The sequence below is a fragment of the Phycisphaerales bacterium genome (genome assembly GCA_029268515.1).
GTDB lineage: Bacteria > Planctomycetota > Phycisphaerae > Phycisphaerales > SM1A02 > JAQWNP01.
Map to the genome: position 1 here is coordinate 346,029 of JAQWNP010000010.1, position 99,375 is coordinate 445,403.

The 99,375-nt window shown below is 48.6% G+C and carries 64 protein-coding genes; 36 read left to right on the forward strand and 28 right to left on the reverse strand.

The annotated features are described in order from the left end of the window. The first annotated feature begins 258 nt into the window (after positions 1-258). The 7 genes from P8J86_07925 to P8J86_07955 all read left to right on the forward strand — a co-directional run bounded on the left by P8J86_07925 (position 259) and on the right by P8J86_07955 (position 14,368). Positions 259-885, forward strand: a complete 627-nt coding sequence (locus P8J86_07925) for a hypothetical protein (protein ID MDG2054620.1) — start codon at positions 259-261, stop codon at positions 883-885. After that, entirely contained in the window at positions 882-1,562 is a 681-nt protein-coding gene (locus P8J86_07930; protein ID MDG2054621.1) for a hypothetical protein, read from the forward strand. Before P8J86_07925 ends, P8J86_07930 begins: the two co-directional genes overlap by 4 nt. Positions 1,563-1,908: 346 nt before the next feature. Continuing rightward, entirely contained in the window at positions 1,909-3,384 is a 1,476-nt protein-coding gene (locus P8J86_07935) for a M64 family metallopeptidase (protein MDG2054622.1), read from the forward strand. 451 nt (positions 3,385-3,835) lie between these two features. Beyond that, positions 3,836-7,033 (forward strand): hypothetical protein, encoded by a 3,198-nt coding sequence (locus P8J86_07940; GenBank protein MDG2054623.1) that lies wholly within the window; start codon positions 3,836-3,838, stop codon positions 7,031-7,033. A 337-nt stretch (positions 7,034-7,370) separates the two neighbouring features. Further along, positions 7,371-10,571, forward strand: a complete 3,201-nt coding sequence (locus P8J86_07945) for a hypothetical protein (GenBank protein ID MDG2054624.1) — start codon at positions 7,371-7,373, stop codon at positions 10,569-10,571. Between the two features lie 170 nt (positions 10,572-10,741). After that, positions 10,742-12,583 (forward strand): hypothetical protein, encoded by a 1,842-nt coding sequence (locus P8J86_07950; GenBank protein MDG2054625.1) that lies wholly within the window; start codon positions 10,742-10,744, stop codon positions 12,581-12,583. 249 nt (positions 12,584-12,832) lie between these two features. Then, entirely contained in the window at positions 12,833-14,368 is a 1,536-nt protein-coding gene (locus tag P8J86_07955; protein ID MDG2054626.1) for a hypothetical protein, read from the forward strand. Here the strand turns inward: P8J86_07955 and P8J86_07960 are convergent, their stop codons facing one another. Then, the gene (locus P8J86_07960) at positions 14,369-15,628 is read right to left on the reverse strand and encodes a multidrug effflux MFS transporter (protein ID MDG2054627.1); all 1,260 of its coding nucleotides are present in this window, start codon (positions 15,626-15,628) and stop codon (positions 14,369-14,371) included. Positions 15,629-15,781: 153 nt separating this feature from the next. On the opposite strand from P8J86_07960, the gene P8J86_07965 reads away from it, so the two are divergent. The 5 genes from P8J86_07965 to hydA all read left to right on the forward strand — a co-directional run bounded on the left by P8J86_07965 (position 15,782) and on the right by hydA (position 22,543). Further along, positions 15,782-17,269 carry a CoA-acylating methylmalonate-semialdehyde dehydrogenase gene (locus tag P8J86_07965; protein ID MDG2054628.1) on the forward strand — a complete coding sequence of 496 codons (1,488 nt, stop codon included), beginning with the start codon at positions 15,782-15,784 and terminating at the stop codon, positions 17,267-17,269. Between the two features lie 30 nt (positions 17,270-17,299). After that, on the forward strand, positions 17,300-18,169 hold the full coding sequence (locus tag P8J86_07970) for a nitrilase-related carbon-nitrogen hydrolase (GenBank protein ID MDG2054629.1): 870 nt from the start codon (positions 17,300-17,302) through the stop codon (positions 18,167-18,169). Between the two features lie 67 nt (positions 18,170-18,236). Beyond that, positions 18,237-19,748: an NCS1 family nucleobase:cation symporter-1 gene (locus tag P8J86_07975; GenBank protein MDG2054630.1), complete on the forward strand. Its 1,512-nt coding sequence runs from the start codon at positions 18,237-18,239 to the stop codon at positions 19,746-19,748. Between the two features lie 16 nt (positions 19,749-19,764). Further along, the gene (locus P8J86_07980) at positions 19,765-21,135 is read left to right on the forward strand and encodes an aminotransferase class III-fold pyridoxal phosphate-dependent enzyme (GenBank protein MDG2054631.1); all 1,371 of its coding nucleotides are present in this window, start codon (positions 19,765-19,767) and stop codon (positions 21,133-21,135) included. A gap of 4 nt (positions 21,136-21,139) precedes the next feature. Next, entirely contained in the window at positions 21,140-22,543 is a 1,404-nt protein-coding gene (gene hydA, locus P8J86_07985; protein MDG2054632.1) for a dihydropyrimidinase, read from the forward strand. On the opposite strand, the gene P8J86_07990 is transcribed toward hydA, so the two are convergent. Beyond that, a complete protein-coding gene (locus P8J86_07990) occupies positions 22,540-23,793 on the reverse strand; it encodes an NAD-dependent dihydropyrimidine dehydrogenase subunit PreA (protein ID MDG2054633.1) in 1,254 nt (417 codons plus the stop codon). The genes hydA and P8J86_07990 overlap by 4 nt on opposite strands. A gap of 390 nt (positions 23,794-24,183) precedes the next feature. On the opposite strand from P8J86_07990, the gene P8J86_07995 reads away from it, so the two are divergent. From P8J86_07995 to P8J86_08015, 5 genes are all read left to right on the forward strand, one after another. After that, complete coding sequence (locus P8J86_07995; protein MDG2054634.1) at positions 24,184-24,912, forward strand: VPLPA-CTERM sorting domain-containing protein; 729 nt, start codon at positions 24,184-24,186, stop codon at positions 24,910-24,912. Positions 24,913-25,038: 126 nt separating this feature from the next. Beyond that, on the forward strand, positions 25,039-26,259 hold the full coding sequence (locus P8J86_08000) for a multidrug effflux MFS transporter (protein ID MDG2054635.1): 1,221 nt from the start codon (positions 25,039-25,041) through the stop codon (positions 26,257-26,259). Positions 26,260-26,299: 40 nt separating this feature from the next. Next, positions 26,300-28,324: a bifunctional aldolase/short-chain dehydrogenase gene (locus tag P8J86_08005; protein MDG2054636.1), complete on the forward strand. Its 2,025-nt coding sequence runs from the start codon at positions 26,300-26,302 to the stop codon at positions 28,322-28,324. Positions 28,325-28,344: 20 nt separating this feature from the next. Beyond that, positions 28,345-29,202, forward strand: coding sequence for a phosphoenolpyruvate hydrolase family protein (locus P8J86_08010; protein MDG2054637.1), 858 nt, complete (start codon positions 28,345-28,347; stop codon positions 29,200-29,202). 14 nt (positions 29,203-29,216) lie between these two features. Continuing rightward, a complete protein-coding gene (locus tag P8J86_08015) occupies positions 29,217-30,440 on the forward strand; it encodes a Tm-1-like ATP-binding domain-containing protein (GenBank protein MDG2054638.1) in 1,224 nt (407 codons plus the stop codon). Positions 30,441-30,487: 47 nt separating this feature from the next. Here P8J86_08015 and P8J86_08020 read toward each other — a convergent pair whose 3' ends face one another. From P8J86_08020 to greA, 4 genes are all read right to left on the reverse strand, one after another. Next, a complete protein-coding gene (locus P8J86_08020) occupies positions 30,488-31,336 on the reverse strand; it encodes a HEAT repeat domain-containing protein (GenBank protein MDG2054639.1) in 849 nt (282 codons plus the stop codon). 308 nt (positions 31,337-31,644) lie between these two features. After that, a complete protein-coding gene (locus P8J86_08025; GenBank protein ID MDG2054640.1) occupies positions 31,645-34,317 on the reverse strand; it encodes a CRTAC1 family protein in 2,673 nt (890 codons plus the stop codon). Positions 34,318-34,848: 531 nt separating this feature from the next. Beyond that, entirely contained in the window at positions 34,849-36,402 is a 1,554-nt protein-coding gene (locus P8J86_08030) for an FG-GAP-like repeat-containing protein (protein ID MDG2054641.1), read from the reverse strand. Positions 36,403-36,604: 202 nt separating this feature from the next. Then, a complete protein-coding gene (greA, locus tag P8J86_08035; GenBank protein MDG2054642.1) occupies positions 36,605-37,072 on the reverse strand; it encodes a transcription elongation factor GreA in 468 nt (155 codons plus the stop codon). Positions 37,073-37,357: 285 nt separating this feature from the next. Here greA and P8J86_08040 point away from each other — a divergent pair, with 285 nt between their 5' ends. Further along, on the forward strand, positions 37,358-40,102 hold the full coding sequence (locus P8J86_08040) for a phosphoenolpyruvate carboxylase (GenBank protein ID MDG2054643.1): 2,745 nt from the start codon (positions 37,358-37,360) through the stop codon (positions 40,100-40,102). A gap of 177 nt (positions 40,103-40,279) precedes the next feature. After that, the gene (locus tag P8J86_08045; GenBank protein MDG2054644.1) at positions 40,280-41,404 is read left to right on the forward strand and encodes a TlpA disulfide reductase family protein; all 1,125 of its coding nucleotides are present in this window, start codon (positions 40,280-40,282) and stop codon (positions 41,402-41,404) included. A 65-nt stretch (positions 41,405-41,469) separates the two neighbouring features. On the opposite strand, the gene P8J86_08050 is transcribed toward P8J86_08045, so the two are convergent. Beyond that, positions 41,470-42,012, reverse strand: a complete 543-nt coding sequence (locus tag P8J86_08050) for a hypothetical protein (GenBank protein MDG2054645.1) — start codon at positions 42,010-42,012, stop codon at positions 41,470-41,472. A gap of 11 nt (positions 42,013-42,023) precedes the next feature. Further along, complete coding sequence (locus tag P8J86_08055) at positions 42,024-44,150, reverse strand: S9 family peptidase (protein ID MDG2054646.1); 2,127 nt, start codon at positions 44,148-44,150, stop codon at positions 42,024-42,026. Positions 44,151-44,289: 139 nt separating this feature from the next. Here P8J86_08055 and P8J86_08060 point away from each other — a divergent pair, with 139 nt between their 5' ends. Next, positions 44,290-46,512, forward strand: coding sequence for an FUSC family protein (locus tag P8J86_08060; GenBank protein ID MDG2054647.1), 2,223 nt, complete (start codon positions 44,290-44,292; stop codon positions 46,510-46,512). Here P8J86_08060 and P8J86_08065 read toward each other — a convergent pair. Further along, positions 46,443-47,987, reverse strand: a complete 1,545-nt coding sequence (locus tag P8J86_08065; GenBank protein ID MDG2054648.1) for a TolC family protein — start codon at positions 47,985-47,987, stop codon at positions 46,443-46,445. The genes P8J86_08060 and P8J86_08065 overlap by 70 nt on opposite strands. 307 nt (positions 47,988-48,294) lie before the next feature. Between P8J86_08065 and P8J86_08070 the strand changes: the two genes are divergently transcribed. Further along, positions 48,295-49,401, forward strand: coding sequence for a biotin/lipoyl-binding protein (locus tag P8J86_08070; GenBank protein MDG2054649.1), 1,107 nt, complete (start codon positions 48,295-48,297; stop codon positions 49,399-49,401). Then, positions 49,398-50,501 (forward strand): sialate O-acetylesterase, encoded by a 1,104-nt coding sequence (locus P8J86_08075; GenBank protein MDG2054650.1) that lies wholly within the window; start codon positions 49,398-49,400, stop codon positions 50,499-50,501. The genes P8J86_08070 and P8J86_08075 overlap by 4 nt, the downstream gene beginning before the upstream one ends. 19 nt (positions 50,502-50,520) lie before the next feature. Here P8J86_08075 and P8J86_08080 read toward each other — a convergent pair whose 3' ends face one another. From P8J86_08080 to P8J86_08090, 3 genes are all read right to left on the reverse strand, one after another. Further along, positions 50,521-51,363: an alpha/beta hydrolase gene (locus P8J86_08080; GenBank protein ID MDG2054651.1), complete on the reverse strand. Its 843-nt coding sequence runs from the start codon at positions 51,361-51,363 to the stop codon at positions 50,521-50,523. Positions 51,364-51,411: 48 nt separating this feature from the next. Further along, complete coding sequence (locus P8J86_08085) at positions 51,412-52,077, reverse strand: MarC family NAAT transporter (protein ID MDG2054652.1); 666 nt, start codon at positions 52,075-52,077, stop codon at positions 51,412-51,414. Positions 52,078-52,148: 71 nt separating this feature from the next. After that, positions 52,149-53,450 (reverse strand): MFS transporter, encoded by a 1,302-nt coding sequence (locus P8J86_08090; protein MDG2054653.1) that lies wholly within the window; start codon positions 53,448-53,450, stop codon positions 52,149-52,151. Between the two features lie 663 nt (positions 53,451-54,113). Between P8J86_08090 and P8J86_08095 the strand changes: the two genes are divergently transcribed. Next, positions 54,114-57,029, forward strand: coding sequence for a glycosyl hydrolase (locus P8J86_08095; protein ID MDG2054654.1), 2,916 nt, complete (start codon positions 54,114-54,116; stop codon positions 57,027-57,029). 325 nt (positions 57,030-57,354) lie between these two features. Then, positions 57,355-60,129: a di-heme oxidoredictase family protein gene (locus P8J86_08100; GenBank protein MDG2054655.1), complete on the forward strand. Its 2,775-nt coding sequence runs from the start codon at positions 57,355-57,357 to the stop codon at positions 60,127-60,129. A gap of 38 nt (positions 60,130-60,167) precedes the next feature. On the opposite strand, the gene P8J86_08105 is transcribed toward P8J86_08100, so the two are convergent. Then, the gene (locus tag P8J86_08105; protein ID MDG2054656.1) at positions 60,168-61,427 is read right to left on the reverse strand and encodes a hypothetical protein; all 1,260 of its coding nucleotides are present in this window, start codon (positions 61,425-61,427) and stop codon (positions 60,168-60,170) included. 340 nt (positions 61,428-61,767) lie between these two features. On the opposite strand from P8J86_08105, the gene P8J86_08110 reads away from it, so the two are divergent. The 6 genes from P8J86_08110 (at position 61,768) to P8J86_08135 (ending at position 70,304) form a co-directional block, all read left to right on the forward strand. Beyond that, positions 61,768-62,334 (forward strand): heme NO-binding domain-containing protein, encoded by a 567-nt coding sequence (locus tag P8J86_08110; protein ID MDG2054657.1) that lies wholly within the window; start codon positions 61,768-61,770, stop codon positions 62,332-62,334. 1 nt (position 62,335) lies between these two features. Further along, positions 62,336-64,006 (forward strand): ATP-binding protein, encoded by a 1,671-nt coding sequence (locus P8J86_08115; GenBank protein MDG2054658.1) that lies wholly within the window; start codon positions 62,336-62,338, stop codon positions 64,004-64,006. A 108-nt stretch (positions 64,007-64,114) separates the two neighbouring features. Continuing rightward, positions 64,115-64,936 carry a hypothetical protein gene (locus P8J86_08120; protein MDG2054659.1) on the forward strand — a complete coding sequence of 274 codons (822 nt, stop codon included), beginning with the start codon at positions 64,115-64,117 and terminating at the stop codon, positions 64,934-64,936. Positions 64,937-65,037: 101 nt separating this feature from the next. Further along, positions 65,038-66,807, forward strand: a complete 1,770-nt coding sequence (locus tag P8J86_08125; GenBank protein MDG2054660.1) for a sialidase family protein — start codon at positions 65,038-65,040, stop codon at positions 66,805-66,807. 375 nt (positions 66,808-67,182) lie between these two features. Continuing rightward, a complete protein-coding gene (locus tag P8J86_08130; protein MDG2054661.1) occupies positions 67,183-69,618 on the forward strand; it encodes a transglutaminase domain-containing protein in 2,436 nt (811 codons plus the stop codon). A 200-nt stretch (positions 69,619-69,818) separates the two neighbouring features. Next, a complete protein-coding gene (locus P8J86_08135; protein MDG2054662.1) occupies positions 69,819-70,304 on the forward strand; it encodes a nucleoside deaminase in 486 nt (161 codons plus the stop codon). 82 nt (positions 70,305-70,386) lie between these two features. Here P8J86_08135 and P8J86_08140 read toward each other — a convergent pair whose 3' ends face one another. From P8J86_08140 to P8J86_08165, 6 genes are all read right to left on the reverse strand, one after another. Then, positions 70,387-71,676: a redoxin domain-containing protein gene (locus P8J86_08140; protein ID MDG2054663.1), complete on the reverse strand. Its 1,290-nt coding sequence runs from the start codon at positions 71,674-71,676 to the stop codon at positions 70,387-70,389. Beyond that, entirely contained in the window at positions 71,673-73,457 is a 1,785-nt protein-coding gene (locus tag P8J86_08145) for an FG-GAP-like repeat-containing protein (GenBank protein MDG2054664.1), read from the reverse strand. The genes P8J86_08140 and P8J86_08145 overlap by 4 nt, the downstream gene beginning before the upstream one ends. A gap of 102 nt (positions 73,458-73,559) precedes the next feature. After that, positions 73,560-74,606, reverse strand: a complete 1,047-nt coding sequence (locus P8J86_08150) for a ThuA domain-containing protein (protein MDG2054665.1) — start codon at positions 74,604-74,606, stop codon at positions 73,560-73,562. Positions 74,607-74,700: 94 nt separating this feature from the next. Beyond that, positions 74,701-75,861, reverse strand: coding sequence for an FAD-dependent monooxygenase (locus tag P8J86_08155; GenBank protein MDG2054666.1), 1,161 nt, complete (start codon positions 75,859-75,861; stop codon positions 74,701-74,703). Between the two features lie 178 nt (positions 75,862-76,039). After that, positions 76,040-77,026, reverse strand: a complete 987-nt coding sequence (locus P8J86_08160; GenBank protein ID MDG2054667.1) for a hypothetical protein — start codon at positions 77,024-77,026, stop codon at positions 76,040-76,042. A gap of 315 nt (positions 77,027-77,341) precedes the next feature. After that, complete coding sequence (locus P8J86_08165; protein ID MDG2054668.1) at positions 77,342-77,638, reverse strand: RNA-binding protein; 297 nt, start codon at positions 77,636-77,638, stop codon at positions 77,342-77,344. A 371-nt stretch (positions 77,639-78,009) separates the two neighbouring features. Between P8J86_08165 and P8J86_08170 the strand changes: the two genes are divergently transcribed. Together P8J86_08170 and P8J86_08175 are read left to right on the forward strand one after the other, a co-directional pair. Beyond that, entirely contained in the window at positions 78,010-79,440 is a 1,431-nt protein-coding gene (locus P8J86_08170) for an MFS transporter (GenBank protein MDG2054669.1), read from the forward strand. A 77-nt stretch (positions 79,441-79,517) separates the two neighbouring features. Next, complete coding sequence (locus P8J86_08175; GenBank protein ID MDG2054670.1) at positions 79,518-80,759, forward strand: MFS transporter; 1,242 nt, start codon at positions 79,518-79,520, stop codon at positions 80,757-80,759. Between the two features lie 14 nt (positions 80,760-80,773). Here the strand turns inward: P8J86_08175 and P8J86_08180 are convergent, their stop codons facing one another. The 3 genes from P8J86_08180 to P8J86_08190 form a co-directional block, all read right to left on the reverse strand. Beyond that, the gene (locus P8J86_08180) at positions 80,774-81,379 is read right to left on the reverse strand and encodes a carbonic anhydrase (GenBank protein MDG2054671.1); all 606 of its coding nucleotides are present in this window, start codon (positions 81,377-81,379) and stop codon (positions 80,774-80,776) included. A 264-nt stretch (positions 81,380-81,643) separates the two neighbouring features. Beyond that, the gene (locus tag P8J86_08185; protein ID MDG2054672.1) at positions 81,644-82,270 is read right to left on the reverse strand and encodes a hypothetical protein; all 627 of its coding nucleotides are present in this window, start codon (positions 82,268-82,270) and stop codon (positions 81,644-81,646) included. A gap of 235 nt (positions 82,271-82,505) precedes the next feature. Next, positions 82,506-82,892, reverse strand: coding sequence for a DUF2237 domain-containing protein (locus tag P8J86_08190; GenBank protein MDG2054673.1), 387 nt, complete (start codon positions 82,890-82,892; stop codon positions 82,506-82,508). A gap of 103 nt (positions 82,893-82,995) precedes the next feature. Between P8J86_08190 and P8J86_08195 the strand changes: the two genes are divergently transcribed. Further along, positions 82,996-84,006, forward strand: coding sequence for an endonuclease/exonuclease/phosphatase family protein (locus tag P8J86_08195; protein ID MDG2054674.1), 1,011 nt, complete (start codon positions 82,996-82,998; stop codon positions 84,004-84,006). Between the two features lie 170 nt (positions 84,007-84,176). Continuing rightward, positions 84,177-87,794: a serine/threonine-protein kinase gene (locus P8J86_08200; GenBank protein ID MDG2054675.1), complete on the forward strand. Its 3,618-nt coding sequence runs from the start codon at positions 84,177-84,179 to the stop codon at positions 87,792-87,794. Between the two features lie 186 nt (positions 87,795-87,980). On the opposite strand, the gene P8J86_08205 is transcribed toward P8J86_08200, so the two are convergent. Both P8J86_08205 and P8J86_08210 read right to left on the reverse strand, forming a co-directional pair. After that, on the reverse strand, positions 87,981-89,828 hold the full coding sequence (locus P8J86_08205; GenBank protein MDG2054676.1) for a hypothetical protein: 1,848 nt from the start codon (positions 89,826-89,828) through the stop codon (positions 87,981-87,983). Between the two features lie 156 nt (positions 89,829-89,984). Continuing rightward, complete coding sequence (locus P8J86_08210) at positions 89,985-90,722, reverse strand: glycosyltransferase family 25 protein (protein ID MDG2054677.1); 738 nt, start codon at positions 90,720-90,722, stop codon at positions 89,985-89,987. 238 nt (positions 90,723-90,960) lie between these two features. Between P8J86_08210 and P8J86_08215 the strand changes: the two genes are divergently transcribed. Continuing rightward, positions 90,961-91,941: a hypothetical protein gene (locus tag P8J86_08215; GenBank protein ID MDG2054678.1), complete on the forward strand. Its 981-nt coding sequence runs from the start codon at positions 90,961-90,963 to the stop codon at positions 91,939-91,941. An 88-nt stretch (positions 91,942-92,029) separates the two neighbouring features. Then, positions 92,030-93,529 (forward strand): hypothetical protein, encoded by a 1,500-nt coding sequence (locus P8J86_08220; GenBank protein MDG2054679.1) that lies wholly within the window; start codon positions 92,030-92,032, stop codon positions 93,527-93,529. A gap of 37 nt (positions 93,530-93,566) precedes the next feature. Here P8J86_08220 and P8J86_08225 read toward each other — a convergent pair whose 3' ends face one another. The 4 genes from P8J86_08225 to P8J86_08240 all read right to left on the reverse strand — a co-directional run. Then, positions 93,567-95,054 carry an aldehyde dehydrogenase gene (locus P8J86_08225; protein ID MDG2054680.1) on the reverse strand — a complete coding sequence of 496 codons (1,488 nt, stop codon included), beginning with the start codon at positions 95,052-95,054 and terminating at the stop codon, positions 93,567-93,569. Between the two features lie 86 nt (positions 95,055-95,140). Then, positions 95,141-95,611, reverse strand: a complete 471-nt coding sequence (locus tag P8J86_08230) for a VOC family protein (protein MDG2054681.1) — start codon at positions 95,609-95,611, stop codon at positions 95,141-95,143. A 53-nt stretch (positions 95,612-95,664) separates the two neighbouring features. Continuing rightward, positions 95,665-98,472 (reverse strand): protein kinase, encoded by a 2,808-nt coding sequence (locus P8J86_08235; GenBank protein ID MDG2054682.1) that lies wholly within the window; start codon positions 98,470-98,472, stop codon positions 95,665-95,667. Between the two features lie 129 nt (positions 98,473-98,601). Next, positions 98,602-99,375: MFS transporter (locus P8J86_08240; protein ID MDG2054683.1), on the reverse strand; the 774-nt coding region annotated here is incomplete at its 5' end.

A 99,375-nucleotide genomic window follows, 5' to 3' on the forward strand; every position in this document is an offset into this window, starting at 1 on the left:
CGGCCCTCTTTCCTAGCAGAGTCCATCAGTAAAAGAGGTTCAACAGATTGCTTTATGGTAGCTTCAGTGGCCTGCTATGCTGAAATAAAGCAAGTGGCATGTATCGGCTGATGATCTACAGCCACCGAGAGCCGGGGTCGATTATTATTCCAAGTTAGCAGAGGTCTTTCGCAGATAAAACGAGCACGGGCCGGTGTGCTAAAAAGGCATAGGCAGAGAAGGCGAGCATTGGACTTAGATCGATCGAAGACAATTTTAGTGAGTCACCCTCGAAGTGGGCTTAATTGGCTGAGATATTGCATTGAGTTCTTTAGCCACCAGCGAACGCCGGGGTTGGCAAGATTGCAATCAACAGGCGAGCCGATTATCTATCGCACACACGATGTACGAAAGACGGAAGGCCCCGATAGCTGTGACTGTATGTTTTACGAGGAGGGGCGGCACTCCAGAGTTGTACGTCAAGCGATGGGACTGGTTGGTCATCGTTTCCAGCCAATCTTCAGCCGGATGATTCTGGTTCTTCGTGACTACAAAGAAAATGCTGTTCGTAGTCAGTGGAGTCTGTCTCGTTACATGAGCAATGTGTTGGCCTATGATCGTTTTGATGGTGAGAAGCAAGTGATTTACTACGAAGACTTGCGAAACGACATGTGGCCAGTCAAGAAGATCCTTGAGTTCCTTGAGATAGAGTTTGATCTATCTTCTTTTGATGAAGAGAAGCACCGGGCAGCTTCATTGAATCTTTACGATGTGCGTGGTATCGGGCGTAGTCCCGCCTTGCCAAAGCTCAGTGCTGATAAACAGCGAACCATAGAGAAATATCTTAAGCGTAAGCTAGGCGATGGATTTGAGAGAAACCTCGGGCGATATGTAGAACGCTCATGAAAGCCATAAAAAAACTAAAAGCGATCAGCCAAATTGACCCATCCAAGGTCATTCTCGTAAGCCATCCAAGAAGTGGCTTGAATTGGTTGCGCTACTGTATCGAGCACTTTAGTGGGCAGCGAACACCTGGCCCTGTACGTATCTTTGAAAAAGGCGATCCGATTGTCTATCGGACGCATGACGTGCGAAAGACTGACGGGCCCAATGATTGTGACTGTGCTTTCTATAAGGAGAGCCAGCTGCCGAAATTCATCCGCCAGGGTCTGAGTCTCGTTGGTTATCGCTTTCATCCAATCTTTAGTCGAATGGTACTGGTGATTCGAGATTATAAGGCCAACGCTGTTCGGAGTGAGTGGACGCTATCGCGATACATGGTGAACGTGCAGGCGTACAATCAATTTCAGGGTGAGAAGTGTGTGCTTTACTACGAGGACATGCAGGCGGATGTGCGTGCTGTCGGGCCGGTACTTGATTTGATGGGTATTGATCACAGCATCGATTCATTCGACGTCGAGTTTCATCGACAGCAATCACTCAAACTCTATGATCAACGGGATATTGGCAGAAGTAAATCGACCCCGAATCTTGAAGAGGGGCAACAGCAGGAAATTGAAACGTACCTACGGCGAAAACTGGGGCCGGCATTTGATCGATATTTAGCTCGGTATGCCTCGTGATCGATCTGAAAGAACAAGGCGCTGCTGTTTGATCGTTCTGTATGGTGAAGCGAAGGCGCTCTCGGGGTCGTTGATTGCATTAAGAAAACCTTGGTTTGACGAGATGCAGGCTACTAAAATCCTGAGTCACGGAAATTTGATTCGATTCCAGGCGTCCTTATGGTATTGTGACTCAACGACTTATGATCAATCAAAGGAATGACGGTCATTTGCACATCTGCAGAGGTGTTTTTGGCGTAGTTATTGATAGGGGATGGGCGTTTAAAAATGCGAGGGCATTTTTATCAATCAAGGAAAAACGACGGCAGATTCATTGGATTGAGATGATTCTAAACAGGAGTGCAAGATGCTGATGACCTTACTAAAACACAGGAGCGCTGTTGTTTCAACATGCGGCGTTATTGGGCTATTGGTCTTCGTTCCCTTGGCAACTGCAGATGATCCGCCAACGACTGAGCGCGTCTACTACGACGGTCTTGATGAAGAGGGCAACCTTGTTGGGGGCTTTGTGGAAATGGCAATGCAGCCAATGACAGAGCATCGTAGGCATGGATTCCGATCAATGTTTGGTGGGCCAGTTGTCACGACTGTGATTGACAATGGGGATCCTCTCAATCGTATTGATGCTGTATTTGTCGGCGATGGCTACCAGGCATCAGATTTATCCGCTTATAACAGCCACTGTCAGGCTGGTATTGATCTCTTCTTCTCAACAGAGCCTCTTGCTTCTTATGCCGGGCTATTCAACGTGCATCGAGTTGATGTGATCTCAAATGAATCAGGTGTTGATAATGATCCTACAGAGGGTATCGATCGTGATACCGCGCTCGATATGAGATTCTGGTGTGGAGGAACCGAGCGACTCTTATGTGTCAATACAACATTAGCTTGGAACTTCGCAAACTATGCGCCCGATGCAGATCAGATTTTAGCGGTAGCGAACTCTACGAAGTATGGAGGCGCCGGCTATTCTTCATCTGAGATAGGCACCTATGCTGGTGGTAATGGTGCAGCTGCTCAAGTAGCGCTGCACGAATTGGGTCATAGCCTTGGTAATCTCGCAGACGAATATAGTTACGGTGGCAGCGAAACGTATAGTGGTGGGGAACCTTCTGCTCGCAACGTCTCGATCTATGATGCGAGTGAAATGCAAGCGAACACGACAAAGTGGCACCAGTGGCTCAATTACAATGAGGGTGGTTGGGATGGTCCAGTTGGCACATTTGAGGGTGCGAGCTACTCAGAATTTGGCATTTTTCGTCCCAGTAATAATTCATTGATGAGAAGTCTGAATCGTCCCTTTAATCTCCCTTCAGGAGAAGGGCTGATCATCGAGCTCTACAAAATTGTCGATCCGATTGATGATGCCACGCCACTCTCACCTCCACTGGTTGGTGATGAGCTGATCTTTGTAGATCCAGTAGATCCGGGTGGGAGCACACTTGATATCCAATGGTCCATTGATGGTGTAGAAATCGCAGGGGCTACCGGGGAGACATTTGACCTTGCGGACTTTGATCTTGCAACTGGGGATCATTCCATTTCTGTCAAAGTTGTGGACAACACACCATGGGTTCGCGATGAGGCCGCCCGAGCTTCCTACCTGAGTCAGACACGTACCTGGGAGATTGATAGGCCAGAAGAACCCTGTGTTGGTGATATCAATGGAGATCTCACTGTAGACCTGGCAGACTTTAGTGTTTTTCTTTTGAATTACGGACTTGAGAGTGGGGGGCCGTCAGATCTCAACAATGATCTGGTTGTTGATCTGGCAGATTTCTCTTTATTGCTAGTCAACTATGGCAGAGTCTGTTCCGAATAGATCAGGGTATATGTAAAAAAGAGACAGGCTCTCCCTGGAAGAATCTAGGGAGAGTCTTTTTTATGGTGCTCTCAATGACGTGCTCATAAATGGTCTTGAACGCCTCAATGGCCTCTTCTAAGTTTCCGTAGCTCGTATTTAAAAAAAATATCGTGTCAATGTTTATTGCCCCTCGCCTCGAGCGATGCCGCGTTGATTGATAAGTCGCATACATATTTTCTGGCGATCGCCCTAATAAAGGAAATGGTGTTTTATTGATTTATAGCCCTTGATTTACAGACGATCTGCTGCCCTCCCTCTCAGCTTGCGATTCATTCAAATAAATCCCATTGGCTAGCTTTTGAAAAAAGCCTTGTTGTCTTTCGTAGATAATTTGAATTTTTAAGTTGGTAATGAGGGTGCGAATTACAAAACGTACTACTTATTAAAGAAAGCAAAAGGAGAATGTCTCATGATAAAACGACTATCTCTATGCGTAGCAAGTCTTGTTTGTGCAATGAGTGCACAGACGACTTATGCTCATGAAATCGGAATGAAATTTAACGAGGTTGTTCACACGAGTGATGCAGCTTTTGTTGGTCGTGTGAGTTCGATTACAAGCGTTCCACATCCGTCAGGTTTTATTTCAACAAAAATAGTTTTTGATGAAGTTTCTGAAGTGTTATCTCGCCCCTCGTCACGTGCTCAGTTGGGGCAAACAGTGACGATCGAAATGGGTGGGGGCACAGCAGGCAAGGTATCGCTGAGCATGTGTTGCTCGCCGGAGTTTAAGATTGGGGAAGAGTATTTAATTCTCAGTCAACTCGATGGTGGAAAATACTTAAACCCATTCTCAGGTGGCCGGCAAGGCATCTTCCGTATTGCCTATGACGATCGTGGTACTGCATATCCACTCACCTACGGATTTCAGGGAATCGAAAAAGTTGGCGACAAAAAGCTACATCTGACTTCTCAGGTCATCTCACTTCGTGATGGTGTCCCTGAATACAATATCGTTTCTCGAAATCTCAATACGCAATCACCAGTCGAAGTGAACGGTAATGGTGCATCGAAGACACGACTTGACTCAACACCAAGGCAGCTCGTCACACTTAATGAATTGGTTGAGTCTATTGGTCAAATCGCTCAAAGAAAGACGCCAACTGACGTTGAAAAACGGTCGGGGCAACGCCCAGCTTTTCAGGCGCCTCGGCGAATCGGTCAGCGAATGACTGAGAAACCTGTTTTTGATCAGACGGAACGGCTAGAGAGAGGGACCATTTGCTTTTGTGGTGATGTAGATGATGCAATCACTATGGAGCAAGTGCCCACAGCATGGACCGCATGGGGTCAAAATAACAACCTCATGTACCGCTTTAATCAGCACACAGACATCTTCACCTACACGGCTTCTGATGGTACTTGGGGAAATAATTGGGACGATGAGTTCTGCGGTTGGCCAACAAGCGGTCAAATTGCAAATCAATACCAGAGCGGATGGTCCTGGGGTGCTTCAGTCATTGCAGTGTGTTGGACGTCAGATTTTTGTAGCTGTTGTGAAATCCGTGAAGCTGACATTATGCATAACCCCGCATTTTCCTGGCGTTATGACCTCGATGATGTGATCGGTACCAGCAATATTCTCTATCGGCCAACAACACGTCATGAACTTGGGCATGCAGTCGGGCTTGAACGAAGAGCTTGCGGTGCAGAGACCTATAGCTACAACCAACCTTGCTCAATGACAGCTCATTGGTCTGGTAGTGTCGTAGAAGATGGCAGAGGTATGCACGCCCTTGATGTGTTAGCTTTACGAAATCTTTATATTGACGAAGCCATTGAGGATGTCGGCGTTGAGTCCTACTACGCATCGGGTGGTTTGATCAGTTCAACGTTGAGTGACACCAATCTTGAGCCAGGAGATACCTTCAATATCGAGAATGTGACCGTCGAAAATGTTTCAACGAATTCACAGAGTGGTATTCGCGTCAGAGTTTACTTGTCAGAGAACAAATACATCTCTGAGTATGATTATGAACTAGCAGACTTCTCTTTTTCAAACTTTTCAGCAGCGACATTTTGGACTGGTGATTTGACGAGTATTAAAATTCCTGATTCATCGTCAACATCGATACCAGGTGGTACTTACTATGTTGGACTGATCGCGACACTCGATGGCACTAGCTATTGGTGGGATGATTGCTCTGTCAATAATTCAACATATATTCCTACACAAATTACAGTCGGTGATTATGTTCCGAGCTGGACTCCAGGTATCGCTATCCCTTTAGATTTTACATGGCTGTACTATGCACTTCATATAAACAACTCAAACTCTGAGGATAACAGTGGGCAAGCTTGTGGCGGTGAATTCACAGGCGGTATTTGGTACCGATTTTTCGCAAAACATTCTGGACGCCTTAATCTAGCCATGAAGAATGATCAAGAAGAAGGTGGTGGAACAGGCAACAATGAAGGCGATAGGTTTGCGGGTAGCTCTTGTAATGACGCTATTGAAGTGTACGCAGGATTTCCCGATACTGGATCTCAGCCGATCGCTCAGGGATGCCGAACATGTGAAGCACCAGTGGTCGCTTCTATTCAAAAAGGCCAAGAGTACTATGTTCGCATAGGTGGAATCGATGGTGCTGAAATCAATGGCGTGCTCAGCTTCGATCTTGAGCCTTTTGATTTGATTGGTGACAAGCCAGATCTTGCAATTCCTGCTGGTCATGAACCCATTGTTGGTGATATGAATGGTTTTTCTTCTTCGACTGGCGCTGTTTGTACGCAAACGGATGTGATTGATGTGTGGTATCGCTATACAGCACCTGCTTCAGGTGACATTCGGGCATCAACATGTTCTCCAGCAACTCGTATTGATACGACGCTCGCAATTTATGATCGTGACGGCAATCAAGTTCTTGCCTGTAATGATGATGATGAATGTGGAATCTCGGAATCTCAGCAGTCCTCTACAGTCGTTTGGAGTGCTGAAGCAGGACAAGAGTTTTTAGTCCGTGTTGGTGGTCCTGATTTGATGCGAGGCACCTTTGGTTTGAGCATCGAAGCCGCACCCAATACGCCAAGCAATACTGCCTGTGGTGGTGCGATTTCTGCCTCTACTAATAATCGAATGCCATTTTCAACATGGGGTGCTCCATCGCCCGGCCAAGTTTTTGAATGCGATAACAACCGCATTGGCTGTGGCGTTTGGGTTAAGTGGGGTGCCTCCGAAACAGGTACCGTTGCGATTGGTACTTCTGAAGACATTGGTGGATCAGCCACATTTGATGCGGCCCTTGCTATCTTCGATTCATGTGAAGAAAACATGAAACCAGTTGCATGTAGTATGGATGCTTCCAATACTGGGCAGCCCATTGCTCTTCTCAATGTAGAAGCTGGTGATGTTTACTTTATCTATGTTGGATCGGATGTAGATGCTGGGTGCTTAGAAGGCAACGGAATGCTGTCAATGGAGTATCAAGAGCAAGAGTTGTGTGTTGGCGATGCGACTGGAGATAGAACTGTTGATCTTGATGATTTCAGCGAATTGCTTATACAGTTCGGGTCCACTGGTGAAAGCTCAGCCGACTTTAATGGCGATCTCGTTGTTGATCTCGAAGACTTTAGTCTTCTTCTTGTGAACTACGGAAACACCTGCTCGTAGGCAATCTAGAAATCTTGTCTTTCAAGGGGCTCTCTCGAATGATTCGGGAGAGCCCTTTTTTTAAAAAAGAGATCATGCCCATAAAGCACCCAATACAGATTGGCAGTCCGGGGTGATAGATCTAAGTGAATAATTCAGGGCTTGTATCGCGTTCTAGGCAAGCAAAAAAGGGGGCACAAAAAGGGGGATTAAATTTTGGCTTCTTGGTGAGGGTTTTTGGTTTATTACTCCAAGGTAAGTCTGCTAGAGTTGAGGTCGGTGAGAGCCGAGTGGGGGTAGAAATCTACTTCCTCATTGATCAATGTGACTACCTACACACATAAGGGAGTGGAGGGCTATGAGAACTATTATCGCTTTGTGCGTTTGTGTCATTGGGAGCCTTTTTATAAAGGAATCGACCCTGGCACATGAAATTGGCTTGGGTTTTAACCAAGTGGTGCATACGAGTGATGCAGTGTTCGTTGGGCGCGTGGCTTCGATAAATGGCACAGCGAACAAGAGCGGTTTTATCTCGACTGAAATAGTTTTTGAGCAGGTGTCGCCGATCGTAGCGCGTTCGAGTGCACAAGCATATATTGGCGAAAAAGTGAAGATTCGCTTTGGTGGTGGAACCGCTGGCGGTGTTTCGTTGAGTATGTGTTGCGCGCCAAAGTTTGAAATAGGTCAGGAGTACCTCATATTTTCACAGTTAGATGATGGCCAGTACTTAAATCCATTTTCAGGTGGTCGTCAGGGCGTGTTTCCAATTGCATACGATCGTGGCGGAAATGCGTATCCATTGACGTATGGGTATCAAGGAATAGATCGCATTTCGAGAACACGCCTTCATCTGACGGCACCAGTGATCTCGCTTCGTGATGGTGTTCCCGAGTACAGAATGGTTTCTGAGCACATGCATACACAAGCACCATTTGAGCTTGATGGTAATGGTGTTGCCCAGACACATGTAGAGCCAACTCCACGAAAACTAGTGACCCTTCAGGAAATGGTCGTCGCAATCAGTGAGATTGCTCAGCAGCAAACGCCAGTTCAAGTTGAAAAACGTTCTGGAAAACGACCGAAATTTGGCAAGGCTCAGCGCCTGAATCAACAGCGTCCTGTCGGCTCTGTGTTTGATCGTGCGGATCGAATGAATCAAGGCATTATCTGTTATTGCGGAGATGTTGGTAGCAATATAACAATGGAACAGGTCCCGGAGTCTTGGACTTCGTGGGCGCAAAACAACAACATTATGTACCGTTTCAATCAGCAAGTAGATGTCTTTACTTACTCTGATGATGATGGTGGATGGGACAGCAACTTCGAAGATGAGTTCTGTGGTTGGGCAACAAGTGCTCAAGTCGCGAGTGCCTATGGTAGTGGTTGGTCATGGGGTGCCTCAGCAATTGCTGTCTGCTGGACAACAGATGCTTGTGGCTGTTGCAATATTGCTGAAGCTGACATTATGCATAATCCCGCATTTTCCTGGCGTTATGACCTCGATGATGTGATCGGCACCAGCAATATTCTCTATCGGCCAACAACGCGTCACGAACTCGGGCACGCGTTGGGCCTGGAACGTGGTAACTGTGCCGCAGAAACCTATGCCTATAACCAACCCTGCTCAATGACCGCTCATTGGTCGGGGAGTGTTGTAGAAGATGGAAGGGGTTTACATGCTCTGGATGTTTTGGCATTGCGAGCGTTGTATCCAGATGAGTCTATTGAAGATGTAGGTGTTGAGTCTTACTACGCATCGACTAACTTATTAACTGCCACACTAAGTGCAACGCTATTCGACCCCGGTGATTCATTTGATATTGACAACATAACCGTTGAGAATCTATCAAGTAATTCACAAAGTAGTATTCGGGTGCGCGTGTATTTATCTTCTAATAAAAATATCACCGAATCTGATTACGAGATAGCCGAGTTTAGTTTTGGCACGATCAATCCCGGAAAATATTGGACGGGCGACCTCAACGGAATAACGATTCCAAATACTTCATCAACAGCGATTCCTGGTGGTACTTACTATGTTGGCTTAATTGCGACATTAGATGGTGACGACTACTGGTGGGATGAATGTTCGGTTAACAACGCGACCTATATTCCAACTCAAATAACAGTTGGCGATTATGTTCCTAGCTACACGCCAGGTCTTGCAGTACTGATTAATTTTGATTGGTTATACGCTAGATATCATGTCAACAATGCTAATTCGCCAGGCAATGGTGGGGATGCTTGTGGAGAGGAATTGACTGGTAGTGTTTGGCACTATTTTGTTGCTCCTCATGCCGGGAAATTATCACTTTCCAATCAAAATGATGAAGGTGAAAGTGATGAATCAAATAATAACTTCGGCGCAAACTTTGCAGGCAATCTTTGTAACGATGTCATCGAGGTTTATGAAGGATTCCCAGATATTGGTTCCAGCCCTATTGGCCAAGGGTGTCGATCGTGTGAAGAGCCAGTGGTCGCATATGTTGCACAGGGGCAGACATACTACGTTCGAATCGGTGGTATCAATGGCGCTCCAGTCAATGGAATCTTCAATCTGGAAATCGAACCTTATGAGACAATTGGTGATCGACCCGATTTAGCGCGTCCAATTGTGCACGAGCCAATGTTTGGAAATCTCGAGGGGTTGACGACCACATTTGGACCTGTTTGCGCACAGTCAGATATTATCGATGCGTGGTATCGGTATGAGGCGCCTGCTCATGGACTCGTTCGTGCGTCAACCTGTGATCCAGGAACTCAGATTGATACAACAATTGCAGTGTTTAATACTCAGGTAAGCCAGCTGTTTGCTTGTAATGACAATACCCAATGTAGCTACTCAGGTTCTGAAAAGGCTTCCACTGCGATTTGGGGGGCCGAAGCGGGGCAGGTATTTCTGATTCGGGTTGCTGGTACACCCGGCGCACTTGGCGCATTCACACTCAATGTTGAGCCAGTTGCAGATCAGGCCAGTAATACGACTTGCCAAGGTGCTTTTTCAGCGGGTAGCGATCACAAAGTTCCATTTTCTACCTGGGGTGCAGCCGTGCCGGGTGATCTTGTTTCGTGCGAGGGGAATCGCGTTGGCTGCGGGGTGTGGATCAAGTGGGCCTCGCCAGAATCTGGAAGGGTTGCCATTGGCACATCTGTTGACATCGGCGGTTCTTCTTCTATCGATGCAGCGCTGGCCATCTTTGATGCCTGTGGTACCAGTAAGGATCCAGTTGCATGTAGTATTGACGCTTCAAATACTGGGCAACCAATCGCCTATCTCGACGTGATTCAAGGTGATAGTTACTTCATCTACATCGGGTCAGATTTTGACATGGGTTGTCTTGATGGAAGCGGCATACTTTCAATTGAATATCAAGAGCAGGAGATCTGCGTTGGTGATGCCACTGGAGACAGTATTGTGAATCTTGACGATTTTAGTCAGCTACTTATTGAGTATGGTGCGACTGGTGAGAGCTCAGCTGACTTCAACGGTGATTTGGTGGTTGATCTCGAAGACTTTAGCCTGCTTCTTATAAACTATGGCAATATCTGCCCGAGTTAAAATCTTTCACTATTGTAGAATTTTTCTGCAAACAAGTAAGCCCGTCTTGACATTACTTAAGGCGGGTTCTTTACTTTCGGAGCGAGCCAAGGGATCAATACTGAGTCGCGGATCGGCACTATAGTGTTTGAATACCATGACCTTTTCGTGGGGTCAAAGGAGTTTAAAACGTGATTCATCAATTCATGAAGATCACCGTCTTCGCCGGTGCATTCGTCACCATGGCATGCGCTATGGTTGGATGCAGTTCCAGCGGTTCGATCGATCCGGCAATGTTGCAGGCCGAAGCACGCCCGCCGCAGTGGCCGGTCGGATGGACCCCTGACACCGGCCGTGAACGTCCCGACAATGTTCCAACCATCGCCATGGATGCCAATGGTTGGGCGAAAACGACGGTCACTCCGGTGATTATCGATACGCGAAAATTCCCAAAGCAGCGCCAGGCTCACGAAACCGATCCGGGCCCCGGCGTCCGTCCCGGCACGCTGCTCCGCGCCCACAAGCGAGACAAGACGCTTCCCCCGGGCCCCCGACTGGATCTCCCGCTTGGTCGGTTGCTAGAAGAGCCGCGCGTCGATGCAGCTCCGAATTTCCCGGCGATTTCCGCCACGGTCTGGACGCCGCCCGATCCAACGCTTGCGGTCGGACCCGATCACATCGTCGCGACGGTGAACATGGCGATCGCCTTCTATGACCGTGATGGCAACGAACAGTTCTATGCCAACCTCGACAGCACGGGTAGTCCCGGTTTCTTCGAGACAGTCGGTTCGGGCGATTTCTGCTTCGATCCCAAGTGCTTCTACGATCCATACAGCGAACGATTCTTTGTGCTTGCCCTTGAGTTCTACGACTCGAGTGGTGAATCATGGATCACCGTCGCGGTGTCCGATGACAGTGACCCCAACGGCGTCTGGTACAAGTACCGCACTTGGGCCGTCTTGACGATCGAAGGCTCCGACTACTGGGTCGACTACCCGGGGCTTGGATTCAACGAAGACACTTTCTACACCACCAACAACCTCTTCCTGCTGTCCGGCAGTGGGCCGGGTTTCCGCGGAGCGATGTATCGATTGTTCCCGAAGGCGCCCATGCTCGTCGGTGACCCGGTGACATGGACCGATGTCAACGATACGAGCTCAGCGTCCGTGCAGTGTGCGCAGATATACGATGCACCTCCAGGAACGCCGCCGTTCTTCGTCTCCGGTGATTCCAGTTCGTCCATGAAGATTCAGGCCATCCGTTCCGAGGGTGGTCAACCGGATCTGCGTTCCGCATCCGTGGCCATACCCGGTCATGACGGCGGCCCTCCCGGTGCGGTGAACCCCGGTGGCTCCATCAATGCGCTTGACGGTCGGCTGATGAACGTCAATTGGCGAAATGGCCAGCTCTACACTGCGCATGCCATCGAATCAGGCAACCGTTCCGAGTCCCGCTGGTATCACTTCGACACCGGCAATTGGCCCGGCGTCAGCGGCAATCCGCCGTCGCCCACGCTCGTCCAAAGCGGCGCCATCGATTTCCCGGAGGGACAGCACTCGTTCTATCCCGCCATCGCATCCAACAAGTACGACGATGTCGGACTGGTGATCGGCTACTGCCGGAGCGACCTCAATCCCAACGTGCAGGTCACGGGTCGAATGAAGACCGACTCCGCCGGTTCGATGGGATCACCGGTGATCGTGGTTGAAAGTCCTTCCGGAGCCGACGGTCGATGGGGTGATTACTTTGATCTGACGGTCGACCCGCTTGATGACACCACGTTCTGGTACATTGGCGAGTGGGCGTCCAATGGTGGTTGGCAGACCTGGATCGGAAGCTTCGAAGTGACCGAACCGAGATGTGACGGAGACGCCAATGGCGACAACATTGTCAATCTTGACGATTTTAGCCAGCTACTTATTCAATATGGTACGACCGGTGAGAGCACAGCTGACTTCAACGGAGATCTTGTAGTCGATCTCGAAGACTTTACGCTGCTTCTTATAAACTATGGGAATGTCTGCTCGAATTGAGATATGTCACTATCGTTGAATTGATCTGCAAACAAGTAAGCCCGTCTTGACATGACTCAAGGCGGGCTTTTTCTATAGGGAATGAAGTGAGCAAGACTCAGTCACTCATAATCAACTGAGAGTGGCTATGGGTCCATTTCAGCACTGTACATAGAAGAGGGCAGGAATCGGCTAAAAGATAGAGAACAAGAGTGGTTGACTTCGGTAGGGGCGGGTACTATCACCGAGACGTCAAAAAAGGAACCATGAATGATCATTTCCTTCTTCATTTTACAATTTGTACTGGTGTTTATTGGCATAGCCCTTATTGCTGCTGGTGTTCGGGGCCGCTTGAAGCTTGGAGATCCAAGGTGCGTCAAGTGTTCATACGATCTGCGTACTTTCGGAGAACGTCCAACGAAATGTTCTGAATGCGGCGCTGATCTTACGGTGCCTGGCTCGGTTTGTTACGCGGAGAGAGATCGAAAACCGGTGTTGGCTTATGTTGGGGCGATACTCATCATCATTGGAATTGTGGTGCCATTGGTACTCATTCTCGTTATGACCTTAGGTGCACCGACTCTGGCGCCGACGATGCCGCAAAGAGTAGACGCAAAAGAAGCTGCCATGATGAGCGATGATCAGCTTATTGGATCGATCAGTACAAATTTTAACAACCCGAAGTTGTGGAATGAAATTCAGATAAGAACAGTTAATAGCAACCTATCAGAGGAAGAAATTACAACTGTTGTAGAAGAAATCATACAGCACATCCAACGAAGCAAAAGCGACGATCGAATTGTCGGTCTCTCTCGCATAGAGCCGTTTGTTAAGCTCATTATTGCAGACAAACTGATTTCAGAATCTTCGCTCGAATCGCTTCTCTTCTCGGTTTACCCTAATGAGGTAGAAATTCCCAAGCTGGGTCGCGTTGAGCAATCTCAATATACACTTGGATTAGACATTAAAAATCCGCGCCAGCGTAGACGCTTTGACATAGAAACGGTGTTAGTGATACGTAGCGTCAAGATCGAAGGTCAAGAACAGTCGATCCAGCATGGTGGTCAAAGCCACTACATTGGAAGTACTCAGGATGGTAAGTTCATTTCATTATTTCCGGGTGATCCATTGGTGAAGATTAGTTTGCCCGAGCTAGAGGTTGGAAACCATGATGTCGTTATTGATTTAGAGTGGGCTGCTTTTGCACCAGATGCGATCAAAGATCTTCCAGTGCTTTGGCGCCAGTATCCCGAGAAGTGGCCAGAGCCCTTGCATCGTCAGCAAAGGGTGTTCGAGAGAAAGTTAGAAATCGTTCCTGAGGGTTCACTTCCTCTCAATTTGATCGATGATCCTGATCTGAAAGATGCCATCAGCTCTGCGATTATGGTGACCGGTGTGACCATCATGCCAGCACTTGGCCATGATGGCTTGGTCGCACGCGTCGGCCTCGCACACGGTATTGTCCCTCACTTAGATTATGCATTTGAAGTGGAGTTGGAAGTCGAAGGGTTTCCAGTTGTCAACTCAAAAATGAGCAGTTACCTAACCGGTATTACCGACGGTGAAAAATCAATCGAGCCAGAATTTCTAGGGCTGCATAATTGGACAAATGAATTCAAGCTGCCTGCATCTGCAACGGGTCAGGAACAAATCAACATTCACCTGATTCCTGTCACCAATAATGTGGCGGACTGGATAAACGATAACGGCGGACAAGTACTGTCATCGCAAGTGGACCAGTTGTGGCCAGAAGAAATTATTTTTAGGGATGTACCAAAGCGAATCGTTGAAAACGATCGGGAGTAGTCAAGTTACTTGATCCTTCGCTCGCTTGCGTAAATCTGGGAAGACATCCCCTAAAAAGAAGACCACAATAAAGAGGCAGATACCGACGGCAAAGGTAAGTAGGCACCACATGGGCCACGCTGTCTGAGAAACAAGTAATATTCCGAAAAATGAAAAGACAGCGCTAATAACGACAAACAGGGAACTCACGCCTGCATTGGCAACCCCGCCTGCATCGGGAAAGGCGCTGAGACACAGCGAAAAGAGGTTTGGCCAGATCGTTGATGCGAGAAAGAAAATGATGCCAGCTGGCAATGCAAGCCACCAAATCGAAAATGCGCCACTGAGATCGAGAAAAATCATGATGATACTGATGCTGCATGCGATGACACCACAGACAATGATTGTGGCAAATGTCGGAAGATAAGCGCTGAGTAGACGATTCGACAGACTGCCAAGTAACCAAAGGCAACCCATCACTAATTGTAAGTGGCCATAAACGATCGGCGTGTATTGCATATCTGTGATGACATAAAAGGGCGCAAGAACTTCAAAACCGTAGAGCACTGTAATTAAGCTACCCATCGCCAGAGCTGAGAATAGGTAGACACGATGTCTTATCATTTGTCCAAACGGTTTAAATGATGCAAGTAGTTTTGATGATTGAGTACGTGGGTGTGTCTCAGGCATAATGAAAAAAACCACAAGCAGAACAAGCACTCCCCAGCCAGCAATAAACCAAAAAGTGCTTGTCCAACCAAACCAATCTTGCAGATAGCCTCCGAGACCTGGAGAGAGAACCGGGCCCGCCGCCCAACTAATCGTCATCCAGTTTGCGGCCTTTGCTCGTTCTTTACCTTTGTAGCAATCGACCACAATAGATCTGGCACCGACGGCAGAAGAAGCCGCGCCGATTCCCTGGATAAATCGAAGTGCCAGTACCATCCAAATCGCATCAGATAGAGTGATGGCAATGGCTGCCAGAATGAACAAAACGGTGCCAAGCAAAATCGGCTTGCGGCGACCAAAGTGATCAGTCACTGGGCCCATTAAAAATTGCGAGATGCCGTAGCCCGCCATGTAAACCACAATGCTGGATTGCACTGCAGTTTCGCTGGTCTTGAAATGCTCAGCCATTGCTGGAAGCGATGGTAAGAGGATGTCAATTCCTGCACCGCCCAGCGGCAAAGCCACCATCATTGAGAAGAAGGCACGACGACGAGCACCATCGGATAGCGAGGTAATTTGTGGTGTCTGGCCTTGATGATCAGGCTTCGGCATGCCGCTATCTCACTGTGAATCAGATTCCCTGTCAACTATCGGAGATAGGAAGCTACCAGGGTCGCCTGTTTTCTCATAAGCCGCTTCTTAGATCGCCATGTAGTAGAATGACAGAATTGAAATAGCACAAAAAACGGTCGGGAGTAAATCAACATGTCGACATCAACGATCCCGCATTTTATTGGCGGAAAACTAGAGTCCTTGGATGGATCTGAGGCTCGTAAAAATATCAATCCAGCAACTGGGCAGGCAGTGGGTATGGCTTCGCTTGATTCGACCGACGCAGTTGATCGAGCTGTTCAGGCCGCGACCGAAGCGCTCCCCGCATGGTCTCAGACGCCCGTTGGTGATCGTGTTCAACATCTCTTTAGGTACAAGATGGTGCTAGAAGCTCATATTGATGAGCTTGCAGACATCGTGGTGGAGGAACATGGCAAGACGAGGGGCGAGGCTATTGGATCTGTACGGCGTGGTATTGACTGTATTGAACATGCCTGTGGTGCGCCCGTCTTAATGCAGGGGCGAACGCTCCCACAGATTGCAGTGTCCTCGACATTTTGTCGGAGTGAAGATCAGGGCGGAGTGGGAATTGACTCAGCAGTCGATCGTGTGCCAGTCGGTGTCTGTGCTGGTATCACGCCATTTAACTTTCCTGTCATGGTGCCGATGTGGATGTGGCCCATGGCGATTGCAACAGGTAATACTTTTGTGCTCAAGCCTTCAGAAAAAGATCCTCGCTCTGCTTTGCGATGCGTGGAGCTCGCTCAAGAGGCAGGACTGCCAGCTGGCGTGCTTAATCTCGTTCATGGTGGTCATGAAGTCGTGAATCACCTACTCGCTCATCCAGAGGTAGCGGCTATTTCCTTTGTTGGATCAACCGCGGCGGGTGAACATGTCTATCGAACTGCAGCAGCTCATGGTAAACGTGTTCAGTGCATGTGCGGTGCAAAGAATCATTCAATCATTATGCCTGATGCAAATCAAGGTGCGGCTATTGATGGCGTTCTTGGATCAGCATTTGGAAATACGGGGCAACGGTGTCTTGCTGGGTCGGTTGTGGTTTGTGTAGGTGATAGTGCGGACTGGCTTGTGCCTGGGTTGGTTAATGCTGCCCAGAAAATTAGGGTTGGCCCTGGTAATGAAGCTGATGTTGATATGGGACCGATGCAGGATGCTGAATCACTCAGTCGCGTGCAGTCCTATATTGAGATTGGCGTAAATGAGGGGGCCACACTATTACTTGATGGTCGCCAGACATCAATGCCAAAGACGGGCTGTTTTGTTGGACCAACAATTTTTGATCATGTCACGCCCGACATGCGTGTCGGCCAAGAAGAGATCTTTGGCCCTGTCCTATCAGTGATGCGGGCCGCGTCGCTTGACGAGGCTGTGCAAATGGTCAATCGCTCTGAATATGGAAATATGGCCGTGATGTTTACAAACTCTGGGCATGCCGCTCGTAAGTTTGAGAATACAGTTGAGGCCGGCATGCTCGGCATCAATGTTGGAGTGCCCGCTCCGATGGCGGCGTTTCCTTTCGCGGGTTGGGGGCGTTCATTCTTCGGGGATCTTCACACAAACGGCGAAGATGGATTCCGATTCTTTACAAAGTCACGTGTCACTGTGCGGCGTTGGCTATAGGCGAGCTCAGCACCAATAAGGAAGATCGAAATGCCACGCGTAACAAGAGCAGCACTCATACAAGCATCAAATCCAATACAGGGTTCAGAAGATCTTGTTGCGATTAAGAAAGCAATGATTGATAAGCATCTTGATCTGCTTTCAGTGGCGGCAAGTAAGGGGGCTCAGGTTTGCTGTTTACAAGAAATTTTTTACGGTCCGTATTTCTGTGCAGAGCAAGATACCCGTTGGTATGCCACTGCTGAAGCAGTTCCTGATGGACCGACGATTACGCTTATGCAAAAGCAAGCGAAAAAGCTTGGCATGATTTTGGTGGTACCAATTTATGAAGAAGCAATGCCAGGTGTGTACTACAACACTGCTGCTGTTATTGATGAGAATGGCAACTATTTAGGGAAGTATCGAAAGCACCATATTCCTCATTGCAATCCAGGGTTCTGGGAAAAGTTTTACTTCAAGCCAGGTGACCTTGGGTATCCAGTCTTCGATACTTCAGCAGGAAAAATTGGCGTGTACATCTGCTATGACCGACACTTTCCAGAAGGGGCTCGAGAGCTTGGTCTTAACGGGGCTGAGATCGTTTTCAATCCTTCAGCAACCGTGGCTGGACTGAGTGAGTATCTATGGAAGCTTGAGCAACCTGCTCATGCCGTGGCCAATCAGTATTTTGTAGGCGCTATTAATCGTGTTGGTACCGAAGCACCTTGGAATATTGGTGAATTTTATGGAACGTCCTACTTCTGTGATCCGCGTGGGCAGATGGTTTCTGAAGCAAGTCGAGACCAAGATGAGGTGTTGGTTGCTGATCTCGATCTAGACATGATTCAAGAAGTACGAGATACGTGGCAATTTTTCCGAGATCGTCGACCAGAAAGCTACGAGCAGATATCAAGCTGGTAGTCACGAATAGCCAAAGATTGGATTAGGCATCTTGAATTATGTTCTTAGATCAGAGGTTTGAAAGCTAATGGAATCTCTGAACGAGTCATTATCAAATCCAGATTTATGTCCTGTCCCATATTCGCAGCGAACATGGTCGATGTGGAACATCGCAGCGTTGTGGATCGGTATGGCTGTATGCATACCAACATATCTGTTGGCGTCAGGAATGATTGCAATGGGAATGAACTGGTGGCAAGCAACGGCCACAGTTTTGATCGGCAATCTTATCGTTCTTATTCCTATGATGTTGATTGGTCATGTGGGTCCAAAGTACGGCATTCCATTTCCCGTCTTTGCGCGTGCAAGCTTCGGTACCAAAGGCGCTCATATTCCGGCCATTGCCAGAGCCTTGGTCGCTTGCGGGTGGTTTGGTATTCAGACGTGGATCGGTGGAGGCGCGATTTATTCAATTCTTGGTGCCCTGGGGTGGATTGATACCACTACTGACACACATGTTATTGGCTTTCTCGGAATCACCACATTGCAGTTCCTTTGTTTTCTCGCTTTTTGGCTCGTGCATGTGGTCATCATTTGGACTGGTATCGAGTCTATAAAGTGGCTCGAGGTTTGGGCAGCGCCATTTCTTATTGCATGCGGCGCTGCTTTACTCATTTGGGCCTTGGTTAAGGTGCCTAGTGATGCGGTTCTGTTTAATAGTGATACGCGTTTTGGTGAGGATAGTGGTTTCTGGTGGGTGTTCTGGCCACAGTTGACAGCAGTGGTTGGTTTCTGGGCAACGCTTAGTCTCAATATTCCAGATTTCACTCGATACTGCCGTACTCAGAAGGACCAGGTGGTGGGTCAGCTTATTGGATTACCCCCAACCATGACTTTCTTTTGTTTCATTGGCATTGTTGTCACAGGTGCAACATTCATCATTTTCGGCGAGTCAATCTGGGATCCCATTAAGCTTGTTGAGTTACTCGGTTCGAAGACGATCGTCGTGATCGCATTGTTTGCACTGTTACTGGCAACACTCTCTACTAATTTGGCAGCAAATGTAGTCAGCCCTGCAAATGGCTTCTCAAATCTCTTCCCACAGCGTATTAGTTTTCGTATTGGTGGCATGATCACAGCTGTTATTGGTGTCGTGATTATGCCATGGCGTTTATTGACAGATCTGCAAGAGTACATTTATACATGGCTCTTAGGCTACAGTGCATTACTGGGGCCAATAGCTGGCATTATGTTATGTGATTATTTTATCTTGCGACGTACACGACTCGACTTGAAGGGCCTCTATGATCCACGTGGTGTTTATGCAGGTATTAATTGGATCGCTGTTGCTACGCTGGTGTTAGCGGTACTGCCTAATATCCCAGGTTTCATTAACGCAGTAACAAACACGGCTGGAACTGAAGAGGCACTATTTTGGTCGTTCTTTGATCGCCTCTATGATTACGCGTGGTTTATTGGTGTAGCGCTAAGCGTTATCATTTACTGGTTACTTATGCAATTGACTCCTGGTCGAGCAGCCCCTGCAATGTATGAGCAGCTTGAGTTTACAGGTGGCACAAATAAAGAGCTTTCGAGATAAAAGGCTGGATATCAATATGAACAAGGATGCTGAAAACACACCTCCGCTACCTGCCTGTGCATTTACGCCACTTCCTTATGATGGACCATCACGCGACGAAGTGCTGGCCATGCGTCGGGAATTTCTAACGCCGGCACTTGTGACTTATTACAGTGATCCAATCATGATTGTCCAGGGCCATATGCAGTGGCTTTTCGATGAAAAAGGACGACGGTATTTAGATGCCATCGGAGGTATCGTTACTGTTTCGGTTGGTCATTGCCATCCAAAGATACTTGAGGCTGTTCGTGAGCAGAATGAGAGACTGCAGCATACGACAACCATCTATTTGCATCCGAATGTTGCTGAGTTTGGAAAACTGTTGGCATCAACGTTTCCTAAAAAATCAGGTCTTGGTGTGAGTTACTTCACCAGTTCAGGAAGTGAGGCCAATGAACTGGCGATGTTGATGGCACGGGTTCATACCGGTAACTTCGAAATGCTGTCATTACGAAATTCTTATCACGGACTCACGAATCAGGCGATGGGGCTCACCGCGCTGCATAATTGGAAATATCCATATCCACATGGCATAGGCGTGACGCATGTGCCTTGTCCAGATCGATACCGAGGCCCATTTGGATATGAGGATCCAGAAGCAGGACCAAAGTATGCAGCTGGTGTAAAGGAAGTCTTAACATACGACACTCCAGGTCAAGTTGCTGGTTTTATCGCTGAGCCAATCCAAGGGGTGGGTGGGGCAGTCGAGTTACCGCCGGGATACTTGCAGCATGTGTATCAGTTAGTGCGGGATGCAGGTGGCATCTGTATTAGTGATGAAGTCCAAACTGGATTCGGACGGACTGGCACAGCATTCTGGGGATTTGAAAACCACCATGTCGTGCCTGACATGGTAACGATGGCAAAAGGTATCGGAAATGGCGTGCCTTTAGCATGCTGCTGCACACGAGCAGATATCGCAGAATCAATGGTGCAACGCTTGCATTTCAATACCTATGGTGGAAATCCGATGTCAACTGCACAGGGGCTTGCCACATTACAGATGATCTTGCAAGATAATGTTCAGGGGCATGCACATGAAATAGGTTCTTATCTAAAAGAAGGGCTTACTGAACTGAAGTCTAGGCATTCATTGGTAGGAGATGTGCGAGGGCAGGGTTTAATGTTGGGCATGGAATTGGTCAGTGAGCATGGCAGTAAAACGCCTGCTACAGCCGAAACGGCACAGGTTCATGAGCGAGCGAAAGATCTTGGTTTATTGTTAGGAAAGGGTGGCCTGCACGGAAATGTTCTTCGAATCAAGCCTCCCATGTGTATTGATCGAGCGGATTGTGATTTCTTATGTAGAGTGCTCGACATATGTTTAACCGAAGCAGAGAGGTCTTAGATAGATGCCATTGTTAATTCGTAATGGTCGTGTAATCACCTCTGATCAAGATGTCATGGCCGATGTGTATGCTGAGGGTGAGACTATTACCCGTCTTGAGCCTGCTATTGATTTAGCGAGCTTGCCGTCAGATACCACAGTAATTGATGCAGATGGAAAACTTGTGTTTCCGGGTTTTATTGATCCTCATGTGCATATTCATCTGCCATTTATGGGTACGAATGCAATTGACGATCATGCCTCAGCAACTCAAGCAGCAATTGTAGGTGGCACAACATCAATTATTGAAATGATTTGTCCAGGGCCGCAAGATGAGCCAAGTGCAGCATTTAATGAGTGGAAAAAATTAGCTGAAGACCGATCGACGGGGTCTTGTTGTGATTTTAGTTTTCATCTGTCGGTGGTGAGATTTGATGAGCTTGCAAGAAAACAGGTTCGTGAACTTGTGAGAGATGAAGGTATCCGCTCTTTTAAGATATTTCTGGCCTACAAAGGTGCACTTGATATCTCTGATGAAAATCTTTTTTCTCTGCTTGAGATGGCAAACGAGCTTGGCATTGTCGTGACTGCTCATTGTGAAAATGCTGCCGCAATTGATCTCATGCAAAAGCGTTTGATTGCTGAGGGTAAGACAGGGCCGCAATGGCATGAGCCTTCTCGGCCTCGTAGTGTTGAGGCTGCTGGTGTTAATCATCTTTGTGCATTTGCCGAGCTGACAGGCGCTCATATTTATATCGTTCATACATCTTGTAATGCAGCCTTAGAGCAGGCACTTGGTGGACGGTCGCGCGGGGTGAATGTTTCTATCGAGGCGGTGGCACCCCATCTCGTTCTTGACAAGACATATGCAGAACGTGAGGATTTTGAAGGCGCAAAATATGTGATGTCGCCACCATTGCGTGATAGCGAAGAGCATAAGGCACTCTGGAATGCACTCGCTCGCCGTGATATTGCCACGGTCGGTACAGATCATGCGCCTTTCAACTTTGCTGGTCAGAAAGATATGGGGCGCAAAGAATTCACAGCAATACCAAATGGCATTCCATCGATACAAGAGCGTATTGATTTGCTGCATACGTATGGCGTTTGCACCGGTCGAATAGACCTAAATGTACTGGTTGATGCATGTTCAACACAGTCAGCAAAGATTTTTGGCATGTATCCTCAGAAGGGAACAATTGCAGTGGGATCAGATGCTGACCTTGTGGTTTATGATCCGAACTATAGAGGCAAGTTCACGGTGGATGACAGTCTTTCAAAAGTCGACTACTGCGGTTTCGAGGGTATGGACCGCTGTGGTAGAGCTGAGTATGTCACGCTTCGTGGGAAGCTTGTGGCTCAAGAGGGTCGGTATATTGGTGGTGACGCCAATGGCCAGTACATTGTTCGTGAATTTCTAAGTGTCTAATCGTTAGCGACCAAATCGTTGGACTGTTCGACAAACTTCTCTCCATCCCAGCGTTTATCTTCTGTAACCATACCAGCACGCGCTGCTTTGTCTGCGGCTTTAACTGCAGCCTGACGACGTACAAGCTCTGCATGAGTTGTAAAGTACTGTAGCGCGTGACCACGGAAATCATCAATGGTGTTGAAGTTATGCAGTTCCATAAACGCGGTGAGTTGTTCACACATTGTTTTAACGAGGCTGTAGCCATGTATCATGACTCCAGTGCAAACCTGTATGGTGGAAGCGCCCAATAAAATGAATTGAGCAGCATCATCGCCAGTCTCAATGCCTCCTATTGCCGAGAGACTTCGGTCAGAGAAATTGCCTGCGTTCGTCTGCGGGTCAAAATGACCGATTGCTGAGATTTTTCCCGTATCCAGTGAAGCTGACTTGCGATCAGGTGCTGGTATTGCGTCAAGTGCTTCTGGAATCGGCTTGCCGGAGTTTCCACCGTACATCATTGTTGCCAATTCCATGACCATTCGTAGGGCGATAGGCCGAACAGCTTTACAGGAATAGCCACCAGGTACGGTAAATCCCTCGACGGTTGGTTCAGGCCGAAGTGTATTGAGGTCGACGCTCATGACACTCAAGATGGTATTGATAGCAGAAACGCCATCGCAGCCTGCCGCTAAAGCTGCTCGAGCGGGGTCTTCAATGTGGGTAATGTTTGGAGTCATCTTGGCCCATATGGGAACCTTCGATACTTCTTTAACCCATGCACTTACTTCAGCGACGATGTCAGAATCTTGTCCCATCGCAGAACCCATTTTGCGTTCAGGTAGTCCGTGAGGGCATGAAAAATTGAGTTCAAAGGCATCGACACCAGCCTCTTGGCAACGTTCTGTAATTTCTTGCCACGTATCTTTTCGATACTCTTCCATAATGGAAGCAATCAATATTCCATCTGGATAAAGGTCTTTGACTTTCTTGAACTCATCGATCCATGACTCGAAAGATCGATCAGAAATAAGTTCAATATTTTCCCATCCAAGGACCTCTCGCGTTTCACTTGCGCGAAGCCGAGCATAACGTGGCGCAACATTCGTGACCTTGTCTGCATCAAGAGAAATAGTTTTGGCGATTACCGCTCCCCAACCTTCTTTAAAGGCCTTCTCAATGACATTGGCATTTGTTCCTGGAGGGCCAGATCCAATCACAAAAGGATTGGGTAGCTTCAGGCCATTGACTTCAACTTCTAGGGTCACCATCGAAGAAATACTCCCATGTAACGAACTTGTGCAGATCAAGAGAGGGCACTTGATCAATCAAGTACTTGCCGTGCGCGGTGGAAAGATTCTCTTTTTTAAGGTCTGAATCTATGGCCACTATGGATCAATAGTATCTGTATGCAGTCATTATGGACTGTTCGGGATCGGAGTGTGGTCGAATTGACTGGAGAAATGCCTTTGAGAGACTCTCGGACCGCTTTTTATTGGCACTCCATAAATGACTGCAAAAGAACGACTTATGTTCAAAATAGTTCTATACTTGAGAGGTAGGGATGATCTATGGCCTTGGCTTTGCGAAGCCGAATAGGCAGCGAAAGCGGGTAGATCAAAAAGTGGTTTTCAGAAACCTCTTCTGGGAATGAGAAAGAGATGCGAGTCCAATTCTGGAATTCCATAACGGTCGTTGTCGTCTGTGTAATGACGACTGCTGTCAATGCAGATGTCTTTGATATGACCTTTGCAAATAACAACACGTATGGTTATTCAGATCTTGGAAGTGATTCCATGGTTGATGAAGCCACTGGCTCTATCATTGAAAATCCATTCTGTGGTGTTGCCAATACTGAGCTCGTATTTGGTTCGAGCATGTCAATCGGCAGTACGGAAAACGACACTGCTTGGGATGGCTATTCACTGAGCGCTTTTGGAACGAGCCTGGCGACTTATTCAGGTGAAGAAAATAATGGCTACAAAACCATATCCAAAAGCAAGACAGTTATTAAATTTACCATAGAAAATGATGCGCTGTTTTCACTCGATGTTCAAGTCAGTAGCACCAATCAAGATGGTGGTAATTATTCAAAGGGATCACTTGTAGATTCAAGCGGGCTTGTTGTTGCAGGATGGAATTCGCTTGATCGTAGTGTTTTCGATTTTGATGGTATGCTGAAAGCAGGTGAGACCTACCATCTCCGTGCTCTATCTAGGTCAAGAGTAAAAGATAGTATGGAAGTTGGTCTAGAAGCTTTTGGAGAATTCAACCTGTCGATGAGCACGACTTCACTACTGATTCCGCTTCCTTCTGCGATGCTATTCGGGCTCGTGGGCCTAGGTGGTATTGCTTTAGGTAGGCGTCGAAGCAGGACTGAGGCCCAATAATCAATCTGGCTCATGAAAGCACGATAATCACTCTCTTGGATATTATTTTAGTTGGGTCGGTAGTAAACTGACCCGAGAACTACAATATGCCAAAGCACTATCTTAGGGCTTGAGTGAGATCGCTGAATGAGTTGTGTAGAGAACGAGCCAAATCGCGGCTGCTTATTTCTCTTTCTAATTATCTTAATTGTTCCATTGGGACAAATCCCAGTGGACTTTTATAGTCCTGCACTGCCGGATATCGCCAAAGATCTACAGACGTCGGCCACACTGACACAGTTCACGGTCACTATATTTATCATCTTCTCTGGTTTGGGTAACGTGCCGATTGGTGCGATATCTGATGCGCTGGGACGACGAAAGGTGCTACTTGTATCACTTGTAGGCCTGATACTGAGTACCGTTGGATGCGCTGTTGCACCCAGTATCGAGGTACTTTTTATCGCGCGGGCATTCGAGGGTTTATTTGCCGCATGTGGCTTTGTTATTTGTTATGCCTATGCTGGGGATACCTATTCTGGACACCAGCTTACCCGGACATTTGGAATTTTAGGTGCGGCATGGGCAAGTGTTCCAGTCATTGCTCCTGGTATCGGTGGCATCGTTGTGCACAGCCTTGGTTGGCGACCAATGTTCTGGATTCTTTCTGGTTTTATGCTGTTGTTGTTGGCACTCTTCTGGTGGATGCTGCCGGAGTCGCTTCCGCCTGAGCGACGTCAGCCACTCAAAATAAAAGGTGTTTTGAAATCATGTGGACTGACGCTAGGGAATAAGTCTTATCTCACATTATGTGGTGTGTTCATGTTCGGGGCGTCTATACAGTTTGTCTTTGTTGCAGCAGCACCATTTCTCTACCAAGAAGAGATGCAATTTTCTGCTCGTACATACGGTTTTATTGCACTTGCCATAGGGTTTGGAAATCTAATCGGAAACGGTGCTGTTGGGCTACTGGCCAAGTCAATACGGCCAATTGGGCTGATCCTGATTGGGTTATGTCTAATCTGGCTCGGTACGCTAAGCCTTCTGATTTCAGGCTTTGTGGCACCGTTGAACGCGTTAGTGATCTCCATCACGCTTGGTATTGCGCTGATTGGGTCGGCCATGACCTGCCCGGCGAGTGTAGCACTTGCCGTGGGGTTATTCCCAGAGCGGATTGGAATTGGAAGCGCTCTCATTAGTACGGTGGGGTTTTTTGGTGTGGGCATCTCGGTGGCAGTTGGGGGCATACTTAACATGACAACTCAGCTGCCGATGGCATTCGTCTTTCTTGTGCTGGTTAGCTTAGAAACCGTGGCGTTCTTGCTGGCTAGATGGGCTCTGAGGCGTGAGACGCCAACAACCTCATGATCAGCCACCCATTATGCCAGGAACCGATTAACATGCTGCAATGACCAGACTGAAAGACAGTATGCAGGCCAAAGCCAAGATCATGGAATGTGCAGAAAAGACGCTCCAAGAGCGCGTCAGAACAAGCCGTCTTTTGGGCTCTGATCCATCACTGGTGCTACATGGTGGAGGAAACACGTCAGCGAAGGGATGTATTGTTGACATTGATGGAGAGACAATTGATGTCATCTGGGTCAAAGGTTCGGGATGGGATCTGGCGACAATCGAAGAGGCGGGCTTTCCCGCTTTGGATCTTCAGCAGCTACGAAAGCTTCGGACATTGGATCATCTTTCTGATGAAGAAATGGTTCGCAGTGTCCAGCGTTGCATGATTGATCCCAGTGGCCCCTCGCCATCTATTGAGACACTTGTGCATGCCTTTTTGCCTCATGTGTTTATTGATCACAGTCATGCAGATGCGATTTTGGCGATATCAAATCGTGTAAACGGTGAAACGCTCTGCCAAGATATTTTCGGTGATCGAGTCGTGGCACTGCCATTTATCATGCCAGGCTTCCCGCTCTCTAAAGCAGTTGCTGATGCCGTAGACGCTCATCCAGATGTTGAAGGCGTCTTCCTTCATAAACATGGCCTCTTTACCTTTGGTGAGACAGGTGAGGAATCACTGCATCGGCATCTAGAGTTAGTCAATATGGCTAGTTCATACTTCAAAGAAGAGTATCGCAACGTTACAGAAGCAATCGCTCAAACATCGAAAGTCCCATCAAAGGTGCTACCGACTCTGCGTGGAACACTTGGTGGCGAGCACATGCTGGTGCTTGAAACACGTCAAGATGCCTGGATACTTGCGGCTTTGGCACGATCTGATGCAGAGGCACTTCTGGTAACGCCACCATTGACTCCTGATCACACCATTCGAACAAAAAGTCTGCCATGTTGGGTTGATCCAGATAAACAATCAATTACCAGTGCGATTGATTGTTATATCGAAGCCTACAAGCATTATTACACTGCAGGGTGCGCAGCTCGAGGCTCACGAACACCACTTGATCCAAGTCCAAGGGTACTGTTGGTGCCAGGTTTGGGTCTGGTTACTGCAGGTACGACATCAAAAGCAGCACGGATCGCTGGCGACATTGCAGAGCACACGATTCTTACCAAGCTAGCGGGCGCCGGTCTAGGTGCGTATGAAGGCCTCCCTGATCTTGATCTGTTTGATATGGAGTACTGGACACTCGAACAAGCAAAGATCTCTAAGCAGTCACGAAAGCCTCTGGAGGGTCAAGTTGCGGTCTTGACCGGTGGCGCGGGTGCGATCGGCGAGGGTATTGCAAGAGTGCTTGCTGATGCTGGAGCTGCTGTTGCGCTTCTTGATATCAGAGGAGATGAAGCGAAAGTCGTTGCAGATCAGATTGGCATGGAAGGTGTGACAGCTGTACAGGTAGATGTGACGGATGAAGGGTCTATTCGCTCAGCATTTGAAGAAATTTGCCTTCGGTACGGTGGAGTCGACATTCTAATACCAAATGCTGGAGTGGCGCATTCAGCGCCACTTGATCAACATGACACTGATACATTCCGCCGGGTCGTAGAGATCAATCAGATTGGTGTATTTCTAACCCTCAAGGTGGCCATACCCATTCTTAAGAATCAGGCACGTGGTGGTTCTGTCGTTATTGTCTCATCTAAGAATGTGCTAGCGCCGGGCGCCGATTTCTCATCCTATAGCTCAAGTAAAGCAGGGGCCCAGCAACTCGGTAAGGTTGCAGCAATGGAACTGGCTGGGGATGATATTCATGTCAATATGGTTTGTCCGGATGCCGTCTTTGGCACCCGCGAAAACCCATCAGGTCTGTGGAATGAAGTTGGTCCTCAGCGGGCGGCCTCAAGAGGGTTGGCTACAGAAGACCTCGAAGACTTCTATCGTCAGCGAAACTTGCTTAAGACAACGATTACAGCAGAAGATGTCGGTCGAGCAGTGCTATTTTTTGCATCAAGAGCGACGCCTACAACAGGAGCTTTGCTTCCTATTGATGGTGGTGTGCCTGCTGGATTTCCTCGTTAGAAGTAGAAGGGAAGTATGGAATGATTACCGTAAGGCTTTCACGAAATGAGATCATGGCTCGACTTCGTAAGAAAGTAGAGAAGCGTATCCCTATTCTTATTTCGAGTGCAGGCAGTGGACTTGTTGCCAAGTTACTCGAACAAGCCGGAGCGGATTGCGTCAATACCTTCTCGGGTGCTCGTCTTAGAGCCAATGGCATGGGAACTATGTCAATGATGTGGCCCATTCTTGACGCAAACCAGCAGACGCTTGACTACACCAGAGAAGACATCATGCCAGCAATGAATGGAGCGGCATTTGTATGTGCATGCCTCAATGCAAACGATCCTCTGAAAGATATGCGTATGGTCTTACAGCAGTGTCAAGATATGGGTGTGATGAGTGTTTCTAATATTGGGCCGTCGATTAGCTATGTCGACAAGGAATCAAATCTGTATAAAGTACTCGTCCAGTCGGGTATTACATTTCAAAACGAAATAGAAATGCTTAAGCTGGCGCGTGAAATGGATATGGTTACGGTGGGATTAGCTTTTGACTTGGAAGATAGTATTGCCATGGTAGAGCAATCACGCCCAGATATATTTTGCTTCCATGCTGGAACAACAAAAGGCGGTATCGTTGGATATGACTCCGGTGAAACTATTAAAGAGACCGCTAAACGTACTGATGATGCATATAAAGAGCTCAAAAAGATTCATCCCGAGATGATTCTTATGGGGCATGGAGCTGCGATGGAGACCGCAAAAGATGCTCAGTACATGCTTGACCATACTTGTGGTCACGGCGTATGGACCGGATCTTCAACCGAAAGACTGCCGATTGAGAAAGCTGTTCTAGAAGCGGCAAAGGAATTTGCCGAGCTTCGGTTTCGTAAGTGAGATAGGGTGATTTTGTGAAGAAGACAATTGCCATTATCACAACCTTAGATACAAAGGGTGAAGAGGCTGCTTATCTGCGCCAGCAATTGCACAAACTGGGTGCTGAAACAGTACTCATTGATATTGGAGTCGTTGGTGAACCAGGTGTGGTTCCAGATATTACAAGGCAGCAGATTGCTGAGGCGGGTGGCGCATCCCTAGAATCTATGTTGGTGGCTCCAAGTCGAAAAGAAGCCTCGCCAATTATGGATGCAGGCGCCATCGCACTGATCAGCGAAATGGTTGCTGCCGGTAAGATCGATGGAATTGTCGGACTTGGTGGCAGCCAAGGAACGAGTAATTGCACAGCAGTGATGCGGCTACTGCCATACGGTTTTCCAAAAATTATGGTATCGACAGTAGCTTCGGGTGATACATCGTCGTTTGTAGACATAAAAGATATCACCATGATGTTTTCTGTTGGCGATATTCTTGGGCTTAACAATCTCATGCGTGCCATTCTTGCAAATGCAGCTGGCGCGGCTTATGGAATGGCTTTAGTGGACACATCATTTACAAGTGTTCGTGGAAGTAAGCCGACCATTGGCATGACAAATCTTGGTGTATTGACCGAAGGTGCAATGTATGCCATGGAGCTGTTACGCAAGAGAGGGTTTGAGGTCATTGTGTTTCATGCGGTTGGATCTGGTGGGCGAGCCATGGAACAGTTAATGCGGGAGGGCGTTATTGATGCGGTATTTGACTATGCATTGGGTGAACTATCCGATGAACTGTTTGGTGGATTCCGAGCCGGTGGGGCGGAAAGACTGACTGTTGGTGCTGAATTGGGGCTACCTCAGATTATCGTTCCCGGAGGCGCTGAGCATATCGGCTTGTTTGTAGAGCCTGATTCAATTCCACCGGAGTATGACGGACGCCCTTACACTTTTCATAACCCAATTATTTACGTTCCGCGGCTTAATGCTTCGGAGATGAAACAGTTGGCTGAAGAAATTGCCAAGCGACTGTCAGGTGTGAAAGGTCAGATCAAGGTTCTACTGCCACTTCAGGGGGTTGGGCGATACTCAGTTGAGGGTGGACCACTATATGATCCTGAATGCGATCAGATCTTTATTGAGCACTTAAAGTCGGTGCTACCTAAAGCAGTCGATGTCATAGAAATTGATGCTGGAGCTGAAGACCCAGTATTTATTGAAGCGTGTGTCGATGAGCTGTGTGCTTTGATTAACGACGCCTAAGAAGTTATCCGTGAAACAGTTCGGATTCACGAGTAGGGGCGTCAGCCCTAGCGATAAAGTTTCTGCTTACGCGCTGCACTGATCGCCGCCTGAATCGCTGTTCGCGCATTTTGGCTGACGTACTGATCGTCGTTGGTCGCCGCTTCTCTTAGCTGTTTCTCAGCTGGCCCTCCGATTGCAGCCAGGGCACGCACTGCGTTCTGTTGCGTCACTTGGGAATGAGAACCACTGAGGCAATCGACCAACACCGGTATTGAAACCGGGCTCAAGCGTATCATTGAGTTTGTGCTGTTCTGTTGCTTGTAAGGATCTGAATCGCACATCAAATCGCTGAGCAAAGGCAAGGCAGATTCTCCCTGAGACACCACCGCATTGATTGCTTGGGCTGCAACAGCCTGATTAGAAGAACCGAGTGCGTCGACCAGATCACTTTCATAGATGCTGAACTGATCTAAATCGAGCTCGATAAGAAGCAACTTCGTTTGAATATCGCTTTCGTCATTTTTGGCGGCTTCTTTGAGAACTGGCAAGGCAGTGGGGCCTATTCTCTTGATTGTTACTGCAGCATTAGAACTGGCTAACATATTATTGCTAGTTAGTATCGCTATGAGCTGGGGAACGACTGGTGAGCCAATGGCTGCCAATAAATTAATCGCTGCAGCCTGAACCACCTGTGAAGGAGATCCCAATGCCACAGTAAGTTGGGGGACAACGCTCGAACTGAAGCTCTGTAGGACTTCAATAATCCCCGCCTGAGTGACTTGGTCATCTGTATCCAGCGCCTTAAGCAAGGGGTCTACAGTGCTCGGGCCGATCTGCTGTAGCTGGGTGATGCTCTGCGGCTGCATATACATGTCACCGAGACCAGAGATGAGGGTTGGGATATTGGATGGCATTCGGTTCTTCCTATAGGTGTTAAGTCAGCCGGCCCAAGGGAATTTCGCTCTCATAGGAAGAATAGCCTAATCGCCACAGCTAATTCTGCAAGCATTGCTCGCTTGGTGGCAGCTTGGCTCCAGCTCAGGCGGTCCTGGCAGCGATTGATTGCCTACTGAGTAAGACGATCAGCAGTGAAGCGAGCTGAGAGGAGCAACCAAGAGTGTCTGACCTATCCCAGAAAGCTTGGGTACGAGGCGGTAGATCAGAGAGAACATTCTCTATTTCAATGGGCGCATCTTATGTGTGGGCAGATTCGTTGATCAGCTCAGCGAATCATTCTAGATGGTCGGGATCGGCCATTGTTTGCCGATCTTTGGGGCGCATTGCGCAATGGTTCTTCTTCGCATGTCGCACCGAACAAAATCAAAAACCAACTGAAGTCTGCGAGATCGACAACACCATCAGTATTAATATCTGCTGAGCATTCAGTCATGCAGCCCCACTCGATCAGCATAATGGAAAAGTCATCGATGTCGACAATGTTGTTATTATCGATGTCCGCATCACAAGAAAACACTTCGCATTCATCTGGTGTGCCATTTTCATTATTATCAACGCTACTACCAGATGCAATATCACATTGGTCAGATATTCCGTTGGCATTGCAGTCAATGAGGGGTTCACGAGGCTCGCAACTGTCTGGAATGCCATTGGCGTTGCAGTCTTGGGTCGGGTCAGCAGTATCGTACTCATCAGGGATGCCATTTAGATTGCAATCCAAGCTTGTGCCTGTCGCAATATCACAGCTATCTAGAACATTATTAAAGTTGAAGTCCGTAGCAGAGCCGGCAGCAATGTCCTGGATATCCGGAATTCCGTTGAGGTTGCAATCATCACACTCTCCTGTGGCGATGTCGCAAGGTTCGACAACTTTGATCTTCTGATCGGCTGGTACGTCCGTTAAGGTGACCTCTCGCCCATTTGGAAAACGCACGTGAAGCGTGTCGATCATTCCATTTGGTCCTAAGCCAAAGTGTGCTGGAAGCATGTGCGCTGCGAAATAGCCAGATCCTGACTCAATTTCTCTGATCTGGCTCACACCATTGGTTGTGACCGTAATTCGTGCTCCGATGGCACTTCGATTTGAAACGGTTCCAATACACTCAATCTCAATCCAGTGAGCACCGTTATTGAGATCATTTCGAATCAGGCGATTCGATACTGGAGCGCCAGTCGTATTTGCGATGCACACAATGACATCCATATCACCATCGCCATCATAATCTGCCCAGCTCGCACTATTTGCATTTGTAATGCCAACAAGAAAAGGGCCACTGGCAACATTGCTAAATACAGGGTTGCCTGAGCTATCTATTCCATCATTCTGAAGTAGCATCAAATTGGCATAAGAATTGACGAGTAGAAGATCAAGATCCATGTCATTATCAAAGTCAACCCAACTATGACAGCGAGAATGGCCCGTATATCCAAGATCACCAGTTGTAACTTCGGCGAAATTGCCGTTGCCATCGTTTCTAAAAAGCTGGTTGTTGCCACCAAAGTCAATCGAGCCTCGCGCATTGTGTGGTAAGCCATTTATTTCAAGTAAATCACCCATAAGGGTAAGGTCTTTAGCTGAACCTAAATGATTTTCAGATCGAAGCGGCTCGCCACAACTAACTTCTTCGCATATGGAGTTGTCGCCACGATAGGATCCGCCTAATTCAAGGCAAGAAGTCTCAGAAATATTAATGCAACCAATGCTTGTGCAACAGGCACCAATTGTATCGGTGGTTGTACATTCAGAAAAATCGCAGTTTGTACCATTTGCGTCATACTCGCCGCCAAGAATGTCGCAGTCGGATTCTGTGAGGATAACACAAGAGTCAAGCGTGACGCAGCAGGCGCCTTCTGATGAAGCGATCGGGCACATTTGTGTGGCGCATGCAGTTTCGTCTCCTTTGAAAGATCCACCAATATTCTCGCAATCTGTTGCGTAGGATTCTTGGCATGATCCATCGGGTAAACAGCAGGCACCAAATTGATCACAAATGATTTCTTCACAGAGAACACCATGGCCACCATAGACGCCAAAATATTCATTCGTGCAGTTGTAATTAGAATCGATCGTGCAGAAGATATTGTCAACACAACAGCTACCTACATTGACATAGATTGCAGAAAGATAGAGATCTAGATCCCCATCATTATCATAATCTCCCCAAGAAACACCTCTGGTATGAGTATTTGAGTTGAGTGGTGGGGTGCTCGCATCTACAAAAATACCGCCATCATTACGGTACATTCGATTAATCCGCTCGTTATTGAGATTTGGTGTTCCATCTGGACTGTCACCGTTCGCAAGATAGATGTCAGGATCACCATCATTGTCGTAGTCAGAGAAGGTGACACCACGTCCAATCGCTTCATCTTCGACAGGGCCAATGTCACTTTGTTGCTGAAAGGTGCCACCGCCCATGTTCCTAAGCAATCGGTTGCCTAGATCAGATCCATATTTTGTTGAAATATAGATATCAATTAGGCCATCCTGGTCATAGTCCCCCCAGGCTGCCGTGCGGGTCAGTTTGCCATTGTTCTTGAGTGGTTCACCGTTTGTAATATCAGTAAAACCATCTAAGCCGTCATTGCGTAAGAGATGGCTGTCTCGGCTTTGCGCAATAAATAAATCGACATCACCATCATTATCAACGTCAGCCCAGACACTTCGGCCAGAGTAGTACTCGCCAGTGGGTGTAACGACTTCGGTTGTCACTTCAGTAAAGCTATCACCGCCATTGTTTTGATAGAGTTTGTTTGGCTGTGCCCAATTTGTAATGTACAGATCGAGATCGCCATCATTGTCATAGTCTGCCCAGGAGGCACCGCGCGTGTTGCCACTGCCGATCGTTCCACTGGTTACTTCGGTCCAGCTCTGAGACGGGTGCTCTTTTCCTGTTGTCCATGAAGTCAGCGTAGCAATCGCGCCCCCAGTGATCATGAGCAAGCCTGCAAGAGTTCTCTTATTGAGCCGGCTAAACAATGATAAACCTCGTCTTTGTGACTGGCATCATGTGACCTAGATCATCGTGATTAAAAAGAATCATGAATCACTCAGGACGGTCATCTGAGAGGACCAGTAAATAGAGATTGTCTTCCTCAACAAATCGCCGCTTGGGAAACAAACCCAGGGGCATCCTCAACTCCACTCAGATTTTATCAAAGAGCGCTGAGAGATTCACTGAAAAAACACTCATTAAAGCTCAGAGGGCTCTAGATTTGCTCAAAGATAGCGAAACGCCTTGCTGACTTCTAGGAGACTAAGAAATCAACCAAAAAAAAACGGACTTTTTATGGGCAACTTGTACCGAAGGCAAACAGGAAGAGGGAGAAATCATCGATGCCGACGACCTGATCATTATTAAGATCTGCTATACAAGTGCCTTGACAGCCCCAGTCGATCAATAGCAAAACGAAGTCATTGACATCGCTTTAGTAGGGAGAGATAGAACTGGGATGAGCGCTGCTATTGTTAGTCGAGATTGGTTATACAGGCGGCGCCGTAGGTCACAAGCAGAATAGAGAAATCGTCAAAGCCGACTTGCCCGTCTCTATTCATGTCTGCTGTGCAGTTCTTTCCAGCACATCCCCAATTAGTCAATAATATTGAGAAGTCGCCAAGATCAACTATTCCATCTTCATTGAGATCAGCAATGCAACCGATGGTATCGCATTGGTCAAGTATGCCATTTGAATTACTATCAATACTAGGATCATTCAGGATATCACATGTGTCTGGGATGCCATTTGCATTACAGTCTTGACTCTGTCCGGTATCAATATCGCAGATGTCGGGAACAGTGTTGTTGTTGCAGTCACTGGTTTCGGAGGTATCACTACATGCTTCGCATGGAAGTGTGATATTGCGACGTATTGATAACATGCCATCAGTTACACCGGCACGGGATGGATGGCCTGCCACGATATCAATACGTTGATTGGCATCAATATCTACAAGAGCAACCTCTGCCACAACTGCTGTCATTGACACTCCAACCAATGAAAAAGTAAGACTGTTTCCATCATTGAGGAGTAATTTCATGTTTTGATCGCCCACATGGCCAACCATGAGATCAAGATCACAGTCACCATCCAGATCGGCTGCTGCAATAGAGTGGGGAGCTCGGCCCACCACGCTCACCTGAGCGACTTCAAAATTGCGGTGTCCCTTGTTCTCGATAATCCAGGCTCCACCAGCCATTTCAGGATCCATAAACATAGCAACGGCGATATCTTGGTCGCCGTCGTTATCAAGGTCAGCAAAAACGAGTGATCGTGGTCGGTATCCCACATCAATGGTCACTGACTCAACGAAGGAACCGTTGCCATCGTTGAAACGTAATTCGATTTGATCATCACCACGGCAGGCAATACCGATATCAGGTTGCTGATCTCCATCAAGATCACCTATCTCGATGTCACGTGGTTCGGCTGGAATACTGTAAGCAACCATCAGTTCATAAGTATGATTGCCATTGTTTCGGTGAAAATGCAATGTGTTGGTTGATAGACTGGAGCTACTTGCTGCCACGATATCCATGAAACCGTCATTGTCATAGTCGAGGGCATTGATAGAGGTAGGGTTTTGCAGTGTGTTTATTGAATACGTCGAGAAGTTCGCTAAACCATCATTGACAAAAACGGTCAGAGAATCCGAATACCAGTTTGCAGTGACAAGATCAAAGTCTTGATCATTGTCAAGATCAACCGCAACAAATGATCGTGGATATGAATCGTTTTCTGGTAAGTCGATATGAACGGGGTTGTTGAGTGACCCATCTTTTCCAACAAGGAAAACCGAGATACTTCCTAGGCCTTGATCACCACCAGCACGATTGGCTGTTGCAATGTCGATTGTTCCATTGCCATCAAGGTCAACATGAACCAGAGAGGTTGGACTGTTTTCTGCATATGCAGCTTCGGAACTGTCGAACTTTGGCGATGTTTGAGCCACAACGACACTTGGTAGAGCCAGCGCCATCATCGCCATCATCATTCTTGAACTTTTGCCCCAGAAATACAACACGCTGTTATCTCAACTCCTTGGGGGTGGTGCATCAGCCCTACCTGGATTCGCATGGACCCCTAGCTCGTAGATACCTAAGAGTGTCTCCGGTATTCGAGGATACGAGCCAAATTTCTAAAATGTTCGAAAACAAGCTAGAAAACGGTTCCAATTATCTCAGATAGTTCAATAAAAAGAGCAAGGCACATGGTGTGGGAGGGGCCTAATCCATGATTTCGACAATATCGAAATCGGTCCGCCCCTTCGGCAAATCCACACTCACCGTTTCTCCAACTTGCCGTTTCATCAGTGCTTCACCCAGGGCTGAGTTTGGTGTCACCTCAACGTAATCTATATCGAATCGGCCAGTGGCTTCCCCAACCAGTCGATAAAGATCTTCATCACCTGTTTTGGAGTTCTTGAGCTTTACGGTGGTGCCAATGTAGACCACACCTTCCGGTACTTCCGAACTGTCGACCAAGATGGCTTCTTTGAGGTCCTGCTCAAGTTCACGGATCTTTGCTTCATTGAGGCCTTGATCTTCTCGAGCCGCATGATATTCAGCGTTCTCTTTGAGATCACCCAGATCTCGAGCCTTGCCGATGCGTTCGGAGAGTTCCAGTCGTCTACCAATCCGATCATCAAGTTCTACTTGGAGCCGGTCGTATTCTTCATTGCTTAAGTATTTCATGTCGGGAAATATAATAGCTTCTGCTCGCCCAGTCGTGTATTGGATTCCCTTGCCGGGCCGGATTGATAAACGCCAGGCTGGTTCATAAGCTAAATATCAACCGATAGATCGCGTATGGGGGGCATCGATCTGCCGTATCAGCAGCGTTTTGGCAGGTCTGGACTGGCAATCTGGCTGGAGACGAGAGGGGCTGCTGGGGCCTCAAGATGTGGTAGGCCCTCATGTTCAGGGCTCTACATGACACCTACCATGCATCTGCTTCAAAGGGGAGTAGACTGCGCAAATATGGCACCTCATGCTCCTGGATCCGAACAACAGCAAGCGGCCGCGACGGCTCTACGTGACGACGTCCGCGAGCTTGGTGAGCTACTGGGAAACATTATCAAGTTGCATGGTCAGGATGGCGACTTCGAGCGTGTTGAAGAGATGCGAGCACTGGCCAAGCAACGGCGAGCAGATCCATCGGCGCCAAGAGGGCAGTTGCAACGTCTTGTTCATGATCTCGATCTTGATGAGATCAGTAGTATGCTCAACGCCTTTTCAACATTTCTAGATGTCGCAAACTTGTGTGAAGACAATCAACGAATACGCATACTTCGCCAACGCGCCAAGCAAACGAGCAAGATCGATCACGAGAGCCTGGCGAGTGTAATGAAATTATGGAAAGAGCAAGGGTGCACAGCGGATATAGCGAGAGATCGCTTAGCGTCACTCAGTGTTGAGCTGGTCGGTACAGCCCACCCAACTGAAGCAAAACGCCGAACAGTACGGCGAGTTATACAACGAATAAAAGACCGTTTGCGTCGTATAGAGCGCGTTGATTTATTGCCGTCGGAAATCGAAGAGATTCAATCTCGTATCAGAGCAGATCTTCTTGCATTATGGGCTTGTGATGGCTTGCCACCACAACGCCCCTCAGTACTCTCAGAAGTTGATCGGAATCTATTTGTTTTAGAGGCGCTCTGGACAGTGGCACCAAGATCGATAGATCTCTTGCGCCGAGCGTTTGCTCAAACGTGGCCGGGCGAGCAACTGGGTTCGGCGCCCGTGTTAGCTGTAGGCACTTGGATGGGGGGAGATCGAGATGGAAATCCCAACGTGACCGCTGAAATCACGCAGGAGACTTTGGTGCGGCTGCGTGCGTTTGCGATCAAATGTCATCGAGGTCTATGTCAGGATCTCACTGATCGAATGGCCGAAACCCTGCCCTCAGATGTAGCCATTGATCTACTTAGTGAACTGAACTGTGCACTCATTGACGATCCCATACTTGCTCAACGCTGTGCTGATGATCATGAGCATGATGTACCCAGAAGATGGCTTCGACTCATTGACCGACGCCTAGAAAAATCTGCGGAAGATGATGCTGAGTGTATTTACAAATCAAGTGGCGATCTGAGGCATGATATTCAAAGACTAGTTGATGCATTGATGCAGTGTGGTTTACAAGAACACGTTGATCTGTGGATTCGTCCCTGGCTTGATCGTGTTGATATTTTTGGTTTACATCTAGCTCGACTTGATATACGGGAGAGTTCGGAAGTACTTGCTGAAGCAGTGTCAGATGCGATGCGCTCGCTCAAGATTGAAGAAAACTATCTGGAGCTTGATGAAGCCGCTCGCCAGGCGGCGCTTAAAAAGCCAATCGATGTTGTCTTAGCGAAGAGTCTTGATGTAGAGTTGTTTCACGGTCTAAGCCGTGAGACACATCGTCTGGCGTCTTTTCTCCAGAGTCCAAAGCAGCATGAAGAGGCCTTAGGTGTTTTCGTCATCAGCATGACACGTAAGCCAAGCGATGTACTGTCGCCGAATTGGTTAATGCGTTTAGCTGCAATGCGCCTTGGTACAGAGCCAGTGGCCATATCGGTGTCTCCGCTATTCGAGACGGTTGATGATTTGGCAGAAGCGCCTCGCACCTTAAAATCACTCTTGAAAAATGAGGCCTACCTCAAAGATCTTCATGCCGCAGGAGGCGTGCAGACCTGTATGGTTGGATACTCAGACAGCACCAAGGACTCTGGAATTATTGCGGCAAACTGGCACCTCTATCTAGCCCAAGAGCAGCTTTCCGAAGTGGCTGATGAGGAAAAGATTCCGTTGGTACTGTTCCATGGGCGCGGGGGTTCACTGGGGCGAGGGGGAGGGCCTGCGGCAAGGGGAATTCTCTCGCTTCCACCAGGAACGATGCGTGGTGAAATTCGTCTCACGGAGCAGGGCGAAGTGCTGGCTGATCGATACGATGATCATGAAATTGCAGAGCGTCATCTTGCCCAGGTGCTTTCAGCCACAGCTCGGACCATGGTCCAACCAAAAAAGAAAAGACCTACGCGATGGAGTGCGTTAATGACAGAGGCTGCGCAAGCGGGGCGTCTTTCATATCGCAACCTCATTGAGAATCCGCACTTTATTGAGTGGTTTGATTTGGCTACGCCGATTTCTGTCATCGAGACGCTGACCATTGGTTCCAGGCCGTCACGTCGTAAACAAGAGCGTACGCTTCAGACGCTGAGAGCCATTCCATATACATTTGCAATGACGCAAAATCGAAGCATGGTGACAGGCTTTTACGGGTTTGGGAGTGGTATCGAAGCTTGCGGCCCGGAAGCTATTGAAGAGTTTCGTGAGATGATGCAGGATTGGCCCTTTTTCGACGCGCATCTTAGATCAGTAGAAATTGCACTTGCAAAAGCTTCAATTGATGTCACCCGTGCCTACTCAGATCTCGCTGCTGAAAGTGGATATGAGGGTGTGTCTGAAATCGACGAACTGATTTCGGCTGAGTACGAGCGGTCTCGCCGCGTCGTCTTGGCTATTACTAGCCAAAGCAGTTTGCTTGAATCAACGCCATGGTTAGCAAGATCAATTGAAGTTCGTAATCTCTATGTCGACCCACTGAATGCCATTCAAATCGAATTGCTACGACGATCACGAAGCATTGGGCAAACCGAATTACCTGCAGGTGATGTGCTGGCAGATGCGCTGCGGCGAAGCGTTCAAGCGGTTGCATCAGGGATGCGCACAACAGGCTGATTTTAGGTATCACACCAGTAGGGCATTGTGACTGCCTCTGATCAGTTGTAGATGTCTTATGGCTCGCGTCCTGGAGTAAGAACACAATTTGAGAGTCTCAGTAGAGCTTTTTAATGACGATTGGCAGTTTTAAGTAATTTGCAAGCAATGCCAAGGTCATTGACTCGTACTTCTTTTATGAACTTATTCATATCCCTCTTCTTGAGTACGGTTGTTGTTGTATCGACATCGATCTCGGCAGACGTTGAAGATAATGACAGGCAGTTGCGGCAAAAAATTGCTCGGCTAAAAGAACATCAACAAGAAGTGAGTACGTTTGTTGATCTGAATAATTCGTCGTGGGAAGAAGCACTTAAAAAGCGAAGAGAAGCTGATGACGCCATGATGATTGTGCTGATTGGTGAGCTGATGAATCGAGAGCCAGCGGCGCCAGATTTGGGAGACTACGCGCCTTTGCGATGGCAAGCGATTCGCCGTGGCGGTGATCCAATCAAAGCGCTCAATGAAGCCGAAGCATTGTTCAAGTCCAGGCCAGATTTACAATCAACTCAGCCAGAGATGGCGCTGGAATTGGCCTGGTACCACAGTGTGCTTGAATCACCGCAAGATGCTGTTGTGACAGCTCATAAATATGCAGATGCCTATCCAGAGATGGCAGAGGGGGCGTTACTTCTTGAAGCAGCTACCGCTCGTATCAACTCAGATAGCCAGCAAGTGATCGAACTTCAATCGCGTATTGTCACGGAGTACCCAGACACCCCAAGTGCTTATCGAGTGGAGTTAGGGGCGCCGAACAATAAGATCTGGACTGATTCATTCTTTAGAAAACAGATGAATGATATTGCTACTGGAAACGTTGTGTTATCTGAAGAATATGAAGGCAAGATCACACTTATTGCTCATTGGACAAACTGGTGCGCACCTGCACATATTGCCATAGAAGAAGCAGTTGATGTTTATGAGGCGTACCAAGATCAGGGATTCCAAGTACTCGGTATGAGTGGTGATCTTAAGGCAGGAAAGGCCAGTGATTTTATTGAGCAGCATTCGTTGCCCTGGAATAATATTTCTACTCCTTGGGATCCATCAGCAACACCTCAGTCAGCAATAGAATTCTGGAGTCAGTCTTTTACGCCACGGTTTTTACTTGTTGATGATCAGGGGCGTATTCTGGCTCAGCCCCGTCAGAATCAACTCCATTCATATGTGGAAAAAGCGTTGGCAGGAAAACTGCACGTATCACGTCAAATAGCTGATTCTTATGATCCAAAGAATCTCACTGGGCAACGAGCCGTACCCTAATGCAGAGGTGGTTTAGTTTGGATCGTGTCGGAAGACTGAATCAGATTAATCCAACACGTAGAGAATCAGTCTGCATTCGGACCTAATTTGTAGAAGCCGCGGCCAAGAGATTCTAGTTGCCCCGTTCGCGTCAGCTCGAGCCAGACATTATCTTTAAATTCATGCGGTGCAACGATGGCATCAAAATCTGCTTCGCGGCCACTCGACATTGGGCCTACGCCAAGCCGTGATTCATGATCGAGTTTGGTAAGCTTCAATCGTTTACGAAAAGCCTTGAGCGCTTGCTTAAGCACCTCGTGGTCAATTGCTTCACTAGGTTCGTCTATCGGATCATCAGAATGCTCTTCCTCAATACCCTGCATCACGTGTACCAGATGTATGAGGTCATCAATATCACGTGAGGCAATGATCTTAGCCGAACGTGTAGAATCGGCTTTGGTTTTGATCAATAGCTTATGTGCCTGGCCCCAAAGAGGGCCTGCCGAATCACCGGCATCGCAAATTTGCTGTACGACGTTCGCAAGATCATGAATGTCGGCGGGGCTACACCCAGCTTGTTTGTAGTGGCCGCCATCCGACTTTGGTTTTTTTCGCTTGCGTTTTGCCATCAGTAAACTTTCTACTGCATTTCTTTCAAATCTTTACCAACTCCAAGGTGATCTAGAATAAACGCATACTCAAATGCAATTTCTCTGAGCCGTTCATAGCGGCCACTGGCCCCACCATGGCCAGCGCCCATGTTGGTTTTGAGTAAAATAACGTCATCACTCACTGATTGATCGCGAAGTTTCGCTGTCCACTTTGCCGCTTCCCAATAAGGTACGCGTGGGTCATTAAGGCCAGCGGTAATGAGAAGAGCGGGATACGCTTGTGGATGCACATTGTCATAAGGTGAATAAGACAACATTGATTCGAAGTATTGCTCCTGCTGCGGATTGCCCCATTCCTCGTATTCCATTTCAGTCAAAGGAATCGAGGGATCGAGCATTGTATTAATGACATCGACAAACGGAACGCCGGCATGTGCAACAGCGAAGAGATCTGGCCGTTGATTGATGACGTTGCCAATGAGTAAGCCGCCAGCAGAAGCGCCCCGGATCGCCAGGCGATTGGGAGAAGCCCAGCCAGTCTCAATCAACGTCTCTGCAGCAGCGATGAAGTCAGTAAAGGTATTGGGCTTATGTTCGTACTTTGCCTGCTCATACCAGTGGCGACCCATTTCGCCGCCACCACGAACATGGGCAACTGCATATACAACACCACGGTCAAGAAGTGACAGGATGACTGAAGAAAAATATGGATCCATGGATGCACCATAAGAGCCATAACCATAGAGGAGGCAGGGATTGCTGCCATCAGGCTTCACACCTTTCTTGCATACAAGTGAGATGGGAATCATGGTGCCATCAGGCGATTTAGCTTCGATTCGATGAGTGACGTATGACGCGGCATCATGTCCGCCGCGTACTGGTTGAATTTTGAGCGTCTTTGCTTTGCCAGTGCCGTCGAGTCGTGTTTCCATCACTTTTTCCGGCTGCGTGGGAGACTCGTAGTTGTAGCGTAAGACGTCGGTATGAAATTCTTTATTCACATTCATACCAAGTGTTGAGACACGTTCTGAAGCCGGTATCTGATGTGAAGAACCATTGGTGAGATCAACAACACGTAAGCGGCTGTAGCCTCCGCGTCGCTCTGAGAGGACCAAAAAATTATCAAAGACATTAATATCAGTGACATAGACCTCAGGATCATGTGCGATCACAGTTTCCCACTCGCCTGGCGTTGAGGTTGATCGGCGCTGCACTTTAAAGTTCTGTGCATCATCTTCATTCGTGCGTTTATAAATGTAGTCTCCGCCGTGATCAATGTCATATTCACTGCCAGTTTGGCGAGGCTGTACGCTGGTGAATGCAGTGGTCGCATCGTTGGAATCAAGCGTCCACCATTGGCTGGTCTCACTTGATTCAGCACGAGCGAGAATTGCATCACCTGAACGACTGCGGGCAACCGACATCGAGAATCGTCCATCAGGTTCTTCCAAAAGCAGAACATCCTCATTCGGATTGCTACCAACCTGATGCCTAAAGATTCGATCTGATCGATTTGTCTCATCAAGACGCTCATAGAAAACGGTTTGATTGTCATTTGCCCAGGCAAGGCCCCAAGGAGAAATATCGGTGACAGAGTCGTCAATGATCTCGCCAGTATTAAGATCGACGACGATCATCTGGCATCTTTCATATCCTGAATGATCGATGATGTAAGCCAATTTCTGATGATCAGGACTAACCTGGGCGTTTGTCACCTTTGTGAAGTCATGGCCCTCGGACAGTTTATTAATGTCGAGAACGACTTGCTCAGAGCCGCCTTCTCGCTGCGTACGAATTCGAATGGGGTAACTTTGTCCTTGCACCGTCTTCGATGAATACATGTATGGTCCATGCGGGTGCGGTACAGAGGCGTCATCCTCTTGGATACGGCCAAGCATCTCCGAATAAAGCAAATCTGTGAGCCCGTCCAAATCGGCAGTCCGATTCTTGGTGTATTCATTTTCTGCCTCCAGATATGCAATGACATCTGGATTGTCTTTGTCTCGAAGCCAGAAGTAGGGGTCCACAAGTGTGCGGCTATGAATCTCCGTTAAATGTGGCTTTGCCTGCACATCGGGGGGGGTTAGCCCGGCCTGTTGGCTGATTGAATTGGTGGGATCCATCATGAGTGTCGCGATCAGAATAATGTTGAGCATGGGTTCATTGTATCTGGAGAATGACTTTATATGGTGCGCCGCAATAAGTCAGGCGGGGAGGTAAGATTGACCTATCAAACCTTCGCCACCCCAGCTTCTAGAGAATCGATTCGACCTCTATTCGTTCCTGAAAACGGAATTGAAGCCAGTTCCTGGCAGGTGGAAGCGAGCCCTTCGCATCAGTCTCACCAGCATGATTGGCCTTATCGTTGCTCTCATGCTTCATATAGAAGAGCCGTATTGGACCTTGGTGACCATTTATATGCTGTCGATGCCGACTGTCGGATCGACCATTACCCGAATGTTGCAACGCATCCTTGGAACAGCTATTGGCGCCCTGATAGGTGTCATGATTGCTTCGGCTTTTCCTCAAGAGCCTGCAGCACTCATACTGGCTTTTGCAGCGGCGTTATTCGTTTTTCTATACGTCGGATTGGTACAGGCTGTCGCGCCATACGCCATGTATCTTGGTGCAGTCACCATCATTTTAATTACATCTTCGATATGGGACAATCCTGGGAACGTGCCAGCAAGCGCCTGGGAACGTTTTGAAAATGTGACGCTTGGCGTCATTGTGTCTACATTCGGTTATTTGCTTTTTTGGCCAGTGACAGCAAAGTCGGGTTTAGTCGAATCAATGTGTGACAAGCTGAGAAGATCTTCTGTTCGTATAGATGATCTTCTCAAAGTGTGCGAAAACAATACCACCAAAGAGATCGAGTTGACGCCACTGCTGCACACCAACTTGTTGGCAACGCAGATAAATTTGTTGCATGAAGCTGAGCTAGAAGATCAATATATTCGAAAGCGACGTGATTGTATTTTGTCGCTCATGACTGCAATTGATCAAATCGCAACACAAACAGTCGCTCTTCAACGTGGTTTTTCGCTTGGGCATATGGAGTCTACATCAGAGGATCTGAAACGCAAGATCATGAAGGGACTCTCCATGGTGCGAGACGTTTGCGATCAAATGATCTGTGATCTAAAAAATAATGAAATCGAAAAGGCACCAAATAATGCCCCAATACGTCAACTCGCAGATGAAATTGATGAGCTGGTTACATCAAATGAATCACCGGAGGTGATTCCGTTGGCTGTTGCAGTCGGTGTTTTGCTGGGTAACGCGGCGAATGCTCCGGAAGTACTAGCTTGGTGGGCAGGTGGCACGCCAAAAGATAAGTATGACAATCCACTCAAAGACACAAGGTTGTGGCGCCCAGTGAGCCAACTGGTGAGAGACATTGATAGAAAAGCTTTTTTGACCGCGACGAAAGGAGTGCTTGCTGCGACAGTGGCGGTCATCTTAGCCTCGCTTACAGAGTGGCAGAGTGTGGGCGCAACTGCCATGGTGTCGACCATTATCGTGATACAGCCGACGGTAGGGGCCTCGCGCGCTAAATCGCTGCTTCGAATATCCGGTTGTATTGTTGGTTCTGTCATTGGTGTTGTCGGTATTATTATTCTGAGTCCAAATACCATAGACGTGGCTTGGTTTGTTTTGTTTGTAGGTGGATTTTCATGGCTTGCCGGCTGGATTATGGGTGGATCAGCTCGCACATCTTATGCCGGTGTACAGTTGGGTTTAGCTGCTTCAATTGCAATGGTGACACTCGCGCCGAGTGATGATGTGATGGGTGGACTCGATCGAGTGTTTGGAATTTTTCTAGGTATTCTTATTGCGCTACCAGTTGTGCGGTACTTTTATCCAGTCTCTGCAGCAAGAGAACTACTTGAGGCTATTTCAGAAGCAATCCGTACAATTGCAAGTGGGCTGAATATGGGATTAGGTGAACTCAGTGAAGAGCAGCGGGCGCGACCTACAAAAGGGTACCGATATCGAGTGAGTTGGCTCTTGGCCGATGCGTATCGTTTTCGTGAAGAAGCACGCCTTGAGCAGGACCTCACGCCACGAGATTGGTGTCCGGCATTAGAGGTAATTAGTTGTCTTCAAGAGTGCATGTTAATGATGATGCTTCTGATACGTAATCGACTCCGACATGGTGTCCGAGACCATCTCAGTAACATGCCTGAGTTTGTCATGCTGCGCGAAGGAATGATGGCTCGATTGAATGAAATTGCTGATTATCTTTGTGATGGTGAACCTCTATCGCCCTCAAATATGAATGAGTTATATAAGCGGGCGGAAGAGCGAATTAAAGGTAGGAAAGAAGAGTACTTGTTGGAAATGAAACAACAATTGACGGTCATAACCGCTTCCTTAGGTTACTACGAATCGCTGGTAAAGTGGATTGAGAAGATAGAAATCGCTGTTGAGAATACGCGTGAAGCTTATCCACCTAAAGTATTGCGGCGGCGGTTTTCACGGCCATCTTTGGAGCGCAAGTCTCCAGTTGCATAAATCAGTGCTGCTGAAGCGGTCAGTAAGTCGGCGCGACTTGTAATACGCGTCGATTGCGCATCTGCAAGACTGTATTGTGCTGCGAGCACTTCGGGAAGCGTACTTAAGCCAACGCTGAATGAAGCCTCAATGGCATCGGCGGACTCTTGTGAGCTTTCTAGAAGTGCTTCTGACCACTGATAGCGTCGCGTCGCTGCTTCATAATTAAAAAAAGCGTCCCACACTTCACCAGCAGCATCCAGTCTTATTTCATCGAGATGTGCTAGTGCCTGTTGATGTTGAGCTCGCGCAAGGCGCACATTGTTATCAAGAGCACCACCTTCAAAGAAAATCCACGATCCAACAACCCCGACAGACCAAATCGGTGAGAAATAATCACCATCTGCGGGAGGCGTGACAATATCATCGATGTGATATTTGGCATAGTTGAGGCCAAACATTCCCTCAAAGTCAATTTGCGGTCGTAGCATCGCCTCTGCAAATTGAATACCGGCCTCAGTTGCACGGACTTCAGCGACAGCCGCGGTAAGATCAGGGCGCATGGCGAATGCCAGTTCCACGAGTTGGTCGAGATCGATAGGCAGTTCATCGGGTAGCGGTGTTTCGCTATTGAGTTCAAATGCGATGCGAACATCTGGCCGAAGCCCCATAGCGGTTAACAAATTGGCACGAGAACTATGCACATCAGCACGAGCTTGTTCAACCTCATAACTGGCAAGGGCAAATCGTTGCCTTGCGAGAAGAACTTGCGGCATTGTTGCTAGGCCCACGAGCAGTTGTTCTTCTGATCCTTGCAAAACAGTTTCTGCTAGGGTGAGATCACTTAGCGCAGCGGTCAATAAACCATCAGCAGCTTCCAGAGTGAAGAAGTGAGTTTGTACATCAAACAAAACCTTTTGGATTTCGCGGTTGAAATCGTAGTTTGCCGCAATCAGGGCATATTTCATCTGGTCGTCTGCTGCCTCGCGACGACCAAAATCTAAGACAGTCCAGGTTGCAGTCACGCCTGGGCCTGTATCGAGCTGGTCGAGCTGTAAGACATTTTGTTCGCCACCAAGCCCAAGAACCTGACGGCCATAGATTGCCTGAATCCAGGCTGTCATTGTCGGATACCACGCCGCTCTCGAGATACCGTATTCAGCGGCGGCTGCTCGAGCCGCCGCCCAGGCTTGGCGTGTTTTAGGGCTATTAAGTAAAGCCAAGTCTGCAGCGATTGTCAGATCGATCAGTTCAGGAACATTGTCAAGGGTTGGATTGGATGGTAGGCCATGAGGCGTCATTTCTTGTTGAGGGGATGGCTGTAAGTTTTTGGGGCGTTGTTGTTGGGGCCACCACTCCGGTGACCATGAAGCCACAGGTGTCGGTGGAGAGAAAGCATATGGATCCCATTCAGCCATTGGCCCTGGGCCACAACCATTAATAACTAAGAGTCCAGCCGTGAAGATACCAATCAGTGTTTTTTCAGTTTTATGCATTGTTGGATGATATCGGGCATTTATCGGCAACAGGCTCAAAACTGTTAGACTGCTTTTATGATGAGTCGGAGATCGTGGTTACTGGTGCTTCTGTGCATGTTTATGGTGGGCTGCGACCCGCTGGTGGACTTCGATGGCGCCTATTTACCGGCTTGGCTGATTGCGGGTGGAGTTGGCTTGGTGTGCTCGTTTTTATTCAGTTTCATATTGTCCCGTCTGGGTATTGCAAACTATTTGTGGCCGCGAACGTTGGTTCACATCTCGATGTTTGTCATGTTCACAATGATCTGTTGGATTATTTTGTACGTTGACTGATACAAACAACAAGACCGAGCTCACGGCGAAGCAGCGCACCCAGAAGCTATTAGGCAGAGTGCTCTCAATTGTCATTATGGCACTAGCAGTCATTTCAGTGGCGTTTGTCTGGTGGGATCTTGACGCTTACCCAAGAACAGCTGATGCCTTCGTGAGAGCAAATATTGTTGGGATTGCACCACACGTGGAAGGTCGTGTTGAACAGCTCAATGTTGTTGACAATCAGTGGGTCAATAAGGGTGATTTATTATTTGTGGTTGACCCTCGCCCTTATGCATTAGCAGTGGAAGAGGCGCGTGCCACATTAGCGTTAACCAATCTTGAAATTGAGGCACTCAATCGACAAGTCGAATCGGCAAATGCATATCTTGTAGAGCAAAGAGCGAAAGCAACTTATGCAATTGATCACTTTGAGCGGCTTGCGCCTCTACTTGAACAGCGATTTGTAACGCCGGATGAGGTGCAGAAATCTCAGACGCAAGCAGAGGCCGCTCAAGCAGCGGTGGTTGCGGCCGCCGCCGAAGTCGATCGTGCCCAACGTCTCGTGGGAAATCAGGGGCAAGCTAATGTGCGCCGTCAGGCAGCTCAGGCTGCACTCGGGACAGCTGAGTTATTCCTTGAATATTGCTATGTGACCTGTCCTTTTGATGGGTATGTCACGAATCTCAATATTGCACGTGGCGAATACGCAAATATTGGGCAGCAACTTTTTTCTATTATTGATGACTCTGTTTGGTATGTGCTGGCAAACTTCCGAGAAACTTTATTGCATGATATTCGGCCTGGCATGAGAGCAGAAGTGTTTATTCTCTCTTGTCCAGGACAACGTTATGAGGGTGTGGTGCAGGGCGTAGGTCGAGCCATCTATAACCCAGAGCAGGGTTCTATGGAGGATCTTGCCAATGTGCCTCCAACGCTTGACTGGGTTCGACTCGCTCAGCGATTTCCGGTCAGGATCATTATCACAGATGGTGCTGCTCGTAAAGATTGCCGGTTTTATAGTGGAGCCACAGCAGTTGCCATTATTCGAGGTGGGGATGTCGAGCCCGATGACGAACGTTATGTGATTCCCGAGAGAGAAAGAGCAAATCTTCCATGATCAAACTAGAGCAATCACTAGCGATCATTTTTTTGCTGTGCACGACAGTGTGTGGGCAGCCGGATGTTGGAGATCACTCAGAGTTGTGCCCGGGAGCAAGGGGGCATCTCACGATCGTGTTACCAGAACAACGCGAGTCAAGTATGCAACGCTCTACTGCAAGATTGGCGCTTGTCCAAACAACTGAGCCGAGCCCTGTAAAAGTCTTCATTTTGGCGGGTCAATCCAATATGCAAGGCAAGGGCGCTGCAAAAACATTGCCATGGCTTGGTGAAGATAAAGCGTATGGACACTTACTCAAGACGATTCAAAATGAAGATGGCACGTGGCGAAAGCGTGATGATGTTTGGATTGACTATCTTGGTCGCCGTGGGCCACTTGATGTTGGTTTTGGGTCTGAAGGAAGTGAGCATGGTCCACTGATCGGTCCCGAATACGGTTTTGGTATGGTTGCTGGTGATCACTTTGATGAGCCAGTGCTTCTGATCAAAGCCGCTTGGGGTGGAAAAGATGTGGCCGAGGACTTTAAGGCACCAGGCTCAGGTGGGCCTGGTCCGTTCTATGTCAAAACCGTCGAGCATGTGAAAGATGTTCTCAAGAACATGGGCACCTATTTTCCTGACCTCGACGGTCGATCTTATGAGATTGCCGGAATTGTTTGGTTCCAAGGCTGGAACGATATGGTCGACGAAGAAAAACGTCAGGCCTACACAGCGAACTTAGCTCAAATGCTTCGTGATTTGCGTCGCGATCTAAACGCCCCCAATGCACCGGTTGTCATTGGCGAGCTTGGTGTCGATGGGGATAAGGCAAAGGGTAACATTGCAGAATTCCGGAACGCTCAGGCGGCAGTCGCTGAAGTACCAGATTTGAAAGGCAATGTGATACTGACGCGAACGGCACCGTATTATGATCAACATGCCCATCAGCTATTTGAAGATAATGTATGGCAGGGCCCGGAAAAGCAGAAGTACTATGAGATCGCATCTGATCGTCCATACCACTATCTGGGTAGCGGCAAGATTTACTTTCTCATGGGCCACGCCTTTGGGAAAGATATGTTGCAGCTACAAACCAAGGGCAATGATATCGCTCAGTAAATGCTCAGTGGTGCTCGTCTTAATGGTCTAAAAAGTTAAGCACTGCTTCATTGAAACGATCTGGATTAGCTAGAAACATAAAATGGCAGCCACCGTCATCGGGCTCAAAGATATTGAGTTGTGATCCAGCTATTTTTTTTTGTGTCCACTCTTGACTCTGCCATGGCACCAAGCTGCCGCGGCCACTAAAAATAAGTGTCGGAAGATCGATCGTTCGAATAACTGGGCGCCAATCGCCGGGCGCACAATTCCAGAGATATTCCGAGGCAAGATGGCGAGGTAACTTTAGATTCTCGTCTACGATCCAATTGAATTCATCATTTGAAATGTTGCTGTCGATCATATTTGTGAGCATTGCTCGCGTCACTTCTTTGGCTTGATCGGACTTCAGATTTTGGCAAGTCTCTTTAAGCTCTTCATTCGTAAACAGTGCACCAGCGTTTAATATCTCCTCTTTAGACCATGATGGTGAATAGATCAGGCTCGCGGGTTGTTCTGCAATCACACATCCGCGGAGTCGATCTGCGCCATACCTACGCCAGTAATTCCACAGAATTTGGTTTCCCATTGAATGCCCTAAGAGCGTGAGGTCGTGAAGGTCAAATGACTCAATAATTTCTCGTGTATCAAGTGTCAGCCGATCAATGGAATAACCCGTTTCAATATTTGAAGAGTCACCATGTCCGCGCAGATCCATCGCAAAAACGCGATATCTAGTAGACAGGCCTTCAATTTGATGTTTGAACATCGCAGCTGTTTGTGACCAGCCGGGAATCAATAGTATTGGGGGGCCGTCGCCAGCAATGAGCAAATTGATTTCTGCGCCATCACTGGTCACAAATTGTGATGATGAATATGACATGTCTTAAGAAGATATCTTAAAAACAGACAACCTAAAGGCATCAGTATTTTAGAGGGGTTCTGTTGCTTTCGTGGAAGACTCTGGTGCATCTTGCTGTAAGACGCCAAGCACGCCTGTGATAATCATTTGTGCTGCAATGCATACGAGCAAGAAGCCCATTATTTTTGTTACAGCGTTCATTCCAACCTCACCAAAGATTTTGAGCATATGTCCGGCATAGTGAAGCGGAATCCAGGTAATAAGAATGGAAGCAAATGTCGCGAGGGTTGCCGCGGTCCACACGGCCCAACCATGATTTCTAGCGTGCTCGCCAGCAGTAATAACAACAGCGATCGCACCTGGCCCGGCAATGAGTGGAATCGCCAATGGGCAAAATGAGATGTCTTGGCTCTCACGACTCTCTTCTTCTTCTCGAACCGATGCTTTTCGATGCTGTTTGGCTTGCAATAATCCCCAGCCAATAGAGCCAACAATAAGGCCGCCACCGAGGTTGAGGGCATTGAGTGTGATGCCAAAGAAGCTCAGAATCCACGGTCCGGCCCAAAGGAAGATAAGCAAAAGAACGCACGCATATAGGTTCCCCTTGAGGGCCTGCTCTCGGCGTACTTTTTTCGAAGTCCCCTCGGTGATTGAGAGGAACACACCGACATTTCCTAATGGGTCAGTGATGACCAGGAGCGCTACAAGAAGAGCAATGAATTCATCGGTAAACACTTCAAGTCCATCGGCAGTTTTGGTCTTTGCCCCGCAGCAATTATGAATAGCGGTGGTGTGGGCTTCGTAGACTATGTCACTGGTAGGCCTCTGGTCCGTCTTCTAATGGCCCTCACCAAAACAATCAGGGCAATAAAAGAGGCAATGACCGCAGCTATGAAATAACCCGAAAGTGCAGTCTGAAGTGCATTGAGTTCGTGAGAATCAGTCAATGCAATGATTGATCCAGGTAAATACAAGAAGATCGCGGCCCCAAGGAGACCAAGGCAGTTTACTACTGCAACTGTTGTGCCCGCTAGATGAGGACTCACACCTGTGCAAGCCAATGGAAAAGTGAGTCCACTTGCTGAAACCGATAAGCCCAAACAAAAAAAGCAACCAACAACAAGAAGCCAAGGCCATGGTGTTGATACAAATATGATTGGCCACAGAATGGCGCTCGTACTGAGGCAACCGATGAGAAGTAAGGATCTTCCCCAGCCAGTGCGATCTGCAAGTAGGCCGAAGAGTGGGCAGCCAATAGCAAGGCCTAGAAACATCCATGAGGTTAACTCAGCAGCCTCTGTTTGGTTTCTTCCAAAGGCTTCTTGAAGCGGTAGATTCCAGAGTCCTCCCAAGCCGAAGACCACGCCGGCCAGTAAAGCGTAAATTAAGCCCATGCGCCAAACATGCCCTCGTCTCAGTACTTGTTTCAACGCGGTTGAGAAAGGAACGGCCTTCTGAGCCTCCTGTTGGCAAATAGGCGTTGGAGCGCATTTTTGACGGACAGTAAGCCAAACAAATGCCGCCAGCGGAAATGACATGAGCGCTGCAAGAGCGATCACCCATCGCCAAGAGATAAAAGATAAGACTGATGTGACACCAGTCTGGCCAATAATCGCGCCAGTTCCAATAGAGCCTTCGGTCAAGCCAAGCGCAAGTGCGAGATAGGCAGGTGCAATTCGAGCTCTCGCTACAATTGCAGCGCCTGGGAAAGCGAAAGCGGCAGCAGCGCCCATCAGAAGACGAGAAACAAGCGCAAGCGTAGGTCCCTCGGCAAACGCCAAGAGCAATCCACAAAGGCCAGTGGCAATAACAGCCGCTGGTAGTAGGCATGCGGGCCTGAAGCGATCGAGTATGAGTCCTGCTGGGATCTGCATGGCAGCATATGAGAGAAAAAAAGCTGCCGAAATGAGTCCCAGGTCATTTGTGTCCAGGTTGAGGTCTGCCTTGAGATCAACCTGCATAGCCGCTAAAGACGACTGAAATGCCATCTGATAGGTCACGAAGAAGGCTGCCGCTATCCACGCGATCCAGCCCATCTTGGCGGTGCGTCGACTGCAGTGCTCAGTCGTAATCAGTGAGGGCGGCATTTGTTGCTTCAGATCATTCAAGGATCTGTTTCACCATCAACTGAGGTAGTGTCCTTGGCCGAATCAGACAGATGCGAAGGAAAAATCGGCTGAGGCCAGATGTGATTGTTTCTTTGAAAATGATAATGATTGCCGTCTCAACTTATGCCAATATCATAAATGAAGTTGATTAATTGCGGTTCAATGGCCCTGGCGTATCATATCCAAACTCGATACCAGTCCGTATTATTTACTGATTGATGAGTTTGAGGCGGGGATTTTTGTTTCCACATGGCACAGTAGATTGCCGTGAGGGTGATAAAAATCATGTTCGTAAAAAAGAACATCAAAAATCCACAGTCAGACACTATTACTTTGATGTGCATCACTGTTATCCTATGACACAGTGAAGAAAGATCTGAAGGGGCGGAGGCTCCAGTCCCGAGAGAGGAAGAGTGCAGCCGCCGGCTAAAAAGCCGGCGGCTGTGTTTTTGTCAGGTATCTGATTCGAATCAGAGCATTCATTTCATACGCCTGTAGAAATAAGTAAACGTTTGTGTACTTTTTCTTCCTAATAAAAATTGTAAACAGAATCTCAATGGAACCAGCCACGCGAGGTGGGCGTAGGGGCCTGTATAGAATGTGCGGCTACTTGGTTAGGTTGAGCACAAAAGAGTTTGGGGGCTAACTCGGAGATATCACCATATGCAATGGTCTTATTCAGTGTCCATGCGTTGTTCGGCAATGATGGCATCAGCAGCATTACTTTGCTTTACATATAGCGGGCTCACTCAAGAAGTGGTGGAAGTGGGTAAGGGCTCTTACTACGCAACCATTCCTGATGGATATGAGCGGCCAAGCAATAACAACGGGCAGGTTGTTACGCCACGCGTCAGCGATACATTCCAGGGTGCAATTCCTACGAATGAGTGGTGGAGTTCACTGATCTGGGAAAGGTATGCGGGAAATTCGACCGGGCAAAACATGTATCCACTGCCTTTGGCACTGAAAGCTCAGCAAGGAGGGCTTAGCCTAGCGCATTTAAAGGGTTTTAGTATTAGTGACGTGGCCTATTTTCAGCCTTTCAATGCGGCAGTCACTGTTGGTGTAGAAGGCCTGCTGGCATCAGAAGTAGAAGTCGCCCATGCAGGGGATTGGTCAGTCACGGCGTCGTGGTCTGATGATGAACATTCAATGCAGGCGACTTTTGGGCATGGTCTCCCATACGTTTACTTTGATATTGCCGGTGGTGACATCATTGTTGAGATCGATGAGGTGCAGGGAACCCTAATAATTGATCAGAGTACGGTGGTGTTCGATGTGGCTGGTGCTCGTTATGCATTATTTGCTCCAACGGGATCCCAGTGGACACAAGATGGGCCATCAGTTCTGCGTTCAGCACTCGATGGTCGAGGTTATCTCAGTATTGCAGCACTTCCTGATGCTTCAAGTAAGACACTCTCACTCTTTAAGGAGCATGCTCATGTCGTGGTCCAAGACACACAAGCATCTTGGACTTATGACGAACAGGCAGGCGTAGTCAATGCGCACTTTGAATTGGAAGTGAATGTCAAAGAAGGAAAGCAAACGGAACCTTTGGCAGCACTATTCCGACATCAATGGTTGCATACCGCGCATCCCATGCTCGGTATAAGCTATGCCTCACCTCGCGGCCTTATGAAGTTAGTTAAAGCAAAAACGTTTGATGTCGCTTTGCCATATGCAGGACTGATGCCTTGGATTCCTGAAACAGGAGCAGTCGATGATTCGCGCCTCACTCAATTCTTGCAAGAGGCATTTGCTGAGCCAGAGTTATTTTCAGCGCCCGATACATACTGGTTAGGCAAGGCACTGGGGCGAGCGGCCCAGCTTCTGCCTTTGGCCGAGCAGGTGGGGATGAACGTTGAAAAAGAGCAGCTTATAGAACAGATGAAGACAGAGTTAGAAGATTGGCTCACTGCTGGCTCCGCATCAGGTGATGTAGAGAACGGCGAGCTTTCTGCGTACAGCAAAATCGAAGCTGAAAATTATGATCAAGCAAATGGTGTCGCAGTCTGTACTGATCAAAACGAAATACAAGCGGTATGCAGTTTTGGCGATGGTGACTGGATTCAAATAAGTGACGTTGATTTCGGTGTCACTGATCCTCCTGGAGCAGTACTGCGGGTTGCTTCTGGTGTTGGTGTCGGTGGCAGTGCATTGGTGGAGTTACGGCTGGATTCATTTGACGGACCACTTGTTGGAAATGGAGCAATTGCCAATACAGGTGGTTGGGATGTATGGACTGACTTTAGTATTGCTGTGAGAAGTGAGGTGCTAGAGCAGTTAGACGGTATTCATGATCTATACGTTGTTTGTGATACAGGGTATCCAGGTGATGTATGGAATCTTGATTGGCTTCAGTTTGATGGGGGCAATGGTGGATCATCAGGTGGGACAGATGAAACATTCTTCGCTCGTGACGATACATGGAGCACATTGATCGGCTATCCATCTTCATATGGCTCCGCGGGTGAGCTTAATGATCATCATTTTCACTACGGCTACTTTATTACTGCAGCTGCTTTCGTTGCAATTCATGATCCGGAGTGGGCCGCATCAAATCAGTGGGGAGGCATGATTGATTTACTTATCAAAGATGCAGCCAACTGGGAGCGAGACGATGATCGCTACCCATACCTTCGTAACTTTGATCCATACGCTGGCTACTCATTAGCATCTGGGCACCAAGGTTTTGCATCAGGAAACAATCAAGAGTCATCTTCAGAGGCGATCAATTTTGCATATGGCGTGATGCTTTGGGGGCAGGCGACGGGACGGGCTGAGATTCGAGATCTTGGTATTTATCTCTATGCAAGTGAAGCCGCTGCAATTGCTCAATACTGGTTTGATGTAGATAACGTGGTATTTCCTACTGCATTCCCTCATCCCATGATCTCGATTGTTTGGAATAACGGCGGCGACTATGCCACCTGGTGGACAGGTAATGTTGAGGAAATACATGGCATCAACATCTTGCCAGTAACAACCGCAACGCTACATTTGGGGCATTGGCCGCAGATGATTCAAGACAACTGGAACTACTTGCTGAGTCGAAATCCAGGCCAGCCAACTGTGTGGCAAGACATCTTGTGGAGTTTTCTGGCCATGAGCAGTGGTCAGGAAGCACTTGAGGCCTTTGATTTGAATCAAAGCTATGCGCCAGAGCCTGGTGATTCTCGAGCACACACCTATCAGTGGTTGGCAAGCATGAACCACCTCGGGCAGGTTGTTTCTGACGTCACTGCTGACATTGCTAGCTATGCCGTGTTTGAGAATGGTGGACAGCGAACATACATGGCATGGAATCCAACAAGTGAGGAAAGGCAGGTTGTGTTCTCGGATGGATTTACGGCTTGTATTGCTGCGCAGACTATTCAAACATTGAATGATCAAGAAGTGGTTTGTCAGTGTCAGGGTGATCTTAATGGCGACAGTCAGGTCAACATCAGTGATTTTACAATATTCCTTATTGCGTTCGGGCAAACAGGGGAGAACCAAGCGGACTTCAATGGCGATCTCATTGTCGATATCAACGACTTTTCCATATTTCTCATTGGCTTCGGGTCAGTCTGCCAGTGATTGGTTATTGGTACTTGAGTGGGCAACTAAATAGGAAACGCTATTCATATTTGAAAGTGGATTTGTGAGGATGACATCGTGAAGAAAGACACAAGGAAGTGCGGTCGAAAGAGCCAATAACGTAGGCGCGCCTAAATAAGTCGATTTTTTTGAGCGCGCTGAATTGTGAGACACAGCTGAATGAAATCTTTTTGTATTTTGAGGGTTGACTGTTGTCTACAAATCGTAAAATTTGTTGTGAAAGAGGCGTTGCCTTTTTTTTAAAATCGTGCGAGGAGAACGCACATATGTTCCGAATGAGTTCAAGAAGAAGGACTGATCGAGTATGTATGGAATTCGCGTTTTCTCATCACTGTATTGCTGCGCAGCGATTGCTGTCGCGGCAAGTCTGACGCAATCAACAGAAGCTGCTACGCCTGCCTACTATGGGACAGCCTGCCCCAATGGCAATGGCCTTCGCTATGAGGTGCATACTGATCCAGATGTGATCCTATGTCTCATTTTCTTGGGTGCCCCTGGAGCCGGCGGCTATGCCATGACTCAAAATGAGCCGGGTTTGTGGTCAATAGATGTGCCGCAAGCAAATCCAGGTGATCAAATCGCTTTTTCTCTTTTACTTCAGAATCCTCTGCAGTACGTTTATCCTGACCATCAATTTGTGTTAACAGACGAGTGCTATAGCTTTGATTGGACCGACGTGACGCCTCCACCGGCACGAGGGTTCCGTCAATCAATAAAAGAGCTCAATGGAACTTATCTGTGGGCGTTTGAGGCAGGTGGTGAGTCTGGCAATATTCCTGCAACAAATCACGTTGAAGTTGGTTACAGACTTAATAACGGCCCGTTGTTAACAGCCATACTTGGTGAAGATGAGCCTGGCCGATGGACAGGAATTGTTCCTGGTGCTTCAGCAGGCGATCAAATTGAGTATTACTACAAACAGATGATCGGTGTGCAGCCAATGGATACGACACGTTTCACTCGAACACTCGGTGAAGCAGAGGAAGCTATTCCAGACTATCCCATCACAACTGTTACAACAGGTCGTTTTCGTGATCGCCATCCCAATGAATGGCGTTTTGATAATTACGTTGACCTTTATAGTGTTGCTCGCACTTATGAAGTAAAGGTCATTGACTATGGCAACAAAATAGATGTCATCACAACAGTTGATGCAGAGGTAGGCGTGGGAGGTGTAGACTTCAAATACTTCGTTCAAAGTGGTCCATATGATGAAATGTGTGATAGGCCGCTTACGAACATCAACCTCAACATGGATCGCAATGGTCACATTTTTACGAAGACAGTTGAGGATCTCACGCCAGGTGCGATTATCGAATGGGACTACACATTTCTGGGTCTGCCGGCTGAAAGTCCTGTTGGTCAGTATTACAGCGAGTTCTTTTACTATCACGTCGGGCAAGGACGGTTTGGGAAATACAGTAATCCACGAGCCTATGCGGCGGGCGACGCATCAATTCCAGAGGTTGTCACGCCTCGATTTGGTTTTGCCCAACATGCCCAACGCCTAAAAATCGAGGAATTGAATGCGTTTATGGCAGGTAAGGTTCGTTTTGAAACGGATCATATGAATGGCGACTTAATTAATCTGCCTACGTACTTTGATTGTTGTTCAGGCCCGATTGGTTTTGTGATGAATCAAAGTCCTGTATTTCAAACTGGTCAAATTGGTCCTAAATTTAATAGTGCTTCTTGTATCTCATGTCACATGCTTGATGGCAAAGGGGCAACACCGAATCAAGGTATGGATTTGCAAGCGCTTGTGATGCAGCTCTCTATACCTGGCGCCGATGAAAATGGTGGGCCAGTTGCTCATCCATATTATGGCCATCAATTCAACACACAGTCTGTAGAAGGTTCTCAAGCAGAAGGAAATCTAAGGGTTGACTACACCGAACAGTCAGGGGCATTTGCCGATGGTGAAGCGTATTCATTGCGAGTACCAAGCTATCGATTCAGTGAAATGGCTTTTGGTGCTCTTGGTAAGAATGTGCCCGATGTTGATGGGACACCTGGATACCGCGGTATGGCAGAGGCCTCACCACGGATGCCGCCCATGCTTGCTGGTCTCGGCTTGTTGGAATCTGTAAGTGAGGAAGACATTCTTAGTCGTGTTGACGAAACTGATCACGATGGCGATGGAATTTCAGGCCGACCGAATTGGGTCTACGATCATATGAGTGATTCAATGAAACTCGGTCGTTTTGGCTGGAAAGCCAGTCAACCAAATCTTCTCCAGCAAACCGCTGCAGCTTTTCATCATGATATTGGCCTGACTTCACCTATTTTTCCAACAGCAGATTGCGGTGATGATGATGAGCAGTGCAATGATATCGAAGGCAGTGGTGTGGAAATTAGTCAAAGTGACCTCAGTCTTGTCGAAGCGTATATTCGCGGTCTGACACTTCCACCGCGGCGGAACTTTGAGGATCCAGATGCAATTGCTGGTATGCATTTGTTCAAGCGAGCAAACTGTCACACGTGTCACACACCAAGTCTTCAAACTTCGCAGAACTATCCTATTGTCGGATTCCGTGGCCAGCGAATAGAAGCATTTACGGACATGTTATTGCATGATATGGGACCGGGACTTGCAGATAATCGACCGCACTTTGATGCATCTGGCAGTGAATGGCGTACACCACCCTTATGGGCACTGGGATATGTAAAGCATGTACTGGGTGTACCTGAGACCTGCACAGATCCTTTTTCAGGTGGTGCTCAACCAAATTTCTTGCATGATGGTCGAGCGCGGTCTGTTTCAGAGGCGATTCTTTGGCACGGTGGCGAAGGTCAGAGTTCCAGAGATTCTTTCATCGCAATGACAAGCACAGAACGTTCTCAGTTACTGGCCTATCTTGAATATCCCTTTGCTGATCCAATCTTTGATAATAAAGAGACCCTTTGCCCATCAGACTTCGATGGCAGCGGCGTGGTTGATATTGGCGATTTTTCAATTCTGTTGCTGGAGTTTGGGACGGTTGGTTCATCACCAGCCGATCTTAATGGTGACAGTATTGTTGACATTACTGACTTCGGGGCATTTCTTGTGGCTTTTGGCACAACCTGTTCTGAATGAAACGGGCCTCACCAGGTTATGACTCTTGCTCTGTTGTGTTATTGGCCGGCAGCGATTGTATTGGGCTGCAGATCGAGTAGAGGAAGAATGGCGTGGGTTGAGAGATTGATGCTCAGCGGCAGTTGCTGTTGTTTAAAAAGATCAACCTGAGCTTCAAATGCTGCTTTCCTTTGTAAGCCAGATGGAAGTGAAATACATGGCTTGCTGAGCAGTACGATCCGCCGACCGTCTACGATCGAACGCGAGAGCTCTTCACGGAATTCAGCAATCCATGGAATCGCGTTCTGGCCTGATAATTTCCCGCTGTCATCAAGTGGGCCGGTCACCCAGAGCCAGACGGTTGTGGACAAATCTTCGCCTATTGGTATGAGCGATTCGAGAAGATCAATTGCTCGTAAGCGTTCACTGGGTAACGACAAATCGTAACGCTCAATAGCAAGATCACCATCTCTGAGGCGACGTCTGTAGATAATCTGCGTGGCTTTATTCGCAATTTTGGGGTCAATCCATCTGCCGGGTGGCAAGAGGCCCTTGCCCTCAGATTGTTCCTTAAGACTCGGATTCTCCACAAAGATCGGGATGATGTGTTTTCGGCGAACTTCTCGGCCAAAGTACTTGCAGTCTGAGAGACTAATTCTCTCGGCACCGATACGCATGATGACTTCCGGGCCAAGGTGCGAAGCATCGATCAGTGTCTGTGTATCTTTGGCCAACGATCTCAACGCTATTCGAGCATTCGTGATCTGGCGCGCAAGAGCCGGGGTGGCATGACGTAAGGATGAAGTGGCCAGCCCAAAGAGCGTATCACTACGGGGGAAGCTGCCAAAGAGAGCATCAGCTGATGGAAGTTGGGTCCAACCATGGTCATTTTCTATTTCAAAGACGATCATCGGGTGGAGAGAATCGCCCTCCTGAATGATGGTTGCAGCTGCAGTTATCCAACTGGGGGGCAACATCAGGGCGTGGGACTCATGCCGGTAGGGGTGATCTTGCTGTGAGAAGAGAGAGTCTCGAAGGACAAATATGCCTCGACATGAAGCGGCGACATGGCGCCATCGGAGAGATACAGTTTCGCCAGTATCAGAAAAGTCGCCTGACGATGTACGATCACCGCGCATGACAATATTGTTTCCTTCATAGAAGAGATTCTCAAAGAGCTGGTTCACGGGCAGTTGTATACGAGGTACCACGTGGTAGTAGCGAGGTGGGGCCTCAAGTCGGCTATTCACTTCAAAATGAGAGCCAGAGCCAGAACATACGATGGTGATTGTCAGCAGAATCTCATAAGCAATTGTCATGTATGCAGCTCATCGGCCAGATTGACCAGCACGCATCTAAATCAAATCAGATCAAAGAGAACTATATTCAGCGCGTGACTTAGTCATTCTCGATTTTTGAATTGGTTTATCTCCGCTTACTGCCTTGGTTGAGAAGTTGATTGGACTTCATATCTATCGGTGAGCTCTCGTCTTCATTTCTGGTAGATACCCACTGGAGAGCAGGCAGGGGCTGTCTGAGTATCAAAGAACCATAAAATGTACTGATCAGCTTGGTATGGTTCCCACCAGTGAGCTATATTGCAGGAGATGGCTGTAGTTTCGTTTGTTCCTTTGTGGTTGCCTTATAAGAGATAATCAGATGTACGGTCTTATTAATAAAGCAGTACGAGGTTTGGTGCTCGATCAGTTTGGAGCGGATGCTTGGCAGCGGATTCGCCAGGCCGCTGGCGTTGATGATGAAGACTTCATTGCAATGGATAATTATGGCGACGAGGTGACATATAAGCTTGTTGAGGCGGCTGCAGTCGAGCTAGAGCTGGAGCCGGAGCAGGTTCTGCAGGCCTTCGGGGAGTATTGGGTCGACTATGTCGCAGATGAAAATTATGGCCACTTAATGCAAACGGCCGGCCAGTCTTTTCCAGAGTTCCTGGCCAATCTCGATCAGATGCATGCTCGCGTCAAGCTGACTTTCCCAAATCTAGAGCCTCCATCTTTCTCAGTTACTGATCAGACAGAGAACTCCTTGCGACTGCACTACTATTCAAGTCGCCAAGGATTAGGCCCATTGGTAGTTGGATTGCTCCATGGATTGGGACGGCGATTTGATACCAGTGTCAAGGTGGAATCAGGTCGAGATGGTGAGGGCTCAGAGGCCCATGACGTTTTTGATGTGGAATTTCACGCTGCCGTAGTAGATCAATCCTGAGATGCCCAGTCAAGAATCGGATCAACTCAATGTATTACGGCGAGCTTTTCCGTTTTTCTTTGCATGTGATGAGAAACTGTGCCTGGTTCACATAGGCGAGCGTTTACATTCCCTTTGTCCTGAAATGAAAATCGGCTCTTTGCTGACGGATTCAATGACTGTCGAGCGACCAGAGGGACTCAGCAACTTTGAGCAGATTGTTTCTCGAAGTGGTGATGTCTTTCTCTTGAGCCTCTTATCTGGGCTTGGTTTGCGTCTACGTGGACAGTTCTTTACCAGCAAAGATAGTGGGGAAGCGACGATCTACTTCTTAGGTCATCCTTGGATTACAGATATAGAGGAACTCCAACATCACAGTTTGGATTTAAGCGACTTCCCTCCGCACGCAGGCATTGCCGATATGTTGATTCTGCTTCAAGCTCGAAATAATGGGCTAGTTGAATCTCGCCGCCTTACACAGCAGCTCCGCGATCTTACGGGGAAACTGGAAGCTCAAAATAAACAGCTTCAGCGTGAGCTAGAGGAGCGAGAAAAATTAGAGCAAACAATTGTCCAGGCACAGAAAATGGAAGCGATTGGTCAATTGGCAGGCGGTATCGCACATGACTTTAATAATATCTTGACAGCGGTACGTGGTTTTGGTTCGTTAGCTTTAGAAGGGCTCAAAAGTGACGATCCAAGAGCAATGCATATTAGACATATACTTGATGCTGGTGAGAGAGCAACTGAGCTCACCTCGCGGCTCTTGACGTTTGGACGTGGTCAGCCGTTGCAATTTTGCTGTGTCAATCTTATCGAAGCAATCGAAGAACTGGACCAGATTCTTCAGCCACTACTCGGTGAGCAGATAGATTTACAGATTGAACGTCGGCCAGGTGCAGGTAGTACCTGGGCTGATGATGCATCGTTGCAGCAGGTTCTCCTTAACTTATGCCTCAATGCTCGAGATGCCATGAGCGATAAAGGCGTTATATCGGTTCGCTATTATGGGCATGAGATCAAAGAGGTCGCTACAGCTACAACAGGCTTGATTCCACCCGGTCACTGGCAGGTCATCGAGGTAGAGGACTATGGCTGTGGAATGGATGAAGAAACATTAGATCAGATCTTCGAGCCTTTCTTTACATCCAAAGAACCTGGTAAGGGCACTGGGCTTGGTTTATCAACAGTGTGGTGGATACTTCAGCGCACGAAGGGCGCTTTGGATGTGCAAAGCAAAATTGGAGAGGGCACAAAGTTCACTATTTATCTTCCTCAAATGGCTACAGTTCAGAATGATCCAAAGTTAACGGTGCAAAAATCGAAAGCCATTGAAATGGGGCATGTCTTATTGGTTGAAGACGAGGCGCTGGTTCGCCAATCCGTCCAGGCTATGTTGGAGACTGTGGGGTGGTGTGTTACTCCGGCAAGTAATGCCGAAGAGGCATTAGAGATATTCGATCAAAATGCATCAGAGTTCGACATTGTCCTAACTGACCTCGTGATGCCCAACCTTGGAGGGCGTGATCTTGCTCATTTGCTTTGGCAGCGGAGCCCTCAATTTCCAGTTCTCTATATGACTGGTTATGACCCCGAGTCAGAAGGTGGTAAGGCCGATGCAGCTGAACACATCATTCTGAAGCCTTTTGGTCCTTCAGAACTCAGTGATGCGCTGAAAGAAACGCTCGCTTAGCGAATAATTTGTTCAGCTAGCATGAAAAGTCGTTTTAGCTGGTTGGCTCCGCCTCAATTGAAATCGGCTTCCAAGTATAAAGAGCACCTGGCGGCTACACTGGCAGGCATGAGTACATTTCTTCTTATCCTGATTATTGCTTATGCAGCCCTTCTTCTTTCGGCAGGGCTTCTTCACCTGATTGCCCGTCTTAAGCCTCTTGAAGCATTCGCGACAGCGCTGTGTTGTGCTCCCGGCTTAGATCTTGCAATTACGTGGTTTACAGTTTCGCCAATTATTGTTGGTGGAATTCTTGATGGCTGGAGAGGCATTGCTGCCGGCATCATTGCGCAGTTCTGTGCCTTAGTGAGTTGGACTATTCTTCATGAGATGGCCCATCCTGAAGCTCGGCGAGGTCCTCGAATCTACAAGTATATAAATAAGCAAGTCGGTTGGTTCCGTAACTACACCGCTCTCATAGTGACCACTTTAGTCGTGCCAATTTTTTGGCTCGCGCGAGTCGCAGAACTGACTCTCTACCCGCTTTTAGTTGTCCTTGTGCGTTTTCCAAAGTACAAGCAAAGAGAATGGGTTAATGTGTCCCGACAGAAGTTTCGTGGTCTTGTTGGGCATGATCTCATCTGGTGCCTTTATTGTGATTGGATGACAGGCGTATGGTCATTTGCGACTGAAATACTCCGCAATGTTGAATCATTTTGGTGTCCGATACGTTTTTCTTCAGAGGCCAAATGCGACAACTGTCGGCATGACTTTCCTGATATTGATGGTGGATGGGTAGCTGCTGATCAGACCATGAGTGAAGTTGTTCATGTTTTAGAAGAGAAGTATCGAGGCCAGGGATCAAATTCCTGGTTTGGGCATCCAGCTCGTCTCACTGTTGAAGGTGAGCGAATTGAGACTGATTCTGAAGCAGGTAAGACGGCTGGATAGCTCCTGCTCGGTTATAGCGAAATCTGGCGCGTAAATATTGAAGATGAAATGCTTCAGTTCGGTATTCTGTATGCTGGGAATCATTCAGGAGCGAGCATTACATGATGTCAATTAAAGTAAGCTATGTATTCGCGAGTTTGATGATTGGTCTCGTGTTTAGCGCGGTCATGGCACAATCTGTGTCACCAACCTGGGTTCAGCAACGAACCAAGCGAACACCTTGGATAGATGTAAGTCACCAGGCGCAGATTCAAGACAGAGAAAGTGGCAAAGCTCCTGAAGTCTCCAATGGTCGAGTCTCGGTGCTCCTAAGTGATGGAGCAGAAATCGAGTTCATTTCCGGTTCATCAAATCGTTCAACAATGGCGCGTTGGCGATCGGGTGAAGAAGCAGATTGGACGCAGCTTGTTCCACAAGCAGCTGCGATGCAGGGCAAAATACTTGATGGCCAGCAGGGGGAAGATGGTCGAATCTTCTTGCTACTTCATGATCAATTCAAAGGTAGTCCAACAGAAGGCGATCTTGTTCTTTGGGTCGGACAATCGCACCAGATTCAACAATTTGGTGAGGGGCTCTTTACGGTTCGCCTTGCGGCTTTGCAAGGTGAGGAGCCAATATGGGGGCGTTTAGAACTAAGTGATGATGGGAAGATGCATATTGAGACAATCATGCTTTCCCAACGCGCTCAAGTGAAAGAAGTTCTGACTCAAATCTCGCTCGATCAGATTGACCAGTTGGTTCCAAGCCGTGGATATCGTTTGCCATTGGTTGATCTTGACGACCAAAGCCATCGCCACGTTGTTGTAGATCGTGAGAAAGATCAGTATCTAGGTCATCCGACAACCGTTCTATTAGAAGATGGGCAGACACTACTCTGTGTATACCCAAAGGGGCATGGAAGTGGAGCAATCATCTACAAACGATCAACTGATGGGGGGCGAAGCTGGTCTGATCGCCTGCCGGTACCAGAGAATTGGTCGAGCAGTAAAGAAGTGCCAACACTCTACCGAGTCGTCGATCCACGCACAGGTAAGAAACGACTGATCATGTGGTCGGGTTTGTACCCTGCTCGGTTGGCAGTTAGTGAAGATGATGGACATTCGTGGAGTCCGCTTGAGCCAATTTCATCAGTGAAAGATGAAACGCCGTCTCCATGGGGCGGTATTGTGGTGATGGCATGTGTTGAGCAGCTTAATGACGGCCGCTATATGGCGATGTTCCATGATGATGGCCGTTATATCAAAGAAGATGGCGTCCTTGAGAGCCCTGTCAAATTCTCGCTGTATAAGACACTGAGTAGTGATGGTGGTTTGACCTGGAGCTATCCGGAAGCAATTTTGGAAGCAAGTGATGTTCATTTATGTGAACCAGGTCTGATTCGCTCTCCAGATGGAAAGACGATCGCAATACTCTTGCGAGAAAACAGTCGCGTCAGAAATTCTTATGTCATGTTTAGTGAAGATGAAGGTTTGACATGGTCACCGCCGCGAGAACTACCAGCAGCCTTGACAGGAGATCGTCATCAGGGTGTTTATGTTCCAGATGGTCGTCTCTTCATATCCTTTAGAGACACAACATTGGATAGTCCCACCAAAGGAGATTGGGTGGCTTGGGTTGGTACTTGGGAAGACATTTTATATGGGACACCCGGGCAGTATCGAGTGCGGATTAAAGATAATAAGAACCGCTGGGACGCGGCTTATCCAGGAGTTGTGGTGCAGCCCGATGGAACGATCGTCACGACAACCTATGGTCATTGGGACACGGGAGAAAAACCATATATTTTATCTTCTCGCATGAACATGAAAGAGTTAGACAAGCTGGCTCAAGAAGTAGATTCTAATCGCGGCCTGAATAGTCACACTCAGTAACCGATTTTAGGGACTGGAAGATCGAAACATCTAATGGAAAGATCACAATCGAAATTGCTCAATAGCAGAACTCGAGGTATTTGATGCGTTGGTGTTTTGGGATCATTCTCATTCTAATAATGCTGTTTTGTATCTATGGCGTTCTTGCCACCTTTGAGCCACACCCTACGTCGCTGGCCTTCCGATACGGATATATCATCATTGGTAGTCTTTGTTTCTTAGGTACGTTGGCGCTGGGATGGCCATCAAAAAAACACAAAACTCGGCACTGAGCTTGATTCTCGTGGTGAGCAATACATGACGCCTTCTGGATCAAAGTATGATGTCTCAGGTGATTCATATTCAATAGTCATTTAGTAGGTGAGGAGTGATGAGATGCGCCGTGAAAGCTGGAAATGTGTTTTAGAGACATTGAGTTGCAGCTTAGTAGTCTTGATTATGGCCTCTCAGTACAGTGCCGCTGATGTCGATCCAGAGGTGCCGATACGTTCTTTGAGTCATATCGTGGAACACGATAGTGACTTCGCCACATCGTCAGAGTTGATGTCTGCAGTTCAGCGAAGTGGTGATAATGGTCCACAGATTCAAAAGGCACTGATCGAAGTTCCAGATGATCAGCGGCGTGGTATGCAATGGATGATCCTTCACATGCCAGTGGAAGATTTGCGTCATCTCAGTGCAGAATATCTGCTCGAAAACTGTGACTTGGCTTATCAGGCTTGGCGGCAAGCGCCTTGGCGTGATGAAATTTCAGAGGCTATGTTTTTTGACACCATATTGCCTTATGCGGCAATTAATGAGCGACGTGATAACTGGAGGCGTGACTTTAGAGATCGCTTTTCAAAGCTCGTTGAAAATGCTCATTCACCAGCAGAGGCAGCCGCTATTCTCAATAATGCCATGTTCAAAGATGTTGGTGTGAAGTATTCGACCAAACGTAGTAAGCCCGATCAAAGCCCCTATGAGAGCATGGATATTGGCATGGCCTCTTGTACTGGGCTATCAGTCATTCTTATCGACGGTTGTCGAAGTGTTGGGGTACCAGCTCGATTTGTTGGTATCCCACTATGGTCAGATGGCAGTGGCAATCACTCTTGGGTCGAAGTGTGGGACGATGGATGGCATTTTACAGGTGCAGCTGAGCCGACTGGTGACGCGCTTGACCAAGGTTGGTTTTCAGGTCGGGCGGCAGAAGCATCGCGAGAAAATCCACAAAATGCAATATATGCAGTCACTTGGCGGAAGACACCAATTTCATTCCCATTGCCTTGGCTATCTGAGGATCAACGGATCAATGCGGTCGATGTGACGGATCGTTATACGGCGGAATCGCAACCCCTCGCTGAAGGAAAATCGCGTGTTCGTTTTTCTGTGGTTGACCCGAAAACAAAGGAGCGACTTCCAGCGCAGCTCTCAATTTTAGATGAGTCAGGTAAAGAAGTCTTTTCTGGACAATCAAAAGATGAACGGTTTGATGCCAATGACCATATCACTGTTCAGTTACCTGAGGGGCAAACATTTCGGGTTCGTGTATCTCATATGACAGGCAATCCAGTGTCTCATTCTCTGCTTGTTACTCATGATCAGCAGCTTGTCACCATTGAAGTCGATCATCAGCAGTCATCTGACGATGTAGCTGGTAGCTCTGCTGGAGCGGTGGCATCGTTGATTCAGTACCTTAATGCTGGTGGTACAGATCCAGGTCATCAGTCATTTTCTAAAACAGCACTAAACAAAAGCGTGACCTCAACGGCCAAAAGAATGCTCAACAAGAGCCATGCCAAAAAAATACGATCGCAACGGTCAAAAGAAATGGAAGATCGTGTCATTGAGCATGGTCAAATGCGTATGCCATTTTGGTACACCACCTTCGGCGATGCACCAGAAGCGGGGTACAGTCTGTGGATTTCAATGCATGGTGGTGGTGGTGCTCCACCTGAGGTAAATACCGGGCAATGGGAAAACCAGAAAAAGTTATACCAGCTCGAAGAAGGTATCTATGTGGCGCCACGAGCGCCAACCGATACATGGAATCTATGGCACCAAAGTCATATTGATCCAATGTTTGATCGCCTGATTGAAAATATGATTGCCATTGAAGGCGTTGATCCCAATCGCATTTATATCACTGGTTACAGTGCTGGTGGAGACGGCGTTTACCAGCTGGCCCCGCGAATGGCTGACCGTTGGGCTGGTGCTGGCATGATGGCTGGGCATCCAAATGAGACAAAACCAGATGGTCTAAGGAATACAGCATTCACTCTACATATGGGTGCCAAAGATGCTGCGTTTAAACGCAATCAAGTGGCTGGACAATGGAAAGCCCAGTTGGCGAAGCTGAAAAAAGACGACCCGGCCGGTTATGACCATTGGGTGGAAATTCATGACGGCAAAGGGCATTGGATGGATCGGCAAGAAGTTTCAGGACTGCAGTGGATGGCATCAAAGAAACGGAAGCTTCGCCCGAAGAAGATTGTTTGGTTGCAAGATGATGTCGTACATCCACGTTTCTATTGGCTCGCGAACGATGATCCACAACCGAGGCAGCGAATTGTAGCGAAGCTTGATAATCAGACGGTTCATATTCTTGAGACTGGTGGTGCAAAGTCATTGCGTATTCGACTGGATGATGGCATGGTCGATCTAGACCGGAATGTGATCGTACGTGGGCCTGAAAACCAAGTTCTGTTTCAAGGACAAGTGCCACGTACAATTGAAACCATGGCAAAAACACTGGCTGAGCGAGGTGATCCAGCAGGTATATTTACCGGTGAGATTATCGTAGAGTTGCCCACTCAATCATCGCCATGATTTCAGAATAAAAAACAGTTTGATTGATAGATAAGCTAAACATCGTTTCCAGATATGGGAATGTCTGCGAGGCTGAACAGGCAATTCAATAGTGAATTCAACGGCGCAATCGAGGTTTTGTGTGTGACGTCAAATCAACTGTTAGGATATAAAAGTTGCTTCGTAAACCACTTGAGTACTTATCTGTGTGAGTCAATATTATGCCAGAGTCAAAGCACCAAGCGTTTATTCTTCGTGCAATCGAGCTTGCGCGTGAGGCATCTATTGAGCGAAAAATAGGTGGTCCCTTTGGCAGTGTTATTGTTCGTGATGGCGAAATAGTGGGGGAAGGCTACAACAGCGTTCTTGAGCAACGAGATCCAACAAGCCATGGTGAGATTGTCGCTATTCGGGATGCATGCAAAAAACTGGATACGCACGATCTGAGTGGCTGTACGCTTTACACGAGTAGTGAGCCATGTCCCATGTGCTATGGCGCCATTTGGTGGGCTCGTATTACCAAAGTCTATTATGCGTCAACTATTGAAGATGCACTCCATTATGGAGAGTTTGATGACAAGGCTATCTACGAGTCAATGAACAAAGAGCCTCATGCGAGAGGTGTGCCTTGCATTCGTCATCTTCATAATGAAATGAGCAAACTGTGGAAAGAGTTTAAGTCACTTTCAGGTCGTGCAAAGTACTAAGGCATATCAAAAACGAATCCACAAAAAAGAGCGGGCCAATAAATGGCCCGCTCCGTAAAAAGTCAACGAATATAAATTCTTATTAGCCCTGTTGATTCGCGGCAATTGCAGCTTCAATATCTTCTGTCAAATTCGACTTCGTTTTCTTCGGTCCTAGAAATCCCACATGAATGTTAAGGATGGTGCCATCTGCTCCAATGACGACAGTTTGTGGAATGCCGGAGACACCAAATTTCTTTGCAACCATTCCCTTCTTATCCATAAGTACTGGGAAGGTCCACTTCTTTCGATCGACGAACGCCTGCACTTTTTCAGCCGGTTCATCTTGGTCGATGGCAAAGAAAACAACGCCTTTGTCTTTGAAAGCATCAACAGCTTCTATGACATGTGGAAGTCCCATGACGCATGGTCCGCACCATGTTGCCCAGAAATCAAGAACAACGATTTTGCCTCTTAGGTCAGAGAGTTTGACCATCTTGTCTTCGCGAAGCATTGGAAGCTCGAAGTCTTCTGCTTGTTGACCAACCAGTTTGTGAGTTGGTTCTTGGCCAGCACCCTCAAAATCCATTCCTTCCATCATTTCTTGCTGCTTGTCCATGATTGCAGCCACAAGGTCATCGACTTTCGTCCAGTTCTCTTTCGGTTTTAGGGCAAATGCAGCATTGTCAGGTTCGCCAGCTTTCCAGTCCTCCATCTTGAGCGTGACTTCAAAGCTGGGCATACCTTCTTGTTGTAAGTCGCTGAGGTCAGGAATCACGGCGATGAGCCAAGGCTGATCACCTTGAGCAAAGTAAGCCGTCATGTTCATATCGCCTATTGCATCATTGGTCATTCTGAAGGTGATGCCATCAGTGTGAATGCCGTCAAACTCTTTTGATGGAGCTGATGTTATATTCATAAAGTCAGCTGAAAAAAGTTGTTGAGGGTCAGCGGTGAAAAGCGTTAAGAGCATTGGAAGCATGGGGTCGGACATGACAAACGGGCCTTCGCCACTGTTTGCCTGTTTTGCAACCTCAGCCAAGGTCTTGGGTGCGGGTGACTCGCTATATATTTCAAAGTCGCTTGCAGAAGCCATGATCGATGTACCGTTGCTAACGATATTGGTGCCTGACATATCGTCTGTGCTACGTAAGGAAAACTTGTTGGGCTTAGCAATAGCTACTTCAACCGTCTGGATCATTGGCTGCGGCATATCATCTGCAACAACATGAGTTGTGCTTTTGAAAGTGGCGCCTGGAAGTGTTTTATAAAAATCACTTACTTTTTCTATGAGCGGATTCGATTGTGCTTCAGTCTTGGCATCATCGGCCAGTAGTGGCATCGTCAAGCATGTTGAAAGTAGGGCAGTGGTAAGTAGGCGACGAGATATCATTGTAGATCCTTCTTTTGGGTGGCATTGGGAAAGTCAGCGTGAGCAGTTGCGGTTTTGAGCGAACATACGCCGGTTCTTTTGGAGCAGGTTTGGTACTGAAGCGTTGCTTGCAGCGGGTGTGAGTGATTCGGAAGACGATCGGTTGGTAGTTGAATCTCTGCCCAGATTGTAAACGTATGGTCGTAAACAGATGAGTTTGTTCCTGCAATAGAAATAGTTTTTGGTTTCGGCCATGTAACGTTGGTCATCGTAGCGTTTTCGGGAAGATCCCAAGTCAATTGGCTTAAATATCCGGTGGCTCCAGGCCGAACATGCATGGACGAAGCACCGACGGTGGTGCCTGCATCAACATGGACACGTAGTCCGATCTTTATCGGCAATTCTGTATTGGCTGGTGTGTTGCTGAACAAGAAGTTCATTGCGCCATTCGATGAACCAGCTGTTTCCCAAAGGAGCTCATTAATCTTCGTGGCAGATACAGGTGGTGAATGACTTTGCGTATAGAGCCATACCCAGCCATGAGAATCGTGGCGGTGCGTCTCAAGCGCTTCGAGGCGTATGGCAATCTCATCAGCCCGATTCATATTGGACTGTTCTTGTTGGCTGTAGTCAGCCTCATCTTTGGACCACACAGGCTCGAGAAGCTCGTAGAGAGTGTTTTGTTCCTTCTCGAGTTGCTGTTTTTCATTTACTTCTGAATCAGTCAACGTTTTAATCGGATGCCATGTTGATCCAAAGTCTCCCACTAACAGATCAGTATGACCATCGCCGTTGTAATCGGCGGCATGAACTTTCACTCGGCTGCCATGAATTGGTGGCGTGGACTGTCGATGAAACATCTGGTCCATCGTTGGTTCAGAAATGAGTGTCTGCATGGCTCCGTATAAAGGCTTATGTTCTTTGCCTTCATTCCGATGCCAATAGACGCCACCATTTTCACTTCCGACAATAATGTCACTTACACCATCGCCATCCCAGTCGGAAAAGTGCACATTGGATCCATAGTCCCAACCGCCGATGGGGTCTCCGGAAGCCGTTACAAGTGGTCTTGTCTCGGTGCTCCATAAAGGTGTACTGCGTGAGCCGATGTTTTCAATTGTGTAGCAACCATCAAGTCGGGAGCCAATAACCAGATCAAGATCCTGATCGCCATCCATGTCATGGGCCTCAATGGTAATTGAATGAACGGAATGCTCTGTTGGGCCGTTTGGTTCTTGATATTTCTTTTTGATCGGTCGCATCGCATGCAGTGGTTGCCCATCAACATTTTTCAGGTGCTCGGAACTCTGGAAGGAGCCATCTGAATTGCGTTTGAAAAAGTACATATCACCTGGATAGGATCCTGAGATAATGTCGTCGATGCCGTCGCCATCAAAGTCGACAACATGAGGCACGAAGCTGACACAGCATGTAATTGGAACCGCCGCAATCTCATCGCCAGCTTTCATGTACTCAAAGGACTCATACTTTGGTACCTGGTTCGTCCCGTGGTTCTTATAGATTCGGAGTCGGCCTTGTACCCATTCATGGCCAGGACCGCCTGCCTCGCTGACAGGACCTTTATAGGGGAGAGCACCAAATTCTCCGACAAGGAGATCAGAAATTCCATCGCCGTCGATGTCATAGATATAAGGCGCTGCATGCCCCGTCGTGACATCGATTGGTTGCCCTGCAGCTTTAATTCGTATGGGATCCGCAAAACCGGCATGTTCGCTTGCATCGACATTGATGTGACAGGCTACATTTAATGCAGCCAAGAAAAGGCAAGGTGTGATAAGCATGATGGCTCCCGTCCAAGCCAAGATTGTAAGTCATTGATCAGTCAATGATGGTCTGCAGTAGACCTAGAAGTCTGACAAAAATGGCGACAACCTGATGTGAGATCAGGAAGAGCCATTATTGGGTTTGGAGGCAGGATTTTCTGCCCATGGAGACCCATCCCGAAAGTCATCGGGTTTGTAGTTTCCCTTTCGATGACCGCTAAAGCCAAATGCAGTTGGCTCCCAAGGGCCTATGGAATCTGCTCGAACACCTTGCGGAGGAATCTGATCTTCTTGGCCTACACACCAAAGTGCAGCGTTGGCTGAAAGTCGCCGTAGACCAGCGCTGGAAAAGTCCTCGGCTGTGCCCATCGTGGTGACAAAAATACGTTGTTTGGATCCATCAGGCATTGGGCGCTCACGGATCCATGCGATGGGCATCATTGGGTCGTTTCGTTTATCAGCCACAGGTTGATCATCTGGATTCATCCCTTCTAAGATAGCGCCGCGTACCAGGACCGTCGCATCTTTTGGTAATGAGCCAACGGCGTAGACATCCGTAGGTCCGAAGATGTCATCAGCACCACGTACTATTGGATGATCTTTTGCATCGACTGGGATGACGCCACGCGTCGCTTCGTGGCCGTGGTGTCCGTGATGTGCTACCCAAGTTTCACCGAGAATATGACCACCGAATCCACCCTGAGGATCCTGGCTATTGTAGGTCCAGTTTGCATAAGGACTATCCCGATTCTTTCGATAGTTAAATGCATGTGTAGCAGTTCGATACGCAATGACTGGCTTACCGCTATTAATGTAATCAACGATGTGAGCCATATCGTCATCTGGCAGTTCTCTAAATCTCAAGAAGACAACCAAGAGATCCGCATCATCAATAAGTTGAAGGCCGGGGATGTTATGCAGATTTTCAGGGTTGATTTCACCACTGTCATCCTGGCTAAATAAAACAACGCACTCGAATCCCAGCTCATGGCTTAAGATACGCCCCAGTAATGGCATTGCTTCTTCGGAGCGGTATTCTTCATCGCCGGCAAGAAGAACAATACGACGCCCATGACCGGGAGCTTGGTCTTTTGAGCCAGGAAAAGTGAGCCATTTTGGCGAAGTCGTTGTCTGGTTTGTTTGATGAGGGGTGTGTTCTTGTGCCATTGCTAAATCTGTGATGAATGTAGTCAAAGTCAAAAACAAAGTACAAGCAAGTGTAGTCGTTACTGAATTGAACACGTGTTTATCTCCAATTGAATCACTGCGATGCATCTTTCTCGCTCTCTTGAGCCAGCACCATTTTCTCGGTTATTTCCTTCGCTTGTTTTTCTGGCATATGCCGGAAGGCCATATCTCGGAACCATGCCCAGATGCGAGAATTTGATGCCGACATGCTCAGTCCTGACTTTGATTTTTTCAGTACTTCATCAGCAATCGGTTTTCGTTCGTCTTCAAATGTCTGTATGACTTCTTTGACTGGTTTATCTGATGCAATCATATTGCCGAGCTCAAAGGCATCGGTAATTGCGGTGCACGCACCCATTGCGGCATGTGATGTTGAAGCATGCGCTGCATCACCGACCAGCATCACGCGTCCTTTATGCCAAGAAGGAAGGGGCTTGAGATAGGTTTGCTCTGTAATCCATATCAAGGCGTCATCTGTTGCATTAATCGCTTCAGTGAGAACTGGATGTGGATGTTTGGGTGCAGCTAAGGCAGACTCTTTCTTGTGTGATTCGCTAGAGGGGCCACCTTTTCGAAGATTGACATACCAACGGCATTCACCATTGCCGATATCAGCAATGCCGCATTTGGTGCCAGGTTGCCAAAAGTCGAGATGGCATGCTTCTTTTAATCCAGGTGGATGGAAGGGCAGTACCGCGCCCCATCCACCGCCATTGGATTTCTCAAGTTCAACATTTGGGTACAGTGAACTTCGGACGACTGAGTGTGCGCCATCACAGCCTATGAGAAGATCACCTTCCACAGTCGATCCGTCTTCGAATTCAGCTACGGCGGTTTGTCCGTCAGTATGTGTTGCTTGGCAACGACAGCCTCTATTTAGTGAGTCTCCAAGAAGCTCTTCCATCAATTCACTTAAGCGCCTTCGGTTAATTTCATAGGAACCGGTTCCGTGTTCGCGACTGACTTGACCAACGGGTAACTCTGCCACAAGTTCGTTTTTAGCGCCATATATCTCGATGTGTTCTAGAAACTTGCCGACTGCATTCATGTCAACGCCAAGATCCTTGAGCCTATTGGTGGCAAACCCCCACAAGAGAAGTCCAGTGTCCAGTCGCTGTCGGTGGTCATATTGTTCATACACCACACTCTCAATGCCATGCTTTTTCAATGCTAAGCTGAGCGTGAGTCCAGCCATTCCACCGCCAATAATAATGACACGCTTGATCTTGCTCATAGGTGCTCCGCCTGTGGATTATGCAACTAGTCTACCAGTGTCGATTGTGTCCTGTCTTTGGATTGCTTTTTTTCGTAGCCCCTGTCATTGGCCTGATCTTATTAGTCATGACGGCTCAAATACCGTTCAATAAGGCTATCGATTAGTCAAGGCAGTGCTTTCAGGTTGCCGGTCATATTTAGTCCTTCGCACGCTCGATTTTGCTTAGACGACCGGTGGCATTCCAATCACTGACATATAAATTGCCGTCATGATCAAGACAGCATCCATGTGGAGCAGTAAAAATACCATCACTCCAAGCTTCGGGTGGTACGCCATGATTAGCCCACTGAGTTTTGTCAGGATTGTCTCCCACATGTTCAATGACATCAAAGTTCTCATCGAGAATTGTGACGCGACCCTCTAGCTCAGCAACAGCGAGTTCTTTGCCACGTATGCTCATAGCACAGGGACGACGTAGGCCTTCAATCGCAACATCTTTATACGTACCGTCTAAATGGAATCGCTGGATACGACGGTTTTCACGATCACAGACGAGTAGGAGTGGTTCGTCGCCTCGTTTGTCTACAGCCAGACCATGACAGGTTTTAAACTGTCCAGGCTCACTTCCTGGTCCACCAATTGTTTTCATATAACTGAGATCTGGTCCGAAGATATGCACCCACTGTCTTCCATAGCCGTCGGCAACATAAATTGTTCCATCCGGTGCTACGGCGACTGCAGTTGGTGCGTATGCATTTGGGTTGTCGTCGTATTTGCCAGATTCCATTGGAACGCCTAATGCCCATACAAGTGTTCCGTCAAGACGCAGCTTAAGTACTTGATGGCCTGCTAAATGGGCCGCATAGATGTACTGCTTGCCATCTTCTTCATGCAGCGTCATGCCATGAATGCCCGGATACTGAGACGCCATGGCCCTCACAAAGGTTCCATCAGGTTGATGGACAATAATAGAACGGGGCGTATCTGTATTCGAGTAAATGAGACCGGCCTCATCAATGACAACACCACCATGGGTACTGCCGAGTGCCCCCGTATCTTCGCCTTGGCCCCAGCCGGTAACTGGATGTGTTTTTGAATGGTCGGCATCATCCGGATCATGGGCCATGACATAGACAGAGAATGTAGTAAATAAAAAGGCTGTCGCTAGGAAAGTGAATTTCATAATTGATCCTTTGATTTCACCAGATCGATTGAGCAAGAGAAAATTCTCTCTTCGGAAAAGAAGCCAGGAATTTCAATGAGAGCACGAGTGAAAAGATATGCTAGCGGCAACTGATATCGTTGAACATGTTTTATGAGTGACAAGTCCGTAGCCATGACAACGAGTATGGCGGATACCCTCTAAAAACATTTATTCGCAACGCCTGGTCGCTGTAAAAAAACAGCCCCGGCTTGCACCGAGGCTGTTCATATTATTGCTGTCTATTGATTCCCACACTGCATATCTTGACAGCGAGGTGTGTGGGATCAGTGGGGCTTACCAGCGGTCGCGACCACCGCCGCCACCGCCACCGCCGCCACCGCCACTGCTGGAGCGCTCACGCGCTTCATTGACGTTAAGGGCGCGACCTTCAAGGTCTTGTCCGTTAAGGGCTTCCATCGCGGCTTTCGCCTCACCGTCATTATTCATGGTCACGAATCCAAAACCGCGGGGGCGGCCGGTCTGACGGTCTGTGATGATGGCGACATCGTCCACTGTTCCAAAAGCGCTAAACGCCTCGCGGACGGAGTCTTCGTTAGTATCAAAGTTCAAATTGCCTACGTAGAGTTTCAAATTACTGATTCCGATTCAAAGGGTCCTGGGCCATAAAAGTCGTGGCCGATTACATATGGAGACATACTCCAGAAATGCCCTTACTCAAGGGCGACAAAGCTTTTCAGTGCTAAAGCCTAGCATGCTGCGGGAGGCTCCGCACCTCGGATGATCATTTTTCCTGAATCTATGCATCGAAAAGGCCCTATTGCCTCATAGGAGCCCTATAAAAGGGATAAAGTGGCTATCAAAATGAACCAAATATTTACTTTTCTTGTCGAGCCCCGCCAGCGGAGCCTTGTGGAGGCGGTGTTTGTTCCATTCTAATAGAGGTATCAATAGTTCTGATTTGGCTGAATATGAAACACAGGCATTGATCATCTAGAGTCTTTTTGATCGCAAAATCATCATCAAAATATGGTACCGCTGCAACAGTGAGTGAAAACAAGAGAAATTCAGGCATACTGCTTTTGATTGCAGCGGGCATGGCTCAATTCATTGTTTGCGCTGATTGGTGGGCCGCTGCGATCGCGCTGCCTCCGATGGCTGAAGATTTTGGTGTTGCAGCAGTTGATCTTCAGTGGGTGATTACTGGATACATCATGACATTCTGTGCGGTATTGGGTGTCGCAGGCCCACTTGGCGATCGGTATGGTCGCAAGCTTATTCTACAGATAGGCATCTTTGTATTTGCGTTGGTCTCGCTTTGGGTGGGTTTTTCTCAAACAGTAACCATGGTCATTGTGTCGCGGGTTGCTCTTGGAATTGGAGGAGGCTTGCTCTTTCCTCTCGCGACGGCAGTGGTCAGCGAAGCAAGTTCGCCTGGAAGACTGCCGCGTAATCTTTCGATTCTCTTGGGCGTTGCTATTTTGGGCGCTGCAGTTGGGCCTGTGATGGGTGGGGCGCTCACGCATGCACTGAGTTGGCGATGGATATTCTTCTGTAATCTGCCCATTTGCGCTGTGGCATTTGTCATGGTTCAGGTCTTTGCCAAAGAATCACGTGATCCCAATGCCAAGGGGCGATTGGATTATTTTGGCATTCTATTCCTGTTGATCGGCATTGGCGCTATCTCGGTGAGTATCGATCGGATTCCGCATTGGCCGCTCTACGGTTGGCTTTCAGTGGGTTTCGCAGGTGTCATTGCGTTGCTTGCCTTTGGCTGGCTGGAACTCAAGATCAAGTCACCCCTCGTCAACCTACGTCTTTTGAGTAACCGGCAGTTTGTCGGTTTTGCCGTTGGTGGCATGGCCGGGAACATTGCCTGGAGCATCATTGTTTTTGGGAGCACGCTACTGCTACAACAAGTGCTTCATTTTTCGGCACTGGACGCAGGGCTATTCTTTTTATTCATCAGTTGCAGTACTGCGATTGCAAGTTTCTTAGGTGCGCGTCTAGAGCGTCAATTTGGGGCGACTTTGCTGGTTGCAGTGGCGCTGGTATTACAGGCGATTGGTCTCATCATTATGTTTATCGACGATAACCCCATATGGCTTGCGATCGCGATGGTTGTTGCTGGATTTGGATGCGCGTGGTCATGGTCAATGTCACAGGCTGGTGCGATTATTACCATGCCGAAAGAAAAGGTTGGTATGGCAAGTGGCTCCATCATGACAGTCGTTATTTTGGCGGGCAATACGGCGATCGTCATTGTTGCCACGATCATAGATGTCTATCAGAGAGAACATGGCGGTAACTACGCTGTTGGTATAGAAGTGTCTTACCTGATCGGTGCATGCGCTGCAGTTGTTGGGCTCGTCGGATTGCTGTTGATTCTCGGTCATAGTATGAAGGCAGGCAAAGCGATTGAAAAGACAAGCTAATACCAGCTTGTCTTTAGGTGAAAGTGTTCTTCACGCATAATGGTTGTTGATGCCAATCAAGTGAGGTTCGAAGACAGTTGAAAAGATTACTGCCTCTTTATCTGACTATCTTTAACGGCTTTGTTGGATATAGCCTCATGATTGCGGTGTTTACACCGCTCTTTATCCATGGGCACGGTCAGTTGGCACCGACTCAATGGTCGCTTGGTAAGCGGAGTGTCATCTTAGGGATCGTATTGAGTCTCTATCCGCTGGGACAGTTTTTTGGTTCACCAATGCTCGGCGCCCTGTCAGATCGCTTTGGGCGCAGAGCCCCGCTCAACATCTCAATTGCATTGTGTGTCTTGGGCTATGTGTTTATTGCCTATGCGGTAGGGGGGCAGGTGCTCTGGTTACTGATGGCAGCGTTGTTTATCACGGGCATTATTGAAGCCAATATTGCCATTGCTCAAAGTGCCATCGCAGATGTCACAACTGAAGAAGATCGAGGGCGGCGTTTTGGCTACATCTATGTAGCTGTTTCGCTTGCCTATGTCATTGGTCCGTTGGTTGGTGGAAAACTTGCTGATCCAAGCCTTGTGTCATGGTTTGGTCCTGCCATTCCATTCTGGGCAACAGCAATCTTGATTGCATTTTCTTTTCTTTACACCTTTGGAGTGTTTAGAGAAACATTGCCTCAAGATAAACGCCTCAAGGGCACATTGGTGAAGTCGATTGTCAACATTGCCTCGATCTTCACGGATTGTGGCATCCGCCGAATCTACCTAAGCAACTTCCTGCTGTATTTAGCAATATTCGGTTTCTTTCGTTGCTTTCCAATGTTTATCGTCGACAAGTTTGGGCTCGATATATCGACTGAATCTGAGTTCATTGCCTGGGTCGCTGTACCCATCATCCTGATGAACTTTTTCGTTAACGCGCTGGTCTTTAAGCGTCTGTCCTATCGCATGGCAGCCGTGATTGGTGGCGTACTGATGGGTGGCTTTATGGTCATTGTGGTGTTGCCAAGTGAGCAGTGGATGCTCTGGATCACGCTCTTTTTAGTGGCAGCGCCGTTGGCCTTATGTATGACCGCTATTGCGGCGCTTATTTCGAGCGTTGTGGGAGCTGATCGCCAGGGACGGGTGATGGGGAACAATCAGGCCATTCAAGTTGGTGCAGAAGGACTATCGGGCATACTCGGAGGGCTTATCGCTGCGATCGCTATTTGGCTGCCTTTGATTGTATTGGCGGGGATTGCCATCGTCGGTGTCGCGCTATTGATTTGTAAACGACTCCCCGAGGCCAACGCTTCTTGCGGTGGATCATCTTCAGGCTGAATCTGAACGGTAAGCTACTGAGACTCACCGTCAATTAAATTGAAGATCCCGCTCTCAAGGTGATAGACACCACCAAGCACTTGGCACGTACCTGATTCCACTGCTTCTTGAATGACCTGTGATCGTTCCAGAATGCGCCTGATACCTGCGTTGACATTATTGGTGACCGCTTGATCAAGCCAACCACTTTCATCACCTTGCAAAGCCGAAGTGCAAGGAAGAATCTGAGTGATCAGATCAGGAAGTGAGCCAGGCAGCTGACTGAGATCATTGCGATGTGTGAGGGCCGCATGAACAGCGCCACAGTTCGTATGTCCTTCGATCATAATCAGTGGCGTGCCAAGTATTGAAACCGCATATTCAAGGCTGGCAATGATTTCGTCGGTTGGGATGTTGCCAGCGACGCCACAGACAAAGAGTTCACCCATGGCTTGATCAAAAATGATTTCAGGAGCGACGCGTGAGTCAGCGCAGCGAATGACCGCTGCAAAAGGCTCTTGATTCTGGACAAGCCCTTGTCGTTCGGCAGCGTAATCATGGGGATTTTGCCGATTGGCCACATAGCGGGTATTCCCAGCCATGAGCGTCTCAAGAGCTTGTTCAGGGGTCAGCTTTTGCATGTTGGAATCATCGAGTGTTGTGCCATCAGTCTTCGTTCAGGAGGCATGGTAACTGGCAGGTCAGATTGTTGCTGCTGATCGCCGAGCAAACTTCTCTGGTGCTGTAAAGCACTCGGGGGGCATAAAAAAAGGTCTCCAACGCTATCGCGTTGGAGACCTTCTTAAGTCTCAAGTGTTCAAATCATACCAAGCAGCGCGAGAGAGAATCGCGATACACGGTTATGACCCGCAGCATTGCTGCGGGGTTCTTCGGCGGCGCTGTGCTCAGCGACGACGGCGTCGGCTAGCGATGCCAGCCAAGCCCAGAAGTGCCAGGGCACCTGGTGCTGGAATGGCGCCAATGGTCTGAGCAGGGTTCAAGGAACCCCAGGTCGCAGTTTCGCCACCTGTCCAAGTGAAATCACTATAGCTCTCCCCTGTGCCGGTGAGTTGAAGTGATGATCCCACAGGTGAGCTACTTGTTTCAGCGATACCAAGATCAGTGCTGAGCTCACCAGCAGCTGGACCATCTGCGGCGGTGAATGGACTTCCTTCGTAGCTCAAGAACTGGATCAGCTGATTGTCGTAGTAGATAGCCAAGCCATCGGGTGCACCATTCTGTAGCGAGCCCTGACCGGTGAACCAAGCCAAGCTACCACCAGCAACGGTGGTGGTATTAAAGATGGTGTTAGACCAGCTCGAGTATTCAGTGCCATTGCTGCCGTTGTATGCATAGACTGAGAGCAAGCTGATATCTATTTCGAAGTTCGCTGCGATTTCCAGCCCCTCGTCGACATCGCCACCTGCATTGTCATAGTGAAGTTCATTGAGCCAAAGTTCAGCACTCGCGGCGGCGGCGCCTGTAAAAGCTGCAATGGTTCCAGCGCATAGCAAAAGGTTAATGGTCTTCATATCTAGATTCCTCTCTCTTTTTTTTCGTCACACACTTGAGATGTGTTTCTCTTTCTTCCCTGGGCGGACCAACTTTGGCGCCGCTCTCCCAAGCCCTTTCGGGCCTCTCCGGCTGTCATACTACCCTAAAATCATGGAGGCGCGATCCCTCAAAATGCCTATGAAATAGAATCTTAAACGGCTCTTGACTGGTTCTAAACCAATGAGCCCATGGAAAGGTGTTTACGAGGTGCTCTCAGCTGATGGTATGGGCTCTCAGGTCGTCTAAATCGAGGATCTCCAGCGCCCGCTGATTGGTCGCTTCTAAGATCACCTGCGGGGCACAACCCGCTTCCAGAGCCTCAAGCCAGCGGGCAGCGCAGAGGCACCAGCGATCTCCGGGCTTGATTCCGGGAAAGCCATACTCAGGTATGGGCGTGCTCAGGTCATTTCCAGCCGACTTCGAAAAGGCTAGAAATTCAGCTGTGGCCAAAATACACACGGTATGTGAGCCAGCATCATCTGCACCTGTTTCACAGCAGCCAGTTCGATAGAAGCCTGTCAGAGGGGCTTGAGAACAGCTGAGGAGTGGTTCACCAAGCACGCTTCGCTGGGCTTGTGGATCTTCGATATTTTGGATCATCACTTGGTCTCCCTCAATCATTAGGATGGCAACGCCCCCTAACCTACAAGCCTTGGCAAAAAAGTAAAATCAACACTGATCTATGCCAAGGGGGAAGGAGCTTATGCGCTCAATCACAAATACATTACTTCTCGGCTTTCTTTCCATCCTGCTGGTCATTGCGCCCAGTCGTGCTCAGACCGTAGAGGAGAGATCACAAGCACCGGCGCCGGCACAGGCTTTGCGTGTGCTGGTGTGGAATGTCTTGCATGGTGGCAATGATGTCGAAAGCGGCGCCGAGAAAGCACTTGAGATTATTCGTCAGGCCAAGCCCGATGTGGTCCTGATGCAAGAAAGTTACGACATCGACGGTGAGCGTGGTTTGTTGGGTCCATGGATTGCAAGCGAGTTAGGTTGGAATTCCTTCCAAGGATCGAGCACGCATCTGTGTATTTTAACCCCTCTGAAGATCGAAAAAACATATGAACATGATGTCTGGCATGGCGTGGGCGCCAAACTTAGAGACAAAGCAGGGCGTCTTTTTATCGCGTATTCAATTTGGATCGACTACCGCGCCTATATTGGTTATCACCTGCGCGATCATCCAGAAGCCACAGATGAAGAACTGCTGGCATGTGAGACCACCAACTCGCAACGCTTAGCTGAGGCGAAAGCGATTGTGGAACATCTCAAAGCTCAAGAGCACCTCGCTGCTGAAGTGCCACTTTTAGTTGGTGGTGACTTTAATTGTCCTTCACACCTAGACTGGACGACCGATACCGCAATCATAGGTACGTACCGTCGTGCGTTGCCGCTACCGGTGAGCACATTGATGGCTGATACTGGTTTCATTGATACCTACCGGGTGGTGCATCCCAATCCTGTGCAGCGACCAGGTATTACCTGGACACCAATGTTTCGCGGTAGTGCTGAAAAGCCACAGCCGCTCGATCGTATTGATCGTCTGTACTTGCATAACCCAGAGGCTGGGCCAATGCTGATGCCAACCGCCGCTGAGGTCTTGCCAAAGCAATGGGCGCCATTAGATCAGCCAGCCCAGCAACATGACTTTCCAAGTGATCATGGTGCGGTGGTCATTGATCTGAATTGGCAGGATCCCAAAGCAACCGATTGATCAGTGATATGAAGCAAGTCGCATCAACAGCCTTTCATTGAGGCATGAGCGGCCCGATCGCCAGCCGCAAAATAATCTTGGCGCGGTACGATACATCGTAAGAACCATCATGGCAGCCAAGTAGGGTATGCCTTGAATGAGCGTGTGTTCCATCTCAGCGTAGGACGTAGATGATGTCAGAACATGACCAGGGAATTCAGACGATCGTATTGGCCGCACTCTCTCGTACTGGTCAAGAACGACAGGCCTATCTCGATGGCGCTTGTCTGAATGATCCGCAATTGCGTCAAAAGGTTGAATCCTTAATTGAACAAGCGGAAGCACCGGTGAGTGATGAAGCTCAAGTGCATGCAAAGGCAACCGTGGTTGATGATGTGGCGGCCAGGGGAACTGGACAGTCGGTTGCTGGCAAGGGACATCCCAAACAGATCGCTCATTTTAAGATACGCCGTGTCATTGGTTCTGGTGGTATGGGTACGGTCTATGAAGGCATTCAAGAAACACCACGTCGCAAGGTTGCGGTTAAGGTCATGCGCAATGGCGTCACCTCTCGAAGTGCCATGCGGCGTTTCAGTTTTGAAGCGCAGATTCTAGCGCGACTTCACCATCAGGGTATTGCGCAAATTCACGAAGCGGGTACTTGGGATGATGGTACTGGTGGCGTGCCTTGGTTCGCGATGGAGTACATTGCTGGGGCTAAAACCCTTCAAGAGTACGCCCAGGAAAAGAAACTCACGACACGTGAACGTCTAGAGCTTTTTATCAAGGTCTGTGATGCAGTCAGTCATGGGCATCAGAAGGGGATCATTCATCGTGATCTTAAGCCAGGCAATATCCTCGTAGATCATCATGGACAGCCGAAGGTCATTGACTTTGGCGTTGCTCGGGCAACAGACTCTGACATGGCCGTCACCACGCTGCAAACCGATGTCGGGCAATTGATCGGCACCGTGCAATACATGAGCCCTGAACAGTGCGAAGCCGATCCCGACATCCTCGACACGCGTAGCGATGTCTACTCGTTGGGGGTTATTCTCTATGAGCTGCTCTGTGATGAGCCACCTTATGACCTCAGTACGGTTCCAGTCTATGAGGCTGCTCGGGTCATTCGCGAAAAACCACTAAGCCGACCGAGCACGATTAACAAAGCGCTTCGTGGTGACATCGAGACGATTGTCATGAAGGCGCTGGAGAAGGATCGTGATCGTCGCTATCAATCGGCTCACGAACTTCAACGCGATATCGAGAACTATCTGGGTGATCGCCCCATAGAGGCCCGGCCGCCCAGTATTGCATATCAACTACAAGTATTTGCTCGTCGTCATCGAGCTCTGGTTGTCTCTGCAGCAGCCATCGTGATTGTTCTCATTATCGCGACAGTCGTCAGTATTATCTTGGCAGTCAATGCCACGCGAAGTGCTGGTGAAGCGCGCGCGGCCAATGCTGAGGCAGAAGTGGCCAACGCGCAGCTCAGCGGCGCTCTTGCGAAGGTAACCAAGGCTGAGGAGGAGGCCCGCCGATCCCTTGATATCGCAAATGAGCAACGATCGATAGCCCAGGATCACTTTGCCAAGCTGACCGCAGCCGTAGGAAATCTGGAAGCGGCTCGAGATGAAGCCCTTGAGAACATACAGATGCTCAGCCGCATGGTCGACTTGACTATCGAGTTGTTGTCCATGGGCGCTCCGCGCAATGCACAGGGTCGCGATATGACCATCAAGGACATTCTTAAGCATGCAGCCAGCGAGATCGACCGTCGTTTTGGGGATATGCCACACCTCGAGGCACCTGCGCGCAGGGCCACTGGTGAGCTGCTTTGGGAAATCGGCGAGCTCGAACTTGCACGAGAACAGCTAGAGCGAGCCATTGCCCTCTTTAATAGTTTTGATGGACAGAAGGCACGCAATCGAGAGAAGTTTGAGACCGCTGCTTCATATGCAAGAGTGCTGCGTGATCTCGGAGCGTTTGAAGATGCCAGGGGCATAGCGACTTTTATCATTGACAATGGAGTAGATGAAGTGCCCAGCACCGCTCACATCTACGCGGGAGCAAAGGAAGTTCTTGCCGATGTGATTGAGTCGACCACAGCGACTGGCACGATCTCTTTACGTCGCGAGGTCATAGAAAAACTCAAGACAAGCAGTCGTGAGCTGCCTCTGGCGACACATCTGAGAGCGAAGTCAAAATTGGCCGGCGCATTAATCATTGACCATTCTCTCATTGGATCAACCAGAGAAACAGACTCGTTAAATGAGGCGGCAGTGATCATCGAGGAAGTGTTGCCACTGGCCGAGGCAGAACTGGGGCAATTGCATCCGGTCACGCTCGATATTCGCCAGCAACAAGGTCATCTTTACTTCCATAAGCGAGATAGTGTACGGGCCCTTGAGTTGTACTCACAGGTGCTTGATGACTCGCGTGTGTTATACGATCCAGGAAACATTAAGATTGCAAACGCCGCGACGGCCGTTGCAATGGTTGAAATGATGTCTGGTGGGAATGATAGTACCGAGGCGTTGTTTACTGAAGCGATTGATATTTACGAGACCACGGTTGGCGAACAGTATCCAGCGGCGTACAACGCCAGAACATTTCTTGCGAATCTTATGACGGCTCAGGAACGACATGATGAAGCCGAGCCACTGCTTCGATCTGTGTTCGATGTGATGTCTGAAAGGCATGGTCGTAACAGTATGCAGGCAGCAAATGTCAAGGCGACACTTGCAGTGTCACTGCTGATACAAGGGAAGTTAGAAGAAGGTGTGCCTTTGTGGCACGAGTCGGTCGATCAGATCAAATCTTTTATCCAAGATGAAAACTCAATTGCCGTTCTGCAAATGAGGAATATCTTGGTCATTAGTTACATTATCCATCGACCAGAAGAAGCAGATGTACTGGCTGATGCTTTGATGGCAGATTCAATTGAAGCGTATGGGATCGGTCACAATGTTCCCTTGAGTTACATGGCTGCAGCAGTGAAAACATATAGCGAAGAGGAATATCTCCAACGTGCGGTGACTGTGCTGGAGCGCTATCTGGCTCATCCTGACGCAGAGACCCAAATCACTGAAGAAACACAAATTAATCTTAATGCTTGGCTGGCAGAGCTCTATTACGACATGGGAGAACTCGATCGCAGTGAGGGGATCTTGCGTGCGACCATCACAAGGGCTGAGGCACTGTGGGGTCCTTTTCATGAAAAGCCAATCAACGGTAAGAGTAAGTTGGCCATCATCATGGCTGATCGGGGTGAAGTTGATGACGCGCTGGCAATGTCACACGACTTACTGATGCGTGCTCGTGAGCACTTGGGTAACGATGCACCTGACGTACTTGTCTTTGAGGGCAAATTCATGGGGTTAGCATCGGATCATCAGCGTTGGGATCTTGGCGATGCAGTGATGGACCACAGGCTTGAGCGATGGCAAGATGATCCAGCACAACTGACTCGTTTTGCAGAGATGATTCTTGACAGTGATTTCAAGGACTATCAAAACCGCTACACAGGGCATGCCTTACGAGCGGCGCAGCGGCTGGTTGAGCTTCGCGGCCTTGAAGATCCTCAGGCAGCATCACTCCTGGCACGCTCTTATCTGTTAGATGGGGATCACGTGCAGGCCATTGCTTGGAGCAGTCGAGCGATTCTTTCCGCTGGTGAGGGGCATGAGGAGATGGAGGCCTATGAGACGATCCTGATGAGCGCTCAGGATGCCATGGATTCGATGACCACCGTCAATATCCAAGAAGAGCCTGCTCCAGATCCGGTGACAGTCGAAGCGGGACCATAAAAGCGCACAGATGGCAGGGTGCCAATCTGTGCGCCGTAGGGGGGGTCTGACTTGGACCACACGGAGTCAGTGCTCGATCACATAAAGCACCAGAAGAGTGTCTCCCCGCAGATGTCATCACAAACGCTTGAGCTTGCAGCATTCTCAAAAAGTTGTCTTTTTTTATGGCGTGTCTGATGGGGAGGCTTATTTGCCCTTGCCGCCGCCCTTGCCGCCAACCTTGCCACCACTATTGCCGTCGCTCTTGCCGCCACCTTTGCTATCGCCTTTTTTGCCCCTGCCCATCTCCTTGGGTTCGACGATCTTGCGTTCTGGTAACAATGCCAGTTGGTCAGTGGTCAAGACCGCCATCAGCGCTATTTCAACTTGTTCATCAAGTTGTTGGAACTGTTCATAGTTGGGTCCATACCAGAGTGCCTCACCGTACGGTTCAAGCATGGCTTTTCTGTCATCACCATTTCCATAGAGCAATTCAACTTGCTGAAGTGCTAGTTTTTGATCTCGTTCAAGGCGCTCATCAATACCACTGTTGCGGTAGAGCTTGAGTAGCATGTTGGTATCTATTTTCAGTGTTTCGACATTCTGGCGTGTTTCGGCGTCTAAATCTTTAATCGCCAGTGCACTGCCAAGAGCTTGCTCCGACCATTGCTGCTTCATTTCTCTTGGAAAACCGCGACGTAAAGCTTGCTGTTCAAAGAGCGAAGCAAAGTCCGTGTCTGGATAAAGCAAGTCCATCTCTTGACGCGTGTTTTCGAGTAGTAGAAGAATTTGATCACGAACAAGTTGTGATGCCTGGACTTCTCTTTGCGCTGCGTTCTTAAAACCATCTCGCGCATTTTGGAGCCGATCTTGCTGTTCATCAGTTCTCAGTGCAACGCGGGACCCATCTTGTTCTTGCCTGATGTCATCGCGCACCTTGAGTACATTGAGTCCTTTAATCTCACGAGCAATTGAAGCAGTATTTCGTTGCTGTAAAGAAGCTACAAGGGCGGTGCGGTGCGTATCAAGCAATCGCTTTGTCTCCAAGAGTGGGGCATCCAGGCCAGTACGCTGCGCCACCGAACGATCCACTTGGTTGAGCGCCGACCACAAATTAACATTTTCTCCAGCCATTCGGCTCTGTTGAAGTTGTTTTTCGAGCTCAAGTCTTGCCAGTGCACCTTGAAAGTTCTCTCGCTCTTGGCCAATTTGTTGTTCAGTCAAAATCAACTCAAGCGAATTGACCACAATTTCGTAGAGAGCGGTGCGTTCTGCTTGCAGCCATTGCGCCATGCGGAAAAGTTCTTGGGCAGTTATTTCTTCGCCAGCTTGATTGGCATCAAAATAAGCAGTTGTTTGCTCGCGTAAACTCGTAAGTCGTTGGTTGATATCAGATGTTGCATCGAGCATACGCTGGCCATATTCATTCAAGCCTCGCCGTTTTTCTTCAGAGGCTTCCTCTGATTCTTCGCCGATTTTCTCTCGCCACTCATTCAAATTGCGTTGGACGCGGCGCCTGGCGGCTTTGGGTTCGGCGATCTCAACGCGATCTAAGATATTTTTGATCGCCCGCTGTTGATCATTCATTTCATAACGTGAAAGACCTTCTTGAAGCGGTGCTGAAGCAAGTTCCATGCCTTCGGCGTAATCATCCAGAAGCACACGGGCAATGATCAGTTGTTCTTGATCGAGATCGAGTTCACTTTCAAGAATCGCGAGATCACGGCTGAGAAATGCTGGTTGGTACAGTGCACGAATACGTCGAGCGCCCGGTACAGCCATTGTGAGCGCACGGTATTCTGCCCATTTTTGATCTTCGTCATCTTCGCGACTCTTGCTATCGAGCAAGCGGTCACTCATCTGACTTTCATAGAATTTCCAGACACGGCCTGCTTCACGACTTGAAACAAGACCACTTGCCACAGCAGTCTTTAAGGTAAGAGCAAGCTCTTCCATTTCTGGATTGCTCTCTTTTTGACCGTTCGCTGTAGCGTTTATTAAACAAAGTGAGAGCAGTGTTCCAACAACGAATACGATGGCAAGGTGGTGTTTCATTTTGAAAATCTCAGTGTGATCGCTATCGCAGTCAGCTTATGTCCAAGGAGGTGAGCAGGGGCGCCTGCACAGTAGACGAAGATTTTCGTCAAGTCAAGGTGTATCGCAATAGGCACGCTGTGGTGGCCTTCTCCTGCGTTGCGTCTGCAGGTTCACCTAGTTTTCAGTGGAACGACTTTTGAATCTCTTGAGCTGGCTCTTGCCACGACGCAGTAAATTAATCAAGGGAATGTGTTCACGCCATGTGGGTGGATGGATATCTGTTGCTGAAGGGCGTTGAATCATGAGTTGATTGCGCGTTGCCAAGGTCAAGACAGTTGGATGGTCTTTACGAAACCAGCTATAGGCGCCATCGATCTGCATGGGGCCACCTTTGGGGTCGCCGCCAGGTCGTGCAGCCATGGCTTCAAAGTAGGGGATGATGTCGTCAACGATGGATTGATCGACGGCCATCGCATGGGTGAGCATGAGGTTATCTGCAGGGGCAACTTTGCCAACTGGCTGGTCACCAGTGACTTTGCATGTATCTGTCAGTGAATAGCCAAAGTAGAAGAGGCCCCAGTCTTCTTCTTGGATGGCTTGGTTGATATCAGGATGAGGTGACAAGAAGTGCTTGGTAAAATCAGCATCATCTTCAACAATCAAGATGCGTTTGTATCCCTTGGTCTGCATGTCTTTGAGCACATTCAAGTGGCTCATAAAGCAACCCTTGCCGCCGATGGAGGGGAAATCACCCGCATCATCAGGGCGGACTGCGTCAAAAAGCACAACCTGTTCATGTTCAAGGCTTCGGTCAACTCTTCGTAGCTGGGCATTGATCTCTCGTCGTCGATCAGCTCGGAAGGCCAGGTTGATGACGTAGATGCGGTCAAAGTGGCTAAACAGAATAGACATTGGTGGTTCCTTACCAGGTGCGGGGCTATAACTACTGCTCTGAGCCTATCGGCTGCGCGCGGCACGGCATTGTGTAAATCACGCACATAGTGAGTGCATTGTGATATTAGAGATATTTTGAGCGCGCCCAGCGACTTTCTGGCGCAGTTATTGCCTCTGGCTAGAAGTTTGAAATCAGTTAGGCTGCTTCTCGTAACAGCGATTGGGAGTGATACCGAAGTGTATCTTGGAGTCTGCTATGCGTTTATCAGTACTGGCAGTGAGTATGACAGGGCTCTTCGTGATCATCATGGCAGCGGTGCTGTTGATGATTCGCGGTCGTCGCGTCTCAGATGTGCCTGCGTGTCCCAGCTGCCGTTACTGCGTGCGAGACCTTCAAGGCTGTATCTGTCCAGAATGTGGCCATGATCTCTGCTCAACCGGTGTGCTGACAGGCAGCCGTATTCCAGTGGCCAGATGGATTCGTGGACTCTCGGTCGTACTGCTGGCAGTTGTTCTGTTTGCCACCTATGCCAGAGTCACCTTTACGCCATTTCAAGATCTTGCTGATGCACTTTTTGGGCGGCAAGTTGACCACTCTGGCGACTATGCCGTGGAGATTGGCTTTCAGCCTCAGTCCAGTGAAGTTCGTTCTGTGCGGGTTGCAATGCATGGTCCAGATGTCAATCTGAGCGAGCTCAAAGAGCTTTGGAATGATCAACTGCCGATGCACGTGCGGATTCAGTGGCATGATGACCGTCAGCAGTTGTTGTTACTTGTTCCTATTGGCCACGATCAAGATGGCGTGACCGATTGGCGGCTTGAACCTGAGCCAGCCCTGTATCGTTTTCAACCAAGTATGAAGGATCTCTATCCCAAAGAAGTTGAATCAAATCATCTTGATGAACAGGTCGCGCAGTGGATGGCTGAAGCAGGGCCCCTCACTGATCCTTGGGATCCAGCACGTTTTGTCCTAAGCCGTATTGTGAGCAAAATACAGCTTGTTCACCAGCGAGAAACGAGCACGATCTATATGTCTGACGTATTGGGAGAATCATCGCTCGCGCTGGCATTTAGTCGCATCGGCGGAACCATGATGGTTCAGTCAGCTTCTCGTGTTCCGGCCTTATGGCTCATTTTTTCATCCTGGATTGTCATTTGGCTCATTGTGCTGATCGCGGTACTGATTCCTGGAGTGCGCTATGAGGCGTGGCCCGCGGAGACGCAGTCAGTATCGTAGTGATGGCAGAGCGGATGCCTCAGCAAGCGCAAAATTCTGGCGAAGGCAACACAAACTTAACGTGTAACTAAAAAGAAGCATCAGTACGATGCCAATGGACCTACGGCACGATCTCATTGTGGAATCTGCCTACTGGACTGTTATTGCTACACGAAGCCCCAAACCAGAAAATGAGAAAGGCATCATCATGTCCCCCTTAACGTCACCCATCACTCTCTTCTCTTCACTCTTTCTATGTCTGCCAGCAATGGCATTCGATTCGGTACCTGTTGATCAGTGGGAGTGGGAACTGAGCAATGCAGATGCTCCATGGGCAGCCCGTGCGGGCCTACAGGTCGTTGATATTGATGGTGACTTTTACTTAATGGGTGGACGCACACCCAATGCACCAGGACCAGTTCCAATTCCTGGCGATAGTGTGATTTGGAGTGATGTCTGGAAGAGCACTGATCAGGGTGGTGCTTGGAATCAACTCTTAGAATCTGATGGCGATCACTGGCCAGCGCGAGCATACTTTCGAGCCGAAGCCAAAGGTGATCAGATGTTTGTCATGGGCGGTCAGAACTTTATCTTGATTCCCAATCCTGAATGCCCACCACCCTATAAAAACTGCAGTCCTTTTATCTCTGCTTCTCAGTTCTTCAATGATGTTTGGAGCAGTACTGATGGAGTGAATTGGACGCAGCGCACAGCAGAAGCTGGCTGGTCAGGGCGAGCAGGATTAAGCAGTGCGGTCATGGGAGACGACCTATACGTCATCGCTGGCTCTTATCTTGATGATGATGCAATCATTGGTGGTCCTCCAGCGCGTATCTATTACAACGATGTTTGGAAGTCATCAGATGATGGCGAGACCTGGACACAGATGACAGAAGCCGCGCCATTTGAGCCCCGTGCTGGCGCAGCCGTGGCCGTGAAGGATGGTTACATCTATCTCTTTGGTGGAGAAGAAGGATTCCTTTGTCAAGATTTTCCGTTCTGCAAGCCGCCTTACTTCAATGACGTGTGGCGCTCTGCCAACGGTGCTGATTGGGAACTTGTGACAGCTCGCGCTCCTTGGCCTTCACGGCCTGGACATCAAGTTGTGGTGGCCGATGATCAGTTTGTGTTGTTTGGAGGTTTTGGTCAGAGCGCCGATCCGACCGATCCATTTGGTGCTGGAAACCCGATGGATGTGTGGGTCAGTTCTGATGGAGCCGATTGGCAATTGGCAAGTACCTCACCTTGGAATGCCACCACGCCTGAGGAAATTAAGTATGACTTTGCTGCCTTGGCAGTTGACGGCAGTGGTGATGCAGAATCAGCGATCTTTACCTTTGGCGGCGATCGTGAAACGTTCGACTTTTCTGATCCAACCAATTACCTCAACATCGATAATGATGTTTGGCGATTTGCGGCGCCTGCAGCTCAGCCAACATGCTTTGGGGACATCGATGGTGATGGAATGGTCGGCGTCGGTGACGTCTTTGAGATTCTCGTTGCTTGGGGTCCATGCCAAGATTGCGATGCAGATCTCAGCGGTAATGGCCGCGTTGGCATCATTGACTTCATTCTCGTCTTAATCAAATGGGGCCCTTGCCCAGAATAAGCAACGGTCACATGTACAAAGTGGTCAGGTCGTTTCGCTACTTCATAATAAACGGATTTGAAATCTCTTCTGCAGTTGAGATCCAAACCGTTTTGGTTTGAAGATAGTTGCGAATCGCTTCCTGGCCACTTTCGCGTCCCAGGCCTGATTCTTTGTAACCACCAAACGGCGCCATAAAGCTCAAGGCTCGGTACATATTGACCCAAACGGTACCTGCTTGAATACGCTTTGAAACTTCAAGAGCGCGGCGCATCGATTGTGTCCAGATGCCTGCAGCCAAACCAAAGACAACATCGTTGCCAATGGCGATGGCTTCTTCTTCATCTTTGAAAGGAATCACCGAAAGCACTGGGCCGAAGATCTCTTCTTGGGCGATACGCATGTCATTGCGAACACCGGTGTAGATGGTCGGTTCAACAAACCAGCCATCGCCGCATTCGGGTCGTGTGGCTTTGCCGCCGCCAAGTTCACAGGTGACGCCTTCTTCTTTGGCGATATCCAGGTAGCTGAGCACCTTCTCATATTGAGGATGGGTGGTGACGGGACCAACTTGGGTGGTCATCTCCATGGGATTGCCCATCTGGGCGGTCTTAGCCAAGGCCACGAGTTTCTCGACAAACTGATCATGGATTGACTCTTGCACCAGCAAGCGCGAGCCAGCGATACAGGTTTGCCCAGTCGCTGCAAAGATGCCAGAGATGGCGCCTTTGACGGCGTTGTCCATATCTGCATCATCGAAAACAATGTTGGGTGACTTGCCACCGAGTTCCAGTGTTACGCGCTTAAGCGAGTCAGCGGCGGTGCTGTAGACATGGCGACCGCTTGCCGAGCCGCCAGTGAAGGCGACCTTGGCGACATCAGGGTGAGAGATCAATGCTTCACCGACCTCTTTGCCAAAGCCTGTCACGACGTTGACGACACCTGGTGGAAAACCAGCCTTTTCAAAGAGCTCGATGAACTTCAACGCAGAGGCGCTGGTGAACTCAGAGGGTTTGATGACGACTGTATTGCCTGCGGCCAGTGCGGGGGCGAGCTTGAAGCTCGTCAGGAACAGGGGCGAGTTCCAGGGCACGATCGAGACGCACACGCCCAGTGGTTCATGCCGCGTAAAGGTAAAAGTCTCAGCCTTATCGATGGGAAGTACGGCGCCTTCAATCTTGTCAGCCAAGCCCCCGAAGTAGTAGTACCACTGGGGAATGTACTTGAGCTGCATACTCATCTCAGCGAAGAGTTTGCCATTGTCTTGGACTTCGATGCGGGCCAATTCGTCGGCGTGTTCAGCGATGACATCACCGAGCTTGCGGAGCAGGGCACCACGCTGGGTCGCGGTGAGTCCAGCCCAGTCAGGATTGTGCAAGGCTTTCTTTGCGGCGGCGACGGCCTGATCGGCATCATTCGGATTGCCACGGGCAATATGCATCCATGGTTTGGCGGTGTAGGGATTGACGGTCTCAAAGTATTCGCCGCTATTGGGCTTAACCCACTTTCCATTGATGTAATGGTCAGCTTTGGGAAGATCGGCCATGACGCTGTGCTCCGGAAAAGAGAGGGTTTTTGACAGGGTCAGGCAGTGTACGGCATCGCCAAATGTTTCGCTGTCTGCTCGGCGTCTTATTTGACGTGCTGGTCGACCAGTATGACGTTGCCATCAGGGTCGGCGAGCATAAAGCTCGCGGGGCCAGTGGTTGCTGGATCAGCTTCAGAGATGAAAGTCAGGCCTTCATCTTTGAGTTTACGTTGCAGTTGCCGCACATCGGTGAAGTGCTTTAATGGTTTGGCGCTGCTGTTCCATCCGGGGTTGAAGGTGAGAATCATGCCCTCGAACATGCCCTGGAACAAGCCGATGGTGCTGTTGCCATTTTTGAGCACCACGTAGTTTTCTTCGGGTGAGCCGCCGATGTTTTTAAAACCGAGCTTCTCATAAAAGGCACGCGACGTAGCCAAGTCTTCAACGGCCAGACTGACGGAAAAGGCACCCAGCTCGAGGCTTGATTGTTTCTTTGGTGTATCAGGAGGACAGATGCATCCAGTGAGACAGATCAGTGCTACAGCGAAGGAGATCATGATCAGTGAGTGTCGCATAATTGCCTCTATTTTTTGTTGAGATAGCCGTCGATGAGCGTGGTGAATCGCTCTTATTTTTTCTTTGCGTCGATGCTATCAAGCCAGTTCTCGATGACTACAAGATGTTTTGGGGCCCCATCATCTTCACCTGCTTCAATCGTGTAGACATTGCCGCGATTGTCCATGGTGTAGTGCAGCGCCATTGGTGAGTCGATATGTGGGTGGGGGGTTGCTTGGCCAATCGCAAAAGCACCGGCATCATCAAGAGCGATGGTCGATTCCCAGACGCCCCATTCATCATCCCAGTAGATCAGCGAAAGGCTGCCGTCAGGGTGTTCTACCCAGCGTTGCACGCCGATTGGAATATGGGAGACGACCTGCGTATTTCCATTTGCAGGATTGTAGACATGTAGTTCCGGAACCCCTGTTTCTAAAGTTTGGAAGGAGATGATCTTGCCATCGGGAGACCAGAGTCCATTGCGAGCGCCACCAACACGGGAAAGGACCTCGCTGATCTCACCAGTTTTGAGATCCATCTCCACGAGATATCTCTGGTTATTGGCACTGTTGGGGTCAGGCATATCTGCCATCACACGCTGGTTGTCTAAGCTAAAGCAGCTGGTGTTCATTTCATAGGGATCAGTGAAGTTTCGTACCAGCTCTTTTGATCTTGAGCCATCAACTGGAGCGACGACGTACGCGAGTTCAACACCATTAGGGGTGGTGGTGATTTGCACGCAACCGAGTGTTGAGCCGTCATAGCTCAACATTGGAAAGCAGTAGTCAGCATCATTCTTGGCGAGAATTTTTCGCATGCGTGGTGGGTCGAATGTGCCGCCCCAGATTTCCCACATGCCATCATCTCTGAGCCGCGTCGAACAGATGCTTGAGCCATCACCAGAGACTGCCAGGGCATTGTCATACGGCGCATTGACCAGTTCCGTTGCTTGGGCACCTTCGCCGGTGTTTATCATGATGCGCCGATCAGCGCCTTGCACACCGCCAGGCAGGTAGATCAAAGTGCCATTGTCGGAGATATCGAAAAGCGCGTGAGCTGCGTACTTAGAAAAGAGACCTTGCATGACCGGTTGTCCAGCGTCCAGCAGCTTATGTTCTTTCGGATCATAAGAGGCCACATGCAGTGCATCATTGCGTGTGAAGAACACCTGATCGCCAATGAGCTGTGCGTCACCGGCTCGTTCAACGAGCACCTTGAGTTCGCCAGTCTTCAATGAAGCAGTGGCGAGGTTGATGCTAAACCCTTCATCGTTATATACCGAGACGTACATCAGCACGTGATCATCATCAAACTTCCCAATCAGTCCATCTCGACGAAGATCATTGCTTTCAAGTATGAGCGGGACATGCTTCTTGATATCCCCAGTCTTCGCGTTTAAAAGCACCAGTTCTGGTTGTGCTTGATCATTGAGTGTCTCGACGACCAGCGTCTCTTCGTCAAACCAAACGATGCCTCGTTTTGCAGGGAAGAGCCAGAAGCCACCAGCAAAGTTTGCGGGGCTTTGAATTCGTGCCAGTTCAACAGGCGCGACATCTGAGTCAATTCGACCGCGCGAAATAAGTCCGTTGTAGTTCAGTACGTAGGATTCACCATCTGGTGAAAAAGCGAAACCTGCGAGGCCGGTAAAGTGATGAATGGCGCGGAGTTCATCGGAGTCTCGTGGTCGCACATAGATGCGGAACTCAAGCTGAGGTGGGCCACCTTTTTTCTCACTGGGCACTTCGTTGGTACAAACCAACCTGATGTATGCGTCATCAGGTGTTGAAGAGAACACACCGGGCGTGAGGTGCTCAGGCAATTTGATCGCACGATGGGTCAGTGGTGCTGCTGTCTGCTGTATGGGCGCGATTGGCTGCGATTTGTCCAACCCATAAAGAACACCTAAGGCGATTGCAATAAGCACCGCGACAATCGCGACCGCGAGCAAGGCGGGGCTGCTCCTTTGCTCGGTGATGGTTGCTTGTTCATCATCCTGAAATTCTTGAAGTTCGATGAGTTCCAGTCGTGCATCGCCGATGTCGCGCAGTCGATCTTGCTTCTCTTTGGCCAAGCAACGCTGCAACAGGGCTTTGAGTTGTGTTGGGATGTTTTGAGGGAGCTGCGCCCACTCTGGATCCTTGTGAAGTGTTCGGCCAATGGCATCGACGGCAGAATCTGAAGCAAACGGTGCATTACCGGTGAGCATTTCAAAGAGAATGCAGCCGAACGAGAAAATGTCGGTCTGTTTATCGACCGGTTTTCCGCAGGCTTGTTCGGGTGAGAGGTATCCGACCGTTCCCATCATGGCGCCTGGCCGCGTGGCGCTGGCATCTTGACTGGCTTCTGAGAGTGCCACGAGCGTCGCGCGATCTGAAAGAGACTCGTTGGCATCTTCTTCTGGATCATTTTCGTCGAGGGCCTTGGCCAGTCCAAAGTCGAGCACTTTGACATGGCCACGTTCATCGAACTTGATATTCAGTGGTTTGAGATCGCGGTGGATGATGCCTTGGTCATGGGCATATTCCATGGCGGCGGCAATCTGAATGGCGATGGGTAGCATTTTTCGCCAAGGGATGGCGCTGCGCCGGATCAATTCATCAAGGGTTTGACCGGGGACATACTCAAGAACCACAAAGAGGTGATCGTTATGCTGTCCGATCTCGTAGATGGTGGCGATGTTGGTGTGGTTGAGGGAGGCAAGAACTTTGCCTTCTCTTTGGAAGCGAGCCATGCGTTTGGCATCTAAGGCTGTTGACTCTGGCAACACCTTGATAGCGACATCACGATTCAGTGATTCATCGCGGGCGTGATAAACGATCCCCATTCCGCCCCGGCCAGCTTCGCCGACCACGACATACTTCCCAATTCGTTCTTCAGGCACCGTGCGTCTCCAATGTAGCTGGTACTTCAGTATTGGAAAGGGTACCCGAGTGGGGGAAAGCAGGCCAGATTTTGAGTCGTGCATCGCGAGCAGAGCGTGCTTAGTCGGCTTTGCTGCATTGGCATCGCATCAGCGCTCTTCATTGATACGCTGCTTGATAATCAACCGCGTCATGGCAAAGATGCCGATGCCAACAATGATGGTCACGAAGTAGGGAATGAGCGCCAGGCGAAGATCAGAAGCTTGCCAGTTGGTTTCACTTGCCAGATGCCACATGGGTGCGGAGACGATGATTCCAGCAATAACCAGATAGATCGCTGTAGTGATCCCAAAGAACATGGCCGACATGTCACGATCAAAGAAGCGGGCGATATAGGGTTGGATCATGGTGCCGGTGCCCAGCGTGGCGCCTACAAAGAAGAGCATGGGAATGCTGACCAATATCTCTCGTAAGCTAGAGGTCACAAAGACACAAACAATAAACACACCCAACCCAATACTCATGTTGATCACCACGGCGAGATATTCACCGATGTGTTTTGAAAGCCAGGTGACGAAGTAACCGCCCACTATCACGCCGATGACAAAGACAAAGGTCAGCAGATTGGCGTTGAACTTGCCCCAGCCCAGCGATTTCTGCAAATTGATGTTCCAGATAAAACCAAAGTTTCCAATCGTGGCAATAGTCAATCCAAAAGAAAGGCCACATATCCAGACCAAGGGTTTCTTGAGCAGCCAGATCAAGCGCGTGATCCAGAGACCAATTGAATTGTCTTGGGTAGACGTGGTATTTGGTTTGATGAAGCGCCAGGCCAAGATGGCAATGGGAATCATGACGACGGCCCAGATGATGTATAAGCTGCGCCAACCAATCGCATCGTAGACCAGCCCGGTGGCCATGAG

Bases quoted from the DNA above. Each gene is read 5' to 3' on its own strand.
- P8J86_08220 (MDG2054679.1), top strand. From the start codon at position 92,030: ATGCCAATGGACCTACGGCACGATCTCATTGTGGAATCTGCCTACTGG.
- P8J86_07970 (MDG2054629.1), top strand. From the start codon at position 17,300: ATGCCACGCGTAACAAGAGCAGCACTCATACAAGCATCAAATCCAATA.
- P8J86_08105 (MDG2054656.1), bottom strand. From the start codon at position 61,427: ATGACAATTGCTTATGAGATTCTGCTGACAATCACCATCGTATGTTCT.
- P8J86_07945 (MDG2054624.1), top strand. From the start codon at position 7,371: ATGAGAACTATTATCGCTTTGTGCGTTTGTGTCATTGGGAGCCTTTTT.
- P8J86_08195 (MDG2054674.1), top strand. From the start codon at position 82,996: ATGCGCTCAATCACAAATACATTACTTCTCGGCTTTCTTTCCATCCTG.
- P8J86_07990 (MDG2054633.1), bottom strand. From the start codon at position 23,793: ATGGTGACCCTAGAAGTTGAAGTCAATGGCCTGAAGCTACCCAATCCT.
- P8J86_07960 (MDG2054627.1), bottom strand. From the start codon at position 15,628: ATGCCGAAGCCTGATCATCAAGGCCAGACACCACAAATTACCTCGCTA.
- P8J86_07955 (MDG2054626.1), top strand. From the start codon at position 12,833: ATGATCATTTCCTTCTTCATTTTACAATTTGTACTGGTGTTTATTGGC.
- P8J86_08200 (MDG2054675.1), top strand. From the start codon at position 84,177: ATGATGTCAGAACATGACCAGGGAATTCAGACGATCGTATTGGCCGCA.
- P8J86_07940 (MDG2054623.1), top strand. From the start codon at position 3,836: ATGATAAAACGACTATCTCTATGCGTAGCAAGTCTTGTTTGTGCAATG.
- P8J86_08025 (MDG2054640.1), bottom strand. From the start codon at position 34,317: ATGATCACTGGGGGCGCGATTGCTACGCTGACTTCATGGACAACAGGA.
- P8J86_07935 (MDG2054622.1), top strand. From the start codon at position 1,909: ATGCTGATGACCTTACTAAAACACAGGAGCGCTGTTGTTTCAACATGC.
- P8J86_08160 (MDG2054667.1), bottom strand. From the start codon at position 77,026: ATGAAATTCACTTTCCTAGCGACAGCCTTTTTATTTACTACATTCTCT.
- P8J86_07930 (MDG2054621.1), top strand. From the start codon at position 882: ATGAAAGCCATAAAAAAACTAAAAGCGATCAGCCAAATTGACCCATCC.
- P8J86_08230 (MDG2054681.1), bottom strand. From the start codon at position 95,611: ATGCGACACTCACTGATCATGATCTCCTTCGCTGTAGCACTGATCTGT.
- P8J86_08225 (MDG2054680.1), bottom strand. From the start codon at position 95,054: ATGGCCGATCTTCCCAAAGCTGACCATTACATCAATGGAAAGTGGGTT.
- P8J86_08080 (MDG2054651.1), bottom strand. From the start codon at position 51,363: ATGTCATATTCATCATCACAATTTGTGACCAGTGATGGCGCAGAAATC.
- greA (MDG2054642.1), bottom strand. From the start codon at position 37,072: ATGAAATACTTAAGCAATGAAGAATACGACCGGCTCCAAGTAGAACTT.
- P8J86_08075 (MDG2054650.1), top strand. From the start codon at position 49,398: ATGATCAAACTAGAGCAATCACTAGCGATCATTTTTTTGCTGTGCACG.
- P8J86_07975 (MDG2054630.1), top strand. From the start codon at position 18,237: ATGGAATCTCTGAACGAGTCATTATCAAATCCAGATTTATGTCCTGTC.
- P8J86_08110 (MDG2054657.1), top strand. From the start codon at position 61,768: ATGTACGGTCTTATTAATAAAGCAGTACGAGGTTTGGTGCTCGATCAG.
- P8J86_08205 (MDG2054676.1), bottom strand. From the start codon at position 89,828: ATGAAACACCACCTTGCCATCGTATTCGTTGTTGGAACACTGCTCTCA.
- P8J86_08130 (MDG2054661.1), top strand. From the start codon at position 67,183: ATGCGCCGTGAAAGCTGGAAATGTGTTTTAGAGACATTGAGTTGCAGC.
- P8J86_08005 (MDG2054636.1), top strand. From the start codon at position 26,300: ATGACCAGACTGAAAGACAGTATGCAGGCCAAAGCCAAGATCATGGAA.
- P8J86_08210 (MDG2054677.1), bottom strand. From the start codon at position 90,722: ATGTCTATTCTGTTTAGCCACTTTGACCGCATCTACGTCATCAACCTG.
- P8J86_08150 (MDG2054665.1), bottom strand. From the start codon at position 74,606: ATGGCACAAGAACACACCCCTCATCAAACAAACCAGACAACGACTTCG.
- P8J86_08125 (MDG2054660.1), top strand. From the start codon at position 65,038: ATGATGTCAATTAAAGTAAGCTATGTATTCGCGAGTTTGATGATTGGT.
- P8J86_08000 (MDG2054635.1), top strand. From the start codon at position 25,039: ATGAGTTGTGTAGAGAACGAGCCAAATCGCGGCTGCTTATTTCTCTTT.
- P8J86_08115 (MDG2054658.1), top strand. From the start codon at position 62,336: ATGCCCAGTCAAGAATCGGATCAACTCAATGTATTACGGCGAGCTTTT.
- P8J86_08050 (MDG2054645.1), bottom strand. From the start codon at position 42,012: ATGGCAAAACGCAAGCGAAAAAAACCAAAGTCGGATGGCGGCCACTAC.
- P8J86_08100 (MDG2054655.1), top strand. From the start codon at position 57,355: ATGTATGGAATTCGCGTTTTCTCATCACTGTATTGCTGCGCAGCGATT.
- P8J86_08065 (MDG2054648.1), bottom strand. From the start codon at position 47,987: ATGCATAAAACTGAAAAAACACTGATTGGTATCTTCACGGCTGGACTC.
- P8J86_08095 (MDG2054654.1), top strand. From the start codon at position 54,114: ATGCAATGGTCTTATTCAGTGTCCATGCGTTGTTCGGCAATGATGGCA.
- P8J86_08040 (MDG2054643.1), top strand. From the start codon at position 37,358: ATGGCACCTCATGCTCCTGGATCCGAACAACAGCAAGCGGCCGCGACG.
- P8J86_08215 (MDG2054678.1), top strand. From the start codon at position 90,961: ATGCGTTTATCAGTACTGGCAGTGAGTATGACAGGGCTCTTCGTGATC.
- P8J86_08020 (MDG2054639.1), bottom strand. From the start codon at position 31,336: ATGCCATCCAATATCCCAACCCTCATCTCTGGTCTCGGTGACATGTAT.
- P8J86_08120 (MDG2054659.1), top strand. From the start codon at position 64,115: ATGAGTACATTTCTTCTTATCCTGATTATTGCTTATGCAGCCCTTCTT.
- P8J86_08055 (MDG2054646.1), bottom strand. From the start codon at position 44,150: ATGCTCAACATTATTCTGATCGCGACACTCATGATGGATCCCACCAAT.
- hydA (MDG2054632.1), top strand. From the start codon at position 21,140: ATGCCATTGTTAATTCGTAATGGTCGTGTAATCACCTCTGATCAAGAT.
- P8J86_08180 (MDG2054671.1), bottom strand. From the start codon at position 81,379: ATGCAAAAGCTGACCCCTGAACAAGCTCTTGAGACGCTCATGGCTGGG.
- P8J86_08155 (MDG2054666.1), bottom strand. From the start codon at position 75,861: ATGAGCAAGATCAAGCGTGTCATTATTATTGGCGGTGGAATGGCTGGA.
- P8J86_07965 (MDG2054628.1), top strand. From the start codon at position 15,782: ATGTCGACATCAACGATCCCGCATTTTATTGGCGGAAAACTAGAGTCC.
- P8J86_08185 (MDG2054672.1), bottom strand. From the start codon at position 82,270: ATGAAGACCATTAACCTTTTGCTATGCGCTGGAACCATTGCAGCTTTT.
- P8J86_08010 (MDG2054637.1), top strand. From the start codon at position 28,345: ATGATTACCGTAAGGCTTTCACGAAATGAGATCATGGCTCGACTTCGT.
- P8J86_08140 (MDG2054663.1), bottom strand. From the start codon at position 71,676: ATGATATCTCGTCGCCTACTTACCACTGCCCTACTTTCAACATGCTTG.
- P8J86_08135 (MDG2054662.1), top strand. From the start codon at position 69,819: ATGCCAGAGTCAAAGCACCAAGCGTTTATTCTTCGTGCAATCGAGCTT.
- P8J86_08045 (MDG2054644.1), top strand. From the start codon at position 40,280: ATGAACTTATTCATATCCCTCTTCTTGAGTACGGTTGTTGTTGTATCG.
- P8J86_07995 (MDG2054634.1), top strand. From the start codon at position 24,184: ATGCGAGTCCAATTCTGGAATTCCATAACGGTCGTTGTCGTCTGTGTA.
- P8J86_08190 (MDG2054673.1), bottom strand. From the start codon at position 82,892: ATGATCCAAAATATCGAAGATCCACAAGCCCAGCGAAGCGTGCTTGGT.
- P8J86_08145 (MDG2054664.1), bottom strand. From the start codon at position 73,457: ATGCTTATCACACCTTGCCTTTTCTTGGCTGCATTAAATGTAGCCTGT.
- P8J86_07980 (MDG2054631.1), top strand. From the start codon at position 19,765: ATGAACAAGGATGCTGAAAACACACCTCCGCTACCTGCCTGTGCATTT.